The sequence below is a fragment of the Pseudomonas sp. NPDC089743 genome (assembly GCF_044748785.1).
In the GTDB taxonomy this organism is placed as follows: Bacteria; Pseudomonadota; Gammaproteobacteria; order Pseudomonadales; family Pseudomonadaceae; genus Aquipseudomonas; species Aquipseudomonas putida_X.
The window spans coordinates 287,027-375,569 of record NZ_JBIVGS010000005.1; the positions used below are offsets into that span (position 1 = coordinate 287,027).

81 protein-coding genes and 5 tRNA genes are annotated in these 88,543 nt (G+C 62.5%); 56 read left to right on the top strand and 30 right to left on the bottom strand.

Features of this window, described 5'->3' with window-relative positions; all coding sequences use genetic code 11:
• Positions 1–36: 36 nt before the first annotated feature.
• From ACIPZC_RS12255 to ACIPZC_RS12270, 4 genes are all read right to left on the bottom strand, one after another.
• The gene (locus ACIPZC_RS12255; RefSeq protein WP_241803213.1) at positions 37–1,347 is read right to left on the bottom strand and encodes a C4-dicarboxylate transporter DctA; all 1,311 of its coding nucleotides are present in this window, start codon (positions 1,345–1,347) and stop codon (positions 37–39) included.
• 287 nt (positions 1,348–1,634) lie between these two features.
• Positions 1,635–2,120, bottom strand: coding sequence for an Lrp/AsnC family transcriptional regulator (locus ACIPZC_RS12260; protein ID WP_241803214.1), 486 nt, complete (start codon positions 2,118–2,120; stop codon positions 1,635–1,637).
• 105 nt (positions 2,121–2,225) lie between these two features.
• Positions 2,226–3,290, bottom strand: a complete 1,065-nt coding sequence (locus ACIPZC_RS12265) for an ornithine cyclodeaminase (protein WP_400627156.1) — start codon at positions 3,288–3,290, stop codon at positions 2,226–2,228.
• A 143-nt stretch (positions 3,291–3,433) separates the two neighbouring features.
• Positions 3,434–5,191 carry a sigma-54-dependent Fis family transcriptional regulator gene (locus ACIPZC_RS12270; RefSeq protein WP_267822483.1) on the bottom strand — a complete coding sequence of 586 codons (1,758 nt, stop codon included), beginning with the start codon at positions 5,189–5,191 and terminating at the stop codon, positions 3,434–3,436.
• Positions 5,192–5,414: 223 nt separating this feature from the next.
• Here ACIPZC_RS12270 and ACIPZC_RS12275 point away from each other — a divergent pair, with 223 nt between their 5' ends.
• From ACIPZC_RS12275 to ACIPZC_RS12300, 6 genes are read left to right on the top strand one after another with little or no spacing between them, the layout of a single operon-like run.
• On the top strand, positions 5,415–6,509 hold the full coding sequence (locus tag ACIPZC_RS12275; protein ID WP_400627158.1) for an ABC transporter ATP-binding protein: 1,095 nt from the start codon (positions 5,415–5,417) through the stop codon (positions 6,507–6,509).
• A complete protein-coding gene (locus tag ACIPZC_RS12280) occupies positions 6,509–7,606 on the top strand; it encodes an ABC transporter ATP-binding protein (protein WP_400627160.1) in 1,098 nt (365 codons plus the stop codon). The genes ACIPZC_RS12275 and ACIPZC_RS12280 overlap by 1 nt, the downstream gene beginning before the upstream one ends.
• A complete protein-coding gene (locus ACIPZC_RS12285; RefSeq protein ID WP_349974545.1) occupies positions 7,603–8,466 on the top strand; it encodes a sugar ABC transporter permease in 864 nt (287 codons plus the stop codon). The genes ACIPZC_RS12280 and ACIPZC_RS12285 overlap by 4 nt, the downstream gene beginning before the upstream one ends.
• A gap of 3 nt (positions 8,467–8,469) precedes the next feature.
• Positions 8,470–9,270 (top strand): carbohydrate ABC transporter permease, encoded by an 801-nt coding sequence (locus ACIPZC_RS12290; protein ID WP_241803220.1) that lies wholly within the window; start codon positions 8,470–8,472, stop codon positions 9,268–9,270.
• Between the two features lie 12 nt (positions 9,271–9,282).
• Complete coding sequence (locus tag ACIPZC_RS12295; protein WP_241803221.1) at positions 9,283–9,555, top strand: DUF2160 domain-containing protein; 273 nt, start codon at positions 9,283–9,285, stop codon at positions 9,553–9,555.
• A gap of 38 nt (positions 9,556–9,593) precedes the next feature.
• On the top strand, positions 9,594–11,333 hold the full coding sequence (locus tag ACIPZC_RS12300) for an ABC transporter substrate-binding protein (RefSeq protein ID WP_241803222.1): 1,740 nt from the start codon (positions 9,594–9,596) through the stop codon (positions 11,331–11,333).
• Between the two features lie 98 nt (positions 11,334–11,431).
• Here the strand turns inward: ACIPZC_RS12300 and folD are convergent, their stop codons facing one another.
• Positions 11,432–12,286, bottom strand: a complete 855-nt coding sequence (folD, locus tag ACIPZC_RS12305; RefSeq protein WP_241803223.1) for a bifunctional methylenetetrahydrofolate dehydrogenase/methenyltetrahydrofolate cyclohydrolase FolD — start codon at positions 12,284–12,286, stop codon at positions 11,432–11,434.
• A gap of 259 nt (positions 12,287–12,545) precedes the next feature.
• Between folD and ACIPZC_RS12310 the strand changes: the two genes are divergently transcribed.
• The 11 genes from ACIPZC_RS12310 to ACIPZC_RS12360 all read left to right on the top strand — a co-directional run bounded on the left by ACIPZC_RS12310 (position 12,546) and on the right by ACIPZC_RS12360 (position 22,375).
• Positions 12,546–12,622: transfer RNA gene (locus ACIPZC_RS12310), tRNA-Arg, on the top strand.
• Between the two features lie 42 nt (positions 12,623–12,664).
• Positions 12,665–12,740 (top strand) — tRNA-His (locus ACIPZC_RS12315).
• A 54-nt stretch (positions 12,741–12,794) separates the two neighbouring features.
• A tRNA-Leu gene (locus tag ACIPZC_RS12320) sits at positions 12,795–12,879 on the top strand.
• A gap of 50 nt (positions 12,880–12,929) precedes the next feature.
• Positions 12,930–13,005: transfer RNA gene (locus ACIPZC_RS12325), tRNA-His, on the top strand.
• A 350-nt stretch (positions 13,006–13,355) separates the two neighbouring features.
• Positions 13,356–13,655 (top strand): DUF6388 family protein, encoded by a 300-nt coding sequence (locus ACIPZC_RS12330; protein WP_400627164.1) that lies wholly within the window; start codon positions 13,356–13,358, stop codon positions 13,653–13,655.
• 248 nt (positions 13,656–13,903) lie between these two features.
• Positions 13,904–15,217 carry a trigger factor gene (gene tig / locus ACIPZC_RS12335; protein WP_241803226.1) on the top strand — a complete coding sequence of 438 codons (1,314 nt, stop codon included), beginning with the start codon at positions 13,904–13,906 and terminating at the stop codon, positions 15,215–15,217.
• A gap of 91 nt (positions 15,218–15,308) precedes the next feature.
• The gene (clpP, locus tag ACIPZC_RS12340) at positions 15,309–15,950 is read left to right on the top strand and encodes an ATP-dependent Clp endopeptidase proteolytic subunit ClpP (protein WP_009683825.1); all 642 of its coding nucleotides are present in this window, start codon (positions 15,309–15,311) and stop codon (positions 15,948–15,950) included.
• 108 nt (positions 15,951–16,058) lie between these two features.
• Complete coding sequence (gene clpX, locus ACIPZC_RS12345) at positions 16,059–17,342, top strand: ATP-dependent Clp protease ATP-binding subunit ClpX (protein ID WP_241803227.1); 1,284 nt, start codon at positions 16,059–16,061, stop codon at positions 17,340–17,342.
• Between the two features lie 156 nt (positions 17,343–17,498).
• The gene (lon, locus tag ACIPZC_RS12350) at positions 17,499–19,895 is read left to right on the top strand and encodes an endopeptidase La (protein ID WP_267822499.1); all 2,397 of its coding nucleotides are present in this window, start codon (positions 17,499–17,501) and stop codon (positions 19,893–19,895) included.
• A 152-nt stretch (positions 19,896–20,047) separates the two neighbouring features.
• Complete coding sequence (locus tag ACIPZC_RS12355; RefSeq protein WP_012313647.1) at positions 20,048–20,320, top strand: HU family DNA-binding protein; 273 nt, start codon at positions 20,048–20,050, stop codon at positions 20,318–20,320.
• 183 nt (positions 20,321–20,503) lie between these two features.
• Complete coding sequence (locus tag ACIPZC_RS12360) at positions 20,504–22,375, top strand: SurA N-terminal domain-containing protein (protein WP_400627168.1); 1,872 nt, start codon at positions 20,504–20,506, stop codon at positions 22,373–22,375.
• 79 nt (positions 22,376–22,454) lie between these two features.
• On the opposite strand, the gene ACIPZC_RS12365 is transcribed toward ACIPZC_RS12360, so the two are convergent.
• Positions 22,455–23,495, bottom strand: a complete 1,041-nt coding sequence (locus ACIPZC_RS12365; RefSeq protein ID WP_400627170.1) for a patatin-like phospholipase family protein — start codon at positions 23,493–23,495, stop codon at positions 22,455–22,457.
• A gap of 152 nt (positions 23,496–23,647) precedes the next feature.
• Between ACIPZC_RS12365 and ACIPZC_RS12370 the strand changes: the two genes are divergently transcribed.
• The 3 genes from ACIPZC_RS12370 (at position 23,648) to ACIPZC_RS12380 (ending at position 25,595) form a co-directional block, all read left to right on the top strand.
• Complete coding sequence (locus tag ACIPZC_RS12370; protein WP_039602373.1) at positions 23,648–23,926, top strand: hypothetical protein; 279 nt, start codon at positions 23,648–23,650, stop codon at positions 23,924–23,926.
• A gap of 15 nt (positions 23,927–23,941) precedes the next feature.
• Entirely contained in the window at positions 23,942–24,721 is a 780-nt protein-coding gene (locus tag ACIPZC_RS12375; RefSeq protein ID WP_400627172.1) for a CHAD domain-containing protein, read from the top strand.
• A 76-nt stretch (positions 24,722–24,797) separates the two neighbouring features.
• Positions 24,798–25,595, top strand: coding sequence for an acyl-CoA thioesterase (locus ACIPZC_RS12380; protein WP_400627174.1), 798 nt, complete (start codon positions 24,798–24,800; stop codon positions 25,593–25,595).
• Positions 25,596–25,598: 3 nt separating this feature from the next.
• On the opposite strand, the gene ACIPZC_RS12385 is transcribed toward ACIPZC_RS12380, so the two are convergent.
• From ACIPZC_RS12385 to ACIPZC_RS12395, 3 genes are all read right to left on the bottom strand, one after another.
• On the bottom strand, positions 25,599–25,967 hold the full coding sequence (locus ACIPZC_RS12385; RefSeq protein ID WP_400627176.1) for an Mpo1-like protein: 369 nt from the start codon (positions 25,965–25,967) through the stop codon (positions 25,599–25,601).
• Between the two features lie 75 nt (positions 25,968–26,042).
• Positions 26,043–27,521 carry a methyl-accepting chemotaxis protein gene (locus tag ACIPZC_RS12390; protein WP_400627178.1) on the bottom strand — a complete coding sequence of 493 codons (1,479 nt, stop codon included), beginning with the start codon at positions 27,519–27,521 and terminating at the stop codon, positions 26,043–26,045.
• 109 nt (positions 27,522–27,630) lie between these two features.
• Complete coding sequence (locus tag ACIPZC_RS12395; RefSeq protein ID WP_400627180.1) at positions 27,631–28,428, bottom strand: TatD family hydrolase; 798 nt, start codon at positions 28,426–28,428, stop codon at positions 27,631–27,633.
• Between the two features lie 157 nt (positions 28,429–28,585).
• Between ACIPZC_RS12395 and ACIPZC_RS12400 the strand changes: the two genes are divergently transcribed.
• The 4 genes from ACIPZC_RS12400 to greB all read left to right on the top strand — a co-directional run bounded on the left by ACIPZC_RS12400 (position 28,586) and on the right by greB (position 31,558).
• Positions 28,586–29,992, top strand: coding sequence for a transglycosylase SLT domain-containing protein (locus tag ACIPZC_RS12400; RefSeq protein ID WP_400627182.1), 1,407 nt, complete (start codon positions 28,586–28,588; stop codon positions 29,990–29,992).
• A 114-nt stretch (positions 29,993–30,106) separates the two neighbouring features.
• On the top strand, positions 30,107–30,541 hold the full coding sequence (locus tag ACIPZC_RS12405; protein WP_039601342.1) for a DoxX family protein: 435 nt from the start codon (positions 30,107–30,109) through the stop codon (positions 30,539–30,541).
• A 214-nt stretch (positions 30,542–30,755) separates the two neighbouring features.
• Complete coding sequence (locus ACIPZC_RS12410) at positions 30,756–31,064, top strand: hypothetical protein (RefSeq protein ID WP_400627184.1); 309 nt, start codon at positions 30,756–30,758, stop codon at positions 31,062–31,064.
• An 11-nt stretch (positions 31,065–31,075) separates the two neighbouring features.
• On the top strand, positions 31,076–31,558 hold the full coding sequence (greB, locus tag ACIPZC_RS12415) for a transcription elongation factor GreB (protein ID WP_241803240.1): 483 nt from the start codon (positions 31,076–31,078) through the stop codon (positions 31,556–31,558).
• 41 nt (positions 31,559–31,599) lie between these two features.
• Here greB and ACIPZC_RS12420 read toward each other — a convergent pair whose 3' ends face one another.
• Together ACIPZC_RS12420 and ACIPZC_RS12425 are read right to left on the bottom strand one after the other, a co-directional pair.
• Positions 31,600–34,107, bottom strand: coding sequence for an ABC transporter permease (locus ACIPZC_RS12420; protein ID WP_400627186.1), 2,508 nt, complete (start codon positions 34,105–34,107; stop codon positions 31,600–31,602).
• Positions 34,107–34,790, bottom strand: a complete 684-nt coding sequence (locus ACIPZC_RS12425; protein WP_012313661.1) for an ABC transporter ATP-binding protein — start codon at positions 34,788–34,790, stop codon at positions 34,107–34,109. The genes ACIPZC_RS12420 and ACIPZC_RS12425 overlap by 1 nt, the downstream gene beginning before the upstream one ends.
• Positions 34,791–34,800: 10 nt before the next feature.
• On the opposite strand from ACIPZC_RS12425, the gene ACIPZC_RS12430 reads away from it, so the two are divergent.
• The 3 genes from ACIPZC_RS12430 (at position 34,801) to ACIPZC_RS12440 (ending at position 36,855) form a co-directional block, all read left to right on the top strand.
• Positions 34,801–35,406, top strand: a complete 606-nt coding sequence (locus tag ACIPZC_RS12430; RefSeq protein ID WP_241803243.1) for an arylesterase — start codon at positions 34,801–34,803, stop codon at positions 35,404–35,406.
• A 58-nt stretch (positions 35,407–35,464) separates the two neighbouring features.
• Positions 35,465–35,746: a hypothetical protein gene (locus tag ACIPZC_RS12435; RefSeq protein ID WP_039601335.1), complete on the top strand. Its 282-nt coding sequence runs from the start codon at positions 35,465–35,467 to the stop codon at positions 35,744–35,746.
• Between the two features lie 131 nt (positions 35,747–35,877).
• Positions 35,878–36,855, top strand: coding sequence for a L,D-transpeptidase family protein (locus ACIPZC_RS12440; RefSeq protein WP_241803245.1), 978 nt, complete (start codon positions 35,878–35,880; stop codon positions 36,853–36,855).
• 140 nt (positions 36,856–36,995) lie between these two features.
• On the opposite strand, the gene ACIPZC_RS12445 is transcribed toward ACIPZC_RS12440, so the two are convergent.
• Complete coding sequence (locus tag ACIPZC_RS12445) at positions 36,996–37,247, bottom strand: Lpp/OprI family alanine-zipper lipoprotein (protein WP_003250288.1); 252 nt, start codon at positions 37,245–37,247, stop codon at positions 36,996–36,998.
• Between the two features lie 519 nt (positions 37,248–37,766).
• On the opposite strand from ACIPZC_RS12445, the gene ACIPZC_RS12450 reads away from it, so the two are divergent.
• Positions 37,767–38,048, top strand: coding sequence for a GNAT family N-acetyltransferase (locus ACIPZC_RS12450; RefSeq protein ID WP_241803247.1), 282 nt, complete (start codon positions 37,767–37,769; stop codon positions 38,046–38,048).
• A gap of 63 nt (positions 38,049–38,111) precedes the next feature.
• On the opposite strand, the gene ACIPZC_RS12455 is transcribed toward ACIPZC_RS12450, so the two are convergent.
• The gene (locus tag ACIPZC_RS12455) at positions 38,112–39,188 is read right to left on the bottom strand and encodes a 3-deoxy-7-phosphoheptulonate synthase (RefSeq protein ID WP_241803248.1); all 1,077 of its coding nucleotides are present in this window, start codon (positions 39,186–39,188) and stop codon (positions 38,112–38,114) included.
• 233 nt (positions 39,189–39,421) lie between these two features.
• Between ACIPZC_RS12455 and ACIPZC_RS12460 the strand changes: the two genes are divergently transcribed.
• The 3 genes from ACIPZC_RS12460 to cysB all read left to right on the top strand — a co-directional run bounded on the left by ACIPZC_RS12460 (position 39,422) and on the right by cysB (position 42,074).
• On the top strand, positions 39,422–40,369 hold the full coding sequence (locus tag ACIPZC_RS12460; protein WP_241803249.1) for a putative 2-dehydropantoate 2-reductase: 948 nt from the start codon (positions 39,422–39,424) through the stop codon (positions 40,367–40,369).
• Positions 40,370–40,472: 103 nt separating this feature from the next.
• The gene (locus ACIPZC_RS12465; protein WP_241803250.1) at positions 40,473–40,970 is read left to right on the top strand and encodes a universal stress protein; all 498 of its coding nucleotides are present in this window, start codon (positions 40,473–40,475) and stop codon (positions 40,968–40,970) included.
• A 129-nt stretch (positions 40,971–41,099) separates the two neighbouring features.
• Positions 41,100–42,074 carry an HTH-type transcriptional regulator CysB gene (gene cysB, locus ACIPZC_RS12470; RefSeq protein WP_241803251.1) on the top strand — a complete coding sequence of 325 codons (975 nt, stop codon included), beginning with the start codon at positions 41,100–41,102 and terminating at the stop codon, positions 42,072–42,074.
• A 137-nt stretch (positions 42,075–42,211) separates the two neighbouring features.
• Here cysB and ACIPZC_RS12475 read toward each other — a convergent pair whose 3' ends face one another.
• The 5 genes from ACIPZC_RS12475 to ACIPZC_RS12495 all read right to left on the bottom strand — a co-directional run bounded on the left by ACIPZC_RS12475 (position 42,212) and on the right by ACIPZC_RS12495 (position 47,640).
• The gene (locus ACIPZC_RS12475; protein WP_241803252.1) at positions 42,212–42,946 is read right to left on the bottom strand and encodes a phosphoadenylyl-sulfate reductase; all 735 of its coding nucleotides are present in this window, start codon (positions 42,944–42,946) and stop codon (positions 42,212–42,214) included.
• A 118-nt stretch (positions 42,947–43,064) separates the two neighbouring features.
• Positions 43,065–44,408, bottom strand: coding sequence for an aminodeoxychorismate synthase component I (pabB, locus tag ACIPZC_RS12480; protein WP_400627192.1), 1,344 nt, complete (start codon positions 44,406–44,408; stop codon positions 43,065–43,067).
• Between the two features lie 171 nt (positions 44,409–44,579).
• Entirely contained in the window at positions 44,580–45,563 is a 984-nt protein-coding gene (locus ACIPZC_RS12485) for an alpha-L-glutamate ligase-like protein (RefSeq protein ID WP_241803254.1), read from the bottom strand.
• Positions 45,563–47,098, bottom strand: a complete 1,536-nt coding sequence (locus ACIPZC_RS12490) for an inactive transglutaminase family protein (protein WP_400627194.1) — start codon at positions 47,096–47,098, stop codon at positions 45,563–45,565. The genes ACIPZC_RS12485 and ACIPZC_RS12490 overlap by 1 nt, the downstream gene beginning before the upstream one ends.
• Before the next feature lie 5 nt (positions 47,099–47,103).
• Positions 47,104–47,640 (bottom strand): ATP-dependent zinc protease, encoded by a 537-nt coding sequence (locus ACIPZC_RS12495; RefSeq protein ID WP_241803256.1) that lies wholly within the window; start codon positions 47,638–47,640, stop codon positions 47,104–47,106.
• 294 nt (positions 47,641–47,934) lie between these two features.
• Between ACIPZC_RS12495 and ACIPZC_RS12500 the strand changes: the two genes are divergently transcribed.
• The 6 genes from ACIPZC_RS12500 to prpD all read left to right on the top strand — a co-directional run bounded on the left by ACIPZC_RS12500 (position 47,935) and on the right by prpD (position 56,547).
• Positions 47,935–48,639 carry a GntR family transcriptional regulator gene (locus ACIPZC_RS12500; protein WP_267822524.1) on the top strand — a complete coding sequence of 235 codons (705 nt, stop codon included), beginning with the start codon at positions 47,935–47,937 and terminating at the stop codon, positions 48,637–48,639.
• A gap of 8 nt (positions 48,640–48,647) precedes the next feature.
• A complete protein-coding gene (gene prpB, locus ACIPZC_RS12505) occupies positions 48,648–49,538 on the top strand; it encodes a methylisocitrate lyase (protein ID WP_012313676.1) in 891 nt (296 codons plus the stop codon).
• Positions 49,539–49,765: 227 nt separating this feature from the next.
• A complete protein-coding gene (gene prpC / locus ACIPZC_RS12510; protein ID WP_400627196.1) occupies positions 49,766–50,893 on the top strand; it encodes a 2-methylcitrate synthase in 1,128 nt (375 codons plus the stop codon).
• A gap of 154 nt (positions 50,894–51,047) precedes the next feature.
• The gene (acnD, locus tag ACIPZC_RS12515) at positions 51,048–53,636 is read left to right on the top strand and encodes a Fe/S-dependent 2-methylisocitrate dehydratase AcnD (RefSeq protein WP_400627198.1); all 2,589 of its coding nucleotides are present in this window, start codon (positions 51,048–51,050) and stop codon (positions 53,634–53,636) included.
• 99 nt (positions 53,637–53,735) lie between these two features.
• Positions 53,736–54,926 (top strand): 2-methylaconitate cis-trans isomerase PrpF, encoded by a 1,191-nt coding sequence (prpF, locus tag ACIPZC_RS12520; protein ID WP_400627200.1) that lies wholly within the window; start codon positions 53,736–53,738, stop codon positions 54,924–54,926.
• Between the two features lie 136 nt (positions 54,927–55,062).
• Positions 55,063–56,547: a 2-methylcitrate dehydratase gene (gene prpD / locus ACIPZC_RS12525; RefSeq protein WP_400627202.1), complete on the top strand. Its 1,485-nt coding sequence runs from the start codon at positions 55,063–55,065 to the stop codon at positions 56,545–56,547.
• Between the two features lie 62 nt (positions 56,548–56,609).
• Here prpD and acnB read toward each other — a convergent pair whose 3' ends face one another.
• Positions 56,610–59,219, bottom strand: coding sequence for a bifunctional aconitate hydratase 2/2-methylisocitrate dehydratase (gene acnB, locus ACIPZC_RS12530; RefSeq protein ID WP_241803405.1), 2,610 nt, complete (start codon positions 59,217–59,219; stop codon positions 56,610–56,612).
• 405 nt (positions 59,220–59,624) lie between these two features.
• Here acnB and ACIPZC_RS12535 point away from each other — a divergent pair, with 405 nt between their 5' ends.
• Together ACIPZC_RS12535 and ACIPZC_RS12540 are read left to right on the top strand one after the other, a co-directional pair.
• Entirely contained in the window at positions 59,625–60,092 is a 468-nt protein-coding gene (locus tag ACIPZC_RS12535) for a DUF1289 domain-containing protein (RefSeq protein WP_241803263.1), read from the top strand.
• Positions 60,093–60,162: 70 nt separating this feature from the next.
• Positions 60,163–60,921, top strand: coding sequence for a hypothetical protein (locus ACIPZC_RS12540; RefSeq protein WP_400627204.1), 759 nt, complete (start codon positions 60,163–60,165; stop codon positions 60,919–60,921).
• A gap of 27 nt (positions 60,922–60,948) precedes the next feature.
• Here ACIPZC_RS12540 and queD read toward each other — a convergent pair whose 3' ends face one another.
• Together queD and ACIPZC_RS12550 are read right to left on the bottom strand one after the other, a co-directional pair.
• A complete protein-coding gene (gene queD / locus ACIPZC_RS12545) occupies positions 60,949–61,305 on the bottom strand; it encodes a 6-carboxytetrahydropterin synthase QueD (RefSeq protein ID WP_012313684.1) in 357 nt (118 codons plus the stop codon).
• 51 nt (positions 61,306–61,356) lie between these two features.
• Entirely contained in the window at positions 61,357–62,436 is a 1,080-nt protein-coding gene (locus ACIPZC_RS12550) for a patatin-like phospholipase family protein (RefSeq protein ID WP_241803265.1), read from the bottom strand.
• A gap of 152 nt (positions 62,437–62,588) precedes the next feature.
• Between ACIPZC_RS12550 and ACIPZC_RS12555 the strand changes: the two genes are divergently transcribed.
• The 5 genes from ACIPZC_RS12555 (at position 62,589) to ACIPZC_RS12575 (ending at position 66,560) form a co-directional block, all read left to right on the top strand.
• Positions 62,589–62,897 (top strand): PepSY domain-containing protein, encoded by a 309-nt coding sequence (locus ACIPZC_RS12555; protein WP_400627207.1) that lies wholly within the window; start codon positions 62,589–62,591, stop codon positions 62,895–62,897.
• Positions 62,897–63,211 carry a PepSY domain-containing protein gene (locus tag ACIPZC_RS12560; RefSeq protein ID WP_241803267.1) on the top strand — a complete coding sequence of 105 codons (315 nt, stop codon included), beginning with the start codon at positions 62,897–62,899 and terminating at the stop codon, positions 63,209–63,211. Before ACIPZC_RS12555 ends, ACIPZC_RS12560 begins: the two co-directional genes overlap by 1 nt.
• Positions 63,212–63,880 carry a response regulator transcription factor gene (locus ACIPZC_RS12565; RefSeq protein WP_241803268.1) on the top strand — a complete coding sequence of 223 codons (669 nt, stop codon included), beginning with the start codon at positions 63,212–63,214 and terminating at the stop codon, positions 63,878–63,880.
• The gene (locus ACIPZC_RS12570; RefSeq protein WP_241803269.1) at positions 63,877–65,196 is read left to right on the top strand and encodes a sensor histidine kinase; all 1,320 of its coding nucleotides are present in this window, start codon (positions 63,877–63,879) and stop codon (positions 65,194–65,196) included. Before ACIPZC_RS12565 ends, ACIPZC_RS12570 begins: the two co-directional genes overlap by 4 nt.
• A 206-nt stretch (positions 65,197–65,402) precedes the next feature.
• Positions 65,403–66,560, top strand: a complete 1,158-nt coding sequence (locus tag ACIPZC_RS12575) for an HPP family protein (protein WP_400627210.1) — start codon at positions 65,403–65,405, stop codon at positions 66,558–66,560.
• Here ACIPZC_RS12575 and ACIPZC_RS12580 read toward each other — a convergent pair.
• The gene (locus ACIPZC_RS12580) at positions 66,534–67,400 is read right to left on the bottom strand and encodes a LysR family transcriptional regulator (RefSeq protein WP_400627212.1); all 867 of its coding nucleotides are present in this window, start codon (positions 67,398–67,400) and stop codon (positions 66,534–66,536) included. The genes ACIPZC_RS12575 and ACIPZC_RS12580 overlap by 27 nt on opposite strands.
• Before the next feature lie 180 nt (positions 67,401–67,580).
• Here ACIPZC_RS12580 and ACIPZC_RS12585 point away from each other — a divergent pair, with 180 nt between their 5' ends.
• Positions 67,581–69,470, top strand: a complete 1,890-nt coding sequence (locus tag ACIPZC_RS12585; RefSeq protein WP_400627253.1) for a propionyl-CoA synthetase — start codon at positions 67,581–67,583, stop codon at positions 69,468–69,470.
• Positions 69,471–69,503: 33 nt separating this feature from the next.
• On the opposite strand, the gene zapE is transcribed toward ACIPZC_RS12585, so the two are convergent.
• Positions 69,504–70,589 (bottom strand): cell division protein ZapE, encoded by a 1,086-nt coding sequence (gene zapE, locus ACIPZC_RS12590; RefSeq protein WP_400627214.1) that lies wholly within the window; start codon positions 70,587–70,589, stop codon positions 69,504–69,506.
• A gap of 105 nt (positions 70,590–70,694) precedes the next feature.
• Positions 70,695–70,937 (bottom strand): hypothetical protein, encoded by a 243-nt coding sequence (locus ACIPZC_RS12595; RefSeq protein WP_267822545.1) that lies wholly within the window; start codon positions 70,935–70,937, stop codon positions 70,695–70,697.
• A gap of 269 nt (positions 70,938–71,206) precedes the next feature.
• On the opposite strand from ACIPZC_RS12595, the gene ACIPZC_RS12600 reads away from it, so the two are divergent.
• Positions 71,207–71,281 (top strand) — tRNA-Gln (locus tag ACIPZC_RS12600).
• A 123-nt stretch (positions 71,282–71,404) separates the two neighbouring features.
• Here the strand turns inward: ACIPZC_RS12600 and ACIPZC_RS12605 are convergent.
• Genes ACIPZC_RS12605 through ACIPZC_RS12615 form a run of 3 tightly spaced genes read right to left on the bottom strand, consistent with a single transcriptional unit; the run spans position 71,405 to position 76,557 of the window.
• Entirely contained in the window at positions 71,405–73,795 is a 2,391-nt protein-coding gene (locus ACIPZC_RS12605) for a response regulator (protein WP_400627216.1), read from the bottom strand.
• 14 nt (positions 73,796–73,809) lie between these two features.
• Positions 73,810–74,271, bottom strand: a complete 462-nt coding sequence (locus ACIPZC_RS12610) for a response regulator (protein WP_012313696.1) — start codon at positions 74,269–74,271, stop codon at positions 73,810–73,812.
• A gap of 15 nt (positions 74,272–74,286) precedes the next feature.
• On the bottom strand, positions 74,287–76,557 hold the full coding sequence (locus tag ACIPZC_RS12615; RefSeq protein ID WP_400627218.1) for an ATP-binding protein: 2,271 nt from the start codon (positions 76,555–76,557) through the stop codon (positions 74,287–74,289).
• Positions 76,558–76,818: 261 nt separating this feature from the next.
• On the opposite strand from ACIPZC_RS12615, the gene ACIPZC_RS12620 reads away from it, so the two are divergent.
• From ACIPZC_RS12620 to ACIPZC_RS12650, 7 genes are read left to right on the top strand one after another with little or no spacing between them, the layout of a single operon-like run.
• The gene (locus ACIPZC_RS12620; protein ID WP_400627220.1) at positions 76,819–77,346 is read left to right on the top strand and encodes a spore coat U domain-containing protein; all 528 of its coding nucleotides are present in this window, start codon (positions 76,819–76,821) and stop codon (positions 77,344–77,346) included.
• Between the two features lie 29 nt (positions 77,347–77,375).
• A complete protein-coding gene (locus ACIPZC_RS12625; protein WP_267822554.1) occupies positions 77,376–77,912 on the top strand; it encodes a spore coat U domain-containing protein in 537 nt (178 codons plus the stop codon).
• 19 nt (positions 77,913–77,931) lie between these two features.
• Positions 77,932–78,465 (top strand): spore coat U domain-containing protein, encoded by a 534-nt coding sequence (locus tag ACIPZC_RS12630; RefSeq protein ID WP_400627222.1) that lies wholly within the window; start codon positions 77,932–77,934, stop codon positions 78,463–78,465.
• Between the two features lie 9 nt (positions 78,466–78,474).
• Positions 78,475–78,978 (top strand): spore coat U domain-containing protein, encoded by a 504-nt coding sequence (locus tag ACIPZC_RS12635; protein WP_400627224.1) that lies wholly within the window; start codon positions 78,475–78,477, stop codon positions 78,976–78,978.
• A 39-nt stretch (positions 78,979–79,017) separates the two neighbouring features.
• Complete coding sequence (locus ACIPZC_RS12640; RefSeq protein ID WP_241803280.1) at positions 79,018–79,794, top strand: molecular chaperone; 777 nt, start codon at positions 79,018–79,020, stop codon at positions 79,792–79,794.
• Positions 79,795–79,854: 60 nt separating this feature from the next.
• The gene (locus ACIPZC_RS12645; protein WP_400627226.1) at positions 79,855–82,200 is read left to right on the top strand and encodes a fimbria/pilus outer membrane usher protein; all 2,346 of its coding nucleotides are present in this window, start codon (positions 79,855–79,857) and stop codon (positions 82,198–82,200) included.
• Positions 82,197–83,168 (top strand): spore coat protein U domain-containing protein, encoded by a 972-nt coding sequence (locus ACIPZC_RS12650; protein WP_400627228.1) that lies wholly within the window; start codon positions 82,197–82,199, stop codon positions 83,166–83,168. Before ACIPZC_RS12645 ends, ACIPZC_RS12650 begins: the two co-directional genes overlap by 4 nt.
• A 48-nt stretch (positions 83,169–83,216) precedes the next feature.
• Here ACIPZC_RS12650 and ACIPZC_RS12655 read toward each other — a convergent pair whose 3' ends face one another.
• Complete coding sequence (locus ACIPZC_RS12655) at positions 83,217–84,365, bottom strand: M14-type cytosolic carboxypeptidase (protein WP_400627230.1); 1,149 nt, start codon at positions 84,363–84,365, stop codon at positions 83,217–83,219.
• A gap of 327 nt (positions 84,366–84,692) precedes the next feature.
• On the opposite strand from ACIPZC_RS12655, the gene ACIPZC_RS12660 reads away from it, so the two are divergent.
• Complete coding sequence (locus tag ACIPZC_RS12660; RefSeq protein WP_400627232.1) at positions 84,693–85,868, top strand: Bcr/CflA family efflux MFS transporter; 1,176 nt, start codon at positions 84,693–84,695, stop codon at positions 85,866–85,868.
• Between the two features lie 41 nt (positions 85,869–85,909).
• Here the strand turns inward: ACIPZC_RS12660 and ACIPZC_RS12665 are convergent, their stop codons facing one another.
• Complete coding sequence (locus tag ACIPZC_RS12665; RefSeq protein WP_400627234.1) at positions 85,910–86,425, bottom strand: DUF4880 domain-containing protein; 516 nt, start codon at positions 86,423–86,425, stop codon at positions 85,910–85,912.
• Positions 86,426–86,863: 438 nt separating this feature from the next.
• Positions 86,864–87,175, bottom strand: a complete 312-nt coding sequence (locus ACIPZC_RS12670) for a DUF6124 family protein (RefSeq protein WP_241803286.1) — start codon at positions 87,173–87,175, stop codon at positions 86,864–86,866.
• 130 nt (positions 87,176–87,305) lie between these two features.
• Here ACIPZC_RS12670 and ACIPZC_RS12675 point away from each other — a divergent pair, with 130 nt between their 5' ends.
• Entirely contained in the window at positions 87,306–87,971 is a 666-nt protein-coding gene (locus ACIPZC_RS12675; RefSeq protein ID WP_400627236.1) for a S24 family peptidase, read from the top strand.
• A 246-nt stretch (positions 87,972–88,217) separates the two neighbouring features.
• The coding region (locus tag ACIPZC_RS12680; RefSeq protein ID WP_400627238.1) for a transposase at positions 88,218–88,543 on the top strand (326 nt) is incomplete at its 3' end.

Sequence of the window (88,543 nt, forward strand, 5' to 3'; positions counted from 1 at the left end):
CTCCTGAGGGCCGGCGTCAACGCCGGCCACGTGGGCTCAGAATTCCTGTTGATGGGCGTTGGGCTGCTTGCGTGGGGCATGGGCAAAGCCGGGTTTGCCATCGAGCACATTCTGCGCACGTTCCAGATCGATGTCTTTTTCCCAGCGGGCGATGGCCACGGTGGCCACGCAGTTGCCGATCAGGTTGGTCAGCGCCCGGCCAATGCCCATGAACCAGTCCACTGCCAGCACCAGCACCAGGCCGACCACCGGGATCGCCGGCACGGCGGTGAGGGTGGCAGCAAGGATCACCAGCGCCGAGCCTGGGATGCCGTGAGCGCCTTTGGACGTCACCAGCGACACCAGCAGGATGGTCAGCAGGTCCGTCATCTCCAAGGGGGTGCCCGTTGCGTTGGCGATGAACACGATGGCCAGGGTCAGGTAGATGGAGAAGCCGTCGAGGTTGAACGAATAGCCGGTCGGGATCACCAGGCCAACGGTGGAGCTGCCAATGCCCAGGTGCTCGAGCTTGCGCATGATCTGCGGCAGGACTGCATCGGAGGAGGCGGTGCCAAGCACGATGGTCAGTTCTTCACGCAGGTATTTGATGAACGGCAGCAGTTTCAGGCCCGAAAGGCGCATCACGGTGCCCAGGATAATCAGTACGAAGCCCGCGCAGGTCAGGTAGAACAACGCCACCAGGCCACCCAGGTGCTGCAGCGACTCCAGCCCATATTTGCTGGTCGTGAAGGCGATGGCGCCAAATACACCGATCGGCGCCAGGCGCACGATCATGCCCATGATGCGGAAAATCACGTGGCTGAGTTCGTTGATCAACCGCGAAATGCCGGCGGCCGAGTCACCCACCAGGTTCAAAGCACTGCCGAACAGTACCGAGAACAGCAAGACTTGAAGGATGTTGTTGTCGGCGAAGGCGCCTACCACCGACGTGGGGATCAGGTCCATGAAGAACGCGGTGGCGCCATGGATATGCTGGCCGCGTTCGGCCAGGCCGTTGGCGTCGGCAGCAGAGAGCTGATCCAGGTGGATATTGGCGCCGCTGCCGATACCGCTGCTGAAGGCGAACACCAGGCCGATCACCAGGGCGATGGTGGTCAGCACTTCGAAGTAAATCACCGATTTGAGGCCGATGCGCCCGACTTTCTTCAGGTCGCCGGCACCGGAAATGCCGCTGACCACCACGCAGAAGACGATCAGGCCGATAAGCATCTTGATCAGCTTGATGAAGCCATCGCCTAGAGGCTTGAGCTGCAGGGAAAGGTCGGGGAAGCTGAGGCCGCAGGCGATGCCAAGGGCAAGGCCGAGCACAACTTGCAGGAAGATCGAACGCGAGCACCATTTGAGCATGGGAGTGATCTCTGATCGGTGTCCTTGCTTCGGTGCCGCACGGGGCGAAAGAGCGCAGGACTTATTTATTTTTGTGGTCTTACCGGTTTGTTCAGCGCGAGGTCATAAAAGCGCGAAAAATCCGAATATGCAAGGGTTTTTGGCCTTACCGGTCTGACCAGTTGTGGGGCATTTCGACTTGCCAGGCTCTAGTTCGGTGCGTGCTGCCGATTGAGAGGATGCGCCGTGGCCGGCAATTGCCAATACCTGAGGGGGTGTTAGCAAGCTGCCTGCCAACTTCTGCCCGTTCAGGGCTGCGGGGCGCTGCTTTTGACCGACGCCAGTTCAGGGTGTGCCACGAGCTTATCGATGTGCAGGGCGCCGTCGTTCATCCAGCTTTCGCTCAGCACCCGGTAGTGCTCCATGTCCCGACAGCGCACGCGCAGGCTGTAGTCGAAATGGCCGCTGATCAGCTGGCATTCATGAACGTCAGGGCAGGCCAGCATCGTTGCCTCGAACGCCTTTTGCGAGGACCGCCCGCTCAGGTTGGACAGGGCGACGAGCACCAGCAGCGACAGCCCTGGTGCGACTTTCTGCAGGTCGATGATTGCGCCGTAACCGCGGATCACGCCACGCCGTTCCAGCTTGCGTACCCGTTCCAGGCACGGGCGCGGCGTAAGGTGGACCAGGGTGGAGAGTTTTTCGAAGGTGATGCGACCGTCGACGCGCAGTATGTCGATGATGGCTTGGTCGATGCGGTCCAGCGGGGCAGAGGTGGCGTCCTTGGTGTCCATGCGCGGTGCTTCTTTGTTGAAAGCGGGGGCATGAACAGGTTAGGCGGTTATCGGGGGATCGTCCTCACGCGCTGGCGAGTGGGCTGCCCAGCAGCCCAAGCTCCGTCAGGCGCAGGCGCTGTCGGCCCGGTGCACTGAGCGGGCCGCCACTACGCGAGGCTGCAGCAGTGCATACAAGTCCTTGGGGTTTTCCAGCATCGGCACCAGCCCGATCTCCTGGCCAATCCCCAACGCGAGCGCGGTATCGAGCACATAGCGCAGCGCCGAAAAATCTTCCAGTGCGAAACCTACCGAATCGAACAGGGTCACCTGGCCGGCGTTTTCACGGCCCGGCACAAGGCCTGCGACCACCTGCCAGAATGCGAAGACCGGCGAATCGGCCGGCATCTGCTGGATTTCGCCTTCCACACGGGTTTGCGGCTCGTACTCAACGATCACCCGGGCGCGCTCGACGATGTGCCGGTGCAGCTCGGTCTTGCCCGGGCAGTCGCCGCCCACGGCATTCAGGTGCATGCCCGGTTCGATCATGTCCGGTGTGAGGATGGTCGCGTACGTCTTGTCGGCCGTGACCGTGGTGACGATATCGGCACCGCGCACGGCTTCAGCGATGCTATGGGCGACGATCACCTTGAGCCCGGGGCGGCCTGCCAGGTTGGCCACCAGCTTCGCGGTGGCTGCAGGGTCGATGTCATACAGGCGGATCTCGTCGATGCCCAGCAGCATCTTGAAGGCGATGGCCTGGAATTCGCTTTGCGAGCCGTTGCCGATCAGCGCCATGCTGCGGCTGTCTTCACGCGCCAGGTAGCGGGCGGCCAGGGCCGAGGTGGCGGCAGTACGCATCGCTGTGGTCAAGGTCATCTCGCTGAGCAGCAGCGGCGCGCCGGAGCCGACGTCGCTCAGGGCGCCGAAGGCCATCACCGTGGGCAGGCCGAGGCGGGTGTTCTTTGGGTGACCGTTGACATACTTGAAGGCATACCGGCCAGCGTCGGAAACGGGCATCAGTTCGATCACGCCGTCCTTGGAGTGGTTGGCCAGGCGCGGGCACTTCTCGAAATCGTGCCAGCGCAGGTAGTCCTGACGGATGTACTCGGCCATCTCCACCAGGCAGGTGGCCAGGCCTTTGCGGTTGACCAGGCGGGCGAGGTCTTGCACATCGATGAAGCGGGTCATGGCATCTCCCTGCAACGTGCGGGTTGGGCTGTAGGGATATTGTCGGGCGCGCAGGGGGGAAATGCCGGCTGAATGAGGCGTTTCGGGCAGCGGGTGCGGCTGACTTCGGGGCGCGGGCAGCCGAATCGGCTGCCGGCCACCGGTCATTGCTCGCGCAGGCGCTTGTACAGTGTCGTCCGGCTGATCCCCAGGCCCCGCGCCACGGCCGAGAGATTGCCATTGGCACGTTTCAGCAGGCTGTGCAGGTCTGCCTCATGCTCACTGCCGCCGCTCGACACCGGGCGCTCATGCGCTTCAGCCAGAAAGCCGCCAGGCAGATGCTCGACACTGACCGGCCCATCCCCTGCCAACGCCAGCGCAACCTGCATCACACTCACCAGCTCGCGCACATTGCCTGGCCAAGGGTGCCGGTCGAGCAGATCGAGGATGGGCAGCCCCAGGTACTGGGGTTGCTGAGGGTCGCGATAACGTGCGTGGATGTGTTCGATCAACGCTCGCCGGTCAGTGCGCTCGCGCAGCGCCGGCAACACGACTGCCATCGCCGCGATGCGGTAGTAGAGGTCTTGCCGAAAGCGCCCTGCACGCACCTCTTCGGCCAGGTCCCGATTGCTTGCAGAGACGACGCGGATATCCACCGCTACCGGTTCGCCGCTGCCCAGGGGTTGAATGCTGCGCGACTGCAGCACGCGCAGCAGGCGGGCCTGGGTCGGCAGCGGCATGTCGCCGATCTCGTCGAGGAACAGGATGCCCTGGTTGGCCTTGCGGATCAGCCCGGGGTTGCCCTTGTGATGAGCGCCGGTGAAGGCGCCTTTGTCGTAACCGAACAGCTCAGATTCCACCAGGTCTGCCGGGATCGCCGCACAGTTGACCGCGATCAACGGCTGGCGGGCACGGCTGCTGGCGCGGTGCAGGGTCTGGACGAAGACTTCCTTGCCGACGCCGGTTTCACCCTGAACCAGCAACGGGATGTCTTTTTCCAGCATCAGCCTGGCCTGGGCCAGGGCCTTTTCCATGCGTGGGTCGCCATTGCCAAGCGTTGAGCGTGGGGTGCTTTGCCGCGCTGCCTGCCACTGGCAGTGCAAGCGGTTGCGCCCGGCTGCCTGCAAGGCGAATGGCTGCTGCTGGGGGTGGGCAAGCAACTGGCACAAGGGGATCTGGAACAGTTGCTCGACGTTCTGCTGCAGCGGGTTGCCGCCCAGCAGGCTATCGGCTCGATGATTGGCGGCGAGCACCTGGCCACGTTCATCGAACACCAGCAGCCCGGCCCAAGGGCTGTCGAGGTTGTCGCAAGCGCTGTTGAACAGCAATTGGGCGTGCTGTTCGGCATGCTGCGCAAGGATCAGGCGGTTCTCCAGGCTTTGGCCCATCATGCGCACCAGGCCGAGGGTCTGGGAGGCGGGCAGGTAGCCGTCGCTGGCCACGTCGAGCACCCCGACCAGTTGCCGCTGGGCATCGTACAGCGGGGTGGCGGCACTGGACATGTAGCGGTTCTGGCGCAGGTAGTGTTCGTCCTGGCCGACATGGACGGGCTCGGCGCAGACCAGCGCGGTGCCCAGTGCATTGGTGCCCACGCCCCGTTCGTGCCAGTGGGCGCCGGCACTGAAGCCGTGCTGGTGCTGGGGGCAGACGAAGCGGCGCGAGCCCCAGGTCTGGAGCAGGCAGCCGCTGGCGTCGGCGAGCATCACCAGGTAGCTGGCATTGCCCAGCAGGTGCGTGTACTGCGGCAGCACGGCATCGCGGGTGTGGTGCAACAGGGCCTGGCGCCGCTCCAGCAGGGCGCTGAGTTCGGCCCTGGTCAGGCAATCGAAGTCGGGTGCGCTCTGTGGCTGCAGGCCGTGATCACGGCAGCGCGCCCAGGAGGCCTGGATCAGTTGGGCATGGGGCGAAGGGGCGGTGGCCATGGGCCTGTCCTGTGTGATTGTTGTTATCAGCCGACCGCTGTTGAGTGTCGTCCACCGTTGTTCATTGTCAAACCCGCCACTGTTCAGGTGTTCAGCGAAAGTGTTCAGTTGTGAATCGCGGCTGGCCTGCCGCTACCGCCTGGGGCCCAGGCCAGAGCGGTGCGATGGAACTGGCACGGAACTGGCTATCTGTGCCGGACAACCACAATAACAAGGTCCTGCCATGTCCCTGGTGCTGGAACAGGTCAGCCGCAGCGTCGATAACCAGCCCTGGATCATCGACGCGTCGGTGCATTTCGAGCCTGGCTCGTTCAACGTGCTGCTCGGCCGGACCTTGGCCGGCAAGACCAGCCTGATGCGCCTGATGGCCGGGCTGGACCGCCCCGACCGTGGCCGCGTGCTGATGGCCGGTGAAGATGTCACGGGTGTGCCGGTGCGCCAGCGCAACGTGTCGATGGTGTATCAACAGTTCATCAATTACCCGACCTTGAGTGTCTACGAAAACATCGCCTCGCCCCTGCGTCAGGCGCGCATGGCCGAGCCCCAGATCCGTAGGCGGGTGCAGGAAACAGCCGAGATGCTACGCATCGAGACCTACCTGCAACGCTTGCCGCTGGAGCTTTCTGGTGGCCAGCAGCAACGCACGGCGATGGCCAGGGCGCTGGTCAAGGATGCCGGGCTGATTCTGTTCGATGAGCCGCTGGTCAACCTCGACTACAAGCTGCGCGAAGGGCTGCGACAAGAGCTGCGCGAGCTGTTCGCCGCGCGCAGCTGCATTGCCGTGTATGCCACCACCGAGCCTAACGAAGCGCTGGCGCTGGGGGGCACCACTACCTTGGTGCACGAGGGGCGGATCGTGCAGAGCGGGCCCACGACCGAGGTCTACCAGCGGCCCGGCAGCGTGCTGGCCGCCGAGCTGTTCAGCGAACCGCCGATCAACCTGGTGCCGGGGCGTATCAGCGGCAACGAGGTGAGCCTGGCCCAGGCCGTGCACTTCGCCCGCAATGTCGACCTGCGCAGCCTGGGCGACGGCGACTACCGCTTTGGGGTGCGCCCCAGCCACATCACCCTGGTGCCGGCCCATGACGATGACCTGGAACTGGCGGTGCGGGTGGAACTGGCCGAGATCAGCGGTTCCGAGACATTCCTGCACGTGCGTAACGAGCATTGGCGGATGGTCCTGCATCTGCCGGGGGTGCACGAGTATCAGGTGGATACGCCGATCCGGATCTTCATACCCACCCACAAGCTGTTCGTCTTCGACAGCGCCGGAGCACTGGTACAGGCACCGGGCCTGCGCCAGGCAAGGAGCGCCTGATGGCCGAAATCCGCCTGCACCAACTGGCGCACAGCTACAGCCGACAACCCGCCGGCGAGGGCGATTACGCGCTGCATCAACTGGAGCACGTGTGGGAGCAGGGCGGTGCCTATGCGTTGCTCGGGCCTTCCGGGTGTGGCAAGTCGACGTTGCTGAACATCATCTCGGGGCTGCTCACGCCTTCCCATGGCCAGGTGCTGTTCGACGGCAAGTCGGTCAATGACCTTTCACCGCAGCAGCGCAACATTGCCCAGGTGTTTCAGTTCCCGGTGGTGTACGACACCATGACGGTGTTCGACAACCTGGCGTTCCCGCTGCGCAACCAGGGCCTGGACGAGGGCAGGGTGCGCACGCGGGTCGAAGAGATCGCCGAAGTGCTCGACCTGGGCGCGGTGCTGAAGAAAAAGGCGCGCAACCTCAGCGCCGACGAGAAGCAGAAAGTCTCCATGGGCCGTGGCCTGGTGCGCGATGACGTCTCGGCGATTCTTTTCGACGAGCCGTTGACGGTGATCGACCCGCACCTGAAATGGAAGTTGCGGCGCAAGCTCAAGCAGATCCATGAGCAGTTCAACATCACCATGATCTACGTGACCCACGATCAACTGGAGGCTTCGACCTTCGCCGACAAGATCGCGGTGATGCATGGCGGGCGCATTGTCCAGTTCGGTACCCCGCGTGAGCTGTTCGAGCGGCCACGGCATACCTTTGTCGGCTACTTCATCGGCAGCCCGGGGATGAACCTGATCGACGTGCGCGCCGACGCGGGCGGGGTCGCGTTCGGCGATGTGCACCTGGCACTGCCCGACGGGCTGCGCGAACGCCTTGCTGCGACGAACGCCGGGCGCCTGCAAGTGGGTATACGCCCGGAGTTCGTGCAACTGTGGGACGCCCCATTCGATGGGGCCCTGCCTGCCAGCGTGCTGGATGTCGAGGACCTGGGCACCTATCGCATCGTCACTCTCGTGCTCGGCGGCGTGTCGCTCAAGGCGCGCCTGGCAGAAGATCGCCCGGTGCCGGCGGCGCACGCCTGGGTCGGCCTGCCGATGCAGTGGCGGCTGCTGTACGTCGACGATGTGCTGCTGGAGGCCGTGCCATGAACAAGGTGCCCAACAATAAGGCCTGGTGGCTGGTGCTGCCGGTGTTCCTGCTGGTGGCTTTCAGTGCCGTGATGCCGATGATGACGGTCGTCAACTATTCGGTGCAGGACATTTTCGACCAGTCAAGCCGCTACTTCGTCGGCGCCGACTGGTACCGCCAGGTGTTGCGCGACCCGGCATTGCACGATGCCTTGCTGCGCCAGTTCATCTATTCCGCCTGTGTGCTGCTGATCGAAATCCCGCTGGGCATCGCCATTGCCCTGACCATGCCGACCAAGGGGCGCCTGGCGTCGGTGTGCCTGATCGTCATGGCCATCCCGCTGCTGATCCCGTGGAACGTGGTCGGCACCATCTGGCAGATCTTTGGCCGCGCCGATATCGGCCTGCTCGGGGCCACGCTGGCCAAGCTTGGCGTCAGCTACAACTATGCCGGCGACCCGTTCGACGCCTGGCTCACCGTGCTGGTGATGGATGTCTGGCACTGGACATCGCTGGTGGCATTGCTGTGCTACTCGGGGCTGCGGGCCATACCCGACGTGTATTACCAGGCCGCGCGCATCGACCGGGCTTCGGGCTGGGCCGTGTTCCGGCATATACAGTTGCCCAAGCTCAAGAACGTGCTGCTGATCGCGGTGATGCTGCGCTTCATGGACAGTTTCATGATCTACACCGAGCCGTTCGTGCTGACCGGTGGCGGGCCGGGTAACGCCACGACCTTCCTGAGTCAGACCCTGACACGCATGGCGGTCGGGCAATTCGACCTGGGCCCGGCGGCCGCGTTTTCGCTGGTGTATTTCCTGATCATCCTGCTGGTGTCATGGCTGTTCTATACCGCCATGACCCACGCCGACAAGGACTAGGCCATGAGCACACGCAAGACGCTGGCCCTGCTGCTGTACTTCTTCTTCCTGCTGGTGCCGATCTACTGGCTGCTGAACATGTCGTTCAAGAGCAACACCGAGATTCTCGGTGGCCTCACCCTATGGCCGCAGGCGTTCACCCTCGACAACTACCGGGTGATCTTCACCGATGCCAGCTGGTACAGCGGCTACATCAATTCGCTGTACTACGTGTGCCTCAACACACTGATTTCGCTGCTGGTGGCGTTGCCGGCGGCTTATGCGTTCTCACGCTACCGTTTCCTCGGTGACCGCCACCTGTTCTTCTGGTTGCTGACCAACCGCATGGCGCCGCCGGCGGTGTTTCTGCTGCCGTTCTTTCAGCTTTATTCGTCCATCGGTCTGTTCGACACCCACATTGCCGTGGCCCTGGCCCACTGCCTGTTCAACGTGCCGCTGGCGGTGTGGATTCTCGAGGGGTTCATGTCGGGCGTGCCGAAGGAGATCGATGAAACCGCCTACATCGATGGTTACAGCTTCCCGCGTTTCTTCTTGAAGATTTTCATCCCGCTGATCGGTTCCGGCATCGGCGTGACGGCGTTTTTCTGCTTCATGTTTTCCTGGGTCGAACTGTTGCTGGCGCGCACCCTGACGTCGGTGAACGCCAAGCCGATCGCCGCCGTGATGACCCGCACGGTGTCTGCTTCGGGCATCGACTGGGGCGTGCTGGCGGCGGCAGGGGTGCTGACCATCCTGCCGGGCATGCTGGTGATCTGGTTCGTACGCAACCATGTGGCCAAGGGCTTTGCCCTGGGCCGGGTGTGAGGAGGGCAACGCATGGAGTGGATGGCCTGGACCTTGCCCACCGCGCTGTTCTTCGCCGCTGTGGGCGTTCTGCTGGTGTGCATGACCCTGTTCGAGCTGCGCCGCCCTTGTGTGGAACGGCGTGGCTTCCTGCCGATCGTCACCAGCCGTGGCGACCGGTTGTTCATCGGCCTGTTGGTCAGCGCCTACCTGCACTTGTTGGTAGTCGGGGTCAGCGACTGGCCTTTGTGGGTGGCCTCGCTGCTGTCGCTGGGCTGGCTCGTGGTGGTGCTGCGCTGGGGCTGAGCGACGGCTCCGGGGAATAACTCAATCGGGAGATGACAATGTTCCATGACAAACATAACCGGCGACATTTGACCCTGGCCGCGTTGCTGGTACTGGCCGGTGTACCGAGTGCGGCGTGGGCCGATCAGTATGAGGATGCGGCATCGAAGTGGATCGCCAGCGAGTTCAAACCGTCGACCCTGACGCCGGAGCAGCAGTTGGCGGAGCTCAAGTGGTTCATCAAGGCCGCCGAGCCGTTTCGGGGGATGAAGATCAATGTCGTGTCGGAAACCATCACCACCCATGAGTACGAGTCCAAGGTGCTGGCCAAGGCCTTCAGCGAGATCACCGGGATCCAGCTGACCCACGACCTGCTGCAGGAAGGCGACGTGGTGGAGAAGCTGCAGACGCAGATGCAGTCGGACAAGAACATCTACGACGGCTGGGTCAACGACTCTGACCTGATTGGTACGCATTTTCGCTACGGCAAGGTAGAGTCGATCACTGACATGATGGCCAACGAAGGCAAGGCCTACACCTCGCCGACCCTGGACCTCAAGGACTTCATCGGCATTTCGTTCACCACAGCGCCGGATGGCAAGGTTTATCAGTTGCCCGACCAGCAGTTCGCCAACCTGTACTGGTTCCGCGCTGACTGGTTCGAGCGGCCCGAGCTCAAGGCCAGGTTCAAGGAAAAGTATGGTTATGAACTGGGCGTGCCGGTGAACTGGTCGGCCTATGAAGACATCGCCAAGTTCTTCACCGAGGACGTCAAGGAAATCGACGGTAAGCGCGTTTATGGTCACATGGATTACGGCAAGAAGGACCCTTCACTCGGGTGGCGCTTCACCGATGCCTGGTTCTCCATGGCCGGCGGCGGCGACAAAGGCCTGCCCAATGGCTTGCCCGTGGACGAGTGGGGCATCCGCGTGGAGGATTGCCACCCGGTGGGCTCCAGTGTGACCCGCGGCGGCGACACCAACGGGCCGGCGGCCGTCTATGCCACGCAGAAGTACGTTGACTGGATGCGCGCCTACGCGCCCAAGGAGGCGCAAGGCATGACCTTCTCCGAGGCCGGCCCGGTGCCTGCGCAAGGCAACATCGCTCAGCAGATTTTCTGGTACACCGCCTTTACCGCCGACATGACCAAGCCGGGGCTGCCGGTGGTCAATGCCGACGGCACCCCGAAGTGGCGCATGGCGCCCTCGCCCAAGGGGCCTTACTGGGAGGAGGGGATGAAGCTGGGCTATCAGGACACCGGCTCCTGGACCTTCTTCAAATCCACCCCCGAGAAGCAGCGCCTGGCCGCTTGGCTGTACGCCCAGTTCGTCACCTCCAAGACGGTGTCGTTGAAAAAGACCATCGTTGGCCTGACGCCTATCCGCGAATCGGATATCAACTCCCAGGCCATGACCGACCTTGCGCCCAAGCTTGGCGGGCTGGTGGAGTTCTATCGCAGCCCGGCGCGGGTGCAGTGGACCCCGACCGGTACCAATGTGCCGGACTATCCTCGCCTGGCTCAACTGTGGTGGAGCCATATCGCCGAAGTGGCCAGTGGCGAGAAAACGCCGCAAGAAGCGCTGGATGGCTTGGCCCGGGATCAGGATCGCATGATGGAGCGGTTGCAGCGGTCCAATGCCCAGGCCACCTGCGCGCCTAAGCTGAACCCGGAAAAAGACGCACAGTACTGGTTCGACCAGCCAGGGGCGCCAAAACCGAAACTGGCCAACGAGAAGCCCAAGGGCGAGACGGTCAGCTATGACGAGCTGCTGAAATCGTGGGAGGCGGCGCGCAAGTGACCGGCTAGAGGCGAAGCCGATACACCGCCGGCAACCTGAGAAATCCAAGGCAAAAAAAACGGCACCTGCCAGAGGTGCCGTTTTCAGGTCAGGCCAACTTACTTATGCAGCTCTTCTGCCGCATACAGCGTGTTTTCCAGCAGGCAGGCCCGGGTCATCGGGCCGACGCCGCCCGGCACCGGCGTGATCCAGCCGGCGCGGGGCAGGGCGGTCTCGTAGACCACATCGCCGACCAGCTTGCCGTCTTCCTGGCGGTTGATGCCCACGTCGATGACGATGGCGCCTTCCTTCACCCACTCACCCTTGACCAGCCCAGGCTTGCCTGCAGCCACGACCACCAGGTCGGCGCGGCCGACATGACCGGCCAGGTCCTTGGTGAAGCGGTGGCAGACGGTCACGGTGCAGCCGGCCAGCAGCAACTCCATGGCCATCGGGCGGCCCACGATGTTGGAAGCGCCGACGATTACGGCGTCCATGCCGTACAGGTCCTGACCTGTGCTTTCGAGCAGGGTCATGATGCCTTTGGGGGTGCACGGGCGCAGCAACGGAATACGCTGGGCCAGGCGGCCGATGTTGTACGGGTGGAAGCCATCGACGTCTTTGTCCGGGCGGATACGCTCGAGCAACAGCGATGCATCCAGGTGCGCCGGCAGCGGCAATTGCAGCAGGATGCCGTCCACTGCCGGGTCGTCGTTGAGGCGGTCGATCAGCTCGGTCAGGGCTTGCTGCGTGGTTTCGCTGGGCAGGTCGAAGGCCTGCGAAATGAAGCCGACCTCTTCGCAGTCCTTGCGCTTGTGCGAGACATAGACTTGGGAGGCGGGGTCGGTACCGACCAGGATCACCGCCAGGCCCGGCGTGCGCAGGCCTTGCTGGCGACGCTCCACGACACGTTGAGCGATCTGCTTGCGCAGGTTGGCGGCGATCGCCTTGCCATCGATTAGGTGTGCAGTCATAGACGCGTGATTAACCATCGAGAAAGGAACAATAAAGAGGGCGCATTCTCGCACGACACGGCCCGAGGGCAAAGGCGGGTGGTCGGGCAAATCCCCTAACCCCTTAAATAATTTAAATTTTTTATAGAAAGGTGTTGACGCTTATACGGGTCGCCTATAAGATTCGCCGCACTTGTCGGGCACAGCCTAGCACTGGTTGGCGAAGTCGGGCAGAATGAGTGGTTTTTATATTGCTCATTCGGTTAGGCTTTACGCTTATGCGCCCGTAGCTCAGCTGGATAGAGCATCCGCCTTCTAAGCGGATGGTCGCAGGTTCGAGTCCTGCCGGGTGCGCCATTAGGCAGCTTGGGCAAGCAAGTAAGGCAGTAAAGCGATATGGTGGGCGTAGCTCAGTTGGTAGAGCGCCGGATTGTGATTCCGGTTGTCGTGGGTTCGATTCCCATCGTCCACCCCATATTCTTCAGAGGCGCCTTGATTGTAGATCTGGCGCCTTTGTTTTAAGCGTTATGCGGACGTGGTGAAATTGGTAGACACACTGGATTTAGGTTCCAGCGGCGCAAGCTGTAAGAGTTCGAGTCTCTTCGTCCGCACCATGTTTTTGTAAGCATGTTTTTGTAAAGTTGTACCGTTGCACCGCACTATGGTGGGCGTAGCTCAGTTGGTAGAGCGCCGGATTGTGATTCCGGTTGTCGTGGGTTCGATTCCCATCGTCCACCCCATATTTTCGAAGGCGCCTTGATCGTATGATCAGGCGCCTTTGTTGTTTCTGCGTTATGCGCAAGAGCGCGTACCCATGCAGCCATCGCCGGCAAACCGGCTCCTGCAGGTATCGCATAGCCCTCAAGAACTGCGCGGTCCCGGTGGGCGCTGGCTTGCCGGCGATGGGTCGCAAAGCGGCCCCTCATTGCCTGGCTGGCTGGTGAATGCCTGAGGTGTGGTGCCTTTACGTGCTACAACTTCGTGACTTGCTCTGCCAGCCCTTGCAATCCTCTGGTGACACCCCAATAAAAGCTGATAGATTTCAGTCGGTTGAAACTCCGGCTGGATTAGGCCGGCAAAGGATCTATCCATGATTGCAAAAGAAGCCCGTCAGGCGCTGGCGCTTCAGCGTTTCGCTGAGGCCAATCCGCAACTGCTCGAGGAAATCCGAGGGCTGGATGCGCGCGAGCAGGCCCAGCAGATCGAATGGGCGTTCGAGGATGCCGCCGACGAGCAGGGCATCCAGCCTTGGGAGCTGGCGCTGCAGTTGATCGCCGAAAGCCCTGAACAGTTGCAGGCCATGCGTCTGGAGACCCACCGCGAAGTGGCCGAAGCGCTGGGTATGGCCTGGGAAGAGTACTGCCAGTTCAATGAGCTCGACCCTGAATGAGCGCGTTTTTTTGGGTTGTAGTTGTTTGACAAGGTATTACGGTTGCGTGCCGCCGCTGGCGTTGCGCAGCCTGCTTATATATATAGAGGCCCGGCGATACGCCGTGCGGGCCTTGCAAGCTAATCGACCGGCGTGGTTTCCCGTCGTCCCGAGTGGGGTGACTTCTGGTGCGTGACTCACTAGAATGCTTGCCCTTGATTCTGGAGTCGGGCTAACGCCGGCTAACGTCTGTGCAACGAGGAATATCCATGCAAGTTTCTGTTGAAAACACTTCCGCTCTCGAGCGCCGCATGACCATCGCCGTTCCGGCCGAGCGCGTCGAGAACGAAGTCAACAAGCGTCTGCAGCAGACTGCCAAGCGCGCCAAGGTCGCGGGCTTCCGCCCAGGCAAAGTGCCGATGAGCGTGATCCGCCAGCGTTTCGAAGCCGATGCCCGTCAAGAGGCCTTCGGTGACCTGGTCCAGGCTTCCTTCTACGAAGCCATCGTCGAGCAGAAGCTGAACCCGGCTGGCGCGCCTGCCGTAGAGCCGAAGTCGTTCGAAAAGGGCAAGGACCTGGAGTTCGTCGCCATCTTCGAAGTGTTCCCAGAGTTCGCCGTTGCCGGCCTGGAGTCGATCAGCGTCGAGCGTCTGAGCGCCGAAGTGGCTGACGCCGACCTGGACAACATGCTGGAAGTGCTGCGCAAGCAGAACGTACGCTTCGAGGCCGTCGAGCGCGCTGCCGAGAAGGACGACCAGGTCAACATCGACTTCGTCGGCAAGATCGACGGTGAAGCCTTCGCCGGTGGTTCGGCCAAGGGCACCCAGCTGGTACTGGGCTCCGGCCGCATGATCCCAGGCTTCGAAGACGGCCTGGTTGGCGCCAAGGCCGGCGAAGAGCGCGTTGTCAACGTGACCTTCCCTGAGGATTACCAGAACCTGGACCTGGCAGGCAAAGCTGCCGAGTTCACCATCACCGTCAACAGCGTTTCGGCACCTCAGCTGCCAGAACTGAACGAAGCGTTCTTCGCCCAGTTCGGTATCAAGGAATCGACCCTGGAAGGCTTCCGCGCCGAAGTTCGCAAGAACATGGAGCGTGAACTGCGCCAGGCGATCAAGACCAAGGTGAAGAACCAGGTCATGGACGGTCTGCTGGCCGCCAACCCGATCGAAGTGCCGAAAGCGCTGCTGGAAAACGAAGTCAACCGCCTGCGCGTCCAGGCTGTTCAGCAGTTCGGTGGCAACATCAAGCCTGAGCAACTGCCGGCCGAGCTGTTCGAAGAGCAAGCCAAGCGCCGTGTGGTGCTGGGCCTGATCGTCGCTGAAGTGGTCAAGCAGTTCGAACTGAAGCCGGACGAAGGCAAGGTTCGCGAGATGATCGAAGAAATGGCTTCGGCTTACCAGGAGCCTGAGCAGGTCATCGCTTGGTACTACAAAAACGACCAGCAGATGAACGAGGTGCGTTCGGTTGTGCTGGAAGAGCAAGTTGTAGATACTGTTCTGCAGAAAGCGACTGTGACCGACAAATCGGTCTCGTACGAAGAAGCCGTAAAACCAGCTCAGGCGCCTGCCGAAGCTGAGTAAGGCGGCCCTCTCGTAGGAAACCCCCACAAGCCAGCCTTCGCGCTGGCTTGTGCGTATTCAAGCCATGACTATTTGGGAGTGAGCGCAGGACATGTCCCGCAATTCTTATATTCAGCAGAGCTCTGACATCCAAGCCGCAGGCGGCCTGGTCCCGATGGTTATCGAGCAGTCCGCCCGTGGCGAACGTGCCTATGACATCTACTCGCGCCTGTTGAAGGAGCGAGTGATCTTCCTGGTCGGCCCGGTAGAAGACTACATGGCCAACCTGGTAGTGGCACAGATGCTGTTCCTTGAGGCGGAAAACCCGGACAAGGATATCCATCTTTACATCAACTCCCCAGGCGGCTCGGTAACGGCTGGCATGTCGATCTACGACACCATGCAGTTCATCAAGCCGGACGTCTCGACCATCTGCATCGGCCAGGCCTGCAGCATGGGGGCCTTCCTGTTGGCCGCCGGTGCCAAGGGCAAGCGTCACTGCCTGCCTAACTCGCGAGTGATGATTCACCAGCCGCTCGGCGGCTTCCAGGGCCAGGCGACCGATATCGAGATCCACGCCCAGGAAATCCTCAACATCAAGGCGCGTCTGAACGAGCTGCTGGCCTACCACACTGGCCAGGACCTGGAGACCATCAAGCGCGACACCGAGCGTGACAATTTCATGAGCGCCTCGCGCGCGGCCGAGTACGGCCTGATCGACTCGGTATACGACAAGCGGCAACTGGCCTCCTGAACCCAGGTGCCAGAGCAGGTAGGTGCCCCAAGCGCCTACCTGCGGACTTGAAAAAGCCCGCAATTGCCTTCATCTTGTGTTGCAAGCCTACCGGATTGGATCGATCGAATGACTGACACCCGTAACGGCGAGGACAGCGGCAAATTGCTTTATTGCTCCTTCTGCGGCAAAAGCCAGCACGAAGTGCGCAAACTGATTGCCGGGCCCTCGGTATTTATCTGCGACGAGTGCGTCGACCTGTGCAACGACATCATCCGAGAGGAGGTGCAGGAAGCCCAGGCCGAAAGCAGCGCGCACAAATTGCCTTCGCCGAAAGAAATCAGCGGCATCCTGGACCAGTATGTGATTGGTCAGGAACGTGCCAAGAAGGTGCTTTCGGTAGCGGTGTACAACCACTACAAGCGCCTGAACCAGCGTGACAAGAAAGGTGACGAGGTTGAACTCGGCAAGAGCAACATCCTGCTGATCGGGCCTACTGGCTCGGGCAAGACCCTGCTCGCCGAAACCCTGGCTCGCCTGTTGAACGTACCGTTCACCATTGCCGACGCCACCACCCTGACCGAAGCCGGTTATGTGGGTGAGGACGTCGAGAACATCATCCAGAAGCTGCTGCAAAAGTGCGACTACGACGTGGAAAAGGCCCAGATGGGCATTGTCTACATCGACGAGATCGACAAGATTTCGCGCAAGTCGGACAACCCGTCGATCACCCGTGACGTTTCGGGTGAGGGCGTGCAGCAGGCACTGCTCAAGCTGATCGAGGGCACCGTTGCCTCCGTTCCGCCGCAAGGGGGGCGCAAGCACCCGCAACAGGAATTCCTGCAGGTAGATACCCGCAACATCCTGTTCATCTGCGGTGGCGCCTTCTCGGGCCTGGAAAAGGTCATCCAGAACCGCTCCACCAAAGGTGGCATCGGTTTTGGCGCTGAAGTACGCAGCAAGGAAGAGGGCAAGAAGGTTGGCGAGTCGCTGCGGGAAGTCGAGCCGGATGATCTGGTCAAGTTTGGCCTGATCCCCGAGTTCGTCGGCCGTCTGCCGGTTCTGGCAACCCTCGACGAGCTGGACGAGGCTGCACTGATGCAGATCCTCACTGAGCCGAAGAACGCCCTGACCAAGCAGTACGCCAGGCTGTTCGAGATGGAGAGCGTTGACCTCGAGTTCCGCAGTGATGCACTCAAGGCCGTCGCACGCAAAGCCCTGGAGCGCAAGACTGGCGCCCGCGGCCTGCGTTCGATCCTCGAAGGCGTGCTGCTCGACACCATGTATGAAATTCCTTCGCAGAAGGAAGTCAGCAAGGTGGTGATCGACGAGAGCGTCATCGAAGGCACGTCGCAGCCGCTGCTGATCTACGAGAACAGCGAGCCGCCAGCCAAGGTCGCGCCCGACGCCTGAGTCGGTGCCGTGGCAGTAAGCAAGAAAGGGGCCCGTGCGGGCCCCTTTCTGCTTTTCCTGTGCAAGCGCTTGTAATTTCCCAGGCGTGCCCCCACATTAGGTCCAAGCATCATTTCCACCGGTTTCCGGCCATAAGGCCGCTGTAGAGGCGAAATCATGAAGACCACCCTCGACTTGCCTCTTTTGCCATTGCGCGATGTCGTTGTTTACCCGCACATGGTCATCCCACTGTTCGTGGGGCGTGAGAAGTCCATCGAGGCCCTTGAGGCTGCGATGACTGGCGAGAAGCAGATCCTTCTGCTGGCCCAGAAGAACCCCGCTGACGACGATCCGGGCGAAGACGCTCTGTATCGCGTCGGTACTGTCGCTACCGTGCTGCAACTGCTGAAGCTGCCTGATGGCACCGTCAAGGTGCTGGTCGAGGGCGAGCAGCGTGGTGCAGTCGAGCGCTTTACCGAAGTCGAAGGGCACATCCGTGCCGAAGTTTCCCTGATCGACGAAACCGACGCCGCCGAGCGCGAGTCGGAAGTCTTCGTGCGCACGCTGCTGTCGCAGTTCGAGCAGTACGTACAGTTGGGCAAGAAAGTCCCGGCTGAAGTGCTGTCGTCGCTCAACAGCATCGAGGAGCCTGGGCGCCTGGTCGATACCATGGCAGCGCACATGGCGCTGAAGATCGAGCAGAAGCAGGAAATTCTCGAAATCGTCGACCTGTCCACCCGTGTCGAGCATGTACTGGCGATGCTGGATGCCGAAATCGACCTGCTGCAGGTCGAAAAGCGTATCCGTGGCCGGGTCAAGAAGCAGATGGAGCGTAGCCAGCGCGAGTACTACCTGAATGAGCAGATGAAGGCCATTCAGAAGGAGCTCGGCGATGGCGACGAAGGCCACAACGAAGTCGAAGAGCTGAAAAAACGCATTGAAGCTGCCGGCCTGCCCAAAGACGCCCTGGCCAAGGCCCAGGCCGAGCTGAACAAGCTCAAGCAGATGTCGCCAATGTCTGCCGAAGCCACCGTGGTGCGCACCTACCTCGACTGGCTCGTGCAGGTGCCGTGGAAGGCGCAGAGCAAGGTGCGCCTGGATCTGTCCAAGGCCGAGGAAATTCTCGACGCGGACCACTATGGCCTTGAAGAGGTCAAGGAACGCATCCTCGAATACCTCGCCGTGCAGAAGCGCGTGAAGAAAATTCGCGGCCCGGTACTGTGCCTGGTCGGCCCACCAGGCGTGGGCAAGACCTCGCTGGCCGAGTCGATCGCCGCCGCCACCAACCGCAAGTTCGTGCGCATGGCCCTGGGTGGCGTGCGTGACGAGGCCGAGATCCGCGGTCACCGTCGGACATACATCGGTTCGATGCCCGGCCGCCTGATCCAGAAAATGACCAAGGTGGGGGTGCGCAACCCGCTGTTCCTGCTCGACGAGATCGACAAGATGGGCAGCGACATGCGTGGCGACCCGGCCTCGGCGCTGCTGGAAGTGCTCGACCCCGAGCAGAACCACAACTTCAACGACCACTACCTGGAGGTGGATTACGACCTCTCGGATGTGATGTTCCTCTGCACCTCGAACTCGATGAACATCCCTCCGGCGCTGCTGGACCGCATGGAAGTCATTCGCCTGCCCGGTTACACCGAGGACGAAAAGATCAACATCGCGGTCAAATACCTGACGCCCAAGCAGGTCAAGGCCAACGGTTTGAAGAAGGAAGAGCTCGAGATCGACACCTCGGCGATCCGTGACATCATCCGTTACTACACCCGCGAAGCCGGTGTACGTGGCCTGGAGCGGCAGATTGCGAAGGTCTGCCGCAAGGTCGTCAAGGAGCACACTGGCCAAAAGCAGGTCAAGGTCAAGGTCACCAATGAGCAGCTCGAACACCTGCTGGGCGTGCGCAAGTTCCGCTACGGCCTGGCCGAGCAGCAGGACCAGATAGGCCAGGTTACCGGCCTTGCCTGGACCCAGGTGGGTGGCGAATTGCTGACCATCGAGTCGGTGGTCATCCCTGGAAAAGGGCAATTGATCAAGACCGGTTCGCTCGGCGACGTCATGGTCGAGTCGATCACCGCCGCGCAAACCGTTGTCCGTAGCCGCGCCCGCAGCCTGGGGATTGCCGCCGACTTCCATGAGAAGCACGACGTGCACATCCACATGCCTGAGGGCGCTACGCCCAAGGATGGCCCGAGCGCCGGTATCGGCATGTGCACTGCGCTGGTGTCGGCGTTGACGCAGATTCCGGTGCGTGCAGATGTTGCCATGACCGGCGAAATCACCTTGCGTGGGCAGGTATTGGCCATTGGCGGGCTGAAGGAAAAACTCCTGGCGGCGCACCGTGGTGGGATCAAGACGGTGATCATTCCAGAGGAGAATGTTCGCGATCTGAAGGAGATCCCGGAAAATATCAAACAGGATCTGCAGATCAAACCGGTCAAATGGATTGACGAAGTCCTGCAAATTGCGCTGCAATACGCCCCGGAGCCCTTGCCAGATGTGGCTCCTGAGATTGTCGCGAAAGATGAAAAGCGCGACGGCGATGCTAAGGAACGTATCAGCACGCATTAGTAGTTTTTGGCTGGGGGGCTTTCCTTGACAGTATTTTCGGGGCCTTGCTATAAAGCGGCACGCTATTGTCACCAGGCCACCCAGCATTCGTTTCAGAAGCTTTTCATTACATACTTAGAAACAAACTCAATAGAGAAATAAGGGGACTTAGAGTGAACAAGTCGGAACTGATTGACGCTATCGCCGCATCTGCTGACATCCCGAAAGCTGTAGCCGGCCGCGCGCTGGATGCAGTAATTGACTCCGTGACTGGTGCCCTGAAAGCAGGCGACGACGTCGTTCTGGTTGGCTTCGGTACCTTCTCGGTCAAAGAGCGCGCAGAGCGCGATGGCCGTAACCCGCAAACTGGCAAGACCATCAAGATCGCTGCTGCCAAGGTTCCAGGCTTCAAGGCTGGCAAAGGCCTGAAAGACGCCGTCAACTAAGTCGTCTCTTTCAGCCGGACCGGGCCTTGCCAGGTTCGAGCACGCTGAAGGCGGGTCGCAAACGTTCCCGCCTGACACGTTTGCTAAGAAAAGGCGCATCCTCGGATGCGCCTTTCTTTTATCAGGATTCTACCCACGCTCCGCGGTTGTCGACGCAGTGGTACAGCCGTTTCTGGGGGACGCATGCTGCAAAATATCAGGGACAATTCACAAGGTTGGATTGCCAAGACCATCATTGGCCTCATCGTTGTGTTGATGGCGTTGACGGGCTTCGAAGCCATTTTCCAGGCCGCCAGCCATAGCCAGGACGCCGCCAAGGTGAACGGCCAGACCATCAGCCAGAACGAGCTGAGCCAAGCGGCCGACATGCAGCGCCGCCAGCTGATGCAACAGCTGGGCAAGGATTTCGACCCGGCTCTGCTGGATGAGAAATTGCTGCGCGATGCTGCGCTCAAAGGGCTGATCGAACGCAAGCTGCTGTTGCAGGGTGCCGAAGATGCCAAGTTCGCCTTCAGTGAGGCCGCGCTGGATCAAGTGATCCTGCAGACGCCGGAATTCCAGGTTGATGGCAAGTTCAACGCCGACCGTTTCGACCAGGTCATCCGCCAGATGGGCTATGGCCGTTTGCAGTTCCGCGAGATGCTTGCCGAAGAAATGCTGATCGGCCAGATCCGCACGGGTATTGCCGGCAGCAGCTTCGTTACCGACCAGCAGGTCGACGCCTTCGCTCGCCTGGAAAGCCAGACCCGCGACTTCGCTTCGTTGACCTTCAAGGCCAACCCGGCCGCGGTCAAGGTCAGCGATGACGAGGTCAAGGCTCATTATGAACAGCATGCCAAGGAGTTCATGACGCCGGATCAAGTGGTCATCGACTATGTCGAGCTGAAGAAGTCGGCATTCTTCGATCAGGTGAAGGTTACCGACGACGAGCTCAAGGCTCAGTACGAGAAGGAAATCGCCAACCTGGCCGAGCAGCGCCATGCTGCGCACATCCTGATCGAGGTCAATGACAAGGTCACCGATGCCCAGGCCAAGGCTCGCATCGAAGAGATCGAGCAACGCTTGGCCAAAGGTGAAGACTTCGCCAAGCTGGCCAAGGAGTTCTCCCAGGACCCGGGTTCGGCCAACAGCGGTGGCGATCTTGGTTTCGCCGGCCCGGGTGTGTATGACCCGGCCTTCGAGGACGCTCTGTACAAGCTCGACGATGGCCAGGTGTCAGCACCAGTACGTACCCAGTTCGGTTATCACTTGATCAAGCTGCTGGGTAAACAGGCGCCGGAAGTCCCGAGTTTCGCCAGCCTGAAGGACAAGCTCACGCGAGACCTGAAGACTCCGCTGGTCGAGCAGCGCTATGTCGATGCCAGCAAGCAGCTGCAGGATGCTGCCTACGAGGCTGCCGACCTGGCCCAGCCCGCCCAGGACCTGAACCTCAAGGTGCATACTTCGGCGCCATTCGGCCGTGAAGGCGGTGAGGGCATCACGGCCAACCGTGCCGTGGTCCAGGCCGCGTTCTCCGAGGAAGTGCTGGAGGAGGCTGCCAACAGCACCGCCATCGAGCTGGACCCTGAGACCACCGTGGTATTGCGCGTCAAGGAGCACCGCAAGCCGGAGCAGATGCCGCTCGAAGCCGTGGCCAAGAACATCAGCGAACACCTGGCCAAGGAGAAGGCGACCGCCGAGCTCAAGGTCAAGGCGGACAAACTGATCGCCGGCCTGCGTGACGGCTCGGTCGCTGCAGATGCTGCCCAGCAAGGCCAGAGCTGGAAGGCCTACGAAGCAGTCACCCGCAGCCAGGACGGTATCGACCCGGCCGAGTTGCAGGCGCTGTTCCGCCTGCCCAAGCCGCAAGCCAAGGGCGAGCCGGTATATGGCAGCGTGGTACTGGCCGATGGCAGCCTGGTCGTGTTGCAGCTCAAAGGCGTCAACGACGGTGCCGCCGCCAGCGATGAAGAGAAGCAGCAGATCCGCCGCTATCTCGCTTCGCGTGCGGGCCAGCAGGACTTTGCGGCATACCGCAAGCAGCTGGAAGGCAGTGCGGACATCACTCGCTACTGAGTGACACTCTGGTAACGAAACAGGCCGCATGATGCGGCCTGTTTCGTTTCTGGGGTACGGGGCGAGCGCCGGGGGCGCTTCAGCGCTTCTCGCCCTCGTAGTTATCCAGCGTATCCCGCGCTATCTCCCGGCCCAAGGCAATCAGTTCCGGCGCCTTGTAGAACTCGAAGAACCGGCATACCCGTTTGGGTACGTTGATCAGCACGTCCGGTGGATACCCCGCGATCTTGTATTGCGCCAACGACGTCTGCATGACCTCGAAGCTCTGGTTGATCAGGTCCAGCAACGACGCTGGCCCGACGTTGTCGACGATGATCGACCCCGTGGCGGATTTTGGCGCACCCTCGCTTTGCGGCGCCGCCGCCGGTTGCCGGGCTTCTGGGTCGGCCGTATCGCTCAGCCAGGGGTTGGGTGGCACCAGACCCTCGCCAGTGATCTCCTGCTCGATGCGCATCAGTTCCTCGGCGGGCTTGCGACGGAACGGCATGCGCGCCCCCAGCGAACTGATCAGTGCGTCAAAGCGCATCCTGAACGCTGCCGGCCGCTCGATGACAGGCAACTGGTACTGCTTCTGGTTGGTGGAGTTGAGGTTTACCGCGATGATCATGTCGCAGTGGCTGGACACGACCGGCACGATCGGCAGCGGATTGAGGATGCCGCCGTCGACCAGCATGCGGTTGCCTTGCATGACCGGCGTGAACAGGCTTGGAATTGCCGCCGAGGCGCGCATTGCCTGGTGCAGGCAGCCCTCCTGGAACCAGATCTCCTGCTGGTGGGTGAGGTCGGTGGCCACTGCCGTGTAGGGGATGCGCAATTGTTCGATATTGATTTCGCCGACGATCTTGCGGATCTGCCCAAACACCTTGTCGCCGCGAATGGCGCCAAGGCGGAAGCTGACATCGACCAGACGCAGTACGTCCAGGTAATCCAGGCTTTCGATCCAGTTGCGGTATTCATCGAGCTTGCCCGCCGCGTAAATCCCCCCGACCACCGCGCCCATCGAGCAACCGGCAATGCAGGCGATTTCGTAGCCGCGCCGTTCGATTTCTTCGATCACGCCGATATGGGCATAACCCCGCGCGCCCCCCGACCCCAACACCAGTGCTACACGTTTGCTCATGATCTTCCCCGGCTTTTGCATCCATGGCCCTACAATGCACCGAGCGTTGCCTGTGCTTCAATGTAGACTCTAGGCAAAACCTGCCGAGCGCGGCACTTTTCAGGTGCCCAAGCGTCGAACAGCCACCGTATTCAACCTCCGAGGTATTACCGATGAAAGCCTGGATCTGCCTTCCTCTGATTGCCCTGGCCCTTGCCGGCTGCGCGGGCAAGACGGCTTACCGTGACAGCTGCGCGTCGCAGCTCGATGCCGCTTGGAAGGAGCTCGACCTGGCCAAGGCTGAAGGCTTTGCCGGTACCGTCAGCTATTCCAAGGCGTTGTCGCTGTTGACCGGGGCCAAGACCCAGCAGCAGTTCGAAGGGTTCGAGGGTTGCACCAAGAAAGCCGAAAAGGCCCGTTTCTACATTCGTGAGTCGCGCGCCGGGCGCTGACCGAGGAGTGCTGTAATGTCCAGCATGCTCGACCATGTGGTTGCCCAGGTAGTGGCCTTGCAGGTGCGCCTGCTGGCTTGTCGCGAGCGCCTTGCTGCCGATACCGACAGCGAAGCCTTGCACGATCTGCGCATAGGCCTGAGGCGCTTGCGCAGCCTGTTGCGGCCGCTGAGGGGCTTGCCGGGGGTCGAGCAGCTGGAGGACGCTGCGAGAGCCCTTGGCACCTTGACCACGCCGCTACGTGACCGCGAGGTACTGGCGGGCGAGTTGATCCAGCGCGGCGTTGTCCAAGCGGGCCAGCGGCGTCTGCAAGGGCGTGCTGCCACCTTTGCCGGCGTGGCCGCCAGCCCGCAACTGAGCCGGGTGCTGGCCATCCTCGATGCCTTTCCGCTGTTCCTGCGCGCCGCGGGGCGTGAAGGGTTGGCCAAGTGCCTGCGTAAACGCGTCGACAAACGCCTGGTCAAGCAATGGCGCAAGCTGCAGGAAGCCTTGCAGGACCCGGCCCACGACCGTCATCGCCTGCGCTTGTTGATCAAGCGGGTGCGCTATGGGGACCAGGCCTACCCACAACTCGATCATGCCGGGAAGCAGTTGCAGCGCCTGCTCAAACAAGCCCAGGGCGATTTGGGTAACTGGCATGACCGCCTGCAATGGCTGTTGCAGGCTCAATCGCATGAGGATCTCGCGCCCTGCAAGGTCGATTGGGAGCGGGAGCTGGGTGACGCCGAGCGCCAGTCCGATGTGACACTGGCTGACCTGCAGGCAGCACTGGAACGGCGCAAGCCCGGCAAATGACCGATATGCGGGCTGTTCGACGCAAGGTTGCTCGCTAGTATTGGCTGACACCTTTCGCTGCTGCAGGAGCCGGCCCATGAATTTCAACCAACTGCTCGACGCCGTGCGAGCGCACCCCGATAGCGTCAGCGTCCCGCCTGACTGGGCCCAAGGGCGTGCCGTATTCGGTGGCCTGATGGCTGCCATGGTGTATGAGGCCATGCGCCTGAAGCTCGCCGATAGCCGCCCGGTGCGGTCGCTGGCCGTCAGTTTCGTCGCCCCCGCCGCGCCCGACGTGGCGACCCGTTTCGAAGTCGAAGTGCTGCGCGAGGGCAAAGCGGTCAGCACCGTGCTGGGTCGAGCCATTCAGGATGGCCAGGTGGTGACCTTGGTCCAGGGCAACTTCGGCGCCGCGCGGCCATCGGTGGTGCAGGTGCCTGCCGAGCCGGCCATGGAGATGAAGGCACTCGAGCAAGCCGCCCCGGAGCTTCCTTACATCAAAGGTGTCACACCAGAGTTCATGCGCCATGTTGCCCTGCGCTGGGCAATTGGCGGGCTGCCGTTCAGCGGTAATCAGTCACGCCACATGGGCGGTTGGGTGCGCTTGCGGGATGTTGCCCAGGAGCAGGTCAACGAGGCCCACCTGTTGGCGCTTGTCGATGCCTGGCCACCTAGCCTCATGCCGTACCTGAAGCAGCCCGCAGCAGGCAGCACGCTGACCTGGACCATCGAATTCATCCAGCCGGTTGCCAGGCTGTCGACGTTGGACTGGTGCCGCTACTGCGTCGAGACCGAACACGCCCGCGATGGGTACGGGCATGCCGCAGCTGCCCTGTGGACGGCTGAAGGCGAGTTGCTGGCCTTGAGCCGCCAGACGGTCACGGTGTTCGCCTGAGCGTCAACGCCGATGTCTGTGCCGTTCGCGCCAGGCCCGCCACCAGGCACCGCTGAGCACAAAGCGCGGGAAGGTGATGAATTGCTCGGTCAGCAGGCGCTGCAGGGCGTCCTTGCGGTTGGCGAAGGGTTCTGGCTGCTCGGCCTCCAGGCGGTGGCCGTGGCGCTGCAGGCCCAGGCCGGCGATCAGGGCAATGATGCCGACGCCAATCTGGCCTAGGTCCAGGGCGAGCAAGCCGGACAGCACGAGCAAAGCACCGAGGATGAACAGCGGCACGGCAATCAGGTGCAGCACCAGGTTGGTCGGGTGGCGGTGGTTGTGGTGATAGCCGCGCCATTGCCAGGCGGGCAAGTTGGGCAGTCGTTTGCTCATGGGCAGGTCCTCACGGTCATGCCCAAAGCTTAGTGCGGCCCAGTGGTCACAGCCAATCGAGGCTGGCTATGGTGATTATAGTTTGAGTTGGCCGATGGCCTTGTTCAGCTCGCCGGCCAGGGTCGCCAGCTCGCTGCTGGTGGTGGCCGAATCGACAGTCTGCTGTACGGTTTCCTCGGTAACGTCGCGGATGCTGACTACCGCCCGGTTCATTTCTTCGGCCACCTGGCTTTGCTGTTCGGCGGCGACGGCGATCTGGGTGTTGCTCTCGCGCATCTGCGCCACCGCGCCAGTTATTTCGGCCAGCGCTGCGCCGGCTTCCTGGGCCTGGCGCACGCAGTCGTCAGCTTTGTAAGAGCTTTCCTGCATGAACTCCACCGCATCCCGGGTACCGGCTTGCAGGTCGGCAACCATACCGGTGATTTCGTCGGTGGAGGTTTGCACGCGTTTGGCCAGGCTGCGCACTTCATCGGCGACCACCGCAAAGCCACGGCCCAGGTCGCCGGCACGCGCTGCTTCGATGGCGGCGTTCAGCGCCAGCAGGTTGGTCTGTTCGGCGATGCTGTGGATGACGTTGACCACGCCATTGATCTTTTGGCTGTCCTCGGCCAGTTGGCGGATCATCTCGGCGGTCTGCTGCACGCCGCTGGACAGCCCTGCAATCGAGTCCTGCACGCGGTCGACGACATGCTTGCCGCTGCCGGCAAGGACGTCGGCGGTCTGCGACAGGTCGCGCGTGGCGCCGGCATGTTGGGCGATATGATGCACGGTGGCTGACATCTCGTTGATCGCGGTGGCTGCCTGGTCGGTCTCGCTCTGCTGGCCGAGCATGCCGTGGCGCACCTCATTCATGCTCGAGGCCAGGCGTGCGGCGCCCGAATCGAGTTGCGCGGCAGTGCGTGCCACGGTGCTGACCACACGGTGGTAGGTCGACTGCATGGCGTTGAAGGCGCCTGCCATCTGGCCCACTTCGTCGCCACAAGACAGAGGCACGCGGGCCGACAGGTCACCCGTTTTTTCCACGTGGAGCATGACGTCCTTGAGGGTGTTGAGTTGGCTCAGCAGGAAGCGAATCAGCAGTTGCGAGGCGCAGAGCATTGCCAGCATCAGGATCAGCACACAAACCGCGTAGTTGGCAAAGCGGTCGAGGAACACCTGGCGCACGCTCGGTGCCTGGGCCAGTACCGCCACCTGCTGGTCGCCATGGCGCAGTACCTGGGCGCCGCGTAGTGGGTTATCGCCCAGGATCCAGTCGGCCGGGAGGGCTACCCAGCCTTGTGCATGGCGCAGGGGCTCCAGGCTTTGGCCGGCAAAGGTCGGGGTCTGGCCGGGTTGCCAGGTGATCACGTTGGCCTGGCGGGGCAGGGCACGCTCTGCCGGCCATGCGGCGAGCAGCTCTGCCTGGGACTGCGTCTGGGCCTGCACCGCTTCAGCGCGGGCTCGCTGCTCCAGATACACGGCAAACAGCACCAGCATCAAGGTGGTGACAAAGGCCACTGCGTTGACGGCCCAGAATTTGTACTTCAGGGAAATATTGCTAAGCCAGGCACCCATGGGTAGGTCTTCTCTGAGTTGAGCGGAAACATTATTGGCAAGGTGCCATCATTGTGCCCGCTCACGCCTGGGAGGTTTTGACGTGTATCAACAAACCGTTTATGCCCAATCAGGCCAGCTGGAAAAATGCCCGAGCCGTTGCGGTGGTGTGTGCTGCGGTCTCTTCAACAGGTTCGCCCCGGTGTAACGCCACCTCCCGCAGCACTTCTGGCAAAAACGCCGGCTCGTTGCGCCCGCTCTTGGGTTTCGGTCGCAGGCTGCGCGGCAGCAGATACGGGGCATCACTTTCCAGCATCAGGCGCCCCCGGGGAATGTTGCCCACCAGTGGGTGCAAGTGCGTGCCGCGGCGTTCGTCACAGATCCAGCCGGTGATGCCAATGTGCAGGTCCATGTCCAGGTAGGCGAACAGCGCGTCGCGCTCGCCGGTGAAACAATGCACTACGGCGGCAGGCAGGTGGTCACGGTAGTTCTTCACAATCGCCAGCAAACGCTCACTCGCATCACGCTCATGCAGGAACACCGGCAGGCGCAACTCGGCGGCCAGCGCTAACTGAGCTTCCAGGGCTTTTTCCTGAAGTGGGCGAGGGGAGAAGTCGCGGTTGAAATCCAGACCGCACTCGCCAACGGCGCGCACACGCGCCTCACTCAACAACTGGCGCAGTCGCTGCTCGCTGTTGGCATCCCATGCTTTGGCGTCGTGCGGGTGTACGCCGGCAGTGGCGAACAGGTGCTCGCTGGCGGGGTCCAGTTGCTGGCACAGTTCAAGCGCTTGCTCGCTGACCGCAAGGCTGGTGCCGGTGAGGATCATCTGCCCAACGCCGGCTTCGATGGCGCGCTCGACGATGGCGGCCTGCTGGTCGTGGAAACTGCTATTGGTCAGGTTGACGCCGATATCGATCAGTTGCATGGTGCTACCTCGTGCCGCGGGACGGCCAGCATAGCAAAAAGCGCGATTTTCGGAAAAAACCAAGAACTTCAGACGTTTGCCATGGTCTTTTACCGTCATTTATTACGAGCGGCTCGTACACATGGATGCTGCCCACCGACCTCGGACACGTTTTCGCATGCTGCGATACCTGCTCACCCTGCTGCTGACGCTTGGCCTGATGCTCGTCGGTCCCGCTTACGCACGCCTGCCGGGGCCGCAGCACAACGTGCCGGTGAACAAGGCCCGTGACCTTGAACAGATCCGCGCCAGCAAGGTGCTGCGGGTACTGGTCAACCAAAGCCGCAACAGCTCCGGTGAGGTCAAGGGCGAGCCCGTCGGTATCGAGTACTACCGCTTGCGTGCGCTTGAGCATTACCTCAACGCCCGGGCCAGCGACGGACAACAGGTACGGCTCAAACTCATCCCCAGAGCCAAAGAGCAACTGCTAGGGGCGCTGCAGCGTGGTGAAGGCGACCTGGCCGCCCCGGGCGAGTTGCTCGACCCGAGCCTGGTCGGCGGCGTGAACAGCAGTGCTCCGGTCCTGGACCAAGTGCCGTTGTGGTTGGTGGGGCGCAAGGGCGAGCGCAGTTTCACCCGTGTCGAGCAGTTGTCCGGGCGCACTGTGGCGTTGACCAGTGCCAGCGCCGCCGGTGCGCTGATCCAGCAGGTCAACCAGCGCCTGGCGCTGCGCAAGCGCCCACCGGTCAAGATCGAATGGGTCGACTCGACACTGGCGGTGGAGGACGTGCTGGAGATGGTCCAGGCCGGCATCTATCACCTGACCGTGGTCGAGCGGCCGATCGCGCTGCGCTGGGCCCGGGTAATGCCGCGCCTGCGCCTGCATAGCCGGCTGCAACTGGGCCCGCCACAAGCCATGCGCTGGTATGTGCGGCGCGATGCGACGCTGCTGCAGGCTACGGTCGATCGCTTCCTGCAGGGCTACCGGGCGCCCGAGAACCAGGATGCGGCCTTCGAACGCATCTATCGGCGCCAGTACCGCGTGCACAACCCGCTCGCACGCAAAGACCGTCAACGCCTTGCTTCAGTCCGGGCGGTGCTGCAGAAGCATGGCCAGGCGCAACAGATCGACTGGCTGAACCTGGCTGCGTTGGCCTTCAAGGAGTCGACCCTCAACCCGGCGGCGCGCGGCAGTGGCGGGGCGCATGGCCTGATGCAGATCACCCCTGCCGCAGCGCAGCGGGTCGGGGTCAGCAATACCGCAACGGTTGATGGCAATGTCCAGGCCAGTGCCCGTTACCTGGCGTTGATTCGCCGCAAGTTCTTCGCCAGCCCGAAGATCAACGAGCGTGAGCGCATGGCCTTCGTGCTGGCCGCCTACAACCTTGGGCCCGAGCGGGTCCAGGCCATGCGTGTCGAGGCCCGCAAGCGTGGGCTCAATGGCAATCAATGGTTCTTCCAGACCGAACGGGTTGCGATGGAGCAGGTGGGCATGGGGCCAGTCAACTTCGTCAATAGCGTGAACAAGTACTTCCTGGCGTTCAACCGTGACCGTGCAACGTTGGAGCGAAGCGGTAAACGCTGAGCTATCGATTTATTCGATCTATATGTTGGGTTTTTTGCGATTTTAATATCTGTTGGGTCGATTATTATGGCGCCCATCCCAACACAACATCGCAGCTTTCAAGGAAGTCACCCAATGAACAACGCAATCATCAAACTGCTTTCCACTCGCGCTGGCCTGGGCTTGAGCGTGGTTCGCATCCTGGTCGGCATCATCTTCATGGCGCACGGCGCACAGAAACTCTTCGGCCTGTTCGGCGGCTACGGGTTGGAGGGCACTGGCCAGTGGATGGAGAGCATCGGCCTGGCCCCCGGCTACCTGATGGCCCTGCTGTCCGGCAGCGCCGAGTTCTTCGGCGGCCTGGCCCTGGTGATCGGCCTGCTGGCTCGCCCGGCGGCGCTGGCACTGACAGTGACGCTGGTGGTGGCAATCTTCTCGGTACACATCGGCAACGGCCTGTTCATGTCCAACAATGGCTATGAGTTCGCCCTGGCGTTGCTGGCGGGTACCGTCGCGGTACTGATCGAAGGCGCTGGTCGTTTCTCTGTAGACCGCTTGATCGCCCGCTGAAGCCTCATGCTGCAGGCCTTGAGTTGATGACTTTCAGCTTGGGGCTTGCAGCTTGCCGCTTGTAGCTCTAGCATACCGCCTGCGCCGATTTAAACAGCTACTTGCGGGGCGCAGGAATGCCCAGCCCCGGGTCATCCGAAATACCGCTAAAGCGCTGGTTCGGTGACGCCTCCCACCGCTGCCCAGCGGGATTTGCGAGGCGGAGAAGTACTCCATGAGTTGCCCACGTACCAGTGTCTGCTTGAGCCCATTGCCTGTCAGCCAGGCTACCCGCACACCGCGCATCCTGCTCGGTGGCCAGCATCAGCCTACGCTTTTGCGTCATCTTGAAGGCTTGTCCCGTCGCAAAGGCCAGGCCCGCGCCTTCCTCATCCAGTTTGCCGAAACCGCATGCCGGCTGGAGCAGTTCGGCAACGACCGCTTCGATCTGGCGGTGATCCAGGCACCTGCCGCACAGCACGCTGCCGAAGTGATTGGCCATCTCACCCGCATCGCACGCCAGGGCCTGATTACCCGACGCTGAGGAACGCGCTGTTGAGTACCAACATCATCACGACGCAAGGCCATGAAGCGCTCAAAAAAGAGCTGGATCATCTATGGCGGGTGTATCGCCCGGAAATCACCCAGAAGGTGGCCTGGGCTGCGTCGTTGGGGGACCGCAGTGAGAATGCCGACTACCAGTACAACAAGAAGTTGCTGCGCGAGATCGATCGTCGGGTCCGATACCTGCGCAAGCGCCTCGAAGACGTCAAGGTGGTGGCCTATTCACCGCAGCAGGAGGGCAGGGTGTTCTTCGGTGCCTGGGTCGAGATCGAAAATGATGACGGTGAAGCGCTGAAGTTTCGCATCGTCGGGTACGACGAGATCTATGGGCGCAATGACTATATCTCGATCGATTCGCCCATGGCGCGGGCCCTGCTCAAGAAAGAGGAGGGTGATGAGGTGGTGGTGCACACCCCTACTGGCGAAGCGACGTGGTATGTGACCAGCATCAGTTATGAGCAGCCAGCGCTTTAGCTGTAAGCCAAGGCTGAGCTGCTCATGCTTGCAGCTTGAGACTACCCCTCCCGGAGCACCGCCAACGGGCTGGCATTAAGCGCTCGCCGTGTCCCCAGCACGCCAGCCCCGCCTACCAAAAGCGCGCCCGCCAGTGGCAGTACCAGCAGCCACGGATGGGGAGCCCACTGCAGGTCGAACGCATAGCGGTACAGCACCAAGGTAATCAACTCACAGCCTAGCGCTGCCAGCGCACCGCTGGCCGCACCCAGCAGCCCGAACTCGATACGCCGCGCTTTCACCAGCAACGGCCGGGCGGCGCCCAGCGCGCGCAGCAACGCGCCTTGGCGAATGCGTTCATCCAGCGTTGCCTGCAAGCCTGCGAACAGCACGGCCAACCCCGCCGCCAGGACGAACAGCAATACATATTCCACCGCCAGGGTAACCTGGGCGAGGATGCTGCGTAGCTGCTCCAGCAAGGCATCGACCTGCAGGATGGTCACCGCCGGGAAGGCCCGCGACAGGGCCACTACATCCAGGTCATGACCCGGCGCAAGGTAAAAGCTGGTCAGGTAGGTGGTCGGCAGCCCCTGGAGGGTACCCGGCTGGAAGATCATGTAGAAGTTCGGCTGGAAGCTGTCCCAGTGCACGCTGCGCAGGCTGCTGACCCGTGCCTGGCGTTGTTCGCCGCCAATGTCGAAGGTCAACAGGTCGCCCAGTTGCACCTTCAGGCTGGCGGCAAGTTCCGCCTCGACCGAAACGCCAGGGATTTCATCGCCAGCCGGTAGCGCCCGCCACCAATTGCCGGCGGTCAAGGCATTGCCTGCCGGCAGGTCGGCGGCCCAGGTCAGGCTGAGGTCGCGCTGAACTGCACGCTCGCCGGCCGAATCCTTGCTGACGATCTGTTGCACGGGCTGCTCGTTGATCTGGATCAGCCGGCCAGGCGTCACCGGATAAAGCGGCGCGGAGGCTGCGTTCACCTCGTGCAGGCGCTGGGCAAAGGGCTCACGGTCATCGGGCAGGATGTTCAGGGCGAAATAGTTGGGGGCGTCCTTGGGCAGTTGCGCCTGCCAGGTGTCGAGCAACTCGGCGCGCAGCAAGGCGACCAGGGCCATGGCCAGCAGGATCAGGCCAAACGCCAGTGCCTGGCCTGCGGCAGCCATGGGGTGGCGGAGCAACTGGCCCAAGCCCAGGCGCCAGGGTAGCGGGGCGCCTGCCAGCAGTTGCCGCAGGCTGCGTAGCCCAACCAGCAGCAGGCCGCCCAGTACCAGCGCGGCAAGCAACCCGCCTGCCAGCAGGGCGAAGGTCAGCAGCAGGTCGAGGCTCAGGCGCCACATGATCAGGCCCAGCGCGAACAGGGCGGCGCCATAGACCAGCCAGCTGCTGGGCGGTACGGGCAGCAGATCACGGCGCAGTACACGCAGCGGTGGCACCTTGCCCAGTGCCGCGAGCGGGGGCAGGGCGAAACCGGCCAGGGCGACTAGCCCGGTGGCGATGCCGGCCAGGGCCGGGACGATGCCGCCAGGCGGCACCACGCTCGGCAGCAGGCCGTGCAACAGGCGGAACAGGCCCAGTTGCGCCAGCCAGCCGAGCAGGGCGCCCACCAGTGCCGCCAGCAGGCCAAGCATGGCCAGTTGCAGGCAGTACAGGCCCAATGCCTGATGGCGGGACAGCCCCAGGCAGCGCAGCAGTGCGCTGGCGTCCAGGCGCCGGGCCGCATAGCGGCTGGCCGACAGTGCCACGGCGACCCCTGCCAGCAGCACCGCCACCAGGCTAGCCATGTTCAGGTAGCGCTCGGCCTTGCCCAGGGCGCCGCCGATCTGCCGGTTACCATCGCGGGTGTCGAGCAGGCGCTGGTTGGCCGCGAGCGTCTTCTCCAGCCCCTGGCGGTACTGCGCCAGGGCCTGGGCATCCCCGCGCCACAGCTCACGGTAGCTGACCCGGCTGCCGGGCTGGATAACCCCGGTGGCCTCCAGGTCGGCGAGGTTCATCATCACCCGCGGGGTGAGGCTGTAGAAATTGTTGGCGCGGTCCGGCTCGTAGGTCAGTACGCGGCCCATGCGCAGGGTCTTCATGCCGACATCGATGCTGTCGCCAATGCTCAGGCCAAGGGCAGCGAGCAAGCGCGGCTCGACCCAGGCCTCGCCTGGCGGCGGGCCGCCGCCGGGTGTCTCCGTGGCATAAGGCGCCGGTGCACTGCGTACCTGGCCACGCAGGGGGTAGGCGCCATCGGCGGCTTTGATGCTCGACAGCTGAATGCCGGCGTCACCACCGACCACGCTGGTGAACTCCACGACCCGCGCGTGGCGCAGCCCCAGGGCGGTACCGGTGTCGATTTGCTCCTGACGCGCTGGCGCACTGCCTTGCAATACCAGGTCGGCGCCCAGGAACTCGCTGGCGCGCAATTGCATGGCGCCATTGAGGCGAGCACCGAAATAGCCGATGGCGGTGCTGGCGGCTACAGCCACGAGCAGGGCGAAGAACAGCACGCGCACTTCGCTGGCGCGGATGTCGCGCAACAACTGGCGCAGCGCCAGGCCGCACAAGCGGGAAAGCGGCATGTGCTTCATCAGGCCTCCACCGGCGCCACCAGGCGGCCTGCTTCCAGTCGTATCAGGCGCCGGCAGCGGCTGGCCAGGCGTTCGTCATGGGTAACCAGAACCAGAGTGGTGCCGCGTTCCTTGTTCAGGTCGAACAGCAGGTCGCTGATACGCTCGCCAGTGTGGCTGTCGAGGTTGCCGGTGGGTTCGTCGGCGAACAGCACCGCAGGCTGGGCGGCGAAGGCCCGGGCAATGGCCACCCGCTGCTGTTCGCCACCGGACAACTGGCGTGGCGTGTGGGTCAGGCGCTTGCCCAGGCCGACACGTTCGAGCAGGGTGCGGGCCTGTTCGCGAGCATCTCGGCGGCCGTCCAGTTCCAGTGGCAGCATGACGTTCTCCAGGGCATTGAGGCTGTCGAGCAGCTGGAACGACTGGAAGACGAAACCGACGTGCTCGGCGCGTACCCGGGCGCGCTGGTCTTCGTCCAGCGGCCCGAGGTCATGCCCGGCGAGGATGACCTTGCCGGCGCTGGGGCGATCGAGGCCGGCGAGCAGCCCGAGCAGGGTCGACTTGCCCGAACCGGAGGCGCCGACGATGGCCAGGCTGTCACCTTGGGCGAGGTCGAGGGAGAGTGCGTGCAGGATGGTCAGGTCACCTTCCGCACTGGGGACCACTTTGCTAAGGTTCTGCGCAACGAGAATGCTAGGGCCCATGGAGAATCCAATGCGAGTGTGGTGGTTGAGTGCCGGTCTGGCCCTGTATTGCCTGGCCCAGAGCGCGGCGGCGGGAACATTGCTGGTCGTCGGCGATAGTATCAGTGCCGGTTTTGGCCTGGATACCCGCCAAGGGTGGGTCTCTTTGTTGCAGACCCGGCTCAAGGACGAAGGTTTCGATGATCGCGTGGTCAACGCCTCGATCAGCGGCGACACCAGTGCAGGGGGCCAGGCGCGGCTGCCGGCGCTGCTTGCAGCGCACAAGCCTAGCTTGGTGGTGCTGGAATTGGGCGGCAACGATGGCCTGCGCGGGCAGCCGCCAGAGCAATTGCAACAAAATCTTGCCTCGATGATCGAGCGGTCACGCGAGTCCGGGGCCAAGGTCGTGCTCCTGGGCATGCGTCTGCCGCCCAATTATGGGGTGCGCTACACCACGGCGTTCGCCAAGGTGTATGAACAGCTGGCAGCGGAGAAACAGGTGGCGCTGGTGCCGTTTTTCCTCGAGGGCGTGGGGGGTGTGCCAGAGATGATGCAGGCCGATGGCATCCATCCGGCGCAGGGGGCCCAGCAGCGCTTGCTGGAAAATGCCTGGCCGGCGATAAAACCCTTGCTCTGACGCTTTAAACGGGGCCGGCTTTCGGCTAATGTTGCGCCCCCCGTTTCGAGAGCCCCCAATGCCGCGCCCTGCCTGGTCCTTGTATGCCTACCAACTGATCGAGCCCGATGAGCAGCTCGATCTGTTCGCCTGCCAGGAAATCCGCGTTCACCTTGTCGCCCGGCAGCTCGAACTGGGTGTGCCGGTCGATCGCACCCTGTGTGGTGGCTTGCTACCGGCACAGCCTCGCTGGTCCGGCGTGCCGCGCTCGATCTACCGTGACGGCCGTCTGTGCGACCTGTGCCGGGCGATTCTCGACGCGCAGCGCCGCGGCATGCGCCCGGTATGGCCGCAACTTTGATGCAACCCTTGGCCTGAAACTGCGAGCGCCTTTCATCATCTGAAACGCATGGAAACCCCCTGTGGCTCCCGCTTGGTCCGGTGGGGGTGTACAATCGATTCTCTTGACCCACCTTTCGAAGGATTTACCGGATGTTGCCGCGCTTTCCCGCCGTCACCCGCTGCCTGACCCTGGCCGGCCTGCTGGTAGCAGGCCCCGCCGTTGCCCTGGAGTTGCCGTTGCCGCCTCCCGGTGAAGACGTCGTTGGCCAGGTGCAGGTGATCAAGGCCAAGTACGAGGACACCTTTGCCGACATCGGCACTGCCAACGACCTCGGCTACCTGGAGATGATCGCCGCCAACCCGGGGGTGGACCCATGGCTGCCGGGCGCCGGTACCGAGATCATCCTGCCGACCCGTTATGTGCTCCCGCCGGGGCCTCGCGAGGGCGTGGTCATCAACCTTGCCGAATACCGGCTGTACTACTTCCCCAAAGGGCAGAGCGTGGTGTACACCTTCCCGCTGGGAATCGGTCGTGAAGGCTGGGGTTCCCCCATCGCCAACACCAAGATCATTGCCAAGACCCCAAACCCGACCTGGACGCCACCGGCTTCGATCCGTGCCGAACACGCCGCCGATGGTGACATCCTGCCGACCGTGGTGCCGGCCGGGCCAGACAACCCGCTGGGGCCTTACAAGTTCACCCTGGGCGTGCCGGGTTATCTGATTCACGGCTCGAACAAGAAGTTCGGCATTGGCATGCGCACCAGCCACGGCTGCTTCCGCATGTTCAACAACAATGTGCTGGAGCTGTCGAAGATGGTCCCGGTCGGTACTCCAGTGCGCATCATCAACGAGCCGTACAAGTTCGGCATCAGTGGTGGCAAGGTATACCTCGAAGCGCATACGCCGCTCGACGATCACGGCGATCCTTCGGTGGTCGACAAGCACACTGCGGTCATCAATGCACTGCTCAAGCGTGAAGACCTTGCCAACAATGTACGCATGAACTGGGACATGGTTCGCGACGTGGTCGCCGCAGAAGATGGCATGCCGGTAGAAATTGCCGTGCCCGTCGACAACCAGGGTGCGGCTCCGATGGTGTCGAGCATTCCTCCAGAACTGCAGTAAGCCTTAGGGCGACAGGACTGAAGCCTGCTCAGGTCAAACGCCTGGTGCAGGCTTTTTCATTTGTGCTGTTTGCTTTTGTAGCGGCAATAAAAAAGCCGACCCCACTAGTGGGTCGGCTTCTTAACAATCCGTGAGGACTATTACTTGCGGCTGGCTTTGTCCAGCATACGCAGGGCGCGCTCGTTGGCTTCGTCAGCGGTCTGCTGAGCCTTCTGAGCGGCTGCCATTGCATCGTCAGCCTTACGGTAGGCTTCGTCAGCACGGGCTTGAGCGCGAGCGGCTGCGTCTTCAGTCGCAGTCAGACGAGCTTCGGTTTCTTTGGATACGCTGCTGCAACCGGTAGCCAGAACTGCGGCCAGAGCCAGAGCAGAGAATTTCAGAACGTTGTTCATCGTGTTCCCCTTCAAGGACTTTCTATTAAATAGCCATCTCTCAGGAAAGAGAAACTGGCCGGCGTACATAGTACCCATTACTTGTAGTAAGTAAACTGACTGAGCGCAAGAATGGTAAAAAAAATGTTGCTGAAGGGAGTGGTTGACAAGGTTTCCAGGCTTTTTCCGAACAGCCAGTACAGGCGGCGCAAGCGATTGTTGTATGGGAACTTTTTTGTTGAACTAACGGTGACTTTAAAGGTCCCTGTGCGTCTAAAGCCCAAGAGTGTCCGGCCGATGTTGCTGGTCAGTTCGTGCAGGGTTTGCTGCCCATGGCGGTGACTTTTAACCGATGCCACCTTGAGCAATCCGGGGTGCCGTGCCTACTATTTGATGGCCGGGCCCGGAAGAACCATTGCAATCGGGCTGCGGTCGAAGGGGCAAGAGGTGGCGCAGGCTCTGCACGAACGGGTTCCTCCGCCGGATACACCACCATCGGTTAAGGTAAAGGTCTGCCCAAAAGACCTGCGAGGAGTAGTGATGAGTGAAGCGCTGACCATCCACCATGACCAGGCCGGTCATCAGTTCGAGACCAACGTGGACGGTCATCGTGCCTACCTGACGTACATGGATCTGGGCAAGCAGACGCTGGATATCTATCGCACCTTCGTTCCAAACGCCCTGCGCGGCCGAGGGATCGCTGCAGCGCTGACCGAAAAGGCCCTGGAGTACGCCGACCAGATGGGCTACACGGTGATTCCTTCCTGCTCGTACGTTGAGCGCTACATGGAGCGCAAGCAGCGTCATTCGAGCAAGGCCTGACCGGGCTGGGCTCTACATGCAAAAACGCCGGGCAATGCCCGGCGTTTCGTTTTCTGGCAAAGCTCAGCCGCGCTTGCGCTGGGGCAGTACATCCTTGAGCTTGGCGTGCATGCTGCGCAGGGTTTTCTCGGTGGCAGGCCAGTCGATGCAGGCGTCGGTGACCGATACGCCGTACTGCAGATCTTCCAAATTCTTCGGGATCGACTGGGCGCCCCAGTTCAGGTGGCTTTCGACCATCAGACCAATGATCGACTGGTTGCCTTCGAGGATCTGGTTGGCGACGTTCTCCATGACCAGCGGCTGCAAGGCCGGGTCCTTGTTGGAGTTGGCGTGGCTGCAGTCGACCATGATGTTGGCCTTGATCTTCGCCTTGGCCAGGTCCTGCTCGCAAAGCGCAACGCTCACCGAGTCGTAGTTCGGCTTGCCATTGCCGCCACGCAGTACTACGTGGCCGTACGGGTTGCCCTTGGTAGTGACGATGGATACGCCACCTTCCTGGTTGATGCCCAGGAACCGGTGCGGCTTGGATACCGACTGAAGGGCATTGATGGCCACGGTCAGGCCGCCATCGGTGCCGTTCTTGAAGCCAACCGCCGAGGAAAGGCCCGAGGCCATCTCGCGGTGGGTCTGGGATTCGGTGGTGCGCGCGCCAATGGCCGACCAGCTGATCAGGTCTTGCAGGTACTGCGGTGAGATCGGGTCGAGCGCTTCAGTGGCGGTCGGCAAGCCCATCTCGGCCAGGTCCAGCAGCAGTTGGCGGCCGATGTGCAGGCCGTCCTGGATCTTGAACGAGTCATCCAGATAAGGATCGTTGATCAGGCCTTTCCAGCCCACCGTGGTGCGCGGCTTCTCGAAATAAACACGCATTACCAGGTACAGCGTGTCGGAAACTTCCTCTGCCAGCACCTTGAGACGCTCGGCGTATTCGTGAGCGGCCTTGATGTCGTGGATCGAGCAGGGGCCGACCACTACGAACAGGCGATGGTCTTTGCCGTCGAGGATATTGCGCACCACTTCGCGGCCGGCAGTAACGGTCTGCAAGGCTTTGGCGCTGAGAGGGATTTCCTTCTTGAGCTGATCGGGGGTGATCAAAGTCTCGTTGGAGGCAACGTTAAGGTCGTCGATCGGTAAATCAGCCATCGTGTTACTCGTCAGGTCACGGTGCCGGCCGCCAGCAATCCCCGTGCGGCCCAGCAGCAAGAATGTTCGCAGCGGGGAGCCGAACCTTAGCGCGTTACAGGGGGCGCGACAATGGGCTGCAGTGCGCCTGTGCAGGGTTTTTCCCTGGTGCAATAAGCTTGTACTGCTATTTAGGTGCGCAAAACGCCTCAATCGGTGTAGAAAAGCACACCGACATTGATCAGGAGATCAGCATGGACCCTCGCAAACCACGCATCGGCATTATTGGCAGTGGTGCCATCGGCGGCTTTTATGGCCTGATGCTGGCGCGGGCCGGGTTCGACGTGCATTTTCTGCTGCGCAGCGAATTTGCCGAGGTTCGAGCGCATGGCCTGAGGCTGGAAAGCGCTGTGCACGGGGACTGGCGCATGCCGGTTCAGGCGTATTCCAGCGTTGCCGACATGCCGCCGTGCGACTGGTTGCTGGTAGGCACAAAAGCCACCAGCAATGGCGAATTGGCGCCGCTGATTGCGCAGGCTTCGGCACCCGATGCCAAGGTGGTGCTGCTGCAGAACGGTTTGGGTGTCGAGGAACAGCTACGGCCAGCGTTGCCCGACAATCTGCACTTGCTCGGTGGCTTATGCTTCATCTGTGTCAACCGTGTGAGCCCTGGTGTGATACGCCATCAGGCGCTGGGCGCAGTCAACCTGGGCTATCACAGCGGCCCCGCCAGCGATGGGGGGGTGAGCATCGTAGAGGAGGGCGCCAGGCTGTTCCGCGCTGCGGGTGTCGACTCCCAGGCCATGGACGACCTCGGCCAGGCGCGCTGGCAGAAGCTGGTGTGGAACGTCCCCTACAACGGCCTTTCGGTGTTGCTCGGTGCCAGTACTTCGCCGCTGATGGCCGATGCTGACAGCCGTGAGCTTGTTCGGGCACTGATGGCCGAGGTGGTTCAGGGCGCTGCTGCCTGCGGTCATGAGCTGCCAGCCGGTTATGCCGAGCACTTGTTCCGGATCACCGAGCAGATGCCCGACTACTGGCCGAGCATGTACCACGATCACGTCCAGCAGCGGCCGCTGGAACTCCAGGCTATCTATGCCGAGCCTCTGGCCCGGGCGCAAGCGGCAGGCTGCAGCCTGCCGCGCATGCAGATGCTCTACCAGGCACTGGCTTTCGTCGACCGCGCCAATCGTGCTGGCTGAACCTCTACAGCCCGCATTGGCAGTGCGCCGGGCGGCCGAGCGCGCGCCCGGCGCGCTGCTAAGCTGAAGCTTGCTCTGCCGCCACGGCAGTCGAGGAGGTCGAATGATCCGCTCCATGCTGTACGCCACCGACCTCGGTGTCTACGCCCCTTTTGTCATGCAGCACGCATTGGCCCTGGCCCGCACGTTCGGCGCGGAACTGTATGTGATTCATGCCGTAGAGCCCATGGGGCAGTTCGCCGAATCCCTTTTGCAAAGCTACCTCGATGAGCAGACGCTCGACGCGTTGCACAGTGAGGGTGTCAATACAGTGATGGCTAACATCGAGCAGCGTGTGCTGGAGAACTTCCGTGAGGAATTGGGCGAGGACGCGGACCTGGCGGTGATCAAGGCGGTTCGGGTGCGCCAGGGTGATCCGGCCCAGGTCATCCTGGAGCAGGCGCAGCGTTTGAGTGTCGACCTGCTGATTTTTGGCAGCCACAGCGCCGGTGCCGGGGTGGACGTGCCAGTCGGTCGAACGGCTGTGCGCTTGCTGCAGTTATCCACGGTGCCGGTGTACATGGTGCCACTTTCGCAACATCTCGGTCGTAGGAAAACGTGAAGGTGGTGGTAGGCAGTTTCGGAGTGGCATGTAACAAAATAGTTCTATTTTTATTTCGGTAGCCACTAATATAGTTATATATCGTCGCTGCTTGCTGCCGCTGACTTACCGCTGATTCGAGGGGAACCTATGAAGCTTCAACAATTGCGCTACATCTGGGAAGTGGCGCACCACGACCTCAACGTCTCCGCGACGGCGCAAAGTCTGTATACCTCACAGCCGGGGATCAGCAAGCAGATTCGCCTGCTCGAGGATGAGCTGGGTGTTGAAGTGTTTGCCCGCAGCGGCAAGCATCTTACGCGTGTCACTCCCGCGGGGGAGCGCATCATCAATACCGCTGGCGAAATCCTGCGCAAGGTCGAAAGCATCAAGCAGATCGCCCAGGAATTCTCCAACGAGAAGAAGGGCACGTTGTCCATCGCCACCACCCATACTCAGGCGCGCTATGCGCTGCCGCCGATCATCAGCAGCTTCATCAAGCAGTACCCGGAAGTGGCCCTGCACATGCATCAGGGCTCGCCCATGCAGATTGCCGAGATGGCTGCGGACGGTACCGTCGACTTCGCCATTGCCACCGAGGCGCTGGAGCTGTTTGGCGATCTGATCATGATGCCGTGCTACAAATGGAACCGTTGCGTGGTGGTGCCGCAGGGCCACCCGCTGACCAAATTGCCGAAGCTGACGCTGGAAGCGGTCGCCGAATACCCGATCGTGACCTATGTGTTCGGTTTCACTGGCCGCTCCAAGCTGGATGAGGCCTTCAATCACCGTGGCCTGACACCTAAGGTGGTGTTCACTGCTGCCGACGCCGACGTGATCAAGACTTACGTGCGTCTGGGGCTGGGCGTGGGCATCGTGGCGAAGATGGCGGTGGACAGCAAGCTGGACAGCGACCTGGTGGCGCTCGATGCCAGTGAACTGTTCGAGGCCAGTATCACCAAGATCGGCTTCCGCCGCGGCACCTTCCTGCGCGGTTTCATGTGCGATTTCATCGAAAAATTCGCGCCGCACCTGACCCGTGAAGTCATGGCCAAGGCCATCCAGTGCCACAACAAGCAAGAGCTCGAAGAACTGTTTGCCGGGGTTGAGTTGCCTGTGCATTGACGGCAGCTGCGGGGGGGGGGGCAGCCGCAAGCTTCAAGCTGCAAGCTTCAAGAAAGAGCAGTCCGCGTGGGCTGCTCTTTCTTCTTGAGGCTGGAGAGTTGCAGCTTGAGGCTTGCAGCTTGCAGCTTGCAGCTGCTTCAGGCCTTGCTGATGAGGTTGCCGGCGTGCAGGCCGCATTCCTTTTGGGTCGACTCTTCCCACCACCAGCGGCCTTCACGCTCGTGCTGGTTCGGCAGCACCGGGCGGGTGCATGGCTCGCAACCAATGCTAATGAAACCGCGTTCGTGCAGGCTGTTGTACGGCAGCTCGAGCATCCGAATGTAGCCCCAGACTTCCGCGCTGGTCATCTGCGCCAGCGGGTTGAATTTGTACAAGGGGCGTTCTGCTGTGGAGAACGCACTGTCGAGTTCCAGTGCTGCCACCTGGCTGCGGGTGCCCGGGCTCTGGTCGCGGCGCTGGCCGGTGGCCCAGGCGCTGACGGTGGCTAGCTTGCGCCGCAGCGGCTCGATCTTGCGGATGCCGCAGCACTCGCCATGGCCGTCCTTGTAGAAACTGAACAGGCCCTTTTCCTGGACGAACGGGTCGAGTTTCGCGCGATCCGGGCTGAGGATCTCGATCGGCAGGTTGTACTGCTCGCGCACCTGGTCGATGAACCGGTAAGTCTCAGGGTGCAGGCGGCCTGTGTCGAGGCTGAACACCTTGACCTGCTTGTTCAGTTTCCAGGCCATGTCGACCAGCACCACGTCCTCGGCGCCGCTGAAAGAGATCCATAGGTCGTCGCCGAAGTGCTCGAAGGCGAGCTTGAGGATGTCCTGCGGGGATTTGCTGGCATAGGTCGCGGCCAGGGCGGCGACGTCGAAGGGTTGGCTCATCAGGCGGTTTCCATCTTGGCTGTGGCGCTGTGCGCTCGTAATGAAGTGATGGTAACAAAAAATGGCAGGCTAGACGCTGTGCCTGTACCGGCCCTGGGCTGGGGTAGCCAGCGCTGGGTTACAGACTCTGCAAGGTTTCCATCAATACCCGCACCTTGGCGATCGACTCTTCGTATTCCGATTGCCAGTCAGAGTCCGCCACCACCGCGCCACCGCCCCAGCAGCTGACCTGGCCGTCCTTGATCAGTAGGCTGCGAATGGCAATGGAGCTGTCCATCTCACCGCGCACATCCACGTACAGCAAGGACCCGCAATACAGCGCGCGACGGCTGGGCTCCAGCTCGTCGATGATCTGCATGGCGCGGATCTTGGGGGCGCCGGTGATCGAGCCGCCAGGGAAGCTGTCGCCGATCAGGTCCAGTGCGTCCTTGTCGATGGCCAGTTGCCCGGTGATGCTGCTGACCAGATGGTGCACGTTGGGGTAGCTTTCCAGGCTGAACAGCTCCGGCACCCTCACCGAACCGATCTGGCAAGTGCGACCCAGGTCGTTACGCAGCAGGTCGACGATCATCAGGTTTTCCGAGCGGTCCTTGGGGCTGTGGCGCAGCGCCTCGGCATTGCGGGCGTCTTCAGCCGGGTCGGCCGAGCGCGGGCGGGTGCCCTTGATCGGCCGGGTCTCCACCTGCCCCTGGCTGACGCGGATGAAGCGTTCTGGAGAAAAACTCAACAGAGCGCTGCCGTCGGCCAGTTGCTGGTAAGCAGAGAACGGCGTCGGGCAGGCCTTGCGCACTGCCTGGTAGGCGCCCCAGGGGTCGCCCTGGCACGGTGCACGAAAGCGTTGGGTCAGGTTGATCTGGTAGCAATCACCGGCCTGTATGTAGCGCTGAACCTGGTCGAATGCTGCCTTGTATTGCCCAGGCTGCAAGTCGCCTGTCATGGCGGCGAGCAGGTGGAAATCGCCGCTGGCAGTGTCATCGGGTTTTTCAAACAAGGCGATCAGCCGCTCACGCTCGTCATCAGCCAGCTGGGGGTGGAACACCAGTTGGCTGGTGCCATGCTGGTGATCGGTCACCAACGCCCAGCCATACAAGCCAAGCTGGGCGTCGGGCAGGCCAAGATCATCCTTGGCCAGGCACGGCAGGTGTTCCAGGCGTCGGCCGAAGTCGTAGCTGAGGTAGCCGATCAGGCCCCCGGCAAATGGCAGCTCGACACCCTCGGGCAAATGGGCAGGGCCAAGTTGTTTCAGGCTGGCGCGCAGCCGTTGCAGGAAGGCACGGCCATCTTCATCGGGCAGTACCCGCAAGTGTTGCAGCGGCCAGGCGCTGAGCAGGTCGAAGCGGCCGCGCTCGGCGCCTGGCCGGGCGCTGTCGAGCAGGATCGCTCCGGGCGCCTGGCGCAGGCGGGCGAAGTACGCGGCGGGTTCGGGCTGGTAGGGCAGGGGGTAGAGCGTACAGGTCGGCATCAGTGTGGACGGCGATGTAAAAGCGAGGAGGGCGATTGTAGCCCTGTGCTGGAAATGCGCCTAGCGCCAGTGTGATTTTCCGGCAGTGTATTGAAGCCATCGCCGGCAAACCGGCCCCCAGAGGCTGCGTAGCCATCCTGCGGGGGCCGGCTTGCCGGCGATGGGGCAAGGCTATCCGTGCGGATGCACGTGCCCGAACAGGCTTTGCGCCACCCGCACGCGCTGTTCGGCATCCTCGGTTACACCGTCCTTGGCCAGCGCCTCGATGTGCGCCTCGATGGCATGGGTGCGCTGGGTCAGTCCGGTGTCGTTGGCGATCTGGATGTTCAGCCCTGGGCGAGCATTGAGTTCGAGAATCAATGGCCCCTTGTCCTGGTCCAGCACCATGTCCACACCGATGTAGCCCAGGCCGCACAGCTCATAGCAGCCGGCGGCCAGCTTCATGAAGCCTTCCCAGTTCGGCAGCTGTACGCCATCTACCGCATTTGTAGTGTCCGGGTGCTTGCTGATGATGTTGTTCAGCCAGGTGCCGCGCAGGGTCACTCCGGTGGCCAGGTCCACGCCTACACCGATGGCGCCCTGGTGCAGGTTGGCCTTGCCGCCGGACTGGCGGGTTGGCAGCCGCAACATGGCCATCACCGGGTAGCCCATCAGCACGATGATGCGGATGTCAGGCACGCCTTCGTAGCTGATGCTCTTGAAGATCTGGTCGGGGGTTACCCGGTACTCGATCAGCGCGCGGTCGCGATGCCCGCCGAGCGAGTACAGGCCGGTAAGGATGCTGGAGACCTGATGCTCGATCTCTTCATGGCTGATGATCTTGCCGGAAACGGTGCGGTAGCGGTCCTCGAAACGGTCGGCAATCACCAGGATGCCGTCACCGCCGGCGCCCTGGGCCGGCTTGATGACGAAATCGTTGCGCCCGCCGATGATCTGGTGAAGCTTGTCGATCTGCTTCTCGGTCTCGATGATGCCGTACATTTCAGGCACGTGAATGCCTGCTGCCAGCGCACGCTCCTTGGTGATGATCTTGTCGTCGACGATCGGGTACAGGTTGCGCTTGTTGTACTTGAGCACATAGTCCGCATTGCGGCGGTTGATACCCATGATGCCCCGGGCCTCCAGGGCTTTCCACGTCTTGATCAGGCCAAACATCAGGCGTCAGCCTTCTTCAGGAATGCCTTGAAGCGCACCAGCTCGGTCAGGCGGTAGCCGCGGTAGCGACCCATCGCCAGCATGAAGCCCACCAGGACCAGCAGTACCGCCGGGAAGGTGAAGACGAAGTACACCAACTCCGGCACCATCATCAGCAGGTGGGCAAGCGACGCTGCGAACAGGGTGCCGATCGCCACTTTCATGGCATGGCCGCCGCCACGTTCTTCCCAGGTGATCGACAGGCGTTCGATGGTCATGGTCAGGATCACCATCGGGAACAGCGCCACCGACAGGCCGCGCTCCAGCCCCAGCTTGTGGCTGAACAGGCTGATGGCGGCAATCAATACCACGACGAAGGTCAGTACCACCGAGAGGCGCGGCAGCATCTGCAGCTTGAGATGCTCCAGGTAGGAGCGCAGCGACAAGCCCAATGCCGTGATGACGGTGAACAGCACGATGCCGAAGCCCAGTTGGGTCTCGCGGAACGCCAGGGCGATCAGGACCGGTGTGAACGTGCCCAGGGTCTGGATGCCGATCAGGTTGCGCAGCACCAGGATCACCAGCACGCCGATCGGGATCATCACCATGATCATGAAGGTCTGCTGGGTCTGCAGCGGCAGGCCGTACAGCGAGTATTCGAGGAAGTCGGCGTCGGTGTTCTCGTCGGTCAGCTTGGCCAGGCGGATGGCGTTCATCTCGCTGTTGTTCATGCTGAACGTGACGTTGGCTTTCTTGCCGCCATCGACGGTGACCAGGTTGTCATCACCGGTCCACCACAACAGGCGGTCGCTGGGCAGGCCCTGCTCACCGGTGTCCGGATTGAAGTACAGCCAGTCGTTGCCGTTGAAGCTGCGCAGCCAGAGCTCGGGGGACTGCGGCGTATCGGCCACCAGGCGGATGGTATGGACCTTCTCCATCGGCACATGCGCGATCGACAGCAGCAGGTCGATGACCTGGGCCTTCTTCATGGGCGAGGTATCGCCGGCCAGCAGCAGCTTGACGTTGTCGTCGTTGAGGTTGTTGACCCGCTTGATGGTTTCGCTGACGAAGGTCTCGACGTCGGCGGAATGCTGGCGGATCGGCGCCATCAGCGCTTCCGCGGCGATCTTCTCAGGGCCTTCTACCGCCAGGCTATCGCGGAAGGTCGGGCCTTTGATGGCGGACTTTTCGCTGCTGTAGCGCTTGGTCAGCACCAGGCGGTAGTAGAGGGTCTGGTTGCCGCTGGCGCGGCGGGCCGACCAGGTTACCTTGCGGTTGCCATCGGCGCGGTTGACGCTGACCCCGTAGTTGTTGGAGATGAAGCTCTCGTTGAGGCTGACGTAGTCGCGGTTCAGCGGCGGTACGAACATTTGTACCTTGACCGGGTCCTTGCTGTTGGCGACGAACTCGACCTTGGCGTCGATGTTCCAGAGGTCGTCGGTTTCGTCTTCGGTCACCGGGATGCCGAGGAAGAAGATCTGATAAGCCGTGACCGCCACGCCCAGCAGCACCAGTGCGGTGATCAGGACTTTCAGATGGAGGGTAAGAGAGCGCATCGGGATTACTCTGCTTTGGGAGCGTCGGTGGCACAGGCAGGTTTGCCGGCCGCGTATTTAAGGCTTGGGTCGACCAGCGCGTCGAAGTGCTTGAGCGCCTCGGAACCGATCAGCAGCGGGAACTGGAACGCGCTACGGTCGGTGAGGTTGACTTCGATGGTGCGAAGGGCCTGGCCCATGCAGATTTCGAGTTCGATGACCGGGCGGGCGGTATAGGCCTTGCCCGATTCGGCATCATAGTCGCCTGCGCGGCGCTTGATCTTGCTGACGCGCGCCAACGGGCGTTCGATGGGATGCGAATGGGCGGCGTCAATGGCCAGGTAGAAACGCACCCAGCTTTCGCCGTTGCGCTTGAAACGCTTGATGTCGCGGGCACTCAGTGACGCGGTCTTGGCGCCGGTGTCGAGTTTGGCGGCCACTTCCAGGTCGAGTTCGCCAAGGCGGGCATATTCATTAAGACCGTACACGGTCTTGCCCGCCGCCTGGCCAAGGGCCGGTAGCAGGGTGAGGCATAACAGCAATAAAACGGGTGTAAGTCTCATAGTCCTGGCGCGGTGCTGTGCTGGGTTCGGGGCAAGGCGACTGGCAGGTACTGCGCAAGCTTCCTCGGTTCATCTGTCAACAACATGAATGGATGACAGAAACGCTATCCATACTCCGTTGGAGGCGCGGCATTCTATCACGCCGAGGCCTTGGCGCCAGCGCGTCGCGATCTGACAACGCCATCACTCACTAAGTTCGGGCCTGGAAGATTGTCGACAATATTCATTTTTGCTTTGACTGCTTGAGCTTGTTTCGTTAGTTTCTGTGCAAGAGCTTACCAAGGTGTCAACAATATGCTGGACCTCATGACCCCCAGCCCATCGATGTCGGATGAAACGGAAACCTTGTCCGAGAACGTTTTTCGGCGCATCCAGGCTGCGATCGTCAGCGGGGAAATTGCCCCAGGCAGCAAGATCTCCGAGCCGGAGCTCGCGCGAACCTATGGCATCAGCCGGGGCCCGCTGCGTGAGGCCATCCATCGCCTGGAGGGCCAGCGCCTGTTGGTGCGGGTGCCGCATGTGGGGGCGCGTGTGGTATCGCTCAGCCATGCCGAACTGATCGAGCTGTACGAAATCCGTGAGTCGCTCGAGGGCATGGCATGCCGCCTGGCCGCCGAGCGCATGAGCCAGGGCGAAATCGATGAGCTGCGCCGGGTGTTGGACACCCACGAGCGCGACGCAGCGTTCCAGGCGGGGCTGGGCTATTACCAGCAGGAAGGCGATTACGACTTCCATTACCGGATCATCCAGGGCAGTGGCAACCAGACCCTGGTCAAGATGCTCTGCGGCGAGCTGTACCAGTTGGTGCGCATGTACCGCATCCAGTTTTCCGCCACGCCCAACCGCCCGCGCCAGGCTTTTGCCGAACACCACCGCATTCTCGATGCCATCGCCGACCGTGACGGCGAGCTTGCCGAACTCCTGATGCGCCGCCACATCGGCGCGTCCAAACGCAACATCGAGCGTCACTACCTGGACGCCAACAACAACAGCCTTTGAGGTGAGAAATGACTGTGAAGAGCACCCCTGGTCAGCGTTTTCGCGATGCCGTTGCCGCCGAACATCCTCTGCAGGTGGTCGGTGCCATCAACGCCAACCATGCGCTGCTGGCCAAGCGCGCCGGCTTCAAGGCCATCTACCTGTCCGGTGGGGGTGTCGCCGCGGGTTCGCTGGGCTTGCCGGACCTGGGCATTACCGGCCTGGATGACGTGCTGACCGATGTGCGGCGCATCACCGACGTGTGCGACCTGCCATTGCTGGTAGATGTCGACACCGGCTTTGGCGCCTCGGCCTTCAACGTTGCGCGCACCGTGCGTTCGATGAGCAAGTTCGGTGCTGCCGCCATTCATATCGAAGATCAGGTAGGCGCCAAACGCTGCGGCCATAGGCCGAACAAAGAGATCGTCTCCCAGCAGGAGATGGTCGACCGCATCAAGGCTGCGGTCGATGCCCGTACCGATGACAGCTTCGTGATCATGGCCCGTACCGATGCCCTGGCCGTGGAAGGCCTGAACGCAGCGCTGGACCGTGCTGCCGCCTGCATCGAGGCCGGAGCCGACATGATCTTCCCTGAGGCCATTACCGAACTGCAGATGTACAAGACCTTTGCCGACCGGGTGAAGGCGCCGATCCTGGCCAATATCACCGAGTTCGGTGCCACGCCGCTGTTCACCACCCAGGAGCTGGCTGGGGTGGACGTGTCGTTGGTGCTGTACCCGTTGTCGGCGTTCCGCGCCATGAACAAGGCCGCCGAAAATGTCTACACCGCACTGCGTCGCGACGGCACGCAGAAGAATGTGATCGACACCATGCAGACCCGCATGGAGCTCTACGATGCCATTGGCTACCACGCGTTCGAGCAAAGCCTCGATGCGCTGTTTGCCCAGAAGAAAGGCTGAGCCCATGCTGGCCTCATCGTTGGCAAGCCGGCTCCCACAGGTACAGCGCCTGCCAGGAGCTTGCACACAGGTCAGCACCAAGCTAGGAGCTTGCACACAGGTACAGCACCAATACAGAGGCTTGCACAGTTGACTGTGGGAGCCGGCTTGCCGGCGATGAGGCCGGTACAGGCAGCCTGAATCAGCCAGAACGATATCCATAACAAGTTCAAGAAAGGAGAAACACCATGGCCGAAGCAAAAGTACTCAGCGGCGCAGGCCTGCGTGGCCAGGTGGCCGGTCAGACCGCACTGTCGACCGTAGGCCAGGCCGGGGCCGGCCTGACCTACCGGGGCTATGATGTGCGCGACCTGGCAGCAGGCGCCGAATTCGAAGAAGTGGCGTACCTGCTGCTATACGGTGAGTTGCCCAGCGAAGCAGAACTTGCCGATTACAAACACAAGCTCAAGGGCCTGCGCGACCTGCCGCAGGCACTCAAAGAAGTACTCGAGCGCATCCCGCGCGACGCCCACCCGATGGACGTCATGCGCACCGGCTGTTCGGTGCTGGGTACGCTGGAACCCGAATTGACCTTCGACGCCCAGCGGGACAAGACCGATCGCCTGCTGGCACTGTTCCCGGCGGTGATGTGCTACTGGTACCGCTTCACCCACCATGGCGTACGTATCGACTGCACGAGCGATGAGGACACCCTTGGCGGCCATTTCCTGCACCTGTTGCATGGCAAGAAGCCGAGCGAGTTGCACGTCAAGGTAATGAACGTTTCGCTGATCCTGTATGCAGAGCACGAGTTCAACGCATCGACCTTCACCGCCCGGGTCTGCGCCTCGACGCTGTCGGACCTGTACTCCTGCGTGACGGCAGCCATCGGCTCACTGCGCGGCCCACTGCACGGCGGCGCCAACGAGGCGGCGATGGAGCTGATCGAGCGCTTCCAGAATCCCCAGGAAGCTACCTCAGAGTTGCTGCGCATGCTCGAGCGCAAGGACAAGATCATGGGCTTCGGCCATGCCATCTATAAAGAGTCCGACCCGCGCAACGAGGTGATCAAGGGGTGGTCGAAGCAACTGGCCGATGCCGTCGGTGACAAGGTGCTGTTCCCGGTCTCCGAAGCCATCGACAAGACCATGTGGGAGCAGAAACGTCTGTTCCCCAACGCCGATTTCTACCATGCATCGGCGTACCACTTCATGGGCATCCCGACCAAGCTGTTCACCCCGATCTTTGTCTGCTCGCGCCTGACCGGCTGGGCCGCGCACGTGTTCGAACAGCGCGCCAACAACCGCATCATCCGCCCGAGCGCCGAGTATGTCGGTGTCGAGCAGCGCCCGTTCGTGCCGATCGAGCAGCGCTGAAACAGCAGGCCCTGTAGCGAACCTGTGGGAGCCGGCTTGCCGGCGATGAAGGCGCCGCCTGATCCGGCCCGATCGCCGGCAACCCCGCTCCCATGATGACTGCAGCGCCTGTGCGTGTATCCACGACCGTAACGTGACCGAGCCTGATAATTCTATGAACACCGCATACCGCAAAAACCTGCCAGGCACGGACCTGGACTATTTCGACGCCCGTGCCGCGGTCGAGGCCATCAAGCCGGGTGCCTACGACAACCTGCCTTACACCTCGCGGGTGCTCGCCGAAAACCTGGTGCGCCGCTGCGACCCTGCAAGCCTGGATGCCTCGCTCGGCCAGCTGATCGAACGCAGGCGCGATCTCGACTTCCCGTGGTTCCCGGCCCGCGTGGTGTGCCACGACATCCTCGGCCAGACCGCGCTGGTCGACCTCGCCGGCCTGCGCGACGCCATCGCCGAGAAGGGGGGCGACCCGGCGGCGGTCAACCCGGTCGTGCCGGTGCAACTGATCGTCGACCATTCGCTGGCCGTCGAGTGCGGTGGCTTCGACCCGCAGGCCTTTGACAAGAACCGCGCCATCGAAGACCGTCGCAACGAAGACCGCTTCCACTTCATCAACTGGACCAAGAAGGCGTTCAAGAACGTCGATGTGATCCAGCCCGGTAACGGCATCATGCACCAGATCAACCTGGAGAAAATGTCGCCGGTTGTCCACAGCGATGGCGGTGTGGCCTACCCGGACACTTGCGTGGGCACCGACAGCCATACCCCGCATGTCGACGCCCTGGGCGTGATCGCCATCGGCGTTGGCGGCCTTGAAGCCGAAAACGTCATGCTGGGCCGCGCCTCGTGGATGCGCCTGCCGGAAATCGTCGGCGTGGAGCTCAGCGGCAAGCTGGCAGCCACTATCACCGCTACCGACCTGGTGCTGGCCTTGACCGAGTTCCTGCGCAAGCAGAGGGTGGTTGGCGCCTACCTCGAGTTCTACGGCGAAGGTGCACGCGCCCTGACGCTCGGCGACCGTGCGACCATCTCCAACATGGCGCCGGAATACGGTGCAACCGCTGCAATGTTCGCCATCGACCAGCAGACCATCGACTACCTGAAACTGACCGGCCGTGAAGATCAGCAGGTCAAGTTGGTGGAGACCTACGCCAAAGCCGCGGGCTTGTGGGCTGACGCCCTGGCCAACGCCGAGTACGAACGCGTGCTGAGCTTCGACCTGTCGAGCGTGGTGCGCAACATGGCCGGGCCGTCCAACCCGCATGCCCGGGTTGCCACCAGCGACCTGGCGGCCAAGGGTATCGCCGGTGCCTGGGACGAGGTGCCGGGGCAGATGCCTGACGGCGCAGTGATCATCGCTGCGATCACCAGCTGCACCAACACCAGCAACCCGCGCAACGTGATCGCCGCCGGCCTGCTGGCGCGCAATGCCAACAAGCTCGGCCTGGCGCGCAAGCCGTGGGTCAAGTCGTCGCTCGCCCCAGGCTCCAAGGCCGTGCAGCTGTACCTGGAGGAAGCGGGGCTGGAGAAGGAGCTGGAGCAATTGGGCTTCGGTATCGTCGCCTTCGCCTGTACCACCTGCAACGGCATGTCCGGTGCGTTGGACCCGGTGATCCAGCAGGAAATCATCGACCGTGACCTTTATGCGACGGCGGTGCTCTCGGGCAACCGCAACTTCGATGGACGCATCCACCCGTACGCCAAGCAGGCATTTCTGGCCTCGCCGCCGCTGGTAGTGGCCTATGCCATTGCCGGCACGATTCGCTTCGACATCGAGAAAGATGTGCTGGGCGTGGTCGATGGTCAGGAAATCCGCCTCAAGGACATCTGGCCGAGCGACGAAGAGATCGACGTGGTAGTGCGCGCTGCGGTCAAGCCGGAGCAGTTCCGCAAGGTGTACATCCCGATGTTCGCTATCGAGCAAGACCGAGGGCCGAAAGTGGCGCCGCTTTACCAGTGGCGTCCGACAAGCACCTACATCCGCCGCCCGCCTTACTGGGAAGGCGCCTTGGCCGGTGAGCGCACGTTGCGCGGCATGCGTGCGTTGGCGGTGCTGCCGGACAACATCACCACCGATCACCTGTCACCTTCCAATGCCATCCTGCTCGACAGCGCAGCGGGTGAATACCTGGCCAAAATGGGCCTGCCGGAGGAGGACTTCAACTCCTACGCCACCCACCGCGGCGACCACCTGACGGCGCAGCGTGCCACCTTCGCCAACCCCAAGCTGTTCAACGAGATGGTGCGCAAGGCCGATGGCAGCGTGCAGCAGGGTTCGCTGGCGCGCCTCGAGCCGGAGGGCAAAGTAATTCGCATGTGGGAAGCCATCGAAACCTACATGCAGCGCAAGCAGCCGCTGATCATCGTCGCCGGTGCCGACTACGGCCAAGGCTCGTCCCGCGACTGGGCGGCCAAGGGTGTGCGGCTCGCCGGAGTCGAGGCGATCGTTGCCGAGGGCTTCGAGCGCATCCACCGCACCAACCTGGTGGGCATGGGCGTGTTGCCGCTCGAGTTTCTGCCGGGCACCGACCGCAAGACCCTGGGCCTGGATGGCAGCGAGACCTATGACGTGGCAGGTGAGCGCAAGCCGCGTGCAACCTTGACGCTGGTGATAACGCGCAGCAATGGCGAACGGCTCGAAGTGCCGGTGACCTGCCGGCTCGATACTGCCGAAGAGGTGTCTATCTACGAGGCGGGCGGGGTACTGCAGCGCTTCGCCCAGGACTTCCTCGAGGCATCGGCCTGAGTAGTCGGCGCCTGTCATGCGCCCGTCGCCGGTAAGCCGGTGATGGGCTGCAGAACAGGCGCCAAGGGTTATTGCATATTCAGACAGGACAGCACAGCCATGGCACACGTACCGCAAATCAAGATCCCCGCCACCTACATTCGTGGCGGCACCAGCAAAGGCGTGTTCTTCCGCCTGCAGGACCTCCCTGAGCGAGCGCAAGCCCCAGGGCCGGCCCGTGACGCACTGCTGCTGCGGGTCATCGGCAGCCCTGACCCCTACGCCAAGCAGATCGATGGCATGGGCGGCGCTACCTCAAGCACCAGCAAAACCGTGATCCTGTCGCAAAGCACCCAGCCCGACCATGACGTCGACTACCTGTTCGGCCAGATCGCCATCGACAAGGCCTTCGTCGACTGGAGCGGCAACTGCGGCAACCTATCTGCTGCTGTCGGATCGTTCGCCATCAGCAGCGGCTTGGTCGAGCCGTCGCGCATCCCGCGCAATGGCGTGGCCACCGTGCGTATCTGGCAGGCCAATATCGGCAAGACCATCATCGCTCATGTGCCGATCACCGAAGGCGAGGTGCAGGAAACGGGCGACTTCGAACTCGACGGCGTGACGTTCCCGGCCGCCGAGGTGCAACTGGAATTCCTTGATCCGGCGGCCGATGAGGGCGAGGGCGGCGGTGCGATGTTCCCTACCGGCAACCTGGTGGATGAACTGGAGGTGCCCGGTATCGGTACCTTCAAAGCCACCTTGATCAACGCCGGTATCCCGACCATTTTCCTCAATGCCGCCGACATCGGTTATGCCGGCACCGAACTGCAGGATGCGATCAATGGTGATGCGCAGGCGTTGGCGCGTTTCGAGGCGATCCGTGCCCATGGCGCCGTGCGCATGGGGCTGATCGAGCGTGTCGACCAGGCGGCCGGGCGTCAGCACACACCGAAGGTGGCTTTCATTGCACCGCCAAGCACCTACACTGCCTCCAGTGGCAAGGCTGTCGAGGCGGCTGACATCGACCTGCTGGTGCGTGCACTTTCCATGGGCAAGTTGCACCACGCGATGATGGGTACTGCTGCGGTGGCCATCGGTACCGCTGCTGCCATTCCAGGTACGCTGGTCAACCTCGCTGCTGGCGGGGGCGAGCGCAGTGCTGTGCGCTTCGGCCATCCCTCCGGCACCTTGCGGGTCGGGGCTCAGGCCAGCCAGGTGGAGGGCGAGTGGACGGTGACCAAGGCAATCATGAGTCGTAGTGCCCGTGTATTGATGGAAGGCTGGGTGAGGGTGCCTGGCGACAGCTTCTGACGCACTTGGCGCTTGGCTTTGAATCAGCAAGGCCGCTACGCGGTCCAGCGCCGGCAAGCCGGTTCCTGCATCGACCTTGTGGGAGCCGCATTGCCGGCGCCGGGTGGCGTAGCAGCCCCAATCAAAGGAGCTGCAAATGAGCGCCAACGTAGACCTGAACGAGCGCCCTGACTATGACGGGGTGCTGCAAACCCTTGCCGATTACGTTCTTAGCTACCGCGTCGAGTCCTCCGAAGCGCTGGACACCGCACGCAACTGCCTGATGGACACCCTGGGCTGTGGCCTGTTGGCCCTGCGCTTTCCAGAGTGCACCAAGCACCTCGGCCCGCTGGTGGAGGGTACGGTGGTACCCAATGGCGCCCGGGTGCCCGGCACCAGTCACCGGCTCGACCCGGTCAAGGCCGCCTGGGATATCGGCTGCACCGTGCGCTGGCTGGACTACAACGATACCTGGCTTGCCGCCGAGTGGGCCCACCCTTCCGATAACCTCGGGGGGATCCTTGCGGTAGCTGATCACCTGTCGCAAAAGCAGGTGGCCAGGGGTGAAAGCCCGCTGCTGATGCGCGCAGTGCTTGAGGCCATGGTCATGGCCCATGAGATTCAAGGTGTGCTGGCCCTGGAGAACGCCTTCAATCGTGTCGGGCTGGACCACGTGCTGCTGGTCAAGGTGGCGTCCACGGCCGTGTGCGCCAAGCTGATGGGTGCCAACCGTGAACAACTGCTCTCGGCCCTGTCTCATGCCTTCGTCGATGGCCAGGCGCTGCGCACCTACCGCCATGCACCCAATGCCGGCTCGCGCAAGTCGTGGGCTGCCGGCGATGCGTCCAGCCGGGGCGTGCGCCTGGCCGATATCGCGCTGCGGGGCGAGATGGGTGTGCCTGGTGTGCTGACTGCGCCGCAGTGGGGTTTTTACGACGTGTCGTTCAGCCACACCAACAAGGACCTGGCGCTCAAGCCTTCTGCCCAGCAGGCGCTCCGCGTACCGCAGGCGTTGGCCAGTTACGTGATGGAAAACGTGTTGTTCAAGGTCAGTTTCCCGGCCGAGTTCCACGCCCAGACCGCCTGTGAAGCGGCAGTCAGCCTGCATCCGCAAGTGCGTAACCGCCTGCACGAAGTCGACCGTATCGTCATCACCACCCAGGAATCGGCCATTCGCATCATCTCCAAGGTCGGCCCGCTGGCCAATGCTGCCGATCGCGACCACTGCCTGCAGTACATGGTGGCGGTGCCGCTCATCTTCGGTCATCTGGTGGCCGAGCATTACGAGGATGCTTTCCACGCTGCCCATCCGAGCATCGACCGTCTACGGGAAAAGATGGAAGTGGTCGAGGACCCTCGTTTCAGCCGCGAATACCTGGAGCCGGACAAGCGCTCGATCGCCAATGGCTTGCAGGTGTTCTTCAAGGATGGCAGCAGTACCGAACAGGTAGTGGTGGAGTACCCGGTCGGGCACCGGCGCCGACGCGGGGAGGGCATCCCCTTGCTGGAGGCCAAGTTCAGGGACAACTTGGCGACGCGGTTTTCGCGTCAGCGTTGCCTGGAGATTTTCGCGCTGTGTGGCGATCAACAGCGGCTGGAGGGCACGGCGGTCCACCGGTTCGTGGATTTGTTCGTGATTTGAGGCGAGCAAGGGCAATAAAAAACCCGGCATGAATGCCGGGTTTTTTTGTGGCTTACAGCTGATTAGGCTTGAACAACCGGGATCTTGGCGTTGGCCGCAGCTTCGCGGAACTCTGCGATCTGGTCGAAGCTCAGGTAGCGGTAAACGTCGGCAGCCATGCTGTCGATGTCTTTCGCGTACTGCATGTACTCCTCGACGGTCGGCAGTTTGCCGATGATCGATGCGACAGCAGCCAGCTCGGCCGATGCCAGGTAGACGTTGGTGGCGTCGCCCAGGCGGTTCGGGAAGTTACGGGTCGAAGTGGAAACCACGGTCGAACCGGTCTGCACACGTGCCTGGTTGCCCATGCACAGCGAGCAGCCTGGCATTTCCATGCGCGCACCGGCCTTGCCGTAGATGCCGTAGTAGCCTTCTTCGGTCAGCTGGTGAGCGTCCATCTTGGTCGGCGGAGCCAGCCACAGACGGGTCGGAATACCGCCCTTGACCTTCTCCAGCAGCTTACCGGCAGCGCGGAAGTGGCCAATGTTGGTCATGCACGAACCGATGAACACTTCGTCGATCTTCTCGCCCTGTACCGACGACAGCAGGCGGGCGTCGTCCGGGTCGTTCGGCGCGCAGAGCACAGGCTCCTTGACGTCGGCCAGGTCGATTTCGATGATTTCGGCGTATTCGGCATCGGCGTCAGCCGACAGCAGCTCAGGCTTGGCCAGCCAGGCTTCCATCGCCTGGGCGCGACGCTCCAGGGTGCGGGCATCGCCGTAGCCTTCGCCGATCATCCAGCGCAGCAGGGTGATGTTCGACTGCAGGTACTCGGCGATGGCCTTCTCTGGCAGCTTGATGGTGCAGCCGGCAGCGGAACGCTCGGCCGAGGCGTCGGACAGCTCGAACGCTTGCTCGACGGTCAGTTCGTCCAGGCCTTCGATTTCCAGGATGCGGCCGGAGAAGGCGTTTTTCTTGCCTTTCTTCTCAACGGTCAGCAGGCCCTGCTGGATGGCGTAGTAAGGGATGGCGTGTACCAGGTCACGCAGGGTGATGCCTGGTTGCAGTTTGCCCTTGAAGCGCACCAGGATCGACTCTGGCATGTCCAGCGGCATGACGCCGGTAGCGGCGGCGAAAGCCACCAGGCCGGAACCGGCCGGGAACGAGATGCCGATCGGGAAGCGGGTGTGCGAGTCGCCACCGGTACCGACGGTATCAGGCATCAGCATGCGGTTCAGCCAGCTATGGATGATGCCGTCGCCTGGGCGCAGCGACACGCCGCCACGGGTGCGGATGAAGTCTGGCAGGGTGTGGTGGGTGGTGACGTCGATCGGCTTCGGATAGGCCGCGGTGTGGCAGAACGACTGCATCACCAGGTCAGCGGAGAAGCCCAGGCACGCCAGGTCTTTCAGCTCGTCGCGGGTCATCGGGCCAGTGGTGTCCTGGGAGCCGACGGTGGTCATCTTCGGCTCGCAGTAAGCACCTGGGCGCACGCCCTGGCCTTCCGGCAGGCCGCACGCACGGCCGACCATTTTCTGGGCCAGGGTGAAGCCCTTGCCGGAATCGGCAGGCTGCTCTGGCTTCTTGAACAGGTCGGATGCACCCAGGCCCAGTTCGGCGCGGGCTTTTTCGGTCAGGCCACGGCCGACGATCAGCGGGATGCGGCCGCCAGCGCGGACTTCATCCAGCAGTACTTCGGTTTTCAGCTCGAAGCTGGTGACCAGCTCGTCGCTGTCGTGACGGCGTACTTCACCTTTGTAGGGGTAAACGTCGATGACGTCGCCCATGGCCAGGTTGGTGCAGTCGAATTCGATCGGCAGGGCGCCGGCGTCTTCCATGGTGTTGTAGAAGATCGGGGCGATCTTGGTGCCGAAGCAGAAGCCACCGGCGCGCTTGTTCGGTACGTACGGAATGTCGTCGCCGAAGAACCACAGCACCGAGTTGGTGGCGGATTTACGCGAAGAGCCGGTACCGACCACGTCACCGACGTAGGCGACCGGGAAACCCTTGGCCTTGACGGCTTCGATCTGTGCCAGCGGGCCGACCGAGCCAGGCTGCTGCGGCTCGATGCCGTCGCGGGCCATTTTCAGCATGGCCAGGGCGTGCAGCGGGATGTCAGGGCGCGACCAGGCGTCCGGGGCAGGGGACAGGTCGTCGGTGTTGGTTTCGCCGGGCACCTTGAACACGGTCAGGGTGTACTTATCGGCGATGGCCGGACGCGAGGTGAACCACTCGCCGGCAGCCCAGGATTCCAGCACGGCCTTGGCGTGCGCATTGCCCGCCTTGGCTTTTTCGGCCACGTCGTGGAAGGCATCGAACATCAGCAGGGTGTGCTTGAGCTTTTCGGCCGCGACGGCGCCCAGTTCGGCGTCATCCAGCAGCGCGACCAGCGTTTCGATGTTGTAGCCACCTTGCATGGTGCCCAGCAGCTCGGTGGCGTGCTTGCGGTCGATCAGTGGCGAGGTGGCTTCACCCTTGGCCACGGCAGACAGGAACGCAGCCTTGACGTAGGCAGCCTCGTCGACTCCTGGTGGAACGCGGTGGGTGATCAGGTCTACGAGGAAGGCTTCTTCGCCGGCCGGCGGGTTTTTCAGCAGCTCGACCAGGCCTGCAGTTTGTTCGGCGTTCAGCGGCTGGGGCACGATACCCAGGGCGGCACGCTCTTCGATGTGTTTGCGGTAGGCTTCAAGCACAGTTATTACCCTCATCAGTGGTCCCTAAAGGGAGTCCGGGACGCTCATCCAGCATTCTCTGCACCCATGCGCCATCACGGCTTCTTGGGCCGCACAGCCAGGGTCGCAGAGAATCCTTACAGAAGCTGCTTTCAAAGTTTTACGCCTGCAGAACGGGGGCTGATGAGGGCTGGCACGGGCATGCGGGGGGTGCATGGCCCGGGCCAACGCCGTTCTACCGGATCAACTGTGCTCGTGACGCTTTGAAAACAGCTTCCAACGGACATTGTTGCCTTGAAAAGGCGGGATGATTCTACGGCAAATTGTCGCAGAAGGTAAGGCGGCGAGCGTGACTTTAACGAGTGACCCTGGTTAGACAAAGGGCTAACATGGGCCTGTGTTCCACCGCCAAGCCGTTGTTTTTCCATGCCCAACCAGTCCATCAAGACCCCTTGCGTCGGCCTTTGCTCCACGGTGTATGGAGACACGGTGTGCCGTGGCTGCAAGCGTTTCCATCACGAAGTCATCCACTGGAACGCGTACGACGACGATCAGAAGCGTGCCGTTTTGCTGCGCCTGGAGCAGTTGCTGGTACAGGTGATGATGGCCAAGCTGGAGGTGTTCGATGCCAACCTGCTGCGCCAGCAGCTGCAGCAGCGCGCCATACGCTTCGTCGAGCAGCAGTCCGAGTACTGCTGGGCGTATCAGCTGATTGCCCGCGGTGCCCGCCTGATTCGCGACCTGGAAGCGTACGGGATGGCGTTGCTGCCCGAGTTTCGTGACTGGGAGCTGCCGCAGTTGCGCGATGCCATCGATCGGGAATTCTTTTTGCTGTCCGAGGCGCATTACCAGCGCTACATCGCGCCTGGGTTCCTGCGTGCCGAACTGAGGTAAGCCTTCTACCTGCCCCATGCCTTGAAAGGGCGCCATTGTGCGTTTTTGACGAGCGTACGGAGTAGGGATGATGGCTGAGCTGTATTTTGAACCGCTGCTGTGTTTTACCGCGGCATGCCGCTGGCAATTGCTGGATGAACCGTTGCGGGCCGCCCAGTTTGACGATGATGGCATCACCCGGCCGTTCTGGACCGAATTCGATGACTGGAACGGTGACGATGGCTGGCTGATCACCAGCCTGGACTATGGCGAAGAAATCCTGCAATCGTTCCTGATTGACTCGTTATGGGGGCCCGAGGCTCGTCCGCGCGTGTTTTGTGACAGGTTCTGGTTCGGTGTCTACCGGCTTGCAACAGGCTTCGTCTATGAGATCCGCCTGGCGTATGAGGGCAGAAACGCCGACCTCTGGCCGTCACTGGACTGCTGGCTCGACGTCAGTCGCAACGGTTATCTTGGCTTTTACCCGGCCCGCTCGGCTGCCGGTGTGAGCACGGACGAGCCAGCCAACCTGGCGTTACGAGACCCCTTCGGGACCTCCGTGGTGCTTCCCGTCGACCCGCCTGTGGATCTGGATACGGCACTGTACAAGTTGACCGCCGGGCGGCGAACGCCCCTGTGGCACATCCCTGGCCTGGACCCGCAGCGGTTGCAGGAAGGGCAGTTGTTCTTGAACCTGAAGCTTTACAGCGCGGACGGTCGGCAAGTGAGGCGGCGGGTCGAGCGGGTTGCATACCTTAACAACCGTCAAGGCGAGCGTGGCCGGTTCAGCTTGCAGGTGTCGAACCCTTGCGTGCCGCCTCACCCCCGCCCGCTGGTTGCCAAGGATTGACCCCGTGCCCCTGTAGCGCGGCGCCCATCAATCGCCGCTGTATTCGCAGCCGCTGGTGCAGGTTTCATGAATACGCACCTTGGACAGCTCCGGCAGCAGCGGCTTGACCTGCTCCCAGATCCACTTGGCGATGACTTCGCTGGTGGGGTTTTCCAGGCCAGGAATGTCGTTGAGGTAGTTGTGGTCCAGCTGCTCGTAGATCGGCTTGAAGATCGCCTTGATCTCGGAAAAGTCGCGGATCCAGCCGGTGTGCGGGTCCAGCGGGCCGGTCAGGTGCAGGCCGACCTTGAACGAGTGGCCATGCAGGCGGCCGCATTTGTGCCCGGCAGGGACGTTGGGCAGGCGGTGGGCCGATTCGAAAGTAAATTCCTTGAAGATTTCCACGGTCAGAACTCTGTGTGTATCGAAGATGCGCGCAGTCTACCAGCATGGTCGCTACAAGGCTTGCAGGCGTTCGTGCAGCCGCCCGGTGGCAATCAGTTCCAGCAGTTCGTCTCCCAGCCGTTGGCTTTCTGCAATGGCCTGGTACCAGTAGCGTTTGCGGCTGGGGGCATCGCCCATGAAGCGCTTGAAGTCGTTGCGATCGGGCAACTTGCCGAAGGGCAGTGCGGCCAGATACTGCGGTGACGGCGTCACCAACAGCACATTGCGCAGGCGTGTGGCATCGCCCTTGCGCCATGGCAGGGCTTTGTCGAACCAGCCCGGCACGACCTTGTCGGTGAAATGCGGGTAAAGCACCAGGTCGTCGCCGCGGTAAGGCAGGTCGAGGTGATAGTCGAGCAAGCCGCCGTCGCGATAGGTGCCCGCACCGGCGCCGGGGATGTCGCGCACACCTTCCATGACCATGGGAATCGAGCCGGACGCGAGCAGGGCATGGCGCAGGTTGCCCAGGCCCAGCGGCAGGTAGCGTGAGGGAAAGTCTGTGAGCGGATCCAGCGGCGGGGTGGCACGCTCATCGTGCAGGATGACCCGTTCGAAATGCCGCGCCAGGCGGGAGCGCCCCAGCAGGTTGCTGGCGACCACCGAGCCCAGCCCCATCCCCAACCGGCCGCGATGGTCATGGGCAAGATGGCCGTGGCTCTTCACCACCAGGATGTTCAGGCGGTAGTGCGGTGATGCCAGGATCTGCCCATCACGCCCTTGCAGCAGGTCGTCGAGCATCTGCTGGCAGCTGCGGCTGATCTGGGCCGCGGTCACACCTTTGGCAAAGTCCTGCTCGGTATACAGCTCGCCGAGGCGGCGGATGCCTGCGACCGGGTCGTCAAGGCAGGCGCTGGCGAAACGCCAGGAGCCGATCGATGCGCCAATCAAGGCCCGTTGGCGAGGGGCCGATGGCAGCCACTCGCCGAACAGCGCCAGGTCCAAGCCTTGAATCCCCAGTGGCTTGGGCCCGCCAGCGGCACCCGGCACCACGCCGACATCCGCTGCCTGCAGCCCGCGCTCGCGGATGCGCTGCAGGGCACGTTTGCCGGCCTTGAAGGTCAGAGCCGGGTACTTGATATGGATGGCGCTCATAGACTGCCTCGCAATTCACGGGCGGGCATTATAGGAAACGCATGGTCGATGCGCTGCGCTATCATGACGCCAGCTTTTTTCAGGTTGAGTTAAGGACCGGTGGATAATCTTAACCCCGTAGACAAATTGCACACCCTGATGGAGAGAATCTGATGAAAACTCTGACTGCCTTGTTCACTGCCGCTGCGCTTGCTTTCGGTGCCAACGTCGCCCTGGCCAAGGACGTCCGACCTGACGAAGTGGTCAAGCTGGTGAATGCCAAGACCATCAAATCGCTGGATGAGCTCAAGGCCGCTGCGGTTGCCAAGCACCCCGGCGCCACCGTCACCGATTCGGAGCTGGAAAACGAATACGGCCGCTACATCTACAAGGTCGAAATGCGTGACACCCAGAACGTCGAATGGGACGTCGACCTGGACGCCAAGACCGGTGAAGTGCTGAAGGACGAACAGGACAACTGATGATCCACGTGACCCGGTCGGCGCGCTACCTGGCTCTCTCGCTGCTGGCGGTCTGTTCCTTGGCCGTTGCGCGCGACCTGGACCAGGATGAGGCCCTGCAGCTGCGTCGCAACGGCGTGATCCTTCCGCTCGAGCAATTGCTCGAGACCGCCCTGGGGCGTCACCCCGGGGCGCGGTTGCTGGAGGCGGAGCTGGAGGAAGACGATGATCGCTACGAATATGAAGTCGAGCTGCTGACCACCGAGGGTGTGGTGCGTGAGATCAAGCTCGATGCCAGCACCGGTGCCCTGCTCAAAGACGAGGAAGATGACTGAATGCGCCTGTTGCTTGTCGAGGACAATGTCCCCCTGGCGGATGAGCTGACCGCTGGCCTGCAGCGCCAAGGCTATGCCGTGGACTGGCTGGCCGACGGCCGCGACGCCGTGTACCAAGGCCAGAGCGAGCCTTACGACCTGATCATTCTGGACCTTGGCCTGCCGGGGTTGCCGGGCCTGGACGTGCTTTCGCAGTGGCGTGCCGCAGGTCTGGCCACGCCGGTGCTGATCCTGACCGCACGGGGCTCATGGGCCGAGCGCATCGAGGGCTTGAAGGCGGGGGCGGACGATTACCTGAGCAAGCCCTTCCACCCGGAGGAGCTGCAACTGCGCATTCAGGCGCTGGTGCGCCGGGCGCGGGGGCTTGCCAACCAGCCCAGGCTCGAAGCTGCCGGGCTGCACCTGGACGAAAGCCGCCAGTGCGTGAGCCGCGAAGGGGTTGATATCCAGCTCACCGCTGCTGAATTTCGCCTGTTGCGTTACTTCATGCTGCACCCGCAGCAGATCCTCTCCAAGAGCCACCTGGCCGAGCACCTGTACGACGGCGAGACCGAGCGTGACTCCAACGTGCTCGAAGTGCACGTCAATCATCTGCGCCGCAAGCTGGGCCGCAGCGTCATCGAAACCCGCCGCGGGCAAGGCTACATCTATGCCGGGAGCGCCGGGTGAAATCGATCCAGGCACGCTTGAGCCTGGGCCTGGTGGCCGTATTGGTAGTGGTCGGGGTGGTGCTTGCGCAGCTTACCTTGTGGCTGTTCGAGGCGGGTTTGCAGCGCTATCTGGAAAACGGCCTGCGCAAGGAAAGCGAGAACCTGCTGGTGGCGCTGGTGCGTGGGCCTTCGGGGTTGCAGCTGGATGAGCGGCGCATTTCCGCCGCCTATCAACGGCCGTTTTCCGGTTACTACTTTCGCATCGATTTCGACAAGGGCACCTGGCGCTCGCGCTCGCTGTGGGACCTGGACATGCCCAAACCAGCCGCGCCCGGCCTCTCCGACAGCCACGAACTGGGCCCGGAAGGCCAGCAGTTGCTTGCACTGCGTGCCGACTACCGGCGGCTAGGCCAGGACATCTCGATCAGCGTCGCTCAGGATTATTCGCCTGTGCGCGAAGGGTTCCGGCGCTTGCAGCAGATTGGCCTGGGCATGGGCTTGGTGGCGCTGATCCTGGTGCTGGTGCTGCAGCGCATCACCGTCACCCGTTCGTTGCGCCCGCTGGAGCGCGCGCGTCAGCAGATTGCCCAATTGCAGCAAGGCCAGCGCTCGCAACTCGACGCCCAGGTACCCAGCGAACTGGCCCCGCTGGTGGGCCAGATCAACCATTTGCTCAGCCATACCGAAGACAGCCTGCGCCGTTCGCGCAACGCCTTGGGTAACCTGGGCCATGCCTTGAAGACGCCATTGGCGGTGCTGCTGAGCCTGGCGTCCAGCGAGCGCCTGAATGACTTGCCCGAGGTGCGTGCGCAACTGCGCGAGCAGCTGGAGCAGATCCAGCAGCGCCTGGCACGCGAGCTGAACCGGGCGCGCCTGGCTGGGGATGCGCTGCCTGGCGCCCAATTCGACTGCGACACCGAGCTTCCGGGGTTGCTCGCCACCTTGGGCATGATCCATGGCGAAGGCTTGCTGCTCGAACGCGATGTACCACCCGGGTTGCTGCTGCCTTGGGACCGGGAGGACTTCCTTGAACTGCTGGGCAACCTCTTGGATAACGCCTGCAAATGGGCAGACAGCGAAGTGCGCCTGGGCATTGCCCCGACGGGCGAAGGCTACCAGGTGTGGGTCGACGACGACGGCCCGGGCATACCTGAAAGCCAGCGCCTGCAGGTGCTGGAGCGCGGTTCGCGGCTGGATGAGCAAGTGGATGGCCATGGCCTTGGGCTGGGGATCGTGCGGGATATCGTCGATGCCTGGGGTGGCTCTTTGGCCTTGCAGCAGAGCCCTTTGGGCGGTCTGCGGGTGAGTATCGATCTGCCGCGCAAGGTACGCTGAAGCGCTTTGGCCCTGTCGCGGCAGCGGCACTGCAAAAAAACTGCAGTGCAGGCGCATTTTTTTGAATTGGCCCAAGCCCGGAGCTGCGCGGCACAATCACCTGAAGAAACCCTGCGGTTTCCATCTCTCCACGGACGGAGCCCCTAGGGCCCAGGCCAGGTCGGCTGGGCTTTCTTTTGATCAGCACCACGAACACGATTACTTGAATGACTGCCTTGCGTTCCGAAAGTCGTCTGCAGCGGTTGTTGCCGCCGCCCCTGAATATCCCTCCAAAACAATGGCTGCGTGCCGGCATCGGCGCGCTGCTCGGTTTGTTTCTCGCCGGCTGGTTGACCGGTATGGCCTACGGGCCCGGCATCGCCTTGCACCTACTGGGCCCTCTGGCGGCCTCGGCAGTGCTGGTGTTCGCCGTGCATTCCGGGCCCTTGGCACAGCCTTGGCCGGTGCTGGGCAGCTACGCGCTGGCCGGCGCAGTGGGCCTTTTCATGCGCGAGGCGTTCGGCCCCCACCTGTGGGTCGCGGCGACGGCCTTGGGCCTCTCGCTTGTGCTGATGTGCCTGTTGCGCTGCCTGCACCCGCCGGGGGGCGGTGTTGCGGTGAGCGCAGTGCTGGCCGATTCAGGGCTGACGGCGCTGGGCGACCACCTGCTGGAGCCCGTGCTGCTCAACGCGCTGATTCTGGTGCTGGTGGCCGTGGTGTACAACCGTTTGACCGGGGTGCATTACCCCAAGGGCGCTGCGCCACGCAAGGACCAGCACCACACCCACGACCCGTTGCCCAGCGAGCGGGTCGGGGTCACGGGTGCGGACCTGGATCAGGCATTGGACGAGTTGGGGGCGTTCGTCGACGTCACCCGCGATGAACTGGAACGCATCATCCTGGCCACCGAGCAGCATGCCCTGCAGCGCAGCCTGGGCGGGATCACTGCAGCGTCGGTGATGTCCCGCGACGTGCAGTTCGCCGCACCCGATACCACCCTGGAGCAGGCCTGGAAGATGCTCGCCAGTCATCACCTGAAAACCCTGCCGGTGCTGCAGCAGGGCAAGCTGGTGGGTATCGTGAGCCTCAGCGATCTGCTCGGCCCGGCCATGCAACGTGGCCGGTTCAGCTGGCGGGGGCTTTTCGGGCGCAACGCCGTGCGTATGGAGCAGGTGATGAGCCGGCAGGTCATCAGTGTCAGCAGCCAGGACCCCTTGGTACGTCTGTTACCCCTGCTGTGCGAACAAGGGCTGCACTGTCTGCCGGTGATCGATGGCGACCAGATGGTCGGTGTGATCACCCAGACCGACCTGATCGCGGGCCTCAAGCGCCAGTTGCTCAGCGCCGCTGGCGGCGTTTCAGATCAGCGGGTCCCAGCGTTGTGACCAATCGCTGGTGCCGGAGGCTATCAGCCGGCGCAGCAGCGTGAAGGCCTGTTGCAGTGCCTCGCTGTCGCACTTGCGTGGGTATACCAGGAAGGTTGGGTAGGTGAACTCCGGGGCTTGCGGCACCCGTTCGAATACCCCGCTGTCCAGATACGCCTGCACCACGCGGGTACGGAAATAGCCGCTGCCGCCTTTGTCGAGAATGAACTGCAGGGCCAGCGGCCCGAGGTTGAAACTCAGCGCCGGTCGCGCGCAGTCGGGCAGGGCGGCGTCGTGCTGGCGGCGGAATGCCTCGCCCCAGTCGATATAGATATACGGGTCGGGTTGCGCGACACGGCGTATGCGGATCAGCTTTTCTTCCATCAACTGTTCCACCTGCAGGCCCGGACCGTAGGTAGGCTGATAGACCAGCGCGGCGTCCAGCAGGCCCATCTCCACCTTGCGCAGCAAGGACTCACCGTCGCTGACCTCGCTGCGGATGGCGTGGCTGGGTAACGCGCAGTGCAAGGCGCTGACCCAGTCGAGCAGCATCGGGTTGCCCAGGCTCACTTCTGCCCCTACGTGCAGCACTTGCTGGCAGCCTTCGGGCAGTGGCAGATCACGGCGCGCCGCTTCCCACGTCTGCACCAGCTGGTTGGCATAGCTGACGAAGGCTTCGCCATCACTGGTCAGGCTGGCGCCGTTGCGGCTGCGCACGAACAGCTGACAGCCCAGTTGCTGCTCAAGGCGCTGCACCCGGGCGGTGATCGCGGTCTGTGACACGAACAGGCGCTCGGCGGCGGCGACGAGGCTGCCGCACCGTACGACTTCCAGAAAGGTTCGGGCCTGCTCGATATCCATGGGCTGCTCTGTGGCGGGGAGGGTGGCTTATTCTAGAGGCTTTGCACCGTTGTGGGGCGCTTTCGCCGGCGCTGCAAATCTGCATATGCGTTGTGACTTTAGTCCCATGGCAGCCGGGGCGTGGCGGTCCATACTCAAGGCTCGCCCTTCAATAACAACAAGTACCGGGTTGCCATCGACATGACCTACCAGCACGACTACGCCCATTCCATTGCCGACCCTGCTGCCTTCTGGGCCGAACAGGCCAAACAGCTGGCCTGGTATCGCCAGCCCACCCTGACCCTGCAGGAAAACCCCGACGGCACCCATCGCTGGTTCGCCGACGGTCGCCTGAACAGCTGCTACCTGGCCCTCGATCGGCAAATCGAGCTGGGCCGTGGCGAGCAGGCGGCGCTGATCTACGATTCTCCCGTGACCGGCGTGCAGCAGGTGTTCAGCTACAACCAGCTGCGTGACGAAGTAGCGCGCCTGGCCGGGTTGCTGCGCCGGTTAGGGGTTGGCAAAGGCGATGGGGTGATCATCTACATGCCGATGGTGCCGCAGGCGGCCATGGCCATGCTCGCCTGCGCGCGTATCGGTGCAGTGCACTCAGTGGTGTTCGGTGGCTTTGCAGCCAATGAACTGGCCCTGCGTATCGATGATGCGCGGCCAAGCGTGCTGCTGACGGCGTCCTGCGGGCTGGAGTTCGACAGGGTGATCGAGTACAAGCCGCTGGTCGACCGCGCGCTGCAACTGGCTCACCACCAGCCGCGTCAGGTGCTGGTGCTGCAGCGGCCCCAGGTTCGCGCCCAGTTGCAGCCAGGGCGCGACCTTGACTGGCAGCAAGCGCTGATGAAAGCCGAGCCTGTGCCTGCGGTCGAGCTGACAGCGGCAGACCCGCTGTACATCATCTACACCTCGGGTACCACGGGCAAACCCAAGGGCATCGTGCGTGAAAACGGTGGCAACGCGGTAGCCCTGTGTTATGCCATGCGCCATATCTACGGCATGCAGGCGGGCGACGTGTGGTGGGGCATTTCCGATGTGGGCTGGGTGGTCGGGCACTCGCTGATCGTCTATGGCCCTCTGATGAGCGGCTGCACCACGGTGTTCTATGAAGGCAAGCCGATCCGCACCCCGGATGCTTCGGCCTATTGGCGTGTGGTCGAGCAGTATCGGGTCAATGCCCTGTTCTGTGCGCCGACCGCCATGCGGGCGATCCGCAAGGAGGACCCGGATGGCGAGTTGATCCGCCGACATGACCTGAGCTCGCTGCGCCAATTGTTCCTGGCCGGGGAAAAACTGGATTCAAGTACCCACCAGTGGCTGGAGCGGGTGTCCGGCAAGCCGGTGCACGACCATTGGTGGCAGACCGAGACGGGCTGGCCAGTCACCGCGCCGTGCGTGGGGCTCGAGGGCAGCGCGGCGCGGCCGGGTTCGAGCAACCGCGCAGTGCCGGGCTATCACGTTCGGGTGCTGGATGACGATGGGCACCTGCTGGGCCCGAATCATCAGGGCGCCATCGTCATCGCGCTGCCGCTGCCACCCGGTTGCAGCCAGACCTTGTGGGGCGATCATGAGCGCTACCTGCAGGCTTATCTGCAGACCTACCCGGGTTACTACCACACCGGTGATGGTGGCTACCTGGATGACGACGGGTTCGTCTACATCATGGGGCGAACCGATGATGTGATCAACGTCTCTGGCCATCGCCTCTCCACCGGCGAGATGGAGGACTTGGTGGCGTGCCACCCTGCGGTGGCCGAATGCGCGGTGATCGGTGTGCACGACCAGATCAAGGGCCAGGTGCCCTTGGCGCTGGTGGTGCTCAAGGACGGTGAGGGTATTGGCGAGGCGCAACTGTCGGTGGAGTTGGTGGGCAAGGTGCGTGAGCAGATCGGCGCGTTGGCGTGCTTCAATCAAGTGCGTTTGGTGAAGCGGCTGCCCAAGACCCGCTCGGGCAAGATCCTGCGGGCGGTGTTGCGCAAGATTGCCGATGGCCAGGCGTATGTGCCGCCCTCGACACTGGATGATCCGGCGGTGCTCAGAGAGATCGAAGCGGTGCTGGCGGATCTGCCCAGAGCAGGCTGACCGTTGGCCTGGCCAACGGGCGAATGCGCGTGTTCAGCCGGGGAACGTCTGCGGGCCGACCTGATGCAACTGCCCCAGCCGGCTGCGGGTGCGCATCAGGTCGGCAACGTGGCCGCCCAGGCTCTCTTCCAGCCGCCGCTGCCCGATCACCGTCACCTGGCAGTCCTGGTCGTACAGTACGTCCACCAGGTTGACGAAGCGCTGCTGCGCTGCCAATGAGCACTCCGAGAGGTCATCCAGCCCGTCGATGACCCAGGTATCGAAATGCTGGGCAAGCTGCAGATAATCGATCACCGCTGTGGGCTGCTCGCACAGGTCGTCAAAGGCGAACATCACCGTCCTGCCGTCACTGACGAGCGCCCGAAGGTTGCGTTTGTTCACCTCCAGCGTGAGCGGTTGCGCGGCCGGCACCTTCAGCGCCTGGCGCTGGGCCGCATCGCCAGGCCATACATAGTGGCCTTGGGTAAAACGCTGGTGTTCACGGTTGGCCGGCAGGCTGCGAAAGTCGGTGTCACCGCCGACTTCAAGTACCTCCATACGGCCATTGATCAGGCGGATCACCGGCAGGAATCGCTCGTGGTACAGCGGATTGGGCAGCAGCCCCTCGGGTGCGTAGTTCGAGGTCACCAGCAGGAAGATGCCACGTGCGAACAAGGCATTGAACAGGCGGGTGAGCAGCATGGCATCACCGATGTCATGCACATGGAATTCGTCGAAACACAGTACCTGGCAGTCGCCCAGTAATTCGTCCAGCGTCGCGCCCAAGGCATCGTCGAGCAGCCTGTGACGATGCATGCCCTGATGCAGGCGGGCAAAGAAATCATGAAAGTGCAGGCGTTTTTTTGCCTCGACCGGCACTGCCTGGAAAAACCCGTCCAGCAGCCAGCTCTTGCCGCGGCCCACCGAGCCGTACAAGTACAGACTGCGGGGTTCGCCCCCTGGCAAGCGGGCAAGCTGCGCGGCCATGGCATGGATGACCCGGCGCTGGCCGTCGCTGAGCTGATAGCCACGGCTACGCGCCTTGTCTTCGAACCATGCGAGCAGTTCACTCTGGTTGGAGGTGGCGGTGCGCAGGCGTTGGCTCAGTTGGCGCAGGGGGGAGGGGATCCAGGCAGACAAAAGCTAAGCTCCTTGGGCAAAGGAAGGTCAGCGCGCAGCTTGCCTGAGGTCGGCCCTTTAAACCAATAGAAAAAGTGCGGTGCTTCTATCAGTTGGCCGGATGACTCAAACCTTGCGCTCCAACTGGCGCTCGATCATGTATTTGATGGTCAGCCGGCGCTCCTTGAGCAGGCGCAGGTCGTCGTCCTGAAAGTTGCCGGCCGAGATCGCCTCAGCTGCAAGGACCTGATTGTCGATGTCGATGTATTCGTCGAGCAGACGGTCGAGGGTCTTGTCTTGCTGACGGCGTTGCTGAACGATTTCGCGGGGGTAGTGCAGGTCTTGGTACAGGTCGTGGGAAACAGGCATGGCATCCTCCTTGGTCAATGCAAATTGCTTATCTGATTGGAAGGGCGCAATGCGATTGTGTTGAAGCGAGGCGGTATAAATGCGACGGATGGTCACTTTGGTACGTGTGAAAGGCCTGCAAAACACTAACCTGCTGTTTTAAAGCATTTTTTTTGCGAAAGGGGCTTCCCACGTCCAGAGAATGTTGTTAAAGTGCCGCGCATTCCAAGACAACAACCCAGTTGTCACTCAGTTGGAAAAGTCAGAGCAGCTAACGCTGCATCCGATACAGGGGCGTCGCCAAGCGGTAAGGCAGCAGGTTTTGATCCTGCCATGCGTTGGTTCGAATCCAGCCGCCCCTGCCATTTTCTCTTTGCAATACACCTTCTTGATTCAGTGCAGATGACCATCGGCGCTGGGTTTCGTCGTGTCTGGCGTGCGTAGAAGCCGGTCGCCAGCGTACTGGCGATGGCCTCTGCGCTCAAGCCCTACTGCCTGTTCACCCGCAGCAGTTCATCCAGCACGCGGGCCAGCTCCTCAGCCTGCACCGGCTTCTGCATCACCAGGCTGTCCGGTAAATCCAGACCCTCCAGCTCGGCATACCCGGTCAGGAACACCACCGGCAAGCGCGGATGCCTTTCACGTGCGGCCAACGCCAACTGGGCACCGTTGAATTCAGGCATGGCAAAGTCGGTAAGCAACAGGTCGATCTCGTCGTCCAGCTGGGCCAATGCCTGTTCGCCGCTGTGTGCCTGGCGTACCTGATAGCCGTATTGGCGCAACACATCGCCGAGCATGTCGCGCACCAGGTGGTCGTCATCCACCAGCAGCACCGTGCGGTCGCGGCCCGTGTCACTGACCGACTGCGATGCAGCCGGGACCACCGGGTCCACCGCCCGTTCATGCTTCACTGCAGGCAGGTAGACGGCAACCTGAGTGCCATGCCCTGGCGCGGTGTCGATGCGCACACCGCCACCCGACTGCTTGGCAAAGCCGAACACCTGTGCAAGCCCCAGGCCCGAGCCTTTGCCGATGTCCTTGGTGGTGAAGAACGGTTCGAACACCTTGGCCACCACCTCTTCGCTCATGCCGCAGCCGGTGTCGCGAATGCTCAGCATCACGTACTCACCCGGCTCTGGGTCTTCCGGCCGCTGCGGGCGGGCCTTGATCCGCGTATTACGGGTGGACAGCGTCAGCTGGCCGCCGTCGGGCATGGCGTCGCGAGCGTTGATCGCCAGGTTGAGGATGATCATTTCGGTCTGGGTCGGGTCGGTCAGCGCTTGCCACAGGCTGTGGTCCAGGTCCAGGCGCACAGAAATGCTCCCGCCCAAGGTGCGGCGCAGTAATTCCTCCAGGCCGCTCAACGTGCGGTTGAGGTTCAGAGGCACCGGTTCCAGACGCTGGCGGCGGGAGAAGGCGAGCAACTGTGAGGTCAGCTTGGCGCCGCGTTCACCGGCCTCGCGGATGTGCGTCAGGCGCTTGCGGGCTTTCTCCAGGTCACCTTTGTCCAGGTCACGCTCGAGGAAGCTTGAGCCGGTAAGGATGACGGTCAGCAGATTATTGAAGTCGTGGGCAACACCGGCAGTGAGCTGGCCAACCGCCTCCAGCCGTTGCATCTGCTGCAGCGCCGCTTCGATGCGCTCGCGCTCGGCGATCTGTTCGCGCAGGCGCTCGTTGGCGTCCGCCAGCCCTACGGCTGCTTCGCGCTCGCTGGTGATGTCGCGGGCCACCACATAGAGCAGGGTGTCCTCCGGTACCACCACCCATGACAGCCAGCGCAACTGACCGCCTGCATGCTGGATGCGGCCGACGAAGCGGGCGCTGGTGCGGCCATGAGAGAGGGCGGCCAATTCGGTCAGCAGCGCTTCCTGGTCCGGTTCAGGCAGCAGATGCAATAACGAGGTCTGGCTCAGGCGCTCGCGGGAGAAGCCCAGGCTGGCCTCCCAGGCAGGGTTCAGGGCGACCGGCGTGAGGTCTTTGTTGAGCACCGCGAGCAGGTCCTGGGACAGTTCCCAGGCCCGGTCGCGCTCGCGGGTGCGCCGCTCCACACGTTCGCCGAGCATTTCGTTGAGTTGCTTGAGCGCCTGGGTGGCCAGGCGCTGTGCGTGGATGTCCTGCAGCACGCCCGAAAAGCGCGTGCAGCGGCCATCGACGAACTGGCTCTGGCCACTGCTGAGCAGCCAGCGCGGCTCCAGGCCGTTGGGCTGGGCAATGCGGAATTCGGCCCGGTAAAGCCCGTCGCTGTCCGGGCGCATGGCGTATTCCACCGCTTCACGTACGCGGGGCACGTCTTCGGGGTAGATGCCTGCATAGAAAACATCGAGGTTCATCTCGGTGTCTACCGGCAGACCGAACAGCGTCTTGCAGCGGGCATCCCACACCAAAAGCCCTTCCTGCGGACGGAAATCCCAGGTGCCCATGCCGGCGGCATCGATGGCGATCCGTGCACGTGCCTCCACATCCGCCAAGGCTTCCTCGGCACGGCGCCGCCGTTGGCGCTCCTGCACTTCGGTAAGCGCCCTGCGCACTGCCTTGGGCAGCATCGGCAGGTTCTTTTTCAGGACATAATCGGTGGCACCCAGGCGGATCATCTCCACCGCGTGCTCTTCACCGTAAATGCCCGAAAGGAAGATGAACGGCGTGTCCGGCGCCAGTCGCTGAGCGATGGCCAGTACGTCGGTGCCGGACGAGCCCGGCAGCACGCAGTCACACAGGATCAGGTCATAGCTGGCTTCGCCCAGGGCGTGCTCGGCGGCGACATGGTCGAACACCAGCTGCGATTGCAGCTGCAAGCCGCTGCGCTCGAGGCTCAGCAGGGTCAGCTCGGCATCCAGCGAGCTGTCTTCAACCATCAGTAATTTGAGCGGCGTTGGCAGCATCTTTGCGGTTGGCCTCAGTTGCTGCCACGCCGGTTAAGGCGCAGCGAGCCGGGTGGGGGTTCATTGAGTACGGCCCAGAACACCCCAAGGTCGGAAATCGCCGCAACGAACTCCTTGAACTCCACAGGTTTGACCACGTAGGCGTTCACCCCCAGCTCATAGGCACGCAGCAGGTCCGGCTCCTCCCGCGAAGACGTCAGCATCACCGTCGGGATGCTGCGCAGTTCGGGGGTGGCGCGTACTTCCCTGAGCACTTCCAGGCCATCGACCTTGGGCAGTTTCAGGTCCAGCAGCAACACCGCAGGGTTGCCGTCGGCACGCTCGGCATAGGTGTTGCGGCGCAGCAGGTAGTCAAGGGCATCTGCGCCGTCGCGCAGCACGATGACCTCGTTGGCCAACTGGCTACGCTCCAGGGCCAGGAGCGTGAGTTCCAGGTCCCTGGGGTTGTCTTCTACCAGCAGGATAGGCTTGAGCATGATTGTACGGGTGCCTCAGGTTGTTTCTGGATGACGGGGAAGGGTGAAATGGAAGCTGGCGCCTTGGTCGACCTGACCTTGGGCCCAGACTCGGCCATCGTGACGCTCGATGATCCGGCGCACGCTGGCCAGGCCGATCCCGGTGCCCTCGAAGTCCTCCATGCGGTGTAGCCGCTGGAACACACCGAAGAGTTTGTTCGCATAGGCCATATCGAAGCCCACGCCATTATCGCGAATATAGACTTCGATTTCCTCTTCGTGCAGGTGGGCGCCGATGTCGATGCGTGCAGGCTCGCGGCCACGGGTGTATTTGATGGCGTTGGCGATCAGGTTGTGCAGCGCCAGGTTGATGAAGGCCGGGTCACCGATCACCTTGGGCAGCGGCGCCACGTTCCAGATGATCTCACGCCCTTCGTAATCGGGCGCCAGTTCCTGGCGAATGGCTTCGACCAAGGCATTGAGGTCGACATCGGACAGGCGCAGCGCCGAGCGGCCCATCTGCGAGAAATTCAGCAAGTTGTCCACCAGGCTGCCGGCGAACTGCGCGGCCTCCTCGATGTGTTTGAGAAAGCGCCGGCCGCGCTCACTCAGGCCCTGGCCTTCGATCTCGCCAAGCAGTTCGCTATAGCCGGCGATATGGCGCAACGGTGCGCGCAGGTCGTGGGACACGCTGTAGCTGAAGGCTTCGAGCTCTTTGTTCGAACGGCGTAGTTCATTTGCCAGCTGCGCCAGTTCTTCTGCCTTGCGCAAGACGATGCCGAGCACTGCAGTGCGCAGTTCGAGCACGCCTTCGATCGTCAGCGGGTCCCACGGCTCGCAGTAGCCGCTTAACTGTTCCTGCCAGTGTTCGAAGCTGTGCCGCGGGTTCAGTGCCCCCTGCGGGCCTATCTGTTTGTCGGGCCGCCCGGCCCAGTTGACCGTGCGTACCTGCTCGGGGCGGAACCACAGCAGGTAGTGCGAATGGATCTGGGAAATGGCCACCGCCAACACGCCACCGGCATGCTCGGCCAGCTCGGGCAGTTCGTCGATGTCGCGGCGCACGTTGTCACTCTGGAACACCGTCTCGTCATCGCGCTGGGCCAACCAGTGCACCAGCGCAGTGACCTGCGCCGCCGGCGGCGTCTGGCCAATCAGGTCGCAGCGCTCGGCGGAAATGACCGCCGCGCCGCTCGCCCCGGCGAACGCCAACAGCACCTCGGGCAGGGCGCGCAGGCCCTCGCTGACGCTGTCATGGTCGGCCATCGAGGAGATCATCCGGACGATGTGCTGGCGCAGGTCGAGCAGCTTGCGCGTATTGGCGTGGGATTCACGCGATTCGATCTGCAGCGACAGCACGCTGGCCAGCAGCTCGCAGGCCGTGCGGGTGCGCAGATCGACCGGGCGAGGTTGCTGGTGATGGCACGACACCAGCCCCCACAGTTGCCCATCGACCACGATCGACAGTGACATCGACGCCAGGGTGCCCATGTTGCGCATGTATTGCAGGTGCACCGGCGACACGCTGCGCAACGCGGCAAAACTCATGTCCAGCGATTGGCCGGTGCGCGGGTTGGCCGCCGGTACCATCGGCACGGCCTGGTAGTTGGCATCTTCGATCACGCGGATGCGGTTGACCCGATAAAGCTCCCGGGCCTGGCGGGGGATGTCCGAGGCCGGGAAGCATAGGCCCAGGTAGCGGGGATAGCCGGCATCGGCCACTTCAGCCAGCACCTGGCCATTACCTTCCGAGTCGAAGCTGTAGGCTTTGACTCGGCCAAAACCTGTGATCTGCTTTATTTGCAGCACGGTCTGCTGCAGCAACTCTTCCAGGCTGGCGGCGTTGTTCAGGCTGCTGACAAAACTACGCACCAGTGGGTAATAGTCGCCTTCAAGGGCCTGGCCCGCGGGCTGGCGAGCGGGTTCGAACTCGGCGATCAGCACCTGGTCATGGCGATGCGTGAGCAGGCGCAGGCGGTCGCTGAAGGGCGCGCCCTGGCGCAGGTACACATCGCCAATGTAGAACGGGAAAACGTCATCCCCGGGCAAGCGCTCAAGATGGGCGCGCAGGTCGAAACTGTCGCTGACCACGTCGGCGAAGGTGCACCCCAGCACTTCTTGGGCGGGCACGCCTAGCCAGCGGGCGACATTGTCGCTGGCCTGGAGGATACGCAGGTCCTGTTCGTCCAGCACCAGCAGAAAACCGTGGGGTTGAATGCTGCCGGGAACCTGAATGGGCTCCTGGGCACAGCGTTCCACGGCTTCGGCAAGTGCGATGTCTGTGGTCGTCAATGGATACGCTCCTGTCATGTTCGTCCATGCATGGCGCGCATGCGTCTGATGCGGGCTCGGTGGCTGCTGCGCACCGTAACAGAATGCGCAAAGGTTTGCCGGCCTATGGCCATTGGAGGCGCTGGATGGGCATGGGTTCGATGCCGCTCGGAAATTTCTTGGCCGTGGCAGGGCAGCCATCTAACCCTTTGTTGTTACTACCAAAGAATGGCGGGCAGCGGCCACGGGTAAGCCACCGGCTGCTACGCTCAGACACAGGACCTTGAAAGGGGCGTGTCAGTGACGGGACGCTGTGTGGTGACGCTGTGGGGCCTGCTGTTGACTGGCAGTGCCGTAGCAGCGGACTTCCTCGTGGAGGTGCGCGTGCAGGTGCAACGAGGCTGCATGCTGGTCAACCAGCAGCGCGAGGCGGGGGCGCAGGACCTCGGTCGGCTCGACCTGGGCACTGCCGCACGCCTGGATGGGCCCGGTACGCCCTTGAGCGCGGAGCTGCTCAACCAGCGGCCACCGCGCCTGGAATGCAACCCCGATACGCCCTACCAGGTGCGTGTCGACGGTGGCCAGCACGGTGGTGCCGGTGAACTGCGCTTCTTGGCCAGCAGCGACGCCAGGGCGCGGCCGATCCCCTACCGGCTGTACCGCGATGCGGCCTGGCGCGAGCCTGTGATCGTGGGCCAGCCCCACGCCGCGCGCGTGCCGGACAGCGGTACGGTCGAACTGCCGCTGTACGCCCGTATCGACAAGCTGGCCTGGGTGCCGCACGCCGGCGTGTATGCCGACCTGCTCAAAGTCACGGTCACCTGGTAGCGAGCCAACATGCACAAGGACGTCATGCCATGAACCGTACATCCATCCTGCTGCTCAGCCTGGGCCCGCTGCTACTGCCCAGCGGCGCAGCACATGGCACGACCACCGGCTTCATCCAGGCCCGTCTGGTGATCAGCGCCGCATGCCAGATCAGCAGTGGCGACCAGCCCCCGGCCACGCTCGGCAACCCTGGGCTGATGGACTTCGGCGAGCGTGGCCCGAACTGGGACCAGCCGCTGCGCAGCCGGGTCGACGAAGCGAACGGCGAGGGCAGCCTGCAAATCAGCTGCACGCCCCAGGTCAGGGCTTTCAACGTGCGCATCAACGGCGGCCTCAACGGTAGCGATGGCGTCCGGCGCCTCAGCAATGGCCGTGAAATGATCCCCTATCAACTGGCGCTCGACCCCGGCGGCAATAGCCGTTATGGCATCGGCCAGGCGCGTGCCTTCACCATCAGCAGCACCGAACAGATTCCCATCCCCATCTTCGGCGTTGTGGTGGCGCAACCGCGTGCGCTGCCGGCCGGGTTGTACCGCGACACGCTCAGAGTGACTTTGGACTGGTAATTCCCGCAAGGAGACCCCGATGCGAACGAACCTCACCCACTGCATGCTCGCCGGCCTTGGCCTGGCGATGGCATGCCACGCCCAGGCCGCCACGGTGACCGGGACCATCAGCTCCACCCTGACATTGACTTCCGCTTGCCAGGTCAACGGCACCACAGGCACCTCGGGGTTGAATTTCGGTACCCTCAGCTTCGGCACTCAGGAAGCGTTGTTCACCACCGCCAACGGCGAGGTGCTCGGTGGCGGCGGCGGTGCGATGAGCATCCTCTGCTCCGCAGGTACGGTGCCAGCCATCCGCGTGCGTGCGGGGGCCAACGACGGTGCCTCGACTGGCGGTACCCGGGCGCTGGCAGACGGCAACGGCAACTTCGTGCCCTACGACTTCTATACCGACACTGGGCGTACCCAACTGCTGGCCATCGACGGCACCATCACGCTGCCGACCAGCACCGGGGTTGCTCAGACCGTCAACCTCTATGGTCAGGCGCGCGGCAAGGCCGGCCTGCCAGCCGGGGTATACACCGATACGGTGGCCGTCGAGCTGTCGTTCTGAGCCGCAGCCATGCGCTATTGGCTGGGTGGCTCCCTTGCAGGCCTGGGCATCCTGTTGGCGACGCCACTGGATGCGGCGACCAGCAGCAGCTTCCAGGTCACCGCGACGATCACCGCGGGCTGCCTGGTGGTGGGCGGCGTCAGCCAGTATGGCGTGCTCGATTACGGCACCCAGTCGGCCTTGGCGACCGGGACCCTCGGCACGTCCCTGGGCGGGACCACGGTGACTTTCCAGTGCACGCCCGGCGTTAGCCTGAGCATGAGCCTGAACGGTGGGCAGAACGCGGTGAGCGGCACGCGCTACCTCAAGCGCGGCGGCGGCACGCAGCTACTGGCCTACCAACTGTACCAGGACGCGGCCTACAGCCAGAGCATCGCCGTGGGCCAGAGCGTGGCACTGAACAACAGCGACCCGACGGCGATCAAGCTGTCGGTGTATGGCCGCACGCAGCTCACCGGCCTTGTGCCGGCCGGCACTTACACCGACGTCGTGCAGGTGGCGGTGACCTGGTGAAACGACCGGGGCCCCTGACAATCAATCAAGGAGAGCGGTATGCAGGCAGGCGCGAAGTGGGCGCGGGGTTTGATCGGGGCATTGCTGCTGGCGAGCTTGCCAGCGGGGGCTGCCACCTCGGTGCTGATCTGGCCGATCGACCCGGTGCTGGAGGCTGACCAGAAGGCCGGCGCGCTGTGGCTGGAGAACCGCGGCAGCGCCCCGGCGAGCCTCCAGGTACGCGTGTTTGCCTGGCGACAGGGCGATAACCAGGAGCAGTTCCAGGCCCAGCGGGAGATCATCGGCAGCCCGCCGGTAGCGACCATCGCCCCCGGCCAGAAACAACTGATCCGCCTCACCCGCACCGGCAGTTCACCGGCCGGCCAGGAACAGGCCTACCGCATCATCATCGACGAAATTCCCTCGCCACTGCCCACGGACAACGCCAACCAGGGCGCCACTGCGGCCATCCGCCTGCAGATGCGCTATTCGGTGCCGTTGTTCGTCTATGGCGAAGGTTTGTGGGGCAAGCCGGATCCGCAAGGCAAGCGCAGCGCCAGCGGCGTGGGCAAGCCGCAGCTGAGCTGGCGACCGGTAACGGTGCAGGGCAAACCCTATGTAGAGCTGCGCAACACCGGCCCGGTGCATGCCCGGCTGACCGATGTGGTGGTACAGCAGGGCGGCCAGGCAAGGCCACTGGCCGAGGGCCTGCTGGGGTATGTACTGCCCGGGGCCAGCATGCGCTGGCCGGCACCGGTTGCACCGAACGCCAGCGGCGTACTCAAGGGCAGGGTGAACGGCCAGGAGGTGGCCGAGGCGATCCGCCAAGGGCAATGAAGCCACTATTGAATGAATGTCAGGGGCCAGGGAGGACCCGGCAATGGTTGGAATGCGTGTGTGAAATGGCTGGCGCGGGCGACACGCCGCTGGTACCTGGGGCTGGCGCTCATCGGCCCCGGCCTGGCGGTGGCCGACGAGCTGCCGCCGCCGCCTACCGAGGCCGCCGCCATTGCCGACGCCACACTGTATCTGGACCTGCTGGTGAACCAGGTGCCCAGGGCTGAGCTGGTGCCGGTGCAGCAGCGCGCCGGGGGGCTGTTCCTCGACAGCCAGGTGCTGCGCGCTGCCGGCATCGCCCTGCCGGGCAACCCGCAAGGCGAGGTGGCCCTGGATGCCATCGCGGGCCTGCACAGCGACTACGACAGCCAGAACCAGCGCCTGCTGCTGCAAGTGCCACCGGCCTGGCTCCCGGACCAGCAGGTCGGCGACCGTAACCTGTATCCGGCCAGCGATGCACGCAGCAGTTTCGGCGCGCTGTTCAACTATGACCTGTACCTGAACGACACCGACGAGGGGGGGACTTACCTGGCAGCCTGGAATGAGCTGCGCCTGTTCGACCGTTGGGGCACCTTTGCCACCACCGGCCAGTGGCGGCAGTCGTTCAACGGCGCTGCGGCCGACGACAGCCGTCAGGGCTTTTTGCGCTACGACACCACCTGGCGCTACACCGACGAGCAGCGCCTGCTGACTTACGAAGCGGGCGACTTCGTCACCGGTGCGTTGCCCTGGACCAGTTCGGTGCGGGTGGGCGGCCTGCAACTGTCGCGTGACTTTGCCGCCCGCCCGGACCTGGTCACGTATCCGTTGCCTGCCTTCGCGGGGGAGGCGGCAGTGCCAACCTCGCTGGACTTGTTCATCAACGGCTACAAGTCCAGCACCACGGAGTTGCAGCCTGGCCCCTACACCCTGACCAACGTGCCGTTCATCAACGGTGCCGGCGAGGCCGTGGTGGTCACCACTGATGCCCTGGGGCGCCAGGTGTCCACCACGTTGCCGTTCTACGTCACCAGCAGCCTGCTGCAAAAAGGCCTGTCGGATTTCTCCATGGCCGCCGGCAGCCTGCGCCGTGACTATGCCGTGCGCGACTTCAGCTACGGGCCTGGCGTCGCCTCGGCCAGCCTGCGCCATGGCGTCAGCGATGCCTTCACCCTCGAAAGCCATGTCGAAACCGCAGAATCGTTGCTGCTTGGCGGTTTGGGCGCGAATGTGCGCCTGGGCACTTTCGGCGTACTGAACGCTGCCTTAGCCCAGAGCCAGTACGACGGTGAAAAGGGCCACCAGGTCGCCCTCGGCTATCAGTACAACAGCCAGCGCCTCGGTTTCAGCTATCAGCGTTTGCAGCGCCATGATGCGTACGCCGACCTGAGCCGGGTCGACAGCCCGGACCTGCAATTGAGCCAGCGCAGCGAGCAGGTCACCCTGAGCCTCAACCTGGAACGCTTCGGCAGCCTTGGCGCGGGCTACTTCGATGTGCGCGCCGGTGACGGCTCACGCACCCGGCTGATCAACCTCAGTTGGAGCAAGCCGCTGTGGGGCAACAGCAGTGTCTACCTGTCGGCCAACCGCGAGGTCGGCGACAGCCAGTGGGCGGTGCAGGCGCAATGGGTGATCCCGATCGACTTCAGCGGCACCCTGGCGGTGAGCATGGAGCGCAGCAAGGAAGGCGAGGACCTGCAGCGGGTCAACTTCAGCCGCGCGGTGCCGGTGGGCGGCGGTGTCGGCTACAACCTTGGCTACGCCACCGGAGGTGATCGTGATGCCTACCGCCAGGCGGACGCCACCTGGCGCCTGCAGTCGGTGCAATTGCAGGCCGGCGTGTATGGCAGCAGCGGTGAGATGACCCGATGGGCCGACGCCAGCGGCTCGCTGGTGTGGATGGACGCCGGGGTGTTTGCCGCCAATCGTATCGACGATGCCTTTGTGGTGGTCAGCACCGGCGGCTATGCCGATGTGCCCGTGCGTTACGAAAATCAGGAGATCGGCCGCACCGACCGCAACGGCCACCTGCTGGTGCCGTACAGCAGCGGCTACTACCGCGGCAAGTACGAGATCGACCCCATGGATCTGCCGCCCGATGTGCTCGCGACACAGGTGGAGCAGCGGGTCGCGGTGCGTCGTGGCAGCGGCTACTTGCTGGAATTCCCGCTCAAGCGCGTGCTGGCGGCGAGCATCGAGCTGGTCGATGGCAACCAGCAGCCGCTCAAGCTGGGCAGTACGGTCAGCCACCGTGAAAGTGGCAGCCAGGCGGTGGTGGGTTGGGACGGGCTGGTCTATCTGGAGAACCTCTCGGCGCATAACCAGCTGCAGGTCAGGCTGGAGGGAGGAGGGCAGTGTCAGGTCGAATTCGACTTGCCCCAGGCAGAAGGCTCGATCCCGTTGATCGGCCCTCTGGTGTGCCGATGAGCAAGGGGGTGCGCGGCCTGCTGATCGGCATGCTGGCGCTGCCGGCGGGGTCGGCCTGGGCGTTATGTTCGTCCGTGGCCACCGCACCAGCGGCGTTCGGCACCGTCAACTCGACCCTGGTGCGCACCGCCATCCAGAGTGCCTCCACCACCAATGCGGGTTTGCAATGCACCGGGTCGTTGTTGTCCCTGCTAGTGAGCAGTGACCACTTCTACCTCACCATCACATCACCTACCAGCGGGCTGGTAGGGCCGACCGGGGATGTCATCCCCTATACGATCTATGCCAATAATACGACCAGCTACCCGATCACTCGCGGCGCCCAGTTCGATTTCGCCCGCAACGGCCTGATCGACGCCCTGGGCCTGCTCAATGGCAATTCCCCGAAGTCTGTGCCGGTGTACTTGAAGACTTCGGTTGGCGCCAACGTGGCGGCCGGCGTCTATACCGAGACGCTGAACCTTGCCTGGGTCTGGAACTACTGCTCAGGCATTGGCCTGGGCAATCTGTGCCTGGGGCGCGACACGGGTTCGGGTAACCAGACCCTCACGGTGAGCCTGACGGTGAGTAATGATTGCCAGATATCGACGCCCACCATCAGCTTTGGCAGTGCGCCGGTAGTGGCGGGGTTCGGCACGGTGAACCAGAGCGTGAACCTGTCCTGTACCAAGGGCAGCAGCTACACGGTCGGGCTGGATGACGGGCAGAATGCAGCAGGCGGGCGTCGGAGGATGAAGTCTGCTGCCAACAACTACCTGGCCTACGACATCTTCAAAAGCGCGGGCGCCGTACGGTGGGGAGCCGTGGGCAGCGCGCGGCGCTCGAGCAGCGATGCCAATGTCAACCCCGGGGCGGGGACTGGCACGGGTAGCCAGGTGTTCAACTACAACGCCAAGGTCTACACCGACCAGGCGACACCGCCGGCGGCGACCTATACCGACAATGTGATACTCGATGTGCAGTTTTGACTGTGCAGGCCTTTTCGCGGGCTTGCCCCGAGAAAAGGCCTGCACTGATCAGCGCAAGTCGTCAGCCATCTTCAGCAAGGTTTCCAGCACCGCCCCTGCCAATGCCTTGGACCGCGCTCCCGACCAGCCGGTCTTCGGGTTGGGGGCATCGTCATGGTCTTTGAACGGCATCTCCAGGGTCAGCGACAGGCAGTCGTACGCCATGCCCACCGCATTGCACGCCAGTGTCGTATTGGCCGTCCCCGGCTCATCGCGGGTATAGCCATGCACGGTCTGGAAGTCAGGCGTGATGCTGCACAAGGTGCTACGGAACTGCTCCTCCAGCCTGGCCAGACGCGTCGTATAGCCGGGGTTGCCCTCGCAGGCCGCCGTGAACACATGCGGGATTTCTTCATCCCCATGCACATCGATGAACGCATCCACCCCGTACTGCTTCATCTGCGCCTGGGCAAAGAACACCTCCGGGCTCGCTTCGACGCTGGCGTCCTGCCAGGCCCGGTTGAGGTCCTGGCCCTTGAAGTTGGTGCGCAGGTGGCCGAGGAAGGCGCCATCGGGGTTCATGTTGGGAATCAGGTACAGGTCAGCCTTGGCCAGCAATTGCTGGACGACTGCGTCATTGCTTTGCAGCCGGTCGATCACCCCCTCCATGAACCACTCGGCCATGTGCTCGCCCGGGTGCTGCTGGGCGATCAGCCAGAGCTTGCGCTTGCCTGCGGCCCCGTCGCCTGCGCGCAACAGCGGAATGTCGCGGCCTTGCACGCTACGGCCATGGGCCAGTAACTCGACACCGGGGATCTGCTGGGCACGCTCGATCAACTGGTTGTGGCGGGCACGCGGGTAGGGCTCGAAGTAGGCGAACCAGATCTGCTCTTGCTCGGCTTCCACTGCAAAGGCCAGCGCCTTGTCATCGAACTGGCTGGGCACACGGAACCAGGTCTGCTGGTCGTAGGAAGCCACGGCGTTGTAGCCGTCCCAGGCGTTCTTGTAGGAAGACTCGCTGGCGTTGTCCAAGCTGAAGCGATGAACCTGGCCGGGCGTGAGGCCGCTGACCTTGAAGTGGAACCACTGGAAGTGGCCGCTGTGGGTGTCCGGGCGAATGGCCAGGTGGACCCGGGCAGGGTTGCTGGCATCCAGGACCTGGATGTTGCCGGAATCGAAAGCGCAGTCGATTTGCAGAGGGGACAGCGTCACGGTCATTGGCGTGGCTCCTTGGGCTTTGTTGTGGGGGTACTGTACACCCCTCGTGAGGGAGGCTGTGTACAAAAACAGCACCCACGATGATTTCCTGTTGTTGAAAAGTTAATGGCTGGCTTGAGTACGCAAGTACTTGAACGCAGTCGGACGGGGGCCAATGGCGTAACGGCACGATGTCGGGCTCAAAAGTCCTACACGTTTTTGGGATATTTCAATGAGCAACTCCGCTTGTGTATCTTGCCGGTGTGGTTTCGTATATGGCCTTAAAAAGTGATGCAACGCTTCGGCGTACGGCTCAGCGCCCTGTGGTCAGAAACCGGAGTTTGTGGCGTGCCTGCTAAAACTACTGCCCTATCGATTTTTCTGGTTCTTATTAGTCTGCTGGGTGTATTCCCGCTCGATGTGATTTTGCCTTCTGTTGCGCACATGGCTGAGTATTTTGCAGTCGATACAAAACGCATTGCCTATTCGGTGAGTTTATTTGCACTGGGTGTGGCGTTATCCCAAGCGGTGATCGGCCCGCTTTCCGATTGCGTGGGAAGAAAGCGCTTGCTGATCGCGGGGCTCCTGCTGGGCATCGTGGGGGCAATCGGCTGCCTGCGCGCCGTACACTATGAGACCTTCATGGTGTTCCGCCTGTTGCAGGCCATGGGCTGTGGCTGTTTCGTACTAAGCCAAGCGCTGGTGCAGGACAGTTACAGTGGCCAACAGCGCGATGCGATGCGAATCCTTCTGACCAGTGCGAGCGGTGTCTTTATTGCGTTGTCGCCGTTGGCAGGCAGTGTGCTTCAGCACTATGGGGGGTGGAAGGCAAGTTTTCAGGTGTTTGTCATGCTGGCAACAGGGGTGCTGTTACTTTGTTTTATGTTGGTGGAGGACACTGGAGCCTCTCGTGATCGAGGCGGTTTTTTGCCGGGCTATTGCCAAGTGCTGAAAGACAGAACGTTCCTTGTGTATTCGCTGTTTTCCTGTTTGGCATTTGCCTGTCATTTTTCATTTGTCGTCATATCCCCCTTGTTATTGATGGGGCGGCTAGGGTTGACGGAGTTCGCCTTCTCCATGGTGTTTCTGCTCTATGGGTTGGCCTGCATGGTCGGCGGTGTCATTGCCAATAAGCTGAATCGAAGGCTGAGTACACAGGCGCAGATTGGTTGTGGGTTTGCCCTGATAGGCGCTGCGGGCGTTGCTCTGCACTTTGCTTTGTCAGGCGATGAACGGGTGCTGATCAAACTAGTGTTGCCCTTAACGATCTGCACCATCGGCACGACCATCGTTCGCCCGGCTGCAACCACCTATGCGCTCAGTCGGCACCCCGATCGCGCAGGGACTGCTGCCTCGGTCAGCAACACATTGCTTTTTGCGTGTGGCGGGGGGGTGAGCCTGCTGGTGGCGTCCTCAGGCGAGGTGAATTTGGCAACGAATCTGGCGGCGAGCTTTATAGTCTCTTGCCTGTCAGGCTGGCTGCTTCTCGCTTACGTGGCCGGGCGATTCAGGCACGAGCCTTGATCTGCAGGTGGGCTGGCTTTGCCTCTGCCGTCCCTGACGGCTTATGCCCAGTAACCAAACAGCACCAGCGCCGCCACGCTCAGCCCTACTGCAATCGAGCAGCCACCCAACGAAATCGCCGCTCGGCCTTGCCGATACCAGCCATCGTGGCCCAGCTCCCGCGCTGGGGCGAGCAGGCTGCGCCAGCGCAGTTCGGTGTCATGGAAGGCTTGCAGGTGCGCTGGATCGGCGTCCAGCCAGCGTCGAAAATCAATGCGCTCGCAGGTAGTGACCTCGGGGCTCTGCAGCCGTACGTACCATTGGCCGGCAACGCTCGCCACGGCATCACCGTGGGGCCGTGCCGTTTGCAGGGCCTGGTTCATGTGCCGTTCGATGCTCAGCAAGGGCAAATCGAGGCGCGTGGCGATGCTGGCGTAGTCCAGCTGGTCCAGGCGGTTGAGCAGGAACACCTGCTGAACCCGGCGTGGCAAGCGCTTGAGCCCATGCAGCAGGGCAGCTTCGGCGTCGTGGCCAGCGGTGGGTGTTGGATGCTCAACAGGCAGCAGCAGGCGGCTCATGGTCAGCTCCTTGCTCAAGAGGGCAGGGGTGGGGGCATCTTCCGTGATGCGGAAACAGAGTAGGCGAAACGAGATTGATTCTCAAGTGCTGATTCCGCAAAGTTTTGTAATGAGCTTTCACGCCCTGAAACATTTTTGCTATCATCGCGGCCATCAACGATCTTCATTAGCCTGAAGAGCCAAAAAAAAGACCCGGCAAAAAGCCGGGTCAAAAACCGTGATTAGCCTGATGAGGAGATAATCTGAGAGCGACCTAAGCTCCAGGTTATCCAGCAGATCTCGCGATCAGCTGAGTGCAATAATAATCGTTATCATTTGCCAGTCAAATGTTTTTTCGCCTATCCGGTGAAAAAAAACGGCTGAAGCACTTCCTTGTCCCGGCAATCGGGGCCTTTGCCGTTACCTGGCCATCACGTCTCTCCCTATTCCAGTTCCAGCCTAACGACCGCTCTGTACGGCTCGCTTGTGCTCCAGCAGTGCCCTGGCCATGTCCATCATATGCATCAGTGCGAAGGTCAATTCGCGGTGGCTGCCTTCCTGATGGGTGGCGGTTTCGTGGGCGGTGGCGGCAGCGCAGCGCAGCAGGGCGATGGCGTGCTCCTGGGCCTGGTCTGCGGTGACGCCTTCGTGGAGTGTCCAGATCTTGTTGTCGATGCTGGGGCGCGGTGGGTTGGGGTTGAGGTAGTAGTCGAGGGCGCGGCGTGCGGCTTCGCTGTCGAGTTCTGTTTCGTCGTTTTTCGGTGGTTTCATCCTGATACCTGCATAAGCCAAGAGGGAAAAGGTCCGCACTGATCTTAATACCTAAAGTATTTGTGTGCTTTATGAGAAATAATACTGAATGTTTATTGAGCGCTAGAAGGCAGTCCGTATCGTGCCAGCGATGAATATGGATAAATGGATTGCCCTCGTCCGTGACCGGATGGAGGAGCTCGATATCTCCCAAGAACAGCTCGCCGAACGCGTTGGGGTTTCCCAGGGCAGCGTGGGGCATTGGGTGAACAAGCGGCGCCAGCCCAAGGTCGAGTCGATGAACCGCGTCTTCGTCGAGCTGGGCATGCCCCACTACCACGTGAGCATGCAGCTGCGGGTACTGGGCCAGGTGGGTGAGGACGCTGGCCGCTATGTGCTGGATGAAGAGGATGACGATGTAGACCTGATGCACTACATCGTGTGTTTTCGTTACCCGGTGCGAGGCTGGGATGCGTTGGGTGAATCAGCGCCCGAGCAGGCCACGGTGTACGAGCAGACCGAGTACATGGCGCAAGGCAAAGCGTTCTGGCTGACGGTGGAGAACGATGCCATGAGTACGGCCAGTGGCCGTAGCGTGCCGCAAGGCATGCGCATTCTGGTGGACCCGGGGCTGGAGGCTGAGCCTGGGCGGTTGGTGATTGCGCGCCAACCTGGCAAATCGGCGATTCTCCGCGAACTGGCCGAAGAGGGCGGGCAGCGGTATCTGCGGGCGCTGAACAGCAGCTACCCGGCGTTGGTGTGTGAGGACGGGTGTGAGTTTCTTGGGGTAGTCGTACGGGCGCACGGTACTTACTAGATTGTCGGGGCTGCTGTGCAGCCCAATCGCCGGCAAGCCGGCTTGTATGGTTAGACTTGAAGGGGTGGTGGGACTAAATGCCGGATTCTGACTGTTGACCCAGTACAGACTGTGGGAGACATCGCCCCACCCCTTCCACCAAAGCGCCGATAAAGAATGCATCGTTTGCAAGCGACGATAGAAGCAAGCCAGCGCCTCTTGGTGAAAACCCTTCAAGCTCAAAAACCATAACGCGAGGAGCCGCCCATGGCAATGCAGGTAAACAAAATGATCGTGGGTGCGGATGTCGCAAAAGCCGAATTAGTGATTCATCACGATGATCGTGATGAAATTATCAGGCTGAAAAATACCAAGCCCGAAATCAAAAGCTGGCTAAAGCAACAGCCCCTCGGCACTGCAATCGCTGTTGAGGCGACCAATGTCTACCATCTGGACCTAGTTGAGCTAGCCCATGGCTTTGGTTTCGACGTTTATGTCATCGATGGTTTCCAACTGAGCAACTACAGGAAAAGTGTTGGAGGGCGGGTTAAAACTGACCCCTCTGATGCTCGGTTGCTGTCCCGATTTTTGAA

Bases quoted from the DNA above. Each gene is read 5' to 3' on its own strand.
- ACIPZC_RS12540 (WP_400627204.1), top strand. From the start codon at position 60,163: ATGGCTGAGCTGTATTTTGAACCGCTGCTGTGTTTTACCGCGGCATGC.
- ACIPZC_RS12550 (WP_241803265.1), bottom strand. From the start codon at position 62,436: ATGAGCGCCATCCATATCAAGTACCCGGCTCTGACCTTCAAGGCCGGC.
- ACIPZC_RS12465 (WP_241803250.1), top strand. From the start codon at position 40,473: ATGATCCGCTCCATGCTGTACGCCACCGACCTCGGTGTCTACGCCCCT.
- ACIPZC_RS12495 (WP_241803256.1), bottom strand. From the start codon at position 47,640: ATGAGACTTACACCCGTTTTATTGCTGTTATGCCTCACCCTGCTACCG.
- ACIPZC_RS12650 (WP_400627228.1), top strand. From the start codon at position 82,197: ATGAGCAAGGGGGTGCGCGGCCTGCTGATCGGCATGCTGGCGCTGCCG.
- ACIPZC_RS12255 (WP_241803213.1), bottom strand. From the start codon at position 1,347: ATGCTCAAATGGTGCTCGCGTTCGATCTTCCTGCAAGTTGTGCTCGGC.
- ACIPZC_RS12260 (WP_241803214.1), bottom strand. From the start codon at position 2,120: ATGGACACCAAGGACGCCACCTCTGCCCCGCTGGACCGCATCGACCAA.
- ACIPZC_RS12605 (WP_400627216.1), bottom strand. From the start codon at position 73,795: ATGCTGCCAACGCCGCTCAAATTACTGATGGTTGAAGACAGCTCGCTG.
- ACIPZC_RS12585 (WP_400627253.1), top strand. From the start codon at position 67,581: ATGACCTACCAGCACGACTACGCCCATTCCATTGCCGACCCTGCTGCC.
- ACIPZC_RS12270 (WP_267822483.1), bottom strand. From the start codon at position 5,191: ATGGCCACCGCCCCTTCGCCCCATGCCCAACTGATCCAGGCCTCCTGG.
- ACIPZC_RS12565 (WP_241803268.1), top strand. From the start codon at position 63,212: ATGCGCCTGTTGCTTGTCGAGGACAATGTCCCCCTGGCGGATGAGCTG.
- ACIPZC_RS12285 (WP_349974545.1), top strand. From the start codon at position 7,603: ATGAACAAGGTGCCCAACAATAAGGCCTGGTGGCTGGTGCTGCCGGTG.
- ACIPZC_RS12635 (WP_400627224.1), top strand. From the start codon at position 78,475: ATGCGCTATTGGCTGGGTGGCTCCCTTGCAGGCCTGGGCATCCTGTTG.
- ACIPZC_RS12280 (WP_400627160.1), top strand. From the start codon at position 6,509: ATGGCCGAAATCCGCCTGCACCAACTGGCGCACAGCTACAGCCGACAA.
- prpF (WP_400627200.1), top strand. From the start codon at position 53,736: ATGGCACACGTACCGCAAATCAAGATCCCCGCCACCTACATTCGTGGC.
- ACIPZC_RS12360 (WP_400627168.1), top strand. From the start codon at position 20,504: ATGCTGCAAAATATCAGGGACAATTCACAAGGTTGGATTGCCAAGACC.
- ACIPZC_RS12425 (WP_012313661.1), bottom strand. From the start codon at position 34,790: ATGGGCCCTAGCATTCTCGTTGCGCAGAACCTTAGCAAAGTGGTCCCC.
- ACIPZC_RS12630 (WP_400627222.1), top strand. From the start codon at position 77,932: ATGCGAACGAACCTCACCCACTGCATGCTCGCCGGCCTTGGCCTGGCG.
- clpP (WP_009683825.1), top strand. From the start codon at position 15,309: ATGTCCCGCAATTCTTATATTCAGCAGAGCTCTGACATCCAAGCCGCA.
- ACIPZC_RS12265 (WP_400627156.1), bottom strand. From the start codon at position 3,290: ATGACCCGCTTCATCGATGTGCAAGACCTCGCCCGCCTGGTCAACCGC.
- ACIPZC_RS12445 (WP_003250288.1), bottom strand. From the start codon at position 37,247: ATGAACAACGTTCTGAAATTCTCTGCTCTGGCTCTGGCCGCAGTTCTG.
- ACIPZC_RS12435 (WP_039601335.1), top strand. From the start codon at position 35,465: ATGCCGCGCCCTGCCTGGTCCTTGTATGCCTACCAACTGATCGAGCCC.
- lon (WP_267822499.1), top strand. From the start codon at position 17,499: ATGAAGACCACCCTCGACTTGCCTCTTTTGCCATTGCGCGATGTCGTT.
- ACIPZC_RS12410 (WP_400627184.1), top strand. From the start codon at position 30,756: ATGAGTTGCCCACGTACCAGTGTCTGCTTGAGCCCATTGCCTGTCAGC.
- ACIPZC_RS12375 (WP_400627172.1), top strand. From the start codon at position 23,942: ATGTCCAGCATGCTCGACCATGTGGTTGCCCAGGTAGTGGCCTTGCAG.
- cysB (WP_241803251.1), top strand. From the start codon at position 41,100: ATGAAGCTTCAACAATTGCGCTACATCTGGGAAGTGGCGCACCACGAC.
- ACIPZC_RS12615 (WP_400627218.1), bottom strand. From the start codon at position 76,557: ATGACAGGAGCGTATCCATTGACGACCACAGACATCGCACTTGCCGAA.
- ACIPZC_RS12440 (WP_241803245.1), top strand. From the start codon at position 35,878: ATGTTGCCGCGCTTTCCCGCCGTCACCCGCTGCCTGACCCTGGCCGGC.
- clpX (WP_241803227.1), top strand. From the start codon at position 16,059: ATGACTGACACCCGTAACGGCGAGGACAGCGGCAAATTGCTTTATTGC.
- pabB (WP_400627192.1), bottom strand. From the start codon at position 44,408: ATGCCGACCTGTACGCTCTACCCCCTGCCCTACCAGCCCGAACCCGCC.
- ACIPZC_RS12555 (WP_400627207.1), top strand. From the start codon at position 62,589: ATGAAAACTCTGACTGCCTTGTTCACTGCCGCTGCGCTTGCTTTCGGT.
- ACIPZC_RS12290 (WP_241803220.1), top strand. From the start codon at position 8,470: ATGAGCACACGCAAGACGCTGGCCCTGCTGCTGTACTTCTTCTTCCTG.
- ACIPZC_RS12330 (WP_400627164.1), top strand. From the start codon at position 13,356: ATGATTGCAAAAGAAGCCCGTCAGGCGCTGGCGCTTCAGCGTTTCGCT.
- ACIPZC_RS12450 (WP_241803247.1), top strand. From the start codon at position 37,767: ATGAGTGAAGCGCTGACCATCCACCATGACCAGGCCGGTCATCAGTTC.
- ACIPZC_RS12625 (WP_267822554.1), top strand. From the start codon at position 77,376: ATGAACCGTACATCCATCCTGCTGCTCAGCCTGGGCCCGCTGCTACTG.
- ACIPZC_RS12655 (WP_400627230.1), bottom strand. From the start codon at position 84,365: ATGACCGTGACGCTGTCCCCTCTGCAAATCGACTGCGCTTTCGATTCC.
- ACIPZC_RS12405 (WP_039601342.1), top strand. From the start codon at position 30,107: ATGAACAACGCAATCATCAAACTGCTTTCCACTCGCGCTGGCCTGGGC.
- prpD (WP_400627202.1), top strand. From the start codon at position 55,063: ATGAGCGCCAACGTAGACCTGAACGAGCGCCCTGACTATGACGGGGTG.
- ACIPZC_RS12575 (WP_400627210.1), top strand. From the start codon at position 65,403: ATGACTGCCTTGCGTTCCGAAAGTCGTCTGCAGCGGTTGTTGCCGCCG.
- ACIPZC_RS12390 (WP_400627178.1), bottom strand. From the start codon at position 27,521: ATGGGTGCCTGGCTTAGCAATATTTCCCTGAAGTACAAATTCTGGGCC.
- acnD (WP_400627198.1), top strand. From the start codon at position 51,048: ATGAACACCGCATACCGCAAAAACCTGCCAGGCACGGACCTGGACTAT.
- ACIPZC_RS12490 (WP_400627194.1), bottom strand. From the start codon at position 47,098: ATGCGCTCTCTTACCCTCCATCTGAAAGTCCTGATCACCGCACTGGTG.
- ACIPZC_RS12665 (WP_400627234.1), bottom strand. From the start codon at position 86,425: ATGAGCCGCCTGCTGCTGCCTGTTGAGCATCCAACACCCACCGCTGGC.
- ACIPZC_RS12460 (WP_241803249.1), top strand. From the start codon at position 39,422: ATGGACCCTCGCAAACCACGCATCGGCATTATTGGCAGTGGTGCCATC.
- ACIPZC_RS12400 (WP_400627182.1), top strand. From the start codon at position 28,586: ATGCTGCGATACCTGCTCACCCTGCTGCTGACGCTTGGCCTGATGCTC.
- ACIPZC_RS12610 (WP_012313696.1), bottom strand. From the start codon at position 74,271: ATGCTCAAGCCTATCCTGCTGGTAGAAGACAACCCCAGGGACCTGGAA.
- ACIPZC_RS12535 (WP_241803263.1), top strand. From the start codon at position 59,625: ATGCCCAACCAGTCCATCAAGACCCCTTGCGTCGGCCTTTGCTCCACG.
- ACIPZC_RS12475 (WP_241803252.1), bottom strand. From the start codon at position 42,946: ATGAGCCAACCCTTCGACGTCGCCGCCCTGGCCGCGACCTATGCCAGC.
- ACIPZC_RS12275 (WP_400627158.1), top strand. From the start codon at position 5,415: ATGTCCCTGGTGCTGGAACAGGTCAGCCGCAGCGTCGATAACCAGCCC.
- ACIPZC_RS12485 (WP_241803254.1), bottom strand. From the start codon at position 45,563: ATGTTTGGCCTGATCAAGACGTGGAAAGCCCTGGAGGCCCGGGGCATC.
- ACIPZC_RS12395 (WP_400627180.1), bottom strand. From the start codon at position 28,428: ATGCAACTGATCGATATCGGCGTCAACCTGACCAATAGCAGTTTCCAC.
- ACIPZC_RS12560 (WP_241803267.1), top strand. From the start codon at position 62,897: ATGATCCACGTGACCCGGTCGGCGCGCTACCTGGCTCTCTCGCTGCTG.
- ACIPZC_RS12295 (WP_241803221.1), top strand. From the start codon at position 9,283: ATGGAGTGGATGGCCTGGACCTTGCCCACCGCGCTGTTCTTCGCCGCT.
- ACIPZC_RS12385 (WP_400627176.1), bottom strand. From the start codon at position 25,967: ATGAGCAAACGACTGCCCAACTTGCCCGCCTGGCAATGGCGCGGCTAT.
- ACIPZC_RS12430 (WP_241803243.1), top strand. From the start codon at position 34,801: ATGCGAGTGTGGTGGTTGAGTGCCGGTCTGGCCCTGTATTGCCTGGCC.
- ACIPZC_RS12380 (WP_400627174.1), top strand. From the start codon at position 24,798: ATGAATTTCAACCAACTGCTCGACGCCGTGCGAGCGCACCCCGATAGC.
- ACIPZC_RS12370 (WP_039602373.1), top strand. From the start codon at position 23,648: ATGAAAGCCTGGATCTGCCTTCCTCTGATTGCCCTGGCCCTTGCCGGC.
- ACIPZC_RS12580 (WP_400627212.1), bottom strand. From the start codon at position 67,400: ATGGATATCGAGCAGGCCCGAACCTTTCTGGAAGTCGTACGGTGCGGC.
- ACIPZC_RS12640 (WP_241803280.1), top strand. From the start codon at position 79,018: ATGCAGGCAGGCGCGAAGTGGGCGCGGGGTTTGATCGGGGCATTGCTG.
- folD (WP_241803223.1), bottom strand. From the start codon at position 12,286: ATGACTGCACACCTAATCGATGGCAAGGCGATCGCCGCCAACCTGCGC.
- tig (WP_241803226.1), top strand. From the start codon at position 13,904: ATGCAAGTTTCTGTTGAAAACACTTCCGCTCTCGAGCGCCGCATGACC.
- ACIPZC_RS12455 (WP_241803248.1), bottom strand. From the start codon at position 39,188: ATGGCTGATTTACCGATCGACGACCTTAACGTTGCCTCCAACGAGACT.
- ACIPZC_RS12670 (WP_241803286.1), bottom strand. From the start codon at position 87,175: ATGAAACCACCGAAAAACGACGAAACAGAACTCGACAGCGAAGCCGCA.
- ACIPZC_RS12595 (WP_267822545.1), bottom strand. From the start codon at position 70,937: ATGCCTGTTTCCCACGACCTGTACCAAGACCTGCACTACCCCCGCGAA.
- ACIPZC_RS12365 (WP_400627170.1), bottom strand. From the start codon at position 23,495: ATGAGCAAACGTGTAGCACTGGTGTTGGGGTCGGGGGGCGCGCGGGGT.
- ACIPZC_RS12500 (WP_267822524.1), top strand. From the start codon at position 47,935: ATGCTGGACCTCATGACCCCCAGCCCATCGATGTCGGATGAAACGGAA.
- prpC (WP_400627196.1), top strand. From the start codon at position 49,766: ATGGCCGAAGCAAAAGTACTCAGCGGCGCAGGCCTGCGTGGCCAGGTG.
- prpB (WP_012313676.1), top strand. From the start codon at position 48,648: ATGACTGTGAAGAGCACCCCTGGTCAGCGTTTTCGCGATGCCGTTGCC.
- ACIPZC_RS12300 (WP_241803222.1), top strand. From the start codon at position 9,594: ATGTTCCATGACAAACATAACCGGCGACATTTGACCCTGGCCGCGTTG.
- ACIPZC_RS12675 (WP_400627236.1), top strand. From the start codon at position 87,306: ATGAATATGGATAAATGGATTGCCCTCGTCCGTGACCGGATGGAGGAG.
- ACIPZC_RS12420 (WP_400627186.1), bottom strand. From the start codon at position 34,107: ATGAAGCACATGCCGCTTTCCCGCTTGTGCGGCCTGGCGCTGCGCCAG.